Origin of the sequence: Paenalicyclobacillus ferrooxydans, from assembly GCF_001399675.1 — a bacterium.
Lineage (GTDB): Bacteria > Bacillota > Bacilli > Alicyclobacillales > Alicyclobacillaceae > Alicyclobacillus_B > Alicyclobacillus_B ferrooxydans.
Genome location: NZ_LJCO01000058.1, coordinates 1 through 94,467 on the forward strand (window position 1 = coordinate 1; position 94,467 = coordinate 94,467).

A 94,467-nucleotide genomic window follows, 5' to 3' on the forward strand; every position below is an offset into this window, starting at 1 on the left:
GGATCGTAAAAGCCTATAGCAAAAAATGGATGATGCTACCTGCTTATTCACCAGTTGTCTTGTTTCAGCGTTCATGCCGAAAATGATAAAAACTAAATATTCAGACCGCGTTAATGCAACGCTAGTGATCATTGGATAAGCAACCGCCTTTCCCGACTGCCTGATTTATTTTCTGTCTACTCGGCAGGTTCAGACAGCGTTTTCAAATTCGTTTGACACACATTATCTTACTGCATATAATGAGCTCATTCAATCACAAATGAGCGAAAATGAGCTTTATAGTTCATTTGATCGCTCTAAAATGAGCAAAAGAAACGCACATCCAGTGTTCGGTCGTGTGGCTCTCCTGGCAGTTAGTAGTTCACTAACCTACCGGTTTGAATACTTGATGACTGCCGCCAGAGCATCGGCAAGTTCTCGTGGGGGGAATGACAGTGTTTTCGGATGAACGCAAGGCCATGATTGTCGCGTACCTCTCTGAGCACAGGCGTCTGACTGTGGCGGAAGTTGCAGCGCACCTCGACGTGTCTGAGACCACCATTCGCAGAGACTTGCACGAGCTCGAGCATCAGGGGCTGTTGCGAAGAACGCACGGTGGAGCGGTTGGTCTCGAGGTGGCTGGTTTTGAGCCGAGTGTTCAAGAAAAGTCGCACCGTTTTGCTCCTGAGAAGTCAAGGATCGCGACAAGAGCCCAGCAGTTCATTCGCCCTGGAGACACGGTATTGCTCGACTCCGGAACCACGACGCTTGAGATTGCCAAAGCGCTGCCGGACATCCCAATCACGGTGGTCACCAACAGTCTGGCCATTAGTGCCGAAATGGCCCAACGTGAGAAGGTCAGTGTCGTCATGCTTGGCGGCGAGTTGAGGAAAACGACGGGGGCTTTTGTTGGTCCATTTGCTGAGCGGATGCTCGGTCAGGTGAATGTCGATAAGCTGTTTCTGGGGATGAACGGGATCGACATTGACCGAGGACTCACTACGGTGAATGCCATCGAGGCTTCGACCAAAAAAGCCATGATAGCATCAGCCAGGGAAGTGTTCCTTGTCACGGACTTCAGCAAGTTTGACCAGGTTTACTTGGTGACCGTTGGCGATCTCGGTGTGATTGACACGTTGATCTGCGATTCGCCCTTGCCGCCAGAGTATCACGCTCTTTGTGTCGACAAGGGAATAGAAGTGGTTATTGCACAAGAACAACCGGAGGGGGAGCAGAATGAATGAATCAGACACCACGACCCGTTTACCGGTCATCACAGTTACACTGACACCTGCCGTCGATGTTTCATTGACGGTGCCGACCCTCGAGCCTGGAACCCTCCATCGTTTGCCAGGCGTTCGGCAGGACCCGGGAGGCAAGGGCATCAATGTTTCAAAGGCACTGAAATCTTTTGGTGTACCGACACTGGCAACGGGTTTCTTGGGAGGGGACAGAGGCCGGTGGATTGAGGACAGGCTCGACGAAGCTGGAATCGGCCATCAGTTTGTTCACACCCAAGACGAAACAAGGATGAACGTGAAGGTGACCGAAGAGAATGGTCGCTTAACAGAGTTTAACTCCTTGAGCCCGGCGTGCAGCACAGAAGCGTGGCAGAGTCTTGTTGCTTGGCTGCTGGAGTCATTGCAGAAAGACCAGTGGATTACCTTTTGCGGGAGATTGCCTGACGGGGTTTCGGCGGACTGGTACGCAAGAGCGATTCAAGCAGCAAAAGATATTGGGGCGAAGATTGTCCTCGATGCCAGCGGTGAAGGCCTTGAGCATGGTGTACAGGCTGCGCCGCACGTAGTGAAGCCCAATCGATTGGAACTGAGCCGCCTCCTCAATCGGGATTTAAACACAACGCGCGAAATTGTCGACGCATGTCAAAAATTGCTCCAAACAGGAATCCAAACGGTTGTCGTTTCGCTTGGCGAAGATGGCCTTATCGGCGCTGTCCAAGATGAAATCCTGGAAGTGAAGGTACCGAAGGTGACAGCAGTTTCATCTGTTGGTGCCGGAGATACCCTGGTGGCTGGACTTCTTTATGGCATTTATCATGATTATTCCTTTTCGGAAACACTTCGGTTTGCCGCCGCATCAGGTACGGCTGCGGCAAGCACACCAGGCACAGCACAACCAACGTTGGTGGACGTACAGTCATTGCTTTCACAAGTGACCGTGAAGCCTTATTTGTAGGTCGTAACTTACACTTTGAAGGGAGGCCGGATTGTATGCCAAAGGTCGTTGCTATTACGGCATGCCCAACCGGTATTGCACATACCTTCATGGCTGAAGAAGGCCTGAAGAAAGCTGCAAAAGAACTTGGATACGAAGTAAAGGTCGAAACACAAGGTGCTGCGGGAGCTGAAAATGTCCTTTCCGCGGCGGATATTGCAGATGCAGACGCAGTCATCATTGCGGCAGACAAAGCTGTGGAACTCGATCGTTTTAAGGGCAAGAAAATGCTGGAGACCTCCGTGTCGAGTGCCATTAAAGATGCGAAATCGTTGATTGAGGCTTCCATGCAGGCGGATGTATACGGAAGCCCAAGCGTAAAGGAAGACTACCTCGACCGGGTTCAGGAAATCAAAGCCGACCGGAAAGCTAAGTCAAAAACTCCTGCAGCTTACAAGCATTTGATGAATGGCGTCTCGAACATGCTTCCCCTTGTTATCGCTGGTGGTATTTTCATTGCCATCTCGTTTGCCATCAACATCGACGGCAAGACCCCGTTGTCTCAGGCCTTCCTGAACATTGGCGGCAATTCAGCGTTTAAGTTGTTTGTTCCGATTCTTGCTGCGTTCATTTCACAATCGATTGCGGATCGTCCTGGTTTTGCTCCAGGTTTAGTTGGCGGTTGGATAGGCACGCAAGGTTTCATGTACGGTGACCAAAACGCGAGTGCGGGTTACCTGGGCGGAATTATTGCCGGTTTCCTCGCCGGTTATATCACGCTTGGACTGAAGAAAGCCATCCGCTTGCCGAGAACCCTCGAAGGCCTGAAGCCGATCCTCATTCTTCCCTTACTGTCAGTGGGTATTATCGGTTTCCTCATGATATACGTGCTAGGCAGGCCGATTGCTGCACTGATGCAGGCGATGACGAACGGACTGACCTCGATGGGGGCGTCCGGTTCTATCGGTCTAGGCTTATTGCTTGGCGCCATGATTGCCTTCGACATGGGCGGACCAGTCAACAAGGTTGCGTATTTCTTCGCGGTAGGCTTGCTCGGTGCGAAAACAACCGAATCTCAGGTCATTATGGCAGCGGTCATGGGCGCGGGTATGGTACCGCCGCTCGGTCTTGCGCTCGCAACTTTCCTTCGCAAACGCAAGTTTTACCAGGAAGAACGCGATGCAGGCAAAGCTGCACTCGTCTTAGGACTTTGCTTCATCACTGAAGGCGCAATTCCGTTTGCATCGAACGATCCGTTCCGAGTCATTCCGTCCATTATGGTTGGCTCGGCAGTCACAGGTGCACTGACCATGCTCTTTAAAGTCACATCTCCGGCACCACATGGCGGCATCTTCGTGTTCTGGTTGATTGGCCACGTGTGGGCCTACGTGCTTGCCATCTTGATTGGCGCCATCATCACAGCAGTGATTGTGAGTATGTTGAAAAAGACAGTCGATGCAGAGCACATGGCTGAAGCCTAAGCAGAAGGTAAGCCAAGGCTGTGCCGAGTCTGCAATGGTGCCCCACGGCAGAAACTCGAGCAAACATCTGTTAACTTAACAACGCCCTGCCGCTCATCGTTTGGATGAGTTGCGGGGCGCTTCATTATTCAGGCAGCCATTCGTCTGCCCAGATTTGCACGGCCTCAACGACAGGGTGGAGGCCTCGTCCTTTTTCCGTGAGCTCGTATTCAATTCGCACCGGAGTCTCAGGATAGACTCTCCTGTTCACGACCCCTGCGTCTTCCAACTCTCGAAAGCGTTCGGACAACATCCGTTCACTCATATCGGGAATGATGGCAGCAATCTCAGAAAAGCGTCTGGGTCCTCCGCAAAGTGTGCGTAGAATCAGACCTGTCCATCGTTTTCCGAGCAGGTCGAACGCCTGCTTGAACCTTGGACACATTTCATCGTAGTTGTGGTTCACGTGTCTCACCTCCACCTTATTTTATCACCTATACTTGACAAAAGTAAGTGCTTGGTTGTATTCTGCCTGTTGTCAGGTGTTACTTACGATTCGTAACACCATTGAATAAAAGAAGTCGAGCTGTTTCGGAGACCATTTCCGCGACCTTTTTATTAGGCCGTTTGGGAGGCTGTCTGAAAGACGGGTCACCAGACGCTCATAAACAAGTCTTGAAAGGGGAATTTTGAATGGCGACGCAAAAGGTTACTGACGCTACATTTCAGGAGTTCATCCAGGGAGATAAGCCAGTGTTGGTCGATTTCTGGGCTACTTGGTGTGGACCATGCAAAATGATGGCTCCCGTCCTTGAAGAGGTTTCGGATCAATACGAAGATAAGCTGACGGTGGGAAAACTGGACGTGGATGCAAATCCTGCCACTGCACAGCAATTCGGGATCATGAGCATTCCAACATTGGTTCTGTTCCAAAACGGCAAAGCATTGAAACAGATTGTAGGTTATCGTCCCAAAGCAGATTTGGTATCCCAGTTGGCAGACGTGATTGCCTAAGAAACGCTTGGTGATACAGCTCATGACAAGAGCATCATCCACACTGAGGGGGTTTTGCGGTGAGGAAGGTATTGACCCAACAGTCCAGTAGGTATGAGACCAATGGGAAGTTCGCAGGGGCACTGCAGAGCCGATGAAATACTACTTATTGTTGGTACTGACGAGCTTGCTGTGGGCTGGCAATTTCGTTACTGGGAAGTTTTTGGTGGGTCACACAACCGCCCTCACAATTACGGATTTTCGGTGGGCGATTGCCGTCGTCTTTCTGATTCCTGTATTGTGGCTGACCGACAGAAAGTTCCTGCCGCCACCACGAGCTTGGATTCCACTGATACTGATGGCACTGACGGGTGTGGTGTTGTTTAACTACTTTACTTACCTGGCGCTTCATTACACGACACCCGATACAGTCGGGCTGCTGTCAGCCCTGAATCCCATCGCAATCGCGATCGCATCGTTCATCTTCCTTCGGGAAAGACTCGGTGCACGGCAAATTTTGGGTATGCTGGTGTCCCTGTTTGGAGTTATCGTGGTCGTGACGAAAGGCCACGTAGCCGGACTGGTTCACTTTCAGGTCAACACCGGGGTCTGGTTGATGCTTGCTGCGGTTGGCTCGTGGGGACTCTACGCGGTGGCAGGCCGCAATGCTATGAAACACATGTCCGCATACGGAGCAACGCTTTGGGCAGGGATTATCGGTGTCGTTGTAATGCTCCCATTTGACTTGCCATCCCTGATGTTTTCACATTTGGATACGCCGTTTTGGGTCTCACTGTTTTACACCGCGATTGGCGGTACGGTGATTGCCATGGTGCTTTGGAACACCGGCATTCAACGAGTGGGCGGCACGAAATCAGGGATGTTCTTAAATTTTAACCCTATTTTTACAGCAGTTCTCGCCTACCTCCTGATGGGGGAAACGGTGCAAACGGCACAAGTCATCGGTACATTGATTGTCATTGCAGGAGTCTCATTGTTTGCTATCCAGCGCTCGAAAAAGCGTCAGGCGGAAGATCAGAGTGAGGCAGCGTAAGGTAGCGTAAGGGATGCGCGTGATACGGCTGCCGAGGCATCAGGTGAACCGCTGACAATAAAGGAGCATTGTCAGCGGTTCATTTTTTGGTGTATCCAGACTAGCAGGAGGGAAAATTTACATGTCTTTAGAAAATCATCGTGTAGTTATTGTTGGCGGCACGTCCGGGATTGGCCTTGCTGTTGCGAAGGCGTTTCTCAACCGGGGAGCGGACGTGATTGTGGCGAGCCGCTCAGAAGAAAAGATCCAGGCGGCGAAAACTGAACTTGGAGAGCGTGCGTCAGGCCATGTTCTTGATTTTCGTAACGAGGAGAACGTGAAGGCGTTTTTCGAGACTGTTGGTGAGTTTGATGACTTGGTGGTCACCGCAGGCGACGGCGTGATGGGGCCATTTGAATCCCTGCCTGTCGATGAAGCGAAATCGGCATTCGACAGCAAATTCTGGGGGCAATACGTAACGGTAAAGGCCGCGTTGCCGCATGTCAAAAAGAGCGGGTCGATTACTCTGACCTCAGGGGTATACGGACAGCGACCACCTCAAGGAGCTTCCGCGCTTGCAGCTATCAACTCTGCTGTTGAAGGGCTTGCACGGGGCCTGGCGGTGGATGCAGCGCCCATCCGCGTGAATGTTGTCTCTCCCGGTCTCGTCGATACGCCCATTTACAGTGGTATGGAACAAACCGCACGGGAAGGCATGTTTGATGCCGTCGCACAGTCTTTATTGTTGAAGCACGTGGCAAAACCTGAAGAGATCGCAGAGGCCTATGTGTATCTCGCAGAGAACACGTTCACCACCGGATCGACCATGCAAATTGAAGGCGGAGCACTGCTCTCCTGAGATCGTGGACAAACCAATGAAGTTGAGAAAGAGGGATATATCATGAAGATTGCAGTCATTGGAACAGGCAACATCGGTGGCACGCTTACCCGTCGGTTTACTGCGCTCGGTCACGAGGTTTCGATTGCCAATTCCCGCGGCCCGCAGACGCTCAAAGACCTTGCGGCTGAGACGGGCGCGCACGCGGCAGACATTCGCGAAGTGGTCCGCGGGGCTGAAGTCATTGTGGTCACGATTCCTGAGAAGAACATCCCGAGCTTGCCGGATGACCTGTTTGCCGATGTACCGGACGATGCGGTGGTTATCGATACCGGAAACTATTATCCCAAACAGCGCGATGGCCGAATTGCCGAAATCGAAGATGGACTGCCGGAGAGCCGCTGGGTTGAACAGCAACTCGGTCGACCGGTGATCAAGGTGTTTAACAACATCTACGCTAAGCACCTGCTCGAGCGAGGCGTTCCGGCAGGAACTCCAGGGCGGATCGCGCTCCCTGTCGCTGGCGATGACTTGGCTGCGAAACAAAAGGTCATGGGCTTGGTCGATGAACTTGGTTTTGATCCGGTAGATGCAGGGAGTCTCGATGAGTCCTGGCGGCAGCAACCCGGAACACCGTGCTACGGAGCTGATTCTGACGCGGACGGACTGCGACAGGCGCTGAGCCAAGCGAGCCCTGTGCGCACAGAGGATTGGCGGGCATAAAGAGGACGAAACCCTTAGGAGGCAGCTCTGTTGGAAATCGGTTTGACGACATTTGCAGAAACAACGCCAGACGTAAAAACGGGTGAGGTGAAATCTCACGCTGAACGCCTGCGGGAGGTGGTCGAAGAGATTGTGCTTGCCGACGAAGTCGGGCTTGATGTGTATGGTGTCGGTGAGCACCATCGCAAGGACTACGCATCGTCAGCACCAACCTTGGTCCTCGCGGCAGCCGCTTCAAGGACGAAGCGCATTCGACTCACCAGTGCTGTGACGGTTTTGTCCTCTGCCGATCCGGTGCGGGTGTTTCAAGAGTTCTCAACACTTGATGGGATTTCAAATGGACGGGCGGAAATCATGGCGGGACGAGGTTCGTTTATTGAATCATTCCCATTGTTCGGATATGACCTAAACGACTACGATGAACTGTTTGAAGAGAAACTGGCGTTGCTGCTGAAATTGTGCGAATCGGAGAAAGTGAATTGGCCAGGAGGGCATCGCCCGGCCATTCACAACCTCGGTGTTTATCCTCGCCCTGTGCAGGATCCGCTTCCAGTATGGATCGGCAGCGGCGGGAACTCGGAGTCTGTGGTTCGAGCAGGGCTTCTTGGATTACCGCTGGTGCTAGCCATCATCGGTGGCAGCCCGCGGCAGTTTGCACCCTTGGTGCAACTCTATAGGAAGGCCTTATCCCATGCAGGACACGATGCAGCAAAGTTTCCTGTGGCATCCCATTCTCATGGGTTCATTGCCCAGACAACAGACATCGCAGTTGAAAAGTTCTTTCTCCCCACGCAGCAGGCCATGAACGTGCTGGGTCGGGAGCGCGGATGGGGGCATTATGACAAAGCCGCCTTTGATGCAGCACGCAGCTTCGAAGGCGCACTGTACGTTGGCGATCCGACAACCGTAGCAGAGAAGATTATTCACCTCCGGAAAACCGTCGGTATCACTCGGTTCATGTTGCACGTGCCTGTTGGATCGATGCCCCACGACGATGTCATGAAGGCGATTGAACTCTTAGGTACCGAGGTCGCTCCAAAGGTTCGCGAAGAGGTTGCAGCATGGGAAGCCGTCAATCAAACATACTGACTCTAGTGATTCATAACCACCACTGCAGTGACTGCGACAGCGACTAGGACTTTAGCCATATGTTACTGTCAGGACACCCTCTAAGGACGGGGGACTAATGATTCGGGTTGCAACAGGCTGTAGCCATTATGGCGCAGTCTGATGATCCCATTTACACATTCGAGAGTTCTCACTAGAATTTATTTAGGTATTAAACTATAATGTGGGATTCGAATAGCCTGCCTATGTACTTCGACAGACTTTGTGTGACGTCCGCAACCCCCGTCTCAGAGCGACTTCTTGGAGTGATGGTGAATGGACAATTCTGTAATTTCCCCAAGATTCACATCGGCCTTCGACATTCTTGGGAAGCGTTGGACTGGTTTAATTATCGCAACGCTGGTCGACGGGCCTCATCATTTTAACGAAATCTTGGAGCTCATCCCGGAACTGAACGAATCGATGTTGTCGAAACGGCTGAAAGAGATGATTGGGGAAGGAATTGTCACCCGGGATGTTTACTCTCAGACGCCCGTATGTATCGAATACCGATTGACGGACAAAGGTCAGGCTCTCCACAGTGTTCTAGAGGAAGTGTATGATTGGGCTGATGTTTGGATGGACGACATGTAAGTTAATCGAACCATTCACAAGTGCTCTCACGAAAAGTTAGAAGCCCTGAAGGCTACGTATTGGGTACATTGTTCTATTCGCGATGGGTTCTATTCGCAAGGATAACTGAATATATAGATACGTGAACATTTTGACCCATGAAACCGGAACGAAATGACTGATACGTAACAATGGGGGATACAATGAACATTGTTTTATTCCAGAGCGGTTCCATACTGGGCAAACAAATCATTGATACCTGGTTCCAAAAGTACAGTCGGTCGAGTGAATACCAATTGGTCCACAACTGTTCACTGGACGATCTAGACACATACCACCCCAAACTGGTCATTTTAGCGTCCGAGTTGAATTCTGACTTTGAGCAGTCGGTACTCCAAAAGTGCCGGGACCTCAAAGTCAGCATCTTGTCTGTGCTCGGCAGGGGGGCGACGGTGCTGCTAGGGCCACTGGAGAGGCCGGGAATACCAGGTTGTGTGACCTGTTTACAGTTGCGCTTTGAAAACACATTTGAACGTAGTCTTCAGACTCTCTTTGGTCCCAGTGATAGTGCTCCTGTAGAGTTATCTCCGCCCTCCCTTGGCAGACTGGGAGACATCGTCACCGATGAGATACGGTCTTTGATGATGGAATTTCCAACACACCTACATTCCTGGGGGAAGGTCGGCGTGTATGAAGAAGACGAGGACATCGAGTGGGTCACGATTTTGCCAAGTCACGATTGCCCTCGTTGTCAACTGATGCCGGATGACAACCCGGCTCTTGCAGAACTGCAATTTACTTCTCACATCGTAGCCGATGCGGCTGCACTCAGGGTAAAAAACGTAGACTTCGAGGCGTTACAAACGTCTTTCATGCACACCAAGGTAGGATACATCTCGGCTGTGAATCAATCCTCGGTTGGGGACAGCCATGTTCGAGCAGACGCCTGCATTTATACACCTGCCGGTGCTGACATTGTCGGATACGGCTCGGGCCTCTCCATCATCGATGCGAAGCAATCCGCAATGCTTGAGGTGCTGGAGCGCAGTTGTGGATTTCAGGCTGTCAATCGTCGCCCTGTCGTCTTTGAAAAGTATTCAGAACTCGGCCCCTCTGCAGTACACCCGTCAAAGTTCGGATTACACAACTATGAGTTGTTGCAGTCTTTACACCATACCCTAGAACCCTTTCATGAGGATACGAAGTATTCGTGGATCTGGGCGTACTCGACTACATCTCAGAGCCCCGTCCTCGTCCCGGAGCAGATTGCCTTCTATGGACCAACGGCGGACGAGAGGCGGTTCGTGACAGAGACCTCGAACGGATGTGCCATCGGAGGGACCGTCGAAGAGGCCGTTCTTCACGGGGTTTTTGAAGTTCTGGAACGGGATGGATTTTTGAACATGTGGTATGCCAAGATGCCAGTGCCAGAGCTGAGACTAGGTCAGCATTGCCCGGCCAAGACGTCCGAAGCCTTCAATTACTTGGTCGAGGAAGGATATCAGGTTCGCCTGTTTGATGTCTCCCATGACCTTCGTATACCAGCCATTTGTGCGGTTGCCATAAATACTGAGAACAGCTATCCAAAAGTGGTCAGCGGATCGGCATGCCATTTAAATCCCTATCAGGCAGTATCCGCGGCACTTCGGGAACTCACCGTTCAAGTCGTCAATCTCAAGCAAGGCCGCAAAGCGAAGCGTAAACAGGCCGTATCTATGCTGTTGGATCCAAAACAAATCACTGACATTCTCGATCACGTTGCGGTTTCGGCCCTGCCAGAAGCCTACCCGCGGTGGAAGTTTCTCTTGAGGCAGGGAAATCGAAGACGAGTTCGCACCGTCGAAGAAGTATACACCGACGTAGATGCGCGATACCAAGTCAATACGAGAGACATTCGACTGATACTAGGTGCGGTACTGGAAGACCTGCATAGGCGGGGGTTCGACGTGATCGTCGTAAATCAGACCGGTGTGGAAGTATCTTACGGTGGACTGCACGCCGTGAAGGTGTTAATACCTGGCATGACGCCGATCACGTTTGGTTACGGCCTTCAACGAGTTCGGGGGCTCAGTAGATTGTACGAATTGCCATGCCGATTGGGATACAGACAACGGGTGCTGACGGAAGCCGACATGAACCTGTATTGTCATCCACTTTCCTAACCGGACTTCGGACAGCATGAATTCAGAGACCAAACAGCGTAAAGAGGCGGTGGGGAGATGTTCTCCCACCGCCTTCAAGGTGAACTTCTTAGTAGGCGCCGCCGCCACCTGCACAACTTCCGCCGCCGCCCCAGTAAGGAACGAGCAGGATGAACAGTACGAAGATAATCAGGAACACGACTGCCCATTGTGTGTAACCGCCGAATACTCCACCACCGTACACTTGTATCACCTCGCACTATTTTTCAAATCAGTAACCGCCGCCAGCGCAGCTGCCTCCGCCGTAATACGGCACAAGCAAGAAGAACAATACAAAGATGATGAGAAACACAACAGCCCAGCGTGTGTATCCACCAAAGGCTCCACCGTACATCGAAATCCCTCCTCTGAGTCCGACGTGGTTTAGGGTATGCCCTTGGACAAGTAGCAGGGCAAGGCGGATGCATAGGGGACCAGCACATTTAGCAGAAAAAAAAGACCCGGATTCAGGGGGATATGGAGTCAGAAAAAGCCCGCGATAGGGGGGAGTCGGTGACAGGTTCGTGAGCGTCATCATCAGGAGAGCGAGGGGGGGGCGAGGATAGGAAGTACGATATTGAAGATGACAGTCAGGGTGTGAAGTTTATTGCAGTTCGTTGATAAGTTGTTCCACAAATTCGGCCGCCTTTTGGAGTGCAGGAGCTGAGAAATCGAACGTGATACCCGTTGCCTGATAAATTTCAGCAATGGATAGGTTGATATTTGCGCTGGCACCTTGTTTGTACAGCGCAACGGCTAGCTGTGGGTTTTGTCGATAGAGCTGGAGCAACTGAAAGGCACCGAGCACAGAGATGGAGTATTCAATGGAGTAAAAAGGATACAGAAAGTAATGGCTTGTGTCGATCCAACTCGTTGACATATCTGATTCGAGACCTGCAAGATCCACAGGGCTTTCTTTGTATTGCTTGCTGATTTCCAAAAAGCACTGATCCCTTTCTTCCACTGTGTGAGTTGGGTGAGTGTACATCCAAGTCTCAAAAACATCCCTTGTCACAGGGCCCAATAGGAGGCCTAGTGCTCTGCGCACCTCCTCCCGCCTTGCACTCCTGAACTCACTTGAATTTGGGTAGAAGACATCCAGTTTGTCGAGCAACAGCAGTTCCATGCTGTGCGAAAACAGTTCGGTAACCTCATCGCGCCAGTTTTGCTCGTCAAAATCACGGTTCAAGTATGTATTGATGGCATGCCCCATCTCATGGATGAGTGCGATGATCGCGTTGAACGACGGGCCAAAATTGGTGAACACAAATGCGTTTTGCGTCGCCGGCAAGGGATCCATAAATCCTCCCGAGTGCTTGCCCGGTCTCCATTCAACATCGAGGAGTCCGGTTTGTCTCATCAATTGAAACTGTTCCTCGAAGTACGCGTCCGTTTTCCCGAACATCTTCTGGACACCGTCCATGAGTTCGGTGACGGTTGAGAAGGGAGATTGATGCAGCAGCCTGGTGGTATTATCCCACGGGCGCCAGCGGTCCACGCCAAGATCCGACTGCAACACGGAGGAAAGGCGATTCCAAGAGGGAACAATCAACTGTAGTGCTGAGGTGTGAAGGTTGGAACAGTCCTGCAAGCTGTACTCCCTGTTCTTAGATACGAACATATAATCCCGATAGTTTTTAAACCCGGCGTTCAATGCAATTTGATGGCGAATTGCAATGAGTTCACTCATCATTGCATCCATTTCTGGCTTCACTGAACGCCGAGCTTTAGCGAGTGCGCGCCAAGCCTGTTCACGAACGGCTCTGTCTGGATTGTCCAATTGTGCTTGAACATAGGAGTAGGACCTTCTTTGTCCGGCCCATGCAATCGATATGCCGCCTTTCACTTCACTATATTTCACGCCGAGCTGTTTCTCGCGGACGATAAGAGGTATGTTCTCTTCACGAAACAGCGCTGATTTGGACTGCCTGACTGTTTTCATCCTCTTATACCTGCGGTTATCGAGCTTTTCCGTGAGCGGACAAGCCAGGAATTTTTTATCGAGCTTTGCCGCATACGTCATTAAAAGGGGCTGAATGACCGTTTGGTCATACATGTGAATGTCATGCTTGGCAGCACTCGCTGTGTCCCGGTAAAAGTCGATCTTGTGACCGGTCATCGCTTCTTGGACCCGGCGAAGGAGCCTTTGCTCCTGTTCAATCCAGTCCTCGAGATGAGACAGTTCCTGGATCTCACGACTGACGAGCGCATCAAATTCGCGTTGTAACTGTTGTACATCCCTCAGATAAGGGTCATCCAAGTAATACGTCTGTGGCTGGTTATCCAACATGCATAAACCTCCGGTGGCGCATTGGTTCGTTCACAAATGCAGCATGAGGCGAATCATATCTCGGCACTGCAGGCCATTTTCGTAGATTGGTTCAGGGTAATGCCTGGTAAAGAAATCGGGATCGACGCCAGTCATTCGAAAACCGCACTTTTGGTAAAGTGCCAGTTGTCCAAATGAAGAGTTGCCGGTCCCGAGTTCCATGGTTTTGTATCCCAGCGAACGCGCTGTTTCGATGGCGTGGTTTACCAGCTGTTTTCCGATCCCGCGGCCTTGCTGCTCCTCTGCCACAGCGATGTTAACCAGTTCGACCGTCTGCGGTCGGGTATCAATCATGACATAAACACCGACTACCTGACCGTCCAATTCCGCAACAAAGCAAGAGCCCCGATGAATGTAACTGCCGATGATGTCAGGTGACGGATCGGCCAGTAACAGTAACGACATCGGAAGCGATTCAGCGGGCGCGAGTCGTCGAATTTGAAGGCTCTTCAGTAAAATCACCTCTACGAACCTGTGCTTCACGTATGAACGGCTCACTTGCCAGTCGAATTACCGGTGGAGTTGCCAGTTGTGTTGCTTGTTGAATTACCGGTTGAATTACCGGTTGAATTACCGGTTGAATGGCCGGTTGAATGGCCGGTTGTGTTACCGGTTGTGTTACCGGTTGTGTTACCGGTTGAATTACCGGTTGAATGGCCGGTTGTGTTACCGGTTGTGTTACCGGTTGTGTTACCGGTTGTGTTACCAGTTGTGTTACCGGTTGTGTTACCGGTTGTGTTACCGGTTGTATTGCCAGTTGTGTTACCAGTTGTGTTACCGGTTGTGTTGCCAGTTGTGTTACCGGTTGTGTTGCCAGTTGTGTTACCCGATCCTGCGGATTTGCCCGTTGTCCCTGAAGGGTTTGTCTGTGTTGGTGCAGTTGACTTGGACCCAGCCGAATAATGTCCTTCGACGGTCACCACGGTTCCATAATGCAGGTATGACCAGACGACCTTTGCATGGCTAATGGGTAATTCAACGCATCCCACACTTTGAGGGAAACCATATGATGCACGTGGGAAGCCATGAATGGCTTCACTGCCGTAGTAGTAGTTGACGTACGGCACTCCAGGATCGGAGTACTTCGTGCCATTTGGATTCGTACCTCTCATGGTCTGTGAGACAAACCGCTCGTACACCGCAAACGTACCATCCGTTGAGGGTGCAGCAGGTACACCGGTATTTGCGATAGATTGATATACCCATTTACCATCCTGCCAAATGTGGATTTCCTCGGGGGATGGGTTCTTGGTTACAAGGACGTAGGTGTATGGGTTTGGGTTTTGTCTGGCATTTAAGCTGAGAATAGCCTGCCATACTGCCTTGCCGGCAATACCGTCCACTGCCAGCCCGTTGACATGCTCAACTGCAATCACTGCTGCTCTGGTCATTTCCGTGTACGTATTTGGTGACCACTGGGCAGCTAGACCCGACGGTATATTAGCAAAACGCCACTGGAAGGAAGCGCTCGGCGGAGAGTAAAGGTTTGAAAGTGCAATTGTTGGCGGCGTGGCAGAACTGATGGTTACTGGCAGGTAACCCAACTCTGCAAGACGCTCGTTCAGTGCAAGGACTTGCGGGCCCGATACGTCGAGGCCAAAAGACGGATACACAGGTTGTTGTGGGGGCGATGAGACGGTCGTTACGCTCACGTTGTTTCCACCCGTGGATCCAGAAGAATTTGCAACCTGGTTTGTGCCGACTGAGTTGGTCTGCGTTGTCGTGGTCGTTGTCGTCGGGACCGACAAAAGAGATGGTTTGGATGTGCCGATGCCAAATACATCACAGCCGGTTTGGCTAGCACCGATTAATATCAAAAATCCTAAGATAGACAGTTGCTGCCTTCGTCGCATTCGCTCACCTCATTACACCTCATCATAAGTGTACATCTATTTTGACGGATTTCCCTGATGAAGTGTTTCACCGGAAAATTAAAATTTCCTTTTGAACTCGTCCTGATCTCGCTTTGATCTCGCTTTGATCTCGCTTGATTTCACCTTGATCTTGGCTTGATCCCACCTGTGGTGCGGTTTGATGCAGTGCTGAAACATGTTCAGGTGCTTGATCTTATGTGCAAATAACTATAAGGTTATGTAGTGCCTTCGACAGCTCTGCACTGCACCGTCGTGGCAAGGAGGCGAAGTACAAGTGGAACTTGATGAACTTGCTGATGCTTTAAAGGCTCTCGGGGAAACGACTAGGCTAAAGATTGTGGCTCTGCTCAATATTCGCGAATGTTGTGTCTGTGAACTCGTACCTTTCTTCGGTATCTCTCAACCCGCAGTGTCAAAACACATGAGCCGTCTGAAATCGGCTGGAATCGTTACAGAGACCAGGAGAGGGCAGTGGGTGTTTTATGCACTTAATCGTGATCGCATAAGGCAGCTGTGTGTATCCCTCGACAACTTGCCAGACCTGTCAGGAGAAATCCGAAAGCTCGAGCAACAAGGACATCTGGTCTGTACTGAGTGAATGGATTCGGATTGAGTGGCTCCTGACGCAAGCGGTTTCTGACAACGAAAGGGGACTATCATGTTTTCCACATGGATTGCGATTCTCATTTTTGCCGCTACCCTTGTGCTTGTGATTTGGCAGCCCAAGGGACTGGGTATCGGTTGGACAGCCATCGGAGGAGCCTTACTCGCGCTCATCTTCAAGGTCGTATCTCTTCATGACGTATGGTCGGTCACACAGATTGTTTGGGATGCCACACTGACCTTCGTCGGTATCATCATTACCTCCACGATTCTCGATAAAATCGGCTTCTTTGAGTGGGCGGCGCTCAAAATGGCGCATGCCGCAAAGGGCGATGGACGAAGAGTCTTTCTTTATATCACGCTGCTTGGAGCCATGGTCTCGGCTTTGTTTGCCAATGACGGCGCCGCCTTAATTCTGACACCCATCGTGCTGGAAAAGGTGAAACTGCTCAAGTTTGACATGCGGCGCATGCTGCCTTTCATCATGGCCAGTGGATTTATCGCTGACACGACGTCCTTGCCGCTGATCGTCAGCAATTTGGTCAACATCGTTTCTGCGGACTACTTTCATATCGGGTTCCTCAGCTATGCGATTCATATGATTGTGCCCGATTTGTTCTCGCTCGGGGCGAGTATTGGGATTCTATATCTGTTTTTCCGCAAGGACATCCCGCGCGAATATGATCCGAAGCACCTGTCGAATCCGAGCAGTGCCATTGTTCACGACGGCATGTTTCGCCTGTCTTGGGTGATTCTCGGTGTGCTCCTTGTCGGCTACATACTGACAGAGTTGCTTCACATCCCGGTTTCTTTTGTCGCGGGACTGATTGCGATCCTCTTTTTGCTGGCGGGGACACGTACAAAGGTCATCCGACCCTGGGAGGTCATTCGGGAAGCACCTTGGTCCATCGTGTTCTTTTCCATCGGCATGTACGTCGTGGTCTACGGTTTGCGCAACGTTGGTTTGACTGACCTCTTGGGTCACCTCGTTGCAGGAAGTCTTCATGGCGGGCTGTATGTCGGGACTGTAGCCACAGGAATGATTGCCACCGTCTTGTCGAGTGTCATGAATAATATGCCGACCGTGATGATCGATGCATTAGCGATCCATTCGACTCAGGCCACCGGGACTGTGCAGCAGGCGCTTGTGTATGCCAATGTGATTGGCTGCGATCTCGGTCCAAAGATCACACCCATCGGATCGCTGGCAACACTTTTATGGCTGCATGTACTCGGCAAGAAAGGTGTTTCCATCACGTGGGGAAGATACTTCAAAACGGGCGTCGTGTTGACTATTCCAACTCTGCTGATTACTCTTTCCGGCTTGTATCTGTGGATGGTGATCGTTGGATAGGCAGCCCACGCGGCCAAGCGCATATGGACGAAGGTTTGTTTAGGTACGGTAGCGCATGTGTTTCAAAGGAGCCATCATTGACAGGAGCATGTGTTTCAGAGGAGCCATCATTGACAGGAGCGTGTGTTTCAAAGGAGCCATCTTTGACAGGAGCATGCGTTTCAGAGGAGCGTCTATTAGGGAGCGTTTATTCAAGGAGGACTGATCTACTTGACCAAGCCGATTGTCTATTTTCTCTGCACCGGTAACTCTTGTCGAAGTCAGATGGCGGAGGGACTTGCTCGTATGCTGGGGGCGGATCGTATTGAGGTACACAGTGCAGGCGTGGAAGCCCATGGGTTAAACCCGCGTGCGGTCGCGGTGATGAACGAAGCTGGGATCGACATCTCGAAACATACGTCCAAGCGGATCGATACAGAGCTGCTAAATCGCGCCGACTACGTCATCACGCTTTGCGGAGATGCGAATGACCGCTGCCCGGTTACACCGCCGCACGTCCATCGTTTGCACTGGGGATTTGAGGACCCAGCGAAGGCAACGGGAACCGAAGAAGAAGTTCAGCGAAAGTTTCGAGAGGTGCGTGATGCTATCGGATCGCGCATCAAACGGTTTTTAGAAACGGAGCTGTGATACGGATGGAGCTGGAAGGTGACTAGCCGCGGAGCAGTTGGACAGTCGTAGGGACGGAAGCGGGACCGTGATACGGATGAGACTGGAAGGTGACGGACGTTGATGTTGAGGTGGTGAAAGGTTGGTTAGGGCATATCTGCTGTTTGTTCTGGCAGGATTAGCGGAAATCGGTGGCGGATACCTTGTCTGGATGTGGCTGAGAAACGGGAAACCGATTTGGGTGGGTGTCCTTGGCGGGGTGGTGTTGTTTCTGTACGGTGTAATTGCAACTAGGCAGGAATTTGCATCCTTTGGTAAAGTCTACGCAGCCTATGGCGGTGTGTTTATCATCATGTCGGTCCTCTGGGGATGGTGGATCGGCAAGGAGATGCCCAACCTTACCGAATGGATTGGCGCGGCGATCTGTCTGATTGGCGTTACCGTGATGCTTCTTGGCCCGAAATGACAGAGAGCAAGATGTGGCACCACTTTGTGCGGAGGGACGTCCCAGTCATCTCAATGGGGTTGGTGTTGGAGTAGAGAACACTAAGGTTCCAGTTTATCGTGGCACATTGAAAAAGACAGATGAAAAAGACGGATGAAAAAGACGGATGAAGTGACATTTGAATTAGCATTTGAAACGGCGTGTAATTGGTTATCCAATTACACGCCATTTTTGATCATAAACCTTGCTGGAAGATTGCTCGGCGAGTGCTCGATGATTGACGGAAGAGCCCAGCAAAACTTGCTAAAAAATCCTTCGTAAAAATCTCACAGTCTTGTCATCGTTCGTTCAAACCTTTTTGAGCCCATCGTGATACGCTGAATCGGTGATAAATGGAGGGGATAAAATATGTTTAATTGGATTGAAGCCGTTACACTCGTGGTTCTCTTTGTCGCGTTCGCATGTTTATATATTTGGGGCATTGTTATGATGAGAGGAGATGCCAAAACGATGCTCAATCGAGCTGAGCGTTCTGGCATCAAAACAACGCCGCATGATTTACAAAATGCCGTAAACCATTAAAGCCTGCAGATGTTACGCTGGCAACCCTGTTCATGATGCAGCAACTCTTGCTCATGATCCTTCGCAGATCAAAGAGTAAAATGCTCCTTCAGCACACGGCGTACCACATGGTACGCTGTCAGTTGAGGAAGTCCATCAGCTGGAAAACCCCGTTTCCAATCCGCTTTGGAGTACAATAGGCTCTTTTCTTACGAGAGATGTCTTAAAATCAATTTTAGAGTAAGAAATTTCCGCTGTTTGTTTTTTATGATTTCAAAAGCCCGGCGGCGAGCTGATAGGGAATCTCACAGAGGAACTCAGTTCCTTTATGGCTCGAGGGCTCGCCGACGGGAGACCGCACAGAGGAACTCAGTTCCTTTATGGCTCGGGGGCTCGCGGACGGGGGCCCGCACAGAGGAACTCAGTTCCTTTATGGCTCGGGGGCTCGCGGACGGGGGCCCGCACAGAGGAACTCAGTTCCTTTATGGCTCGGCGGCAATGGCAATGGCTCGGCGGCAATCCGGCCCGCCGCCCGCCGGCGTACGGGTGTGGTACCCATTTTGCGTGTCAGTGGGTCTGCATGTGGTTCGGTGTGATTTGGTTAGATCGGCTTCTGATGATGCTACCTCGGATTAGAGCTACCTCGGATTAGAGTTGCCAAAATCCGAACACCTTCTGCCATTTCCGATTCGTCCACGTAACTGAATGAGAGTCGAAGGTACTGCGTGCCGCCGCGGCCAAGGTCGTAGAAGTGCTGACCCGCGACATACGACACACCGTTTTCCAAGGCGGCGGGCAGCATTTTGAGCGTATCCACGCCAGGGGTGTGAACCCACACAAAATACCCGCCATCCGGTGGTACCCAACTGACTTCGTCCGGCATCGTTTTGGCCATCGCTTGAAGTAATGTGTCACGGCGTCCTCGATAGATCCGGCGTAATTCCGCGATCCGGTTGATCCAGTCGATCCGATGCAAATACGCAGCCACCATTGCTTCTGTGAGCGGGTGTGACAGGTCTTTCTTGAATCTGTCCACCGTGTCCACAAGTTTCGGCAACGCAGTGACCCATCCAACACGGAGCCCCGGTGCGATAACTTTGGACAGTGACCCCAAATAAATCACTCGCCCATCCTCGTCAAGAGACTTCAACGTCCGTGGAGCCTCAGTAAAGTACAGCTCTCCATACGCGTCGTCCTCGAGAATCAGAAAATGATACTCTTCCGCCAGTTGCAGGAGATGCCGCCTTCGTTCAAGAGGGAGTGTCACTCCGGTTGGGTTATGAAAGGATGGAATCGTGTACAGGAGTTTCGGCATCGGCAGGTTCTGCAAGGCTCTTTCTTCCAATATCTTTGCGAGCTCCACGGTAGAGAGTCCGTCCTTGTCTGTCGGGATGCTGATGATGGCATCCGTGTAGTTTCGTAAAGTTTCGAGTGCCTCCATATATGTCGGTGCTTCCACCATGACGATCGTATCTCGAGTTAGAAGGATTTGGGCTACGAGATCAATGGCTTGTGCGCTGCCGGCCGTAATGAGCGTTCGGTTCCGATTGGTATCTATTCCTCGCTGCTGCATACGGGTTTCAACGAGTGTCAACAGACTGTTGGCGCGAGGGCTGCCTGAATACTGCAAAGGCCGATCACGTTCGACTTCAAGCAGTTCCTGCAAGCTTTTGCTTAACTCGGCAACCGGTACAATAGAAGGAGCAGGGTACCCCGCGTGAAGACGTATGCAGTCGTTTGTGATATTTGGCATCCATGCGCCAGGCGCTTCGTACTTTAGCGCTTCACGTACAGATGGAGTAAACATGCGCTCCAAAGACACAGAACCACTCCTCACTCGTTTGGCTGTATGTTATAAACAAAACAGGTGTGTTTTCTCGTCTTTGGATCTCCGCTTTTTGGATGCGCAGGCAGGTAGCTGCCCCCGACAAGTTGAACACTATTATCGCATATCTATGAAAGTTCGAGGTAAAGTACCCAATAAAGTTCCAGAACCTTTCCTATATTTTGTTTGTCAAAGGAGATGCCACGTGGATATTCAAACCTTTGCTGTAGAAGAATGGATGAACAAATATGAAATGGATGCTGTATATAACCTCGCGGAGACATGCTGCGACTCGCTTACAGTAGAAGAATTGATTGCCATCGACGGAACAGATCCAGCAGCGTTTCTGCAGGATATCCTTAAGAGCAAATTGACCTACGGGCACATTGAGGGTTCACCCGAGTTCAAACGGTTAGTGGCTGCTCAGTATCAGCATATCTCCCCAGAACAAGTCGTGATGATGAACGGGGCGATTGGAGCGAACTTCCTCGTGATGTATTCCCTGTTACGCCCTGGCGATCACGCTGTCTCCGTCCACCCGACCTATCAGCAACTGTACTCGATTGGTCCTTCTTTTGGCGCCGAAGTCGAGTTGCTTCATCTCCGGCCGGAAAATGGTTTCCTTCCTGATTTGGAGGAACTGAAAAGCCTGGTTCGGCCAAACACGCGGCTGATCTGCATCAACAACCCCAATAACCCTTCCGGTGCCGTGATGGGGCGGGAGACGTTGGAGGAGATTGTCGAGATCGCCAAATCATGCGGTGCTTACCTTCTCTGCGACGAAGTCTACCGTCCGTTGTGGCAGGATGACAACGTCGACGTTCCCTCAATTGTCGACCTCTATGACAAAGGGATCAGCACATCAAGCATGTCGAAGGTTTATTCGCTCGCGGGCCTTCGACTCGGATGGATTGCGACGCCCTCAACAGAAGTGATGGAGGCATGCCTGCGACACCGCGATTATACGACCATCAGTTGCCCGATGATCGACGATATGCTTGCTGTCCATGCGCTGAAAAACAGGGACAGAATCTTGGATCGAAACCTTGCTTTGGTCCGCCGCAATCTGGCTATCCTGGATGCCTGGGTAGAAGCTGAGCCGTATTTCTCCTACGTGAAACCGCAGGCAGGGACAACTGCTATGCTACAGTATGATCTCGATATTATATCGGATGACTTCTGCATCGGGCTGTTCCAAGCCAATGGCACATTCCTCACACCAGGGCGTTGCTTTGATATGGAGTATGCCGTGCGCATCGGCTATGCGTGCAGCACCGAGGTACTCGAGGCAGGGCTCCATAACATCTCAAAGTACGTGAAAGAACTGGCGGTTCACGCGTAAGATGTGGCCGGAGTCAAAGTATCAGGTGGAGTCAAAGTATCAGGTGGAGTCAAAGCATCAGGTGGAGTCAAAGCATCAGGTGGAGTTAAAGTATCAGGTGGAGTCAAGGTATCGCGTGGAGTCAAGGTATCGCGTGTAAAAACAAGGCGCAGAACGCTTGAATGAGGGTGGGCCCGTACACGTTTCACAAGTGCCGGGGGAGATGTACAACTGGGGGAGATGTGCATGATAAAGGATGAGTTCACCTACACAGACCCGACAGGGACAGAGATATTCGTCTATGCCTGGAGTCCGGACAGTCCGGAGGATATTCAGGGAGTCGTTCAGATTTCCCATGGGATGGCCGAGACAGCGGCGAGGTATGAACGTTTTGCCCGTGTACTGAACGACGCAGGATACATTGTCTATGCAAACGACCATCGTGGACACGGTAAGAGTGCGAAATCGTTGGACGACGTTGGGTACATTGGTGACGACGGATTCAACTGGATGGTAAAGAACATGGCGGAGTTGAACGAGATCGTCCGGGAAAGACATCCCGACCTCCCGGTTTTCCTGTTTGGGCACAGCATGGGATCGTTTTTGGCGCAACAGTATATTGCCCTCTACGGGGATTCGCTGAAAGGTGCGATTTTGTCGGGTAGTGGCGGAAACCCGGGGGCTGTCATCAATCTTGGCATCTACCTTGCCAAGCGTGAACTGAAGCGGAACGGCGACAGGTTTCGCAGCGTCACCCTGAGCAAGATGACCTTTGGTCCTTACAACAAGGGATTCTCACCAGCCCGTACAGACTTCGATTGGTTAAGCAGAGATACCGCCGAAGTGGATGCGTACATCAATGACCCCTATTGCGGGGGCATCTTCACGGCGAATTTCTACTACCACTTTTACAAGGGGCTTCGAGACACGTTTAAGAACCGGATGGCAGAGCGCGTTCCGAAGAAACTCCCAATCTACATCTTTTCGGGTGACAAAGACCCTGTCGGGAAAAACGGCAAGGGTGTTGAACAACTATTGCAAATCTATCAACGCGCCGGAATCAACGATGTGACCCTCAAACTCTATCCGAACGGCCGGCATGAGATGTTGAATGAAACGAACCGCGACGAGGTCATGGCAGATGTTGTGACATGGATAGACAAGCGTGTGTGATAGCAGTTTGATGCGGTTCATGCGAGTCATGCTGCTAACGCGGTTTAGGCGGTGTCGCTCGGGTCCGCTCGGGTCCGCTCGGGTCCACAAGGGTCCACAAGGGTCCGCAAGCGTGAAACCCTGGTTCTCCGAAACATACGGCAGTATCTATCGAAACTCTGGGTCAGCATAACCTTGGTTCAGTGAAACATATCGCAATCTACCGAAGAATGCCTGCGAAACATACCACCGATTATCGAAACATACCGCCAAACAGCCGATCAAAAGTAGTGGCGTTCAGGGAAATGAATAATGCGATGGCAAAAATTACGGCAAGTGCTCCAAAGACAAAGATGAACCATCCATTTTGCGAACGGGATTTGTACTTCAAGTTGAGCTCCTCCAGTATCTATTGCTCTCATGTCTTGTGTTCCTAGTTTCGGCTGTAGTGTGAGCAACCAGCATCATCCATATGCATGGCGGGGGTGCCATTTTGGAAATGGGGATCAGAGTCCCCAGGCACAGGTTTGACGAGGTGGGTGCCCAGGTGCAGGGGGGCGGCTGAGCATACGAACATGCGGACAGCCAACAGAGGAAGATTTGTTCGTTAATCGATGTTTTTGTGCAGGACGACGCCAAATAGCGAACAGGATGTTCGTTGTTTGGCTGGCAAACGCGAAATGGGGGCGGAATGGGGTCATAGGGGAAATTTTGTTTCCTAATTACATGCGGTGAACGGGAATTCAAGGCATAGAGGAAGTTTTGTGCGTTGCGATTCGGACGATAGGACATCCTTGTGCGCTATCGCTACAACAGGGGAAGTTTTGGGCGTTAGCTCCAATCCTCAATCCTCAGTCCTCAGTCCCACGCCCACGCCCCACGCCCCACGATCTAGGTGAAGGACGCTACTCTCAGTTCCCACGTGCTCAGTCTCCATCCTCTTGGCTGCGGGCCGCTGGCAGCCCGGCCCCCTAGAAAGGGGGACCAACTAACCTAATCTTCGCCCATTCACAATCCTCCCATCCAGCCAGAGTCCGATAATCTCTGATGAAAATAGTAAATATTTTCAGACAATATATTATAATATATTGGTAACGCTTTCATCTACTTGTGCGTAGCTCCTATGTCTAGCTAGCGATGGTGACTTGAAGGAGGAGATGCAGATGGGGAAATTCGACGGGAAAGTGGCGGTTGTCACGGGAGCCGGCCGCGGCATCGGTGCAGCGACAGCGAAGCGCCTAGCCGCTGATGGTGCAAAGGTCGCTGTGTTTGATGTGAAGGAAGAATTTACGGCAGCAACCGTAGAGGCCATCCAAGCTGCAGGCGGTGAGGCGGTTGGGTACGGTTGTGATGTGTCGAATGCAGCCGCGGTGGAGCAAGCCATCGGCGATGTGGTTGCTCGCTTTGGACGACTCGACATCCTTGTGAACAACGCGGGAGTTATCCGCGACAACCTACTGTTCAAAATGTCCGAGGATGACTGGGATACGGTGATGAACGTACACCTCAAAGGCAGCTTTCTCTGCAGTCGGGCTGCGCAGAAGTATATGGTGCAACAGCGCTACGGCAAGATCGTCAACACCAGCAGCACCTCGGCGCTCGGCAACAGAGGTCAAGCCAATTACTCGGCCGCCAAAGCCGGACTGCAAGGATTCACGAAGACGCTTGCGATTGAACTCGGGCCTTATGGCGTCAATGTCAATGCAGTCGCTCCCGGGTTCATTGTAACGGATATGACAAAGCAAACGGCGGAACGGGTCGGCGTCGACTTTGAAGAGAATCAACGGCGGGCTGCGGAGCGGATCCCGGTTCGACGCGTGGGCCAACCGGAAGACATCGCGAACGTCGTGGCCTTCCTCGTCAGTGATGAGGCCTCGTTTGTCTCTGGGCAGACGCTGTATGTGAATGGCGGATCGCGATAAGGAGTCAGGCGTAATGGCAGGCATGATGGCAGCAAGAAGGTGCAGTGGGCATCGGACAAAATGCCAGACAGGATGGCAGCAAGAAGGTACAGCGGGGGTCGGATAAGATGGCAGCAAGATGGCAGCAAGAAGGTACAGTGGGGGTCGGACAAAATGCCAGACAGGATGGCAGCAAGAAGGTACAGTGGGGGTCGGATAAGATGGCAGGCAAGATGGCGGCAAGAAGGTACAGAGGAGGTCGGACACGATAGCAGACATGAATGCAGCAATGGGGAACCGCAGCTTTTCTGGACAACGCGTGATCGTCACGGGTGCTTCCCAAGGCATCGGTGAGCATATCGCCGTTGGATTCGCGAAAGCAGGGGCCAAGGTGGCCCTCTTGTCCCGGAGGCAAGAGAAGCTTGCAGAAGTGAAATCCCGCTACCCGGCCCTCGCTGAAGCACTCATCCTTACGGCGGATGTTCGTGATGATGCCGCAGTAAACAGCGCGGTTGCAAGTGTAGTGGAAGCTTGGGGCGGTGTGGACGTGCTTGTCAACAACGCTGGCGGGAGTTTCAAGGCGATGGCCAAGGACCTCAGCCCGCGGGGATTTGCAGCCGTCATGAACATCAACCTGCTCGGCCCGTACGTCATGTCGAAGGCCGTGTTTCCCGTCATGGAGGCCGCGGGCGGAGGGGTGATTGTCAACATCGGATCGGTCGCGGGAAGAGACAGCTCGCCTGGCATGGTCGCGTACGGGGCAAGTAAAGCAGGGCTCGTCAACATGACGCGGACGCTTGCGGCGGAGTGGGGACAATACGGGATCCGTGTGAACACGGTTGCACCGGGCCCTATCCTGACGGAGGCGGCGAAGGATGTCTTGTACGGGGACGATCCCGATCGCATTGCCCACGCGGGCAAGACGCGAGCCGTTGGTCGCTTGGGTGATCCGAGCGACATCGTCGAGGCCGTTCTCTATCTCTCTTCACCAAGTGCCAGTTTCGTGACAGGTGCAACACTCTACGTTGACGGAGGCCCAACCATCCAAACTGTCGAATAGGGGGTGACCGGTTTGACGAATACACTCGTTCATCCGCAGCGCTTACGAGAATTCTTTCACCCGCAGAGCGTGGCTTTGATTGGTGCCACAGATAAGTCACGCTGGTCCCTCAATACCTACAACAACCTCAAAAACATGAACTTTGCGGGGAATATCTACCTTGTTCATCCAAAGCACGAGGTTGTGCATGGAGATCAGGCTTACAAGTCATTGTTCGACATTCCTGAATCCATCGATCTCGCTTTCATCATGGTCCCGACCACACAGGTTCTCCGTGTGATGGAGGAGTGCTATCAAAAGGGGATCCAAAACCTTATCCTCCTCACGTCTGGCTTTGGTGAGATGGGTGAAGAGGGACTTCGCTTGGAACAGGCCGTCCTCGACTACGCAGAGACCCACAACCAGGTCATCCTCGGGCCGAATGGTAACGGGTTTGTGAACTACACATCACGGATCACGCCTTATGGACTCCCCTTGTTGCCACCGCTGACGAGCGGCCCTGTTGGTGTGGTGTTGCAAAGCGGCGCGCTCGCAAGTTCGGTCATGGCGCTTGCCCAGACGAGGCACGTTGGCTTAAGTCTGCTTGTCTCGATGGGCAATGAGACGATGATGAGTGCGACAGATGTGGTCGATTATCTGATTGAGGACGAGTCGACGCGGGTCATTGCCATGTTTCTCGAGACGATCCGCTCGCCCAAAGAGTTCACCCGCGTCGCGAAAAAGGCGCTCGCATATGGAAAGCCGATTGTCGCACTGAAGATTGGCCGCAGCGCCCATAGTGCACGGACTGCGATGGCACATACGGGTGCCTTAGTCGGCGATGATGCGGTTAATGATGCGGCGATGCGGCAACTCGGTGTCGTGCGGGTGAACTCCCTTGAGGATCTCATCACGACCGCTGGGTTGCTCGGGTACGCGCCAGCCCTTCGCGGGAGGCGAATGGGTGTCGTGACGCCGTCTGGGGGAGCGTGTGATATTTTATCGGATCGGGCGGAAGATGAGGGACTTGAAATCCCGGAGTTTGCGCCAGAGACTGTGCGGGGCCTGGCGGATGTGCTGCCGCAGTTCTCGACGGTCCACAACCCGCTCGATGTCACCGGCTACGTCGTGGTGGACCGATACCTGCTCTTGCGGGCACTGGAGGTGGTGGTCCGTGATCCGGGTGTCGACTTTATCCTCTGCCTCACCGAACCACCGCGGTTTGCCCCAGAAGACAAGACGCCGATTTACGAGCAGTTTGACAGGCTGCGGGAAGTGACGGAGACAGCTGACAAACCGATCGTTTATGTATCAAACACTGCGGTCGACATCTCCCCGTTTGGGCGGGAACTTGTGGATCGCTCCGGGCTGCACTTTATGGGCGGGATGGAGCACGGGATGACGGCGCTTGGTCGGGCTGTGTGGTGGTATGAACAATATGAGAAGAAAAACGGGGGACGGGACGGACAAGAACGGACACAGACAGATAGAGAAGTTGCGCCGACATCGTATGGTTTGGCAAGCGGGGGGTTAGAGGGCGGCTGGGATGCTGGTCGGTACGGGGGGTTAGAGGGCGGCTCGGAAACTGGGGCGTGCGGAGTGTTAGAGGGCAGCTCGGAAACTGGGGCGTGCGGAGTGTTAGAGGGCAGCTCGGAAACTGGGGCGTGCGGAGTGTTAGAGGGCAGCTCGGAAACTGGGGCGTGCGGAGTGTTAGAGGGCAGCTCGGATGCTGGTGTGTGCGGAGTGTTAGGGGGCAGCTCGGACGCTGGTGTGTGCGGTAATTCAGGGGGGGCCGGTGTCGATGTGAAGGGGCTCAGAGGTACCTGGTCCGAGTACAAGGCACGGCGTTACCTTGAGGATCACGGTGTCCCGGTCGTCCCCGGCGCCCTTGCTGCGAGTGTGGATGAGGCCGTAGCTACCGCGTTCCAGATGGGGTTTCCGGTTGTGATGAAGGTTCAGTCGGAAGACATTGCCCACAAAAGCGACGTTGGTGGGGTTCTGCTCTCGCTGCAGTCGGAAGCTGACGTGCGTGATGGGTATGCGCGTATTCTCGCCAACGTAGAGAAACACGCACCGGAGAGCCGAGTCGAGGGGATTCTGGTCAGCCCGATGCGGTCTGACGGTATCGAGCTCTTGGTTGGCATCGTGCACGATCCGCTCTGGGGTCATGTCCTCGCCGTCGGACTTGGCGGCATCATGGTCGAGGTCTTGAAGGACACCAGCCTCCGTGTGCTGCCAGTGTCACGGAGCGAGATCGCGGATATGTTGCAGGAGCTCCGAGGCACCACAGTTTTGCACGGTGTCCGGGGTGGCCCGGCAGCCGACCTTGACCAGGTGGCGGATGCGATATGGAAGCTAGCCGACATTGCGGTGCGCATGGGCGACTCCTTGCAGGCGCTCGAGGTCAATCCGCTGCTAGTCAACGGATCGCAGGTCGAGGCTCTGGACGCACTCATCACGTGGCGGGACGGTGGTCCTGGGGAGTAGGGGTGGCTGGGGCTGGTGGCTCGCAGCGCCTTGCAGGGCAGGGCAGGGCCCGGCTTCCCGTGCCAAGCGGGGCTCGCTTAGTCGCTACGACCGACTTAAGTCGCCAAAAATAAGGTGTTAAGTCGCTCCGAGCGACTTAACGGATCGGTCCAGCCCCTGTTAAGGGGCTGACACCGACTTAGGTCCGGCTTCCCGTGCCGAGCGGGGCCGGCTTAGTCGCTACGACCGACTTAAGTCGCCAAAAATAAGGTGTTAAGTCGCTCGGAGCGACTTAACGGATCGGCCCAGCCCCTGTTAAGGGGCTGACACCGACTTAGGCCCGGCTTCCCGTGCCGAGCAGGGCCTGCTTAGTCGCTACGGCCGACTTAAGTCGCCAATAATGAGGTGTTAAGTCGCTCCGAGCGACTTAACGGATCGGTCCAGCCCCTGTTAAGGGGCTGACACCGACTTAGGTCCGGCTTCCCGTGCCAAGCGGGGCCGGCTTAGTCGCTACGACCGACTTAAGTCGCCAAAAATAAGGAGTTAAGTCGCTCGGAGCGACTTAACGGATCGGTCCAGCCCCTGTTAAGGGGCTGACACCGACTTAGGCCCGACTTCCCGTGCCGAGCAGGGCCGGCTTAGTCGCTACGACCGACTAAAACGGGGCTTATCCCTATCCCACAGGGCAGGGCCCGATTAGTCGTCGGATCATGACCTAGATCATCTTTCCGCTGAGTTGTGTATAATGACTATATGAGTATTTGTTCATATACGAGATGGAGTATCTATCAGTACGGTAGGCTGACGGTATGAGCGGCATGTCAGCATGTCAGCATGTCAGCATGTCAGCATGTCGGGCCGACGCTGGTATGGTGCGGCCGCATTGTCAGTAGGTTTGGCAGATATGATTAGGAGTGAAGCAGATGTCAGTAGGCGGAAAGCAGATGTTGGAGGCTCAGCAATGTTGTAACGAAGTCCACCAGGAGGCTCTGAATGATTGTACTGAACAGCTTCCTGAAGTGGTTGTCGAGCGTTTGGCTGAGACGTTCAAGGCCCTGGCTGATCCAACCCGTCTAAGGATATTGTACAATCTGTCCAAACGCGAGTTATGCGTTTGCGATCTCGCTTCCGTCCTTGGCATGACCCAATCGGCAGTGTCGCACCAGTTGCGGTATCTGAAGGCACTCCGACTAGTCAAAAATCGTCGGGATGGAAACACCATTTACTATCGACACGATGACGCCCACACCATGGGACTTTTACAGATGGCGATCGACCATTCCTCTCATGTATCGGACGAGCAAGGAGTTATGGAATGAATAACCACACGTATGATCACGTTCACGCAAATAGCAACGCACATGCGCATGATCACGATCACGCACATGATCACGCACATGATCACGGGGATGTCTTTCACACGCATGCACCGGCTGGGAAAATGCGGCTTGCGTTCTTCCTGACCATCATGATACTCGTCGTCGAGGTACTTGGCGGGATCATCTCGCACAGTCTCGCTCTGTTGTCGGATGCAGGACATGTGTTGACGGACATTGCGGCGCTCGGCCTCTCTTGGTACGCGATGAAGCAGTCTGAGAAACCGGCCAACGAGGGTATGACGTTCGGCTACTACCGGGCGGGAATATTGGCGGCTTTCGTCAACGGGATCACGCTCATACTCATCACCCTGTGGATCCTTTGGGAGGCATACAGCCGTTTTCAACACCCGGAGCACGTGACGCCGACCTGGATGTTCATCAGCGCTGCGGTGGGTCTCGGGATGAACCTTTATCTTGGCCTCGGCATGCGGCATGAAGACAACATCAACGTGAAAAGTGCCGTGCTTCATATGCTTGGTGACGCTGCTGCCTCAGCTGGAGTCATTATCGGCGGCATTATCATCGCATTCACGCATTGGTATGTTATCGATCCGATCTTAAGCGTCCTCATTGCCCTCCTGATTGCGCTTGGTGCTTGGCGGATCGTCAAGCAAACCGTAAGTGTTTTGATGGAAGGCACGCCGGCTGGGATTGAACTCCCGAAGGTCGTTGACGCCATCTTGGCTGTGCCGGGTGTGGAGCATGTACATGATCTGCACGTGTGGACCATTACAAGTGGTCGTAATGCGCTCTCTTGCCATGCGGTTGTGGATGGGAAGGCAACAGTAGAAGAGACCCAAAAGCTGCTCCAGGATGTCGAGCACCGCCTGGTTCACTTGGGCATCGGGCACGTGACCATTCAGATCGAGGACCAGACGCATCTGCATGACGAGTCCATTCTTTGTTCCGATCGCGACGCGCATGAGCACCACCACTAAGCACCACCTGTGGCAAGCACCACTGGCAACTACCACTGGTAGCCACCACTGGCAGCCACCACTGAGCACCACTTGGTCAGCCGCCTGCCAGACTGCCTGCCAGACTGGGGCTTAGGCCCCCAAGTCGATCCTGCGATGAAGCTTCGAAGGAGGGTCTCTGTGGAAAATAGCTTGTCTGTCAAAAAAGGCGTGAACATAGAACTCCTGTCGATTGCCTGGATGGTCATTGAGGCCGTAGTGGCCATCTTGTCCGGTATTGCTGCGCACTCCTTGTCGCTGGTTGCTTTTGGGGCAGACAGTGTCATTGAACTCATTGCAGGCGGTGTACTCCTGTGGCGTCTGCAGATTGAAGTGCGGGGTGCGAGTCACACACGCGTCGAGCGCGCGGAAAAGCGTTCATCCTGGGTCGTCGGCATTGCGCTCATCTTGTTGTGCGCGTATATCGTGATCGCCTCAATCGATAAACTCCTCACGCATCACGGAGCAGAAACCACCTATGTGGCACTTGGACTCGTCATCGCATCCGCAATCATCATGCCGTATTTGTCGCGAGCGAAGAAACGCATTGGCACTCAAATCGGCAGTAAGGCCTTGCGAGCCGACGGATCGTGCAGTATGGTCTGCGCTTACATGGCGTGGACAGTACTCGCGGGGGTGTTGTTCCGGGCTCTATTTGGTTGGTGGTGGGTAGACTCCATTGCAGCCTTGGCGCTCGTCTACTTTGTATGGAAAGAAGGTTGGGAAGCGATACAGGAAGCCCGCGGAAAGGAAGATGCATGTGGTTGCGGCCACGAAAACTAGAGTCCCGATTCAAGCCAAGCGGGTGTTTGAGATTGCCCTGCCCGCTATTGGTGAAGCCTATCTGCAAAACCTGCTTGGCGTCGTAGACACCTTCTTTATTGCCAGGCTCGGCCTTGTCGCCATCGACGCGGTCGGCGTGACAAACGTCTACAGCATGACCTATACCGGCGTGTTCATCGCGGTTTCAGCAGCTCTGTCCGTGTTTTTGTCCCGGGCAGTTGGTGCCAAAAACCTGAGAAACGGCCGTTCTGCCGTCTGGCATGGACTGGTGATCGCGTTTGTGCTCGGACTTATCCTATCGGTGATTTCAATTGTATTTTCGATCCCGTTGTTACATATCATGGGCGCCCATGGAGTGCTTGAGCGTACGGCGTTTCCGTACTTCACGATTGTTCTCGGTATATCACCGTTGATTGCCCTCTTCACCGCACAATCTGCGGCATTCCGGGCCATTGGACTCACCAAGACACCGCTTCGCGTAGGACTTGAAATGAATCTCCTTCACGTCGTGCTCGACTACTTCCTGATTTTCGGCATCGGCGGCTTTCATGGATTTGGCATCAAGGGAGCCGCACTGGCCATGGTCTTGGCGCGACTGTATGCACTCGTTCGGTTGTGGATCAAATCGCGCCGCGTCGAAGCACTGACACTGACGGCACCTGACCTCCATATGTCTCTTGAACTGACGTGGAGGATGACGAAATTCGCAGTGCCAGCGGTGCTTGAGCGGCTTTCCATGCGGCTTGGACAAGTCCTCTACTTTGGGCTCATCGTACGCATGGGCGTGGACGTGTATGCGACGCACAATATCGCGGGGACTATCACCGCTTTTGCCTCAACGATTGGAACGGGATTCGCGACGGCCGCTACAGCGACCATTGGGCAAGCGATTGGCAGTGGGAACGAAGAGGATGTTCGCATCTATCGACGTTGGAGCTACATTGAAGCCGCAATGTCGATGACCGCGGTGACGCTCTTGCTCTGCCTCTTCAGCCCTTGGATTGGACTTTTGTTTACACACAATCAAAACGTGATCCACCTACTCTTTGTCGTCCTTGCCATTGATGTGTTTTCACAACCGTTTCTGTCCGCAGTCTTGGTCGATACGTCGGCGATTCAGGCAGGAGGCAACAGTAAGTACCCGATGATGACGACCATGATTGGCATATGGGGAATTCGTACACTTGGTGTGTATGTGTTTGCCTGGCATCTCGGGTTCGGTCTGCCAGCAGTCTGGGTCAGTATTGCTATGGACAATGCGCTGCGAGCGGGGCTGTTCCTTTGGTATCGAAGAACGCGAAACTGGGTGCAAAAGCTGGCATAGTGCTAAGACTGAAGATGCACCAGCGCTTTCCTGCATTCAAGGGAGAACATCTGGAGGGAAACAATTTAGAGCGGGACATGTGGAGGAGGACATATAGTGCAAATCACTCGAACAACCGATTTTGAACTGCTTGCCCGTTTGAACAAACCGATTCAAGATCTGCACGTTTCTTTGCATCCTGAATTCTTTAACGAATATAACCTTGAGACAGTGCGAGAAGTCTTCCGGCACTGGGTCACCCGCGAGGATTTTATTTTTCTTGTCCTTGAAGACGGGGACGAATCGATGGGATACGCTTGGGTCGAAGTGAAGGATTATTCAGGGAATGCATTTCGAAAACCGGGCAAGTCGTTATTTGTGCACCACATCAGCATCGTGGAAGGCCATCAAGCAAAAGGCTACGGATCCAAGCTGATGAATTATATCTACGACATGGCGCGGCAGCTGGACATAAGTCTCGTGGAACTCGACTACTGGGCGGACAATACAGGTGCAGAGCATTTTTACCACAGGCAGGGATTTGAAACTTCAAGGGTGACGGTCCGTAAAGCGCTGTAGTTCGGGACTAATCATTCAACGCGTAGTTGTTGCACCTGGTTGTTGCACCTGGTTGTTGCACCTGGTTGTTGCACGTTGTCGTTGCACGTTGTCGTTGCACGTTGTCGTTGCGTGATTCCTGGTTGTCTGCCATAGTTACTGCCACAGTTACTGCGACTCGGGCCCTTTGTGGAGGGCAACCCAAGGCCGAGCTGCATAAGACGCCCACTTCAGAACATTGACCCGCGAATGGACGAGCATCCGCCCCCATACTCCGTTCAGCATCTGAACGAAGTTATCCAACCCGTCATTGTCGAGCGTCTCCATCATTCGGCGTAAGGTGCGAGAATGATCATAGGAGTGCCTCAACTCGTTTGTAAGTGTTTCATATCGACCCAGTCCGACGATGTCCTTCGCTGCATAAACGCCGGTTAAGATAGACGCGAACTGTCCAAATCCCATGCCGGGCATTAAAGCGCCATAACAATTTCCAACAAAGAATGTGTTGCCAAGGCGGGGAGACTCAGCAATCCCCATCACATACTCGTTGACTTCAAATTGGTCTGTCACCTTGAGGTTTTGATTCAAGTCAGTGCAGACCCGGTTAAAAAACATTTCCCACAATGCGGTTTTGTCGTAGGCCTGAAGACCTTTGTATTCTGCAAAAGCAAGAACCACTGTGGCTTCAGTCGGAGAAAAAGGAATCAGAAACCCGTATCCACCGTGCGGGGCAAAGCGATTATCAAACCAAGTGAAGACGGTGTTCCGGGTAAATTCCCCCTCTACGGTTACACCAATGAGTGTGACTGTCGCGTCTTCGTGAAAGTTTTGTATCTTCTTCACATAATCAGCGTCACCTGTTGCAAGTACCACGTGCGTGTATTCCCGCAGGAGTTCTTCATATGTGTGCTCGGAATGATAGTGGATGGGTGAATGGACCTGACGAGCCAACTGATTTTCCAGTGCATCGCGGTGGCGTCCGCGAATGCTCACAAAACCAACCGGACCGCTAAGCACCGCTTTCTTTTTCGGCGAGTACACGATGAGATCCTTAATGTTCGACGCTGGCTGAACAAAAATGCCAAGTTCTTCAGAGAGATATCTGACTTCGTCTAAAATAGGGCGCGAGTACATTCCAGCGAACACCTCTGCGTTAATAAACCGATCGCCAACGCGAGAGCGCCGTTCAAAGATGTAGGGTTCAATCCCGTGCTTTTCCAGTTCAATCGCACATGATAAGCCGGACAGGCCAGCACCCATAATAGCCACTTTCATGTATCTCAACCCCTCGATTACGTGGCGTGGGTTGTAGTATCCCCAATTCAGGATAATTGTAGTTATGGGCTCGCCTAAACTGGCCTAAACTGGCCTAAACTGGTCCAAACTGACCCAAACTGACCCAAACTGACCCAAACTGACCCAAACTGACCCAAACTGACCCAAACTGACCCAAACTGACCCAAACTGGCCTAAAGTTGCCTAAACTCGCCTAAAGAAGAGCGCGTCGTCAAGCATGGCGACGTAAGGTAAACTAGTTGCATGCGAGAGATAGACTTGCTCCTATCAAATAGGGTGCTGTTTTTGTGATGGGTGAGATATCCGGGTACTTGAACGCAACAGCTGACGTGAGGAGAGACAACGGATGCCAGAATCGAATCGTTTACTCGAGGCGTACCAACAAACAAAGTATCAACTTCCAGGCCATGGCAAGAGAAATATCCAGGTTTTGAAAGATGCATTTGCAGACGTCGATGGCAACCTCGATAGCGATATCTATGGCAAAGGCGAGGTCATTCAGCGCTTTGAGGACAAGATGGCAGCGTACCTCGGCAAAGAATCAGCCGTGTTTTTTCCGAGCGGCACTATGGCCCAGCAGATTGGACTGCGCATCTGGTGTGATGCAAAGGGTAGTCGAAAGGTTGCATATCATCCTTTGTGTCACTTGGAGATCCACGAGCAAGATGGGTTAAAGAGGCTTCATCATATCGATCCGATTCTCCTTGCCGCGCCAGACCGCCTGATTGAATTGGAAGATGTACTACAGATGCCGGATGATCTCGCCTGTCTGTTGATTGAACTGCCGCAGCGTGAGATCGGTGGTCAACTGCCGGATTTTCAGACGTTGGTCTCGATATCTGAGTTCTGTCGGAACAAAGGCATCAAGGTACACCTCGATGGTGCCAGGTTGTTCGAAGTCCTTCCCTATTATCAAAAGACGGCAGCCGAGGTCTGCGCACTGTTTGACAGTGTCTACGTCTCTTTTTACAAAGGGATCGGCGGAATTGCAGGTGCCATCTTAGCCGGTGACAAGACATTCACTGAGGAAGCAGTGGTATGGAAGCGTCGACACGGCGGAGATCTCATCAGTTTGTACCCGTACATCATCTCAGCCGACCACTACTTCGACCAGAGAATAAGCAAGATGGGCCAGTACTACGAAGAGGCAAAAGAGCTGGCAATCCTGTTTAATCGTTGCGAAGGCGTTCATACCTTGCCAACCGTGCCTGTCAGCAACATGTTTCATGTGCATTTTGATCACGCCAAGGGCCAAGTGGAACAAGTTCTAGCGGGTCTGTATGAAGAGACAGGCATCGGCGTCACCGGTAGTCTGCGCGAACTTGACAGCGACAAGTGTTACTTTGAACTGAGCATTGGGGACCTCTACGAGAAGGTCCCAAAAGAGGAACTGCATCGTGCATTTGAGGTACTGGCTGAGAGATTCGCCACTTTACGTCAGGCTTGACGGTGGCGGTCCACTCGCGCTGGGAGCTGTCATGGCAATCGACACTGGCATGGTTACACAGTGTCATTCGAAGGGTGTCTGTCCCATCAATCCTGACGGTCTGAATCTGTGGCAGCAGGTTGTCTCTTGTGTTGTTTGTAGAAATGAGCCATCCCGGTTGCAATGAGCTCTTCATTTTCGTCGTAGACATCGGCGTGAAACACAATAATGACTCGGCTGTTCTGGAGCACCTTGATGTTAGCACGCAGGTCTCCGGAACGGCCGGGTTTGATAAAGTCCAGACCAATATTTAGAGTGAAGGCGCGTTCCACTGTTTTGTCTATCACGAAGGCGGTTTCTGCCATAGCGGTGTCGACAAAGGCAGTCATCAGGCCACCGTGCAAAATCCCATATCGATTCAATAACTCGTCGGTGATAGTCATTTGATAAGAGTAGAGTTCAGGTTGGCTCACAGGGAGGCTGCGGAATCGCATGACTTGTTGCACAAAGGCAAGCGGGTGGTGGTACGTCGCTTTTTTTGCTTGAATCAGCCGTAAAATGTCCTCGAGTTCTTGCTCAGGCAAGCCCTGAAGTTCCTTCATAATCTCCTCAATCATTCAACCGCCTCCAAATTCTATTTTGTTTGTGACTACCATTAGTTTAGTATTGTCGCATCCGCATGACAAACGCACAAATGGTCGTGGGGGCTCGGCAACTGCCACTTAGTTTTTTATGCTCATGCGACATTTCTGATGATATCCTCACGCCTGACATATTGCCGCGACAGATTTACGAGCCTCGTATCATCAAGTCACATATCATCAAGTCACATATCATCAAGTCACATATCATCAAGTCACATATCGCAGGGGGTTTCACAGATACTACCAAGCGGAGGTGACTAATATGACCAAAGATCAGCAAAAACCCACACACAACGATGCGAATAAGACGCTGCCGATTGAGGAACACAAGGAGCGTATTCAAGGAGAAACAAAACGGACGCATCCCAGGCAGAAGTGAGGCGTCCCAGGCAGAAGTCGTGATGAGGCGTAGGTCACACACCGCAGGGTGAGTTTTACGTCTAAGGTGCATGCTGCTGCGACATTGTGACAGGAGACTCGCTGCGGCTATCCGGCTATGGACTTCTTGCCAGGCGCGGAACGGGAAAGGGCGCGTATGCTGCTGTTCAGTGGGCGTGCAGTGTTGTGATGCGGGGGCTGCACTGTGATTCGGTGCAGCCCCCCTTTACATGACATACATGACGGATTTCATCTAGTACAGAACCACCAATCGTAACAATCCAGTTTTTCTGCAAGAGCCTTTCTCTTGCGTTCAGCTGCCTCTTGCACGGTTTGAGGCGGTGGGACAAGGAGTTTGTTTCCGATGATCTCGTTTTTGGGCCAGTTGGCTGGCGTAAACCCCTTTGCGGCGTCACTGGTCTGCAAAGCCTGCACGATCCGAAGAATTTCATACGTGTTCCGGCCAATTTCTTGCGGGTAGGTGAGAATCGTCCGAATCGTCCCCAACGGATCGACGATGAAAACACTACGCACGGTGCGGGTCCCTTGAGTTGGATGAATCATGCCAAGTTGTCCTGCGGTTTTCCCCAGCGGATCGGCGATGAGTGGGAAGGTAATGTCGACGCCAAGTCGCTGATGGATCCATTCAAGCCACTTCAAGTGTGAAAAAACCTGTTCGACAGATAAGCCAATCAACTGTGTGTTCAACCTCTCAAAGTCCGGTTTCAGCTTTTGAAAGGCGACAAACTCGGTGGTGCACACGGGGGTGAAGTCGCCCGGGTGACTGAACAGGACAAACCACCTTCCATGAAACGCATCCGGGAGTGTCAACTCTCCGACGGTGGTATTGACCTTAAGCATGGGAAATGGGTCCTCAATAAACGGAGCCCGTTGCAGGTCTGGTGACATACGCAAAAACCTCCACGTGACAGCGGTGCTTCAGTCTATTCTTGGACATTCGCCTAGGTGCAGGGTGCGTTGATTCGCTGACGGTATCTCCATATTTGAGGCACATTCAGCACGACCAGGTGGAGCGACATGATTGAGCTTTCGCCTGTGTCTGTAGTCTTATTTGCCATTTCTGCAGAACTCTTTCGGAGGCGTCAACCGTCGATTTGAGAAACAGGATTATTTTGGGCGATCTCGTCACAAAGTAAATAGCGGAAGCGCGGTAATTCCCTGGCTGGATGGTCAGGTGGTCCGTCCTGCTCTGGGATGGTCAGGTGGTGTGTCCTGCTGATGTACACATGGAGGGATAAGCGATCCGGTTGCGACAATGGTTTCCCTACATTGCCTTGCTTTTGTGCGGCACACTATTTGTACTGTTACCGATCCGATGGTTCCAGGGCTCTTCGACGCTCGCACTGGCCCATTCCGCCATGCGTGAGCTCATCCATGGCAATCTAAACGGTGAATACGGCGGTCTACCATCACCGGTCAACCCATATTTGGCTGAACCGGGTGACATTCTTTTGTGTCACAATCCGCACGGAGCATACGGTTACTGGACGCATTCGGTCTTATATGTGGGGAGCGAGCAGGTTGTGGATGCCAACGACTTTGCTCGTGGGACCATCCTGCAAAACCTAAGTCATTATCGCGATTACGACGAGGTTTTGCTTTTGCGGCCGAAGGTACCCGTAACGGTGCGCCTGGCTGCCGCGGACGCCGCGCGTAAAGAAGTCGGTCTGCCCTATGATCCACTCGGGTCTCTTCAGGATGACCACTCTTCGTACTGCAGCAAGGTGATATGGCAGGCCTACAAAGCAGCAGGCGTGGAGCTGTTTCCCGCCCATGGGTGGATATTGCCAGACGCATATGCAGCGAGTTCAAACCTGGAGCGGATTGTGGACTGGCACGCAGAGTCTTCTGAGAGTGGGAGATAGGTAAATGTGGCGGATCGCCGGCACGTTTCTAACAAGTTATCTGTGGCTCTGTCTTCTATCCGTTATCTGTATGGGCCATCCTTTTGCGCAGCGCCTCCTATTGCTTCTTTGGATAGTGCGAGTCGCATGGATTATGGAAGCTGAGCGGCAAAACGGCAAGCAATTGGGCGCCTTGCTCGGACTCCTCGCGTTCAGCCAACTCCCGGGTATTCTCCTCGTTTTTTTTAGCGGCTGGTATGCAGTCGCCAGAATGGCAAGTGAGTGGCCGAGCGGCCTCATGGAAATCTGGTATCACCCGTTTATCTATCTCCTCGAGTTGCTTCCCTCTCGTCGTTTGGGTGAGTGGTCCGACTTGTATTTGGCCACAAGCCTTGTCCCCATTTTGATGCTTCTCTCATGTTCTTTATGCTGGCTGATTTTGAAGAGGTTCAAAACGCGGTGGGTCAGGCGGCTCCACTGATGAGCTGATGCGCGGTGTATCCTTGGGCTATGTTGAGTGTCTCCCTGGGCGCCGTTGGGTGTATCTTTGGGCTATGTTGAGTGGTGCTCTGAGCGCCGTTGGGTGTCTTCGTGGACCATGTTGAGTGCTGCCCTGAGCGCAGTTGGGTATCTGAGCGCCGCTGAGTGTCTCTCGGGGTCTACGCCTTCGCTCGGTTCGCATGTGTCGCACGGTTGGTAAACTTGACATCCCTCGTTACTTTACTAAAATTACATAAGAAGCTATATAAAATCACTTGGAATTTTCTCACGTGATCCATATTTATGTAACACAGAGCATCATTTATGTAACACAGAGTTTACGTAACTCGGAACACTGTTGCACTTTCACCTGAACCGTCTGTCGAATGTTGACGGTGGATGATTTTGACCGCTCGACTCCAAAACTCCTGCTGGCTTCTGACTCTGTTTCGTTTTTTCAGAGTTGGATGGCTTGTGAAAGGAGAAATTCGTCGTGTACTGGAAAGGGAGTATGGGTTTGAATATCGTGGATTTCACGCTCAACGGTATACCTCAACAAGCAGTTGAAGGGACGCGAATTCTCGATTTTCTGAACGACCAAGGCATCGAACATCCGCACATTTGCTACTCTGATGTACTGGGTCCGATTCAAAGTTGCGACACCTGTATGTGTGAAGTCAATGGACAAATCATGCGCGCATGCTCAACGGTCATTCAAAGTGGCATGGATATTTTGACAAAGTCCGATCTTGCTTCCGGGGCACAAGCTGAGGCGATGGACCGGATCCTCGAGAATCACCTGCTTTATTGCACCGTATGCGACAACAACAACGGCAATTGCCGCATACATAACACAGCCGAGATGCTCGACGTGAAGCACCAGACCAGGCCCTTTCGCCCGAAAGGGTACGAGAAGGACATGTCGAACCCCTTCTACCGCTACGATCCAGATCAATGTATCCTGTGCGGACGTTGCGTAGAGGCTTGCCAGGACCTTCAGGTGAACGAAACCTTGAGCATCAACTGGGAGAGCGACATGCCCCGCGTGTTGTGGGACGGCGGCGTCTCCATCGATGAGTCTTCCTGTGTATCCTGCGGTCATTGCGTCACGGTATGCCCGTGCAACGCGTTAATGGAGAAGTCCATGCTTGGCGAAGCCGGGTTTATGACCGGTATGAAAGAGGACCTGCTCAGTCCAATGATTGACTTGGTCAAAGAAGTGGAACCAGACTACAAGACCATTTTTGCGGTCTCCGAAGTTGAAGCTGCGATGCGTGAGACGAGAACCAAGAAGACCAAGACGGTCTGCACCTTCTGCGGCGTGGGCTGCTCGTTTGACGTCTGGACGAAGGGCCGCCAAATCTTGAAAATTGAGCCGAGCGAAGATGCGCCGGTAAATAGCATCTCTACCTGTGTGAAAGGTAAGTTTGGTTGGGACTTTGTGAATTCCAAGGAACGCCTGACCAAGCCGTTGATTCGCAAAGGCGACGCTTTTGTGGAAGCAAGTTGGGACGAGGCACTCGACCTTGTCGCAGAGAAGCTCGGCGGCATCCGGGACACGTACGGTTCGGATGCACTCGGATTCATCGCGTCTTCGAAGATGTCGAACGAAGAGAACTACCTGATTCAGAAGCTCTCCCGACAAGTGTTTGGGACGAACAACGTAGACAACTGTTCGCGCTACTGCCAATCGCCTGCTTCTTGGGGTCTGCAGCAGACAGGCGGTATCGGCGGCGATACCGGCACGATTCAGGATATTGCAGGCGCAGGCCTCGTCATCCTGATTGGCTGCGCGCCAGCGGAAGGCCATCCGGTCCTCGCAACGCGCATCAAGAGGGCTCATAAACTGCACGGGCAGAAACTGATTACGGTGGACCTTCGACGCCACGAGATGGCCGACCGCTCAGACCTCTTTATTCGACCGAAGCAAGGTACCGACTATGTCTGGCTGGCTGCGGTTACGAAATACATGATTGAGCAAGGTTGGCACGATCCGCTCTTCATCAGCGAGCGCGTAAACTACTACAATGAATTTGTAGAGGCCTTGGAGCCGTTTACGCTCGACATGGCGGAACAGACCACCGGGATCACCAAGTCGACGCTAATCGAGATCGCCAAAATGATTCACGAAGCCGACGGAACAGCCATCTGCTGGGGGATGGGCGTGACGCAAAACATCGCAGGCTCCCATACATCGGCCGCCATCGGCAACCTCTTGCTGGCGACAGGCAACATGGCACGGAGAAACGCAGGCGGATTCCCGCTGCGCGGACACAACAACGTCCAGGGCGCGAGCGACATGGGGACCATGCCGAACATCTTCCCCGGCTACCAACCGGTGACGAATGATGCGGTTCGCGCGCGTTTTGAAGCGGCGTATGGTCGGGAGATCCCAAGTCAACCAGGCCTCGACAACATCGAGATGCTGGCTGCCATTGAGTACGGTAAGCTGCGCGGGATGTACATCTGCGGAGAGGATATGGCATGGGTGGATGCAAACTCCAACCACACGCAGGAGATGCTTGCGAAGCTCGATTTTCTTGTCGTACAGGAGATCTTCATGACGACGACGGCACAGTTCGCGGACGTCATTTTGCCTGGGGCACCTTCGCTTGAGAAGGACGGGACGTTTACGAACACGGAACGCCGCGTGCAGCGCTTCTATCAGGCCTTGCCGACGCTCGGCGACGCGAAGCCGGACTGGCAGATCCTGATGGCCGTTGCAAAAAAGATGGGCTGGGACTGGGGTTATACACATCCTAGCGAAATTTTCGCAGAGATGGCGAGTCTGACGCCGTGGTTTGCGCAGTGCGACTACGACGTGCTCGAAGGCTGGGGCAGCTTCCACTGGGGATCGACAGACGGCAGCAATACCCCAGTCCTCTATGCAGACGGGTTCAACTTCCCGGACAAAAAGGCGCGCTTTGCACTCCATGACTACGTGCCGCCGGTAGAGTTCCCGCAGGAGTTCGACCTGACCCTCGACAACGGCCGCTTGCTCGAGCAGTTCCATGAGGGCAATCTGACCAGCAAATCTGCAGGTATTCAACACAAGCTGCCAGAGGTCTTCGTCGAAATTTCTCCGGAACTTGCGAAGGAGCGGGGCGTTGAATCGGGATCGCTCGTACGGCTTGAGTCCCCGTATGGCAGTGTGAAGGTGAAGGCACTCGTAACCGATAGAGTAGATGGAAAGACCGTGTACCTGCCCATGCACTCACACAGTCATGAAAATGCAGTCAACCTGTTGACAGGCAACGCGGTGGATGTCAAAACCCACACCCCAGCTTATAAGCAGACCAAGGTACGGCTTGAGGTGTTGCGCAAGGATGGAAAGAGCCCACTGCCGAAAAACAACCATCGAAATGCCACGAGAACACCGCAGATGGGTGTCCAAGTGGAGCGAAAGTGGATTCGGGATGACTATGAGCCCATCGCAGCGGTGAATGTTGCGCTTGGTGCAGGGGGGATTCAGTAATATGGCAGCACCGATTCAGAAAGTCATCCGACAGGAACCCGTCAAAAATCCGCTTGAGTCTGGGAGCCCGTCGGCTTCGGAGGAACTTCAACTATTGGTTGAAGAACTGCATCAGAGCGGGGTTCTCGAGGCTGCACGGTCGATGCTTGGAGCAAAGGATTCCATCGCCAAAATCCTGGTCGAGCAACTGCTGAGAAAGGATGTACTGACGCTTATCAACAATTTGATGGCGGCAGGCACCGTTCTGACAAAGCTCGATCCAGCGCAGCTCGAGCGTTTGACCGAAGGACTGAGTGCCGGGGTAACAGAGGCACATCAGACAATCGAAGCGAATCAGTCAATCAGTATCATGGGACTTTTGAAGACATTGCAAGACCCCGATGTAAACCGGGCACTCCAGTTTGCCATCGGGTTCCTCAGGGGTCTCGGGAAAACTATCTAGTCTAGAAGGATTACGGAGACGACGCGACAAAGGCCGTTTGCGAAGGGGCAACCGCTGGAAATGACAGGTGAACGGTTGTTCCATATCCGACCCTGCTTTCAAATCTCATGTTTCCTTTGTGGCGAGTGACAATCTGACGACATACGTGGAGGCCGAGGCCAGTGCCCTCGGCCTTTGTCGTGTAAAACGGATCGAATATCCGATTGAGTTCTGTTTGGTCAATCCCGACCCCAGTATCGCTGACATCGATAAAAACCTCGTGGCCATGACTCCAGCTTTCGATGTGAACCTTCCTGCATGTGGGTGATAGGGCATCCATCGCGTTTCGTACCAGGTTGATGAGCAACTGTTTCAGATGATTTTCATCGCCGAAGACATGCGCAGCGCCTGCACTGCCCTCGGTGATGAATGTGATGTTACGGAGCAGAGCCTCAGGTGCCAGAATTGCGTAAACGGCCTCTATCAACTTGGCGACGTTCACGTATTGATAATGAAAGGCCTGAGGTTTCGCAAGGAATAGAACTTCCGTGACGATGTCCGCGATCCGCTCAAGTTCCTCAGTCATAATGCCGATGTATTCAGTCATTTTCTCTGTTTGTGTGTGTGGAATGATTTTCAAGAAACCAAGCAGAGTGGTCAAGGGGTTTCGAATCTCATGCGCAACACCGGCAGCAAGCTGTCCGAGTGCAGATAGTTTTTCGGATTGGACAAGCCGCTGTTCTGCCCGAAGACGGTCTGAAATGTCCCGGATGGTCAGTGCAAAGCCCATTGTGACCTTGTTCTCGTCGACGATTGGAAACCCGGACACGGAGACGGGCGTGTTTTTTCTCTCAGCGGTTTGACAGACTGTCTGGTATTCACTGATGGATTGTCCGCTTGATATCCGATCCATGATGGCAGTAATTTCTTCAATATGCTCAGGTTGCGCGAAGGGTGTGTTGCGCCAATGACGCCCATTGCATTCTGTGCGAGAAAGACTGCACATCTGTTCAAACTTGGTGTTGATTTTTAGAATACAACCTGCCGGATCAAACAGTACGATGGCATCTGTATTGTGTTCGATAAATGATTCAAGTTGAATGAGTACAGAGTGAAGTTCTCGTTCGAGACGTTTTTTCTCAGTGACGTCGGTGTACAACACTTGTACATGCGGAGTTCTGCCAAAGATGAGGGGGGCGGCAAGGAACTCTACGTCAATCATTTTTCCGTCGAGGCGCCTGAGTCTACGGTTGACGTATGTACCTGTGGGAGCATGGGTCTCCAGAAGCGTCCGAAATACTTGACGCGCATGGTCATGCACATCTTCCGGTAACACATCCCATACTGAATGCCCGACCAGATCATCGACCATTGAAGCACCAAGGAGTTTCAACGCAGAGGGATTGGCATATACCCACTTTTCGTTGCTCTGAACGAGAAAGGGCTGTGGTGAAAGTTGAATCATTGTTTCATACCGCTTTTCAGTGGCTAGGTTTCGCTGAAACAAACGGTAGAAGAACCAAACTGAGATCAGATAGACGGTGAAGGCCCGCAAAGAGGCTAAGACGGCAATCGTTTGAATGGAGAAATGGTGTGTCCAGAAAGGATAGAAGATATCGGTTACCAAGAGCCAGATGGGGACAATAATAAGGTACGCCCAAACCAGGATTGAACTCGATGGCTTTGCAGCCCATAGCGACCTGTGTCTCATACGCGCATCCTTTCTCCTGAAAGTATAATGCGTGCTATTCAATTTTAATTATCTAATAAATTTCTAATTTTTAAAAGTAGAATGTTGACAATAGTATGACAAATTTATGCTTGACAACCTGCGTCGTTTGAACCTTCATGGGGCTTATCATTTCACCAGGTGAGCCTGTACCTGCGGAGAATGTATCCGAAACTGAGCCCAAGGGAACCAGGTAGTTTGGACTAGTCTTACCAACGACTTGAAATAGTTGAAATGTACCTTATGCAAATATATTGAGGTGGTAAGTTTAGGTACGGAAATAAATAAGGGCACAGTAGAGGAAACTCTATGTCGCAAAGCTACGGGTCTAAGGGCGGGTAGCGCCTAAGATTGCCGAGTTGCTAAACGATTCTGTTCTCTATTGGGGTGCCCGGCTTGAAATGGGCATCTCTTTTCGTTGGAGGTGACAAAATTGTAAACTGCAGCAAGCACACAGGGATTTAATTAAACCAAGAATGGGGACATATCTATGAGGCTCTCAATACGTACCATCACCGGTAAATTGACATTCATGTTATCTATTCTGACTCTTATTATTGTCGTAGCTGCCGGTGTGGCGGTGTACCAGTCATCCAAGCTTACCCGGAATGTATCTTCATCTTCATCAGAAGCTCAGTTTAACTCGACTGCGGTGCAGGCATATATTAATTTCTTATTGCTGGATGACCAGGCTAACATGTGGGTCGGTTTGGCCAACTTCAATAACACAAAGGCATCAGGCCTATCCGACAGCACATTAAATCAGGTTACTAAGGCCCAAAACACGTTAAATAACGCGATTACCCAGCTACAGAACCTGACGACTTCCTCACAAGAGCGTCGAGTTCTAACCAAACTCCAATCGGATGCAACAGCTTACGAGAACTACATTAACCAAGTAAAACAATACCGTGATACAAGCCTTGGACAAGCACAACAGATTATGTATATAACGAATTCAACTGCATCGACTAATTTGCAAAATGACTTGAATGCCTTAATGACCTATTCAGGTAACCAACTCACAAGTAACTCCGTTGGATTAATCGGACAGTTCAGAAATCTTGCTTTGATTTGTTATGTACTCATTATTCTCGTTTCCTCATTTCTCATCTTTTACCTGAGACGTCTACTCACTCCACTTGGACATGTTGTCGACTTGGTACGTAGAGTTTCAGACGGAGATCTGACAGAAGAATTCGAGGTTAAAAATGACGACGAGATTGGGCAACTGGGGAAATCCGTGAACGATATGGTTATCCATCTTCGGCAGATTATGAATGGTATCATGAGTGCTGCAGAGAATTTATCTGCAGCATCGCACGAAATTTCTGCTGCTACAGAACAAATCGCGTCCGGGAGCGCAACTCAAGCGGAATCTGCCGAGACAGTCAACCAACGATTCAAAGAGCTGTCCACGGCTATCAATTCCGTTGCAAAAAACGCCGAGCAGGCTGCTGAAATATCATCACGAACTGTAGAAGTCGCTCACCGAGGTGAGCACATTGTTCAAGGTTCTGTATCCGGTATGAGCAAAGTCAGTGAACAGATGGCCAAACTCAGTGAGGATTCTGATCGTATCGGTGAGATTGTTGAAGTCATCGACGACATTGCTGAGCAGACAAACCTTTTGGCACTGAATGCAGCGATTGAGGCAGCACGAGCAGGCGATCAAGGTCGAGGTTTTGCGGTTGTAGCAGACGAAGTTCGTAAATTGGCTGAACGCAGTGTCGAAGCCACCAAGCAGATTGCGTCCATCATTAAGACAATGCAGGGAAATACTCAGATGAGCGTAGATGCTGTCAACCAAGGAGTTATTTCGACTCAACAGAGCGGGGAGGCATTCGCAGAGATTGCCTCAATGGTCGCGACATCGGCAGATAAGGTGACTGAGATTGCGGCAGCTAGCGAACAACAAGCGGCCCAAGCTTCGGAGGTGCTAACGGCGGTTGAAACGATTGCGGCATCTGCGGAAGAGGCCGCAGCTAGCGAAGAAGAAACCGCATCCTCAACACAGTCGCTGGCTGAATTGGCGGAAGAACTCCACGGATACGTGTCCGTATTCAAACTCAACTAATCAATCTGCGCTAAATTGGGAAAGGAGCAGAATGGTGTGACAACCGCGGAACAGCACATTGGAGTACAAGTGAATAACGAGCACTATGCAATACCGATTCTTGATGTTCACGAAATCATTCGGATGCTGGACATTACATATGTCCCTGATACAAGAACAAGCGTACTTGGTGTGATTAATCTACGTGGGAAGACGATTCCGGTGATGAGCCTTAGCGAGAGACTCGGATTCTCAGCCGAAGAGTACACTCCTCACACACGGATTGTAGTCGTGGCCTGTGATGAGGGTGAAATTGGAGTAATCGTGGATAGTGTAAATGAAGTATTGTCTTTCAACGACATCCAACCATCGCCCGAAAACGGTAAGGTCGAATATCTCTTGGGAATCGGGGTAAAAGGCAATGTTTTGATGAGTATCTTAGACCTCAAACAGTTGGTGTCCTGTTGAGGCGGTGAACTGCGCCCGCCTTTGATTAGATGCTGGAGCTTCTTGTTTACCTTGCCGTAGCCCGACAAGTTTATAGACTGCGCATCCGCTTGACCACTCCCACGGCTAAAGTCACGGGGGTGGTCAAAGTGGCTTCTGGGACGCATTGTTTTACATGGACAGAAGGGGAGAGAGCTAAACGGTGTTTCATCTCTTCAAGACTGCTTTTCGTTAATCGCCGGCGGGTAAGCATAATACAACTGCTTTCATATCGGGCAGCCTTCGTGCCTTTGAGAAAACTAGTTTCGATATCCAGAAAGCTGGAATTGAAGAGGATTTTCTACACTCTTATTTTCCAATTCTTGTGCTGATAAGGGCGGACTGAAGAAATAGCCTTGATACAAGTCACAGTTTTCTTCTGCCAACACCTGAAGGTTCTCTAAGGTCTCTACTCCCTCTGCGACTACCTTCCATTGGTTGAAGTGTGCCAAGGAAATGAGTGTGGAGACGATGGAACGATCGATCAAGCTGTTTTGGATATTGCTCACAAATGCTCGATCGATTTTTAGATAATCGAGAGAAAGGTGTTTTAACATGCCTAATGAGTTGTATCCCTGCCCAAAGTCATCGATGAAGACCTTAATGCCCATGTTCCGAAATTCATAAATTGCTGCTCTCGCCTTCTGTTCATTCTTCATTAAACTTGTTTCAGTTATTTCTATAGCAATCAGCTCAGGGGCAACGTGGAATCTTTGTAATGTGTATCCGAATTTTTCCACAAAATGATCTTCGGACAATTCACTAGCTGATACATTAATCCCGATAGGAACCGCCGGTATGTTGTGGTTCTTCCATGACCTAATTTGCTCACAAACGGTCCGAAGAACAATCTCCCCTATTTTACCGATAAGTCCAATGTCTTCAGCGACGGGAATAAAGTCGATAGGCGGCACTCTACCCAGCAGGGGATGTTGCCATCTAACTAAGGCTTCGGCGCTAACGATTTGTCCAGTCCTAATGTCGACCTGGGGTTGATATTCAACAAAAAACTCGTTCCCAATGTGAACAGCGCGCCGTAAATCATTCTCAACTTTTAAACGGGAGTAAGTGGCTTGTTGCATAGAAGGTAGATGAATCTCGTATCTATTTCTGCCATTTCGCTTTGCGTTGTACATGGCTTGGCCAGCGCTTTGAAGGAGTGAATCAGAAGAGTCGCCACTAACGGGATATATAGCAATGCCTATGCTTGCTCCTATGCTGAGTTCATATCCTGATACCGAGCATGGGGGTTGGATAGTGGCTAATATCCTCTCCGCTACAAATATCGGGACACTGACGTTATCGATTGAGGGCAACAAGACGGCGAATTCATCACCACCAAACCTTGCAACCACACTATCGCCGTCAATCTCGACAATACAGTCGTTTATTCGCTGCCCAACAACCCGAAGCAGCCCGTCTCCGACCGAATGACCCAGCCCATCATTGAGAGTTTTGAAGCCGTCTAAGTCTATGAATAGAACGCCCAACTTTCTCGATTGAATTTCTGCAAATTCTAGCGCGGTCTTAAGATGGTCCGTGAAAGTACGCCGATTGCATAATGTAGTCAGTTCATCTATATGAGCCATTCTCCAAATGCGCAGTTGAGCTTGACGCGTATCTGTAATGTCTCTCATAACTACGTAATATCCACCAATTTGTTGAAACTTATTCATTGGTATAATGCTGTTCGTCAACATGCGTGTCTGGCCATTTTTCGTTTTAAGCGATACTTCAAATTCACCGACATCTTCGCCTTGTATTGCTTGCTGCATATAACCAGCCCATTTTTCATATTGAAGCATATCTTGTAAAGCTGTGTGATCCATTGCTCTGAATTCCTCAAGGGTATATCCGGAAACGCGTTGAAACATTGGGTTGCACCGCAATGGTTTTCCGGTTGGATCCAAAACGATGATGGCACTCGAGTTCTGAAGAAACAGTGATTCAAACTTATTGTTCTTGTCTTGAATGATGGCCATCTGACGATGTTGATTTTTGAGATGCCACAAAACAAACCCATATATAGTAGGACTGAAGATCATTACCATCCAAACAAGGTGAATGAGAGAACCGACGATTGTATCTAATTTCCATTGTGGTTTGAAAACCCATTGTCCAGTTCTCATGTAAATGATCCCTGTAAGCAATTCGATACAAAATAGCACAACGAACGTATTCAAGTATCGCTTGTTCACCGATATCCACCGCCCAGTCACCTAAGCATCGAACGTTACACGTTAGTAAGTATGATTACTTTAGTTTGTTATCGTACTACGGTAAATAGTCCGATGTGACCAAATGATTCCTTTGACGTTACTGCAGTGGCGGCTTCAGAAGAGCTCGCGGCGACGATTCACGACTTGAAATCGATGTACGCTCATGTTGCCAATATGGCCAACGAGTTCGTAGCAGAAGCGGCGATAAAGTAATGCACGTTATTTTCGGATCGTCCGAATGATTACCAAGATAGTCCGAGTGAGGGATAAGTCATTAGAAATTATATTGATAAACTAAATAATTGTTAGATGTTCATATTTTGCTGCAGCAAACGGGAGGCTCAAGAATGGCACTAGTAACGTGGGACGAAAAGTACAGTGTGGGAAACGGAATGATCGATAAGCAACACCATAGCCTTGTTGACCTGATTAACCAGCTACACGATGCAATGAAGGAGGGGAAATCCAAGGAGAAGGTGAAGCCTACCCTGGACGCGCTGCTGAAGTACACCAAAGAACATTTCACTTACGAGGAACAAAGGATGCAGGCCGCGAATTATCCCCTGTTCTCTGAACATAAGAAGCAACACGAGGGGTTCGTTGCCAAAGTCGAATCATTTATTACCGATTACAATAGTGGCAAAGCAGGACTGAATTTCTCCATTATAAACTTCCTGAAAGACTGGTTGCTCAACCACATTGCAGAATCGGACAAGAAGTACCGCAGCTACATGCAAGGCTAATCTAAGCTGCGTCGAACTAAACATGCGCAGATGGACGGATGGCAGACCTGCTCTTCGTCCATTTTTGTTTCCAAGGCTTATACTTATACGGATGACACTTTTGACATGCTTGTGACGTTCGGTGATATGCCGGGTGATATAAACTGGTGCATCGAGAAAATTCCAAATGCGTTCACCCTAACGGTGATTCATCGCCAACCGATGTATACAGTGGTTCTGGCGCTTAACAGGTTGGAATCTTATATTTTTTGATTTCTACAGCTGGGAGATGAACACCTTTGCAACGTTTTGAGGGGAACCGGGTCGGCCCTGATGGAAGCATTCAAACAATTGTACTCGAGGTCAATGACGGGCAAATTCAGAGTGTGAAAACTTACGATCAAGTTGATGAAACTTTACCGTTCATTGTTCCTGGGTTCATCGACGTTCATGTCCACGGCGGTGGTGGTGCTGATACGATGGACGCTACCAATGCTGCATTTAGCACCATTGCGCAAAGTCATGCCAAGACTGGCACCACGTCTCTATTACTAACCACGGTGACAGAGTCAGTCGATGCGATTGATAAAGTTGTCACTCTGGCGCAGGAATTTATTGCGGCGGGAGCAGAAGTAGGGGCCGGAGTGATCGGAGTTCACTTGGAGGGCCCATTCATTCACCCTGAAAAACGCGGCGCTCAGAGACAAGATATGATTATCGATCCAGATCCCGTATTGGCGTCTCGCTGGTTTGATTCGGGAGTTGTAAAGATGATCACTATGGCACCCGAACGTCCACATGCCCTCGAGGTGGCTAGACTAGCGATGGAACAGGGAATTGTTGTTGCCGCAGGTCATACCAAGGTGGGCTCGGAAGGGCTGTATGCAGCTGGCAAATGCGGGTTCAGTCATATCACCCATCTATGCAATGCCATGGACCCATTTTTACACCGTAATGTTGGACCTGTTGGACATATCATTGAAGATGAAGGATACACGGGTGACATGATTTGTGATGGAATACATCTGTCTGCGGCTATGGTAAAAGCCTTGGTTCGATCTATAGGAACCCATCGTCTCATGTTGATTACCGATGCTATGCGTGCGGCAAACTTTCGGGATGGAAAATACGACCTTGGCGGGTTACAGGTTTCCGTAGAAAATGGAGAATGTCGTTTGGAAGATGGAACCTTGGCAGGCAGCGTTTTGACGATGGCACGGGCGTATAAAATGGTCCAGAAACTTGCAGGTATTACAGCTCGGGAAGCAGAACAAATGGCATCCACAAACCCGGCAAGGAAGATCGGTTTGGATAAAAAAGGGCGAATAAAGGTGGGGTATGATGCAGACCTTGCCTTTTTGGACAATGCAGGAGACGTAATTCGCACCGTCGTCGGTGGGAAGATAGTGTTCGAAAAGTCGATTCAGGCGAAGTCATGAGCAGGACGGCAGGATTCACAACTGCCTTGCTCGTGGGATTTGGGTTACGATGGGGCCGGGGACAAACGTGCAACCTTTTTCGCACGCTTTCCGCTTTGACAAGATAGGGGGATAAGGCGATTGAATCATTACTTTCCGGCGATGCACAGCACATTTTCCAGCGAAGCGTTGCAGGATTTTGTTAATACGCATTATGATGTTGGATCCGTCGTGGGGTGCAGACTACTGACGAGGGGTCTGAACGATACCTACCGGGTGGATACAGAACGTGGCCGGTTCGTTCTTCGAGTGTACCGGACACCCTGGCGCAGCAGGACAGAGGTTGATTATGAGCTTGACGTGCTCACCTACCTGAACGACTGCAACATTCCTGTATCAGCGCCGGTCAAAAACTGCGCCGGAACCTTCACTACAGAAATTGCTGCCCTGGAAGGAACCCGTTTGATGACGCTGTTTACCTACGCAAAAGGGTCTATCCCGCGGCTGGACCCAGAAATCAGTGCTGAGTATGGTCGAACGGTTGCAAAGATTCACCAAGCAACAGATAACTTTTCAAGCCATTATCGTCGATTTAATCTCGATTTTCAGCATCTCCTATACGAGCCGCTGGAGCGTATTCGTCCCACAATGACTCAGTACGGCGGAGATGTCACTTATATCGAGTCCTGGATAAAAACCATCACCGCTCATGTTTCTATCGAGTTGCTAGATTTCGGGTTTTGTCACGGTGACTTTCATGACTGGAACACACACTTGGACGAGGGGATACTCACCGTCTTCGACTTTGACTGCTGCGGAAAAGGGTTTCGTGCGTATGATCTGGCAGTATTCCTATGGAACCTGAAGACCAATTATAAGGGGAAGGAAACAGAGAATTGGTCATCTTTTCTGGAGGGATATAGAGAAGTGCGACCGCTCTCCGAAGCAGACCTGAATGCGATTCCGTTCTTTGTGGCAGCAAGGAGAATCTGGCTCGCCTGGATCTATCTCACGAACGAGGATGTCTGGGGGACAGCGATTGTCAACGAACGCTTTTTTCAGTCTTTCGTCGACCAACTGCAAGAAGACGAACGTGAACTTGGTATACCGCTGACTGGGTTGTCATAATCACCTGAACGTAGTTACGAGGGTGGAATTGGAGGGGAAGACGCTCTTGGAGGCATTCACGCAAAGGGTGATCGAGATCGTCGGGAGCATACCAGAGGGCCGAGTGATGACCTACGGGCAGGTGGCTCGGAATGCGGGAAGTCCTCGTGCCGCGCGCCAAGTGGTGCGAATTCTCCACTCGATGAGCAAAAAATACAAGCTTCCCTGGCACAGAGTAGTGAACGCCAAAGGGGAGATATCGATCCAAGATGATGCATCCTATGAGATGCAAATACTCCTGTTGCAAACTGAAGGGATCGAGATGGCCGAGCGGGGCCAGTTAGACCTTATCAGGTATCAGGTCAAGGCACAGGACAGGGCTCCTAAAACCTGATCAAAGAAGGTATATTCCCACGATGATATAACTATCGAGGGAATATACGCAGGTCAAACATCAAATCTCGAGCGAGCGAGGGAATATACGCAGGTCAAACATCAAATCTCGAGGGTGGGCGAGATCTTAAGGTCTTGGTCATTTATCATCCCATCAATGACTTCAAGGTTGTCGAGCATCACGTTTAGTGCTGACATCTGAACACTGAAGACGCCAAAGTTACCGCCGTGGGCTGTATTGAATTTCATGTTTGCATCCCAACCACCTACAGAGTTTTGTCCAACAAACACTGCTCCGTTCTGCTGAGGTGTATTTACGGTGATTGCACCAGACAGGATAAAAGCTGGCAAACGACCATCCCCCTCACTGTTTGACGCTTCGCATCGGTGCGAAAAGTAAGCACCTATTATCTCATCCCATATTCAATCCTAATTTCCATGACTAAAACATCAAGCTGGATGAGGGCTTGTTGTCCATGTCATTCATCACGCCATCAATGTACTCAAATCCGTCCATGAGGTAGACTTGGGTGTACATTTCAAGATTGCCCGTCCCAAACGCTGCACCGTGTCCAATGTTAAACTTTTGGTTTGCATCCCAGCCTGTAATGGAATTCTGCCCAACAAAGATACCTGCGTTTTGATTGGGCGAATTGGAGTAAATCACTCCAAACTGTATGAAAGTCGCCATCGCAACTCGCCCCCTCATTTGAAATGCACCGCTAACGATTTACCACCTGTGGTTCCCCCAGGTCCCATTAACGTTTCGTCAGGTTCCTGTCTGTTTGCGTTAACGTTCCGCTTGCAGCGGCTAGAACTGCATTGAAGGTGAGATTTTCATGTCGTTTGCATTCACCATTCCATCGATGAATTCGAGATTGTCTATCATAAGGGAACCGCCGGTCAGGTTCGTGCTTAAAATGCCAAAGTTGCCGCCCTGTGCGGTGTTGAACTTCATATTCGCATCCCAATTCCCCGCGGTATTCATTCCTATAAAGACGCCTGAGTTTTGCTGTGGGGTGTTGGAAGCTAGGGCTCCGATCCAAATGAACGCTGGCACTGAAACAACTCCCTTCCGGTTAAAATAGTTGCTGGTGATCCCGGTACACTAAAACTGCACACTCGGTGAGGCCTTAATGTCCTGCTCGTTGATGTTCCCATCGAGGGCCTCCAGGTTATCAATCATCAAGGAACCTGCAGTGATGTTGACACTCATAAAGCCAAAGTTACCACCCTGTGCAGTATTAAATTTCATGTTTGCATCGTAATTACTCTGGCTGTTCATGCCCTGGTTGACACCGAATGAATTTTGCTGAGGTGTATCGACAAATATAGGTCCGGTAAATATAAAAGCCGGCAAGACATCAGCCCCTTAGCAATGTGGTAATTCAAGTGTATGTCCTTGGGGTATGTCCTAGTTCAACCATTCTGAGCATCAGATAAAGTCATATGTAAGAACCCGCTTACGCGGGTTCCGGAGTTGTGCTGTATTCTAAATCAATACACGGGTGTTGTCTGGCTGGTCGTCACCGTGTAGGGAACGAGTAGAATGAACAGAACAAAGATGATGAGAAACACAACAGCCCAGCGTGTATATCCTCCAAAGCATCCGGCACCGTACATCTGCTACACCCCTTATCTACAGGAATCAATTCCTTCAAATCATACGTTTTTTCCCGGGGGCAGTGACGGCATATGCCTAGCCAAGCAAGGACAAATATCCATGGTTTGGGCGAAGTGCCGAATGGCGTAAGCTGTTAACTCACTGGAGCGAAATGCACATCAGTACGTCGAGTGCACATCATTAGGTGGACTGCACATCATCAATTCGTAGCATCAATGCACATCATTAAGTGGAATGTACATTGACTGGGTTCGATTTCTGTGGGGCCTGTGGGACAAGCTCTGCAGGTGACCCAGCGGTGGTGAGGATTTTGTTGATGACCTCCTGCGGGTTTGGATACAGACCAACGTCTACGCGCCGAATGTACCAACTGCTCGTCTTTGCAGTGTTATATCCAGAGGCGGTTGTGAAGAAATAGCTATACCCGGCTGCTCTGGCAGCATCGTACGCGACGAGGTTTCCATAACCGTAGGGCCAAGCAATTTCATTCACAGGGTGTCCAAGATGTTGTTCAATTTGAAGCCGTGCAGTCAAAAAGTCATGATAATCCCGCTCAAAGTACTGTGTTGGTGTTTGCCATTTTCCCTGGTAGTACGCGGTATTGAACGCGGCCGTTAGGTGCCCGTGTACATCGACCAGATAATGCAGGTTGTACGTATGACTCTCAATCGCCATCCCAGCCTTGGCCATTGCCTGAACCTCAGGCCAGGTCATAAAACCGGTTGGTCCGGCGTCTTGTCCATGCGTGATGATGAAAAAGGTTCCAGTCATGTGATTTCGCAGAAGAATGGGCAAAGCGTGAGTGTACATACTTTTGTATCCGTCATCAAAAGTGAGCAGTACTGCGTTTGCCGGGATGGTGTTTCGATGTTGCATCCAACCTACAAACTGCTGGTTCGTAATGGCGTTGAAATGGTACTGATGCAGTGACTGCAAGTCTTGTGCAAATACCGTGGGCGACATGTTGAACTTGGAATTTAAATGCAAGGACATGTCATGGAACGAAATTACGACAACGCGATTGGTATAGTAGATATCTTTTTTCAAATTAACGTCGGACACTTGCGACGCAGACAGATGGGATGGCACAAGCTCCATCGCATAAGTCGGGACGTGCCTTGGAGGTTTTTTCACAGTAACGGTTTGAATCTTTGGCTGGTGAGAAATTGAAGGCACTGGGGATGACTTTGCTTGCGTTGCTGACAGACCGCAACCAGCCAACATGGTCATCATGGCCGCGGACATTAGACCCGCAACTGCGATATTTTTGCGTGAACTCATTGGGATGACCTCCTGTCCTCAGCGCCATGTTATCCGGTTCCTTTATCCCGATAACGATTGCGGTTCAGATGATAGACAACCTTCATTTCTGATGATGACGCTATTGTAGCAACTGCCAACTCGTTTGGTAAGTACCCCAAGATGAGACTTTCTTTAAGCTCAGTACTGATTACATTCCTTAAATATGAGTACTGATTGCGTTCTTGTCATTTGAGCGAGAACAAAAAAATGTCCCGGACCGAATAGTCCGGGACGGAAGCGTGACTGAAGGCTTTGATGTCAGCGACTTCAGCGGTAGGCAGTAGCTCGCTTCTCGAGACGATACCCGATACGTCCAATCACGAGGCTCATGATGAGATACGCAGCCGCCGCCATGAGGTAGAGGGTTCCAGGTGCCTCCGTGGCATCAGCTCCGAGGCGTGCCTGGTACATGATGTCAGCGTATCCAATCAGGTAGAGAAGTGTCGTGTTCTTTAACTGCAGTACGACAAAGCTGGTGAGGGCAGGGAGCATCAAGGCAAAAGCCTGTGGCACAATGACCTTGCGCATCGTGATCCAGCGGCCGAGGCCAAGGGCAGATGCGGCTTCGCGTTGGCCTTGGGCGACGTCCATGATACCGGATCGAAAAATTTCCACCGCATACCCAGTTCCATAGGCCACCAGCCAAATCAAGCCTGCCGTCAATGGAGACAAGTTGATGCCAATTTGGGTCAAGCCGAAAAAGATAATAAACAACTGTAGAATGGCCGGCAGACCTCGGATGATTTCAACATACCAGCCAATGACAAGCTTGATGACAGGGTGACCATACAGTCTCCCTGCTGCAAACAGGATGCCCAGAACGAACGACAGCAGTGTTGATAAGATGGTCAAAATCAGGTCCTTCAGCGCTCCGATGGCTATCGGACTGATGTACAAACCGACAATATGCATTACCTACCCCCTCCGTGACCTACAGCAACTTCCCTTTCTAACTCGGTAGCGTGAACGGGGTTCAGTACACGCTTCAGGAAGGCCTGTGCACGTCCCGTGCGTGGATTCTCAAGCACCTCGCGGGATGGGCCCTTTTCAATGATCCGGTGATCCGCCATAATGACGACCGTATCGGCGACCTCTTTGGCAAACTGCATCTCGTGCGTCACCAGCATCAGGGTCATGCCGTCCTTGGCAAGCCGTTGAATGGCATCGAGGACTTCACCGACAAGCTCTGGGTCGAGCATCGATGTGGGTTCGTCAAACAGCATGATCTCCGGTTCCATAGCCAGTGCACGGGCAATTGCGACCCGTTGCTGCTGACCGCCTGACATGCGCTTCGGATACTTGTTGGCGTGTTCTGATAACCCGACCATGTCAAGGAGTTCCATCGCCTGTTGGATGGCCTGCTTTCGTGGAACCTTTTTTACTTCAATGGGGGCAAGGATGACGTTCTCGAGTACGGACAAGTGCGGAAACAGGTTGAACGTTTGAAAAACCATGCCTACCCTTGTGCGGATATCGTTCAATACCTGTTTTGATGGGAACTGAGATCCCTTGTTTAACTGATGGTTAAGGACCTGCAGGCTTCCCTCATCAAATGGGTGAAGCCGATTGACGCACCGGATCAGCGTACTTTTGCCGGCACCACTTGGTCCAACGATGGCAACCACCTCACTCCGGTGCACATCGAGTGAAACATCTTCGAACACGACGGTTTTGCCGAATCGCTTGGTCAGATTTCGAATGCTAACTACGACTTCGTTGGACATTGAGTTCCCACCTCGCTAGCAGTTTAGAAAGCACAAGGTAAAAGACAAAGTAGATGACACCAGCCTCAAGCAACATATCAAGCGGCAAAAAGTTGTTTGAAGCGGCTGAATAGGCCTGGAACATCAAATCGGAAATGCCGATAGTGAACACCAGAGAAGTGTCCTTAATCAAGTTGCTCAGTTGATTTGTTGCTGGCGGCAAGATGGTAAAAAAGGCTTGCGGCAGGATGACTTTCCGCATGATGGTTCGGCTCGGCATGCCGAGGGCCGAGGCCGCTTCAGTCTGCCCTTTATCTACACCGAGGATGGCCCCGCGGAAGATTTCTCCGTATTGGGTTGCGTAAAACGCGCCGAGACTGACGACGGCTGCTGTAAAACCGGATAATGTTAGGATGTTGCCGAGACTGTAATAGGCGAGAAAGATGATAACCAAGACGGGTACGGCTCGCACGATCTCGATGTACCACGTTCCGATGAGGTTCAAGGTCTTGGACGTGGAAAGCCTCATGAGGGCTAGGATGAACCCGAAAACGAGGGCGACCACAAGAGACGAACCGGTCAACTTCAAGGTAATCAAAACACCTTTCATCATGTCGGGAAAGTACTGCACCCATTGCTGCAACAACTCGGCCACTCCTCCTTCCTTCTCAAAGATGAATGTTGGTCTCACTCAACATGTTGGTGTCGTTCAAAATGTTGGGTCGTTCAAAATGAAGGTTTCTACTGAGGGGGCTCCAGTGGATGAAGCCCCGATCATTCGGATTCGTGTCTCGGCTTAGTTGCCGCTGTAAGTGTTGGGTGCGCTTGCAATGCCTTTCAAGAATACGGAACTTGTCATTCCGTACTTGTTGAGAATCTTCTGCTCTGTTCCGTTACTGGCGATTTGTTTGAGATAGGCATTGAGTTTAGCGAGGAAGGCAGTACTGTACGAGCCCTTCGGCACCCCGTAGTAACCACGCAGGCTCGAGATCGGTGGTGCAATCGAAGAAGGTACAGCACCTAAGATCTTGATTTTCAGATTGGGGTTCTTCTGCTTCGCCCAGGCAACGTCCGTGTCAGGTTGCAGGTCTGCATTCACACGCCCTGTGGAGAGGGCCAAGAAGCTTTCAGCAACGGTGCTGTACTGCTTCACAATTGCACCAGGAATGTTTTGAGCTTCTTTTACTTCTGCAGAACCGACAACGACGGCGATCTTTTTCCCTTTGAGGGAAGCGAGAGTAGGTGATGTAACGGTTGGGTTTTGTGAGTTGACGGCAATCACGTCGTTGTAATTCAGCATTGGTCGACTGAAATCAAGCACATTGGCGCGTTTTTTTGTGTAGTAGATATCGATTGTCAAATCATCCCGTTTGTCGGCGACAGCCTGAATGGAAGATGAGAACGGCATCGAGTCAATTTTCAGGTTCGCTCCCAAACTTTTTGCGAACCCGCGTAGAATATTCACGTCATATCCAGTCCATTGCTTAGTTGAAGGGTCTTGAAAATCCTCCGGTGCGTATGCAGACTCTGCGATGGTTAAGGTATGGGTTGATTCTACCTTGCTCAAAAGGTTGTTCGAGCTGCCGCTTGTACCGCAACCCGCAAGCGTGAATACCCCGATCGCTGCGATTGCCACAGGAATGGATATTTTTGATAAGCGCTTCAATAGTCAGATTCCTCCCTCAAAAAGACAGATCAGTCCTATGAACTTTTGTAGGCGTTAATTTTGTGCCGGTTAGTTCGTGTACAGGTTGACTTTTGTTCTTGTTGACTTTCGTTCGTGTTCATTTTTGTACACGTAATTTGCGTGTGCAGAAATTTGTTCGAGTAATCGATTCTGCACCAATTCGTAATCCACAGTGTTACCAGAGTGTCTAGGATTGGCGCCTTAGGTGACCACATCGTCCCGGAAAATTGAGTACTCGGACATACTTCTGTTCAGGAAAGCCCGTGATGAAGAAAATAATTATGTACCTCCCTTCAAACGCAATAGAAAAGCATGCTTACAGGTCGATCTCTTTGGCACGGACTGTGCCGCCAGACTGATACAACAGTTGAGTTTGGGAAAATAGAGTGCAAAGCCCCAAAGCACATCATTCGCCTACGAGGTTAGCTGACGGGTTCGGCGAAACGAATTCGCCTATGATCGATAGCTGGGAACAATCGGTCAACTCACCCCTGAAACTTGGTTCCCCCGTTTTCACGCCTTCGTCCCTTTGGGACGACGTGTGAAATTCGGCCAGTCTGTGTATTTGGTATGAGGTATTTGATTCTAGCCTAGCACAAGGTCCTTGGAAGCCGCAACCAAGCCTGTCCATGCACAGACGGTGAGACGTCCTTGCATGACGCGACAATCCTATGTCACAAACTAACGCGAACCGCTGCTTTACCACACCTCATTTATAAGAAACCGTAAAATTTCGTTTGCACCTGTGCATGCGCTATAGTGAAAGGAGTTTGTTTGCCCAACCAGTGAGAATAGGAGTGATACATTTTGCGCACAAACCGTCCTGCACTGCTCGTCATGGATGTTCAAAACGGGATTGTGTCCCGATTTGCGAAAAGCGAAGATACGCTTGCGCCGTTTCAAAAAGCCGTTGCAGCGGCACGTGAGGCAGGAGTCCCAGTGATCTTCGTACGTGTCGGCTTCCGCAATGGCTATCCCGAGGTGAGTCCGCGCAACAAGTCCTTTTCTGCCATCTCGAAACATGGAGGAATGACCGTGAGTGAAGCATCGACACAGATTCATGAGTCGGTTGCTCCATTGCCGAGCGAACCTGTTGTCACCAAACTTCGGGTTAGCGCGTTCACAGGAAGTGACCTTGAAGTCATTCTCCGCGGACAGTCTGTCGACACACTGGTCCTGTGCGGCATCGCTACGAGTGGTGTAGTTTTATCTACATTGCGGGAGGCTGCAGATAAGGACTATGGCTTGGTCGTGCTCTCTGATGCTTGCCTAGATGCAGACGAAGAGGTGCATCGCGTTCTCTTGGAAAAGGTGTTTCCGCGCCAAGCAGACGTTGTGACCGTGGACAACTGGATCGCAACACTCTGACTGTAAGAATTTTGTGTGATCCGTCCCCTCCAGCCTGTATAATGGTGTTATCGTCGATCTACCAACCGGTCGGTTTTGATTTTCTGACGATTAGCCAAAACGGCGAAAGATGAGGGCCGAGAGGCGAGGCAACGAAATGCTCTCGAAGCCACTTCAGGAGGGGATTCAGTGTCTATCTATGCACTCAATTTATTCAATCTCAAAAGCGCGGACGAATACCGGAAGTACGCTCGCGAAGCGCAACTCGGCCTGGAAAAACACGGCGGCAAGGTCGTCGCTGTTGGAGATCTGGTTTCAACTCCACAGGGTGACATCAAACCCCGCCGTGTGATGATGCTTGTCGAGTGGGAATCAAAAAAGTCAATTCGCGCCTATCTGGAGGACCCAGACTTGGCACACATTCATCAGCACCGGGAGGATGGGCAAGAAGACTTCGTTTGGCACCTGTTTGAGCGAATGGAGGATTTAAAGCCGATTCTCGACAGCGCATCGAGCCCTGATAATGTGTAAGCGAAAGTGAGCCCAAGCGGCAGCAAATCACCAAGCAAATCACCAAGCAAATCACCGAGCAAATCACCAAGCAAATCACCAAGCAAATCAACTCGACGGACCGGGTGTATCCAGCTGCGTTAACTGTTCTTGGGGGCCTTCGAGTGTCCGAATACCTGTCATCAACTGGACCTTCACCTGGACGGATGACAAAGAGCTGTCAGTTAACTGGAGAGCGCCGCGCTTCTTAAGTTGATGATACAGTCCAGGGTTTGAGCGATACAGAGCATCTGTAAGTCCGAACAGGTCCATGTTTCTCTGTAAACCGTTTCGGTACGTTTCGTAAATCTCGTTCCTGATTTCACGTTCAGCCAACTTGTCGAGCGCTGCGAGAGATTCATTACCGTATTTCTCGGGCACTATTCCACGAACGGATACGCTTACTTGATAGCGAATGTTTTGGCCTGACAGCGCATACCGCACGCGGTAGCGAGGTTTGGAAACGATGGCCGAGCCGATCGCTTTGCCGTTTTGCGTCAGGTTTAAGGACGTTCGCTGCAACTTCGGATCCGCCCAACGGAGGCCGGCACACTTCTCTCTGGTGCAGCTTCCTACGAATTTTCTTTGTGCGTCAAACATCGCATATCCGGACAGCGTGATGGTGGAATGAGGTTCCTGGCCTGCGTACCAACGGTTTGCTTGGAGGGACACCTCGGGAATCAGATGTGGAGTTGTTGGCTCGCTCATATCTGCAATGAAAGAATTCATTCGAATCGGACGGATAAAGGAACTCTCTTTGTAGAGTTCCATCGGATCGCCAAGACCTGAGTGAACGGGCGAGACCTCAATGATTGGCGGCGTTGCTAACACCGTCTGCAGGTCATCTTGTGTAGTAAATATCCACGGCGTGTAGCGGAACTGTGCGAACCGTGTCAGTACCCCGAACACGTTCGCCCAATCTGGAGCCTTCAAAAGGTTTTCACTGATGAGAATGGCATTGACATGGCCCCAGTTCACACTGCGCGGTGTCACTTGATAGAGATCGTGAGCTGCTTCATCAAGTGTTTGGCCTTTGGCAATTGCGATCCATGACCCTGCCCCCGTCTTTGCCGTGGGGCTTTCACTTCTGCCCAGTTTACTCATATCGAGGACTTGGACGTAAATGAGATACTGATTGCCAACTTTGCCGACTGCAACAGCGTGGGGATAAAACTGATGCTCAAACTCCTTGTAGCCCCAGCAACCGGTCAAAAGCGGCGAGAGGATGACTGTCAGCAACACGGTTAGGCTTCGGAGCGGTTTCATACGCGTTTCCTCTCGCGTTTCGGCCAGGCTGCGATGTGCGTCTGTTTGAAGATTTGCCATCGAAACGGTGACAGTGGTCCCAAAAAGGGCATGCCAAACGAGCGAACGTGTGAGAAGTAAACGGTCACAAAGATGCAGGACAGAATAAAGCCGTACAGCCCAAAAAACGATGACAACCCGAGGATTCCAAGCCGCAGGATGGAGATGATGCTGGCCAGTGCATGATTGGTCACCGCATAAAGTGACACGGCGCTGGCGGAGACGACGACGACAAGTGCCGGACTGGCCATGCCTGCGCGGATGGCGGCGTCACCGATAATCAGTCCCCCGACGACAGACAACGTGTTGCCAGCCGGTTGGGGCAGATGTGTTCCTGACTCTTTAAAGATTTCAAACAGTATCAGCATCAAGAATGCTTCAAGTGGGGTTGGCAGCGGCAGGCCCATGCGCGAATTGACCAGCGTGGCAAGCAGAGACAGGGGTACCTGGTCGGGATGCAGGGAAGTGATGCCGACATAGAACCCCGGTGCGAGAAGCGCGATCACAAAGGCTGCATAGCGCAAAAAACGCTCAAACACAATAAACGGGAAGGAGACTAAGGGGTCATCCGCTGTAGTCAACATAAAGGATAGATTGATGGGCGCCAGAAGTGCACTTGGTATACCATCTACGAGAACGGCAAACTTCCCCTTGCGAAGAGAAGACATGACGAAATCCGGACGACCTGTTAGGCGGTATTTTGGCATGAAGTTATATCTGGAAGATCCAAGCATCTCAACATACTCAACATTGGATTCGATGATCTCGACCTTTGTAGATATCAGACGAGCACGAAATTCCTCCAGTGCACTCTTATTCACACGACCGTCCATATAGAGCAGGCACACCCTCGTCTGATTGAGCTCTCCAACTGCGAATTCTTCAACGCACAAAGACAGTGAATTCAGCCGCTTTCGAACTAGTGCGACGTTGGTCGTGAGGTCTTCGATAAACCCGTCGCGGGGCCCAAACAGGGAGACCTCAAACTTACTGTCATCCGGGCTGCGATTCGGCTTTCCACAAATATCAATTGAGAAACCCACTCCAGCACTAATCACGACAAGCCTTCCTTGGAAGACCTCACGGGCAGTCTCCTCGAAGTACTCGACGGCCCTTGCACTCGGGAGTGCAAGCTCAGACAGCATAGACTTTGTCCGCCCGAGTTGTGGTTGTGAACCAAGCAGTTGACGTAACTTAGGCAGCACGATTTCCTCGAGGCGGGAAAGGTCACACAGCCCAGGAGCGTACGCAAGCAGCATCTTTGGCTCATCAGGACGATCCGGTGACTCCAAGGATTCAATACGTACGTCAGCGGAGGTTGCAAACAGAGACTCGAGACGTTTCTGGTTTTCGGAGGTGTCCTTCAGGATTTTCATCATCGGGCACCCCTCACTCGAAACGACCAAGACAACACGAACAATATCAGCAACAGGCCGACCATGCAGATAAGCGAGATCGGTAAATATAGATTGGAGACGAGTCCGGAAAATGTCTCGTCGGAAATCGGATAGATGGCTACCACAAAGGCGGCTGCAAAGGCTATTGATAAGATCCAGTTCCGCTGCTTTGGGGAACGCGGTTGGAACATTTCCGCAAGCAGAAACATGGCTAGTGAGATGCGAATAAACGCCCCGGCCAACCACTGATAGATGGATAGAAAATCGACGTGTTCGATAAAGTGTTTGAAGGTCAGTAGACGCCACTCCTCATATGGGCTGTAGCGCTGTCGGGCCGCTTCATAGGGTCCGAACTCAGTGATGGCGCCGATCAAGGGACCGATTGTCAGTCCAATCAGTCCAACGGCGATGATGACGAGGACATACCACCGAATTTTGCTTCGGACAAACGGCTGCAAGAACAGCACAAGAATGACTTCAGAGAATGCGGCACCCGTAAACAGGACGCCGTGCATCACGGGAGGCAGACCGTGCTCGAGTACCGGACGCAGATACAGATAATTTTTATTGGGGAGGTTTCCGAGGGCGACGAAAATCCCGAGCGCAACGATGATGGGCAACAGGATACCGTTCGAGATGGCGATGGTGACAAGCCCGCTGCGCGCAGCAAAATAACAACCTGTTGCGAAGACAAGCACCGTGGCAACGAGCGGCGTCTCTGGAAGATACATAGTCTTGGCCCAAAAGCACGTGTCTCTTAGGGTGATCGCACTCATCACAAACAGCTGCAAGACAATGATCGATAACAGCGGGTACCAGATAAAGGGATGGACGTGCTGCCGAAGCCACTGCCCAAGATGCATTTGCGCCGTATTGCGGCAAACGGCAGACAGGACCAGGGCACCAGTGAGCAGGACGGCACCCGTTATCAGGACAGACACCCAAGCATCCCGCTGTGCGGCACGCAGTAACAACGGAATAATGATGACGTGATCCATGACGCCAGCTGCAGTGTACACCAGCATTACCAGTTGAACAACGGTAATGGTTCTTGCCTGCAACGAATCCATGTTGATCCCATCCTCGCGTAGAGTATCGGTTATTCTTTCCTCCCGACTCCAATAAAATTCATCGCATACAGTTTCTGGTGGTTAGAGGGCCTTTGCGCGGGGCTGTAGAACAAGTGAGGGAGGAACAGAGTTCCGCTAACGGATGGACAGGGGCGACGTGTCGCGGCCCAGCGCGGCCTGTAGCGGCCCGGCACGTTATAGAGGAACAGAGTTCCGCTAACGGACCGCCCGGCGCGGCTCACCCGACCCACCCGACCTGTGCTCCCGGCTGGCACGCCCACCGCCCCACCGGCTCACCCGCCCCGACCGAGCGTTCACTGCTGGTTCGAGTATGGGATCCCCTTTTTCATCAGCCACCCGGATGAGGCAGAGAGGCTTGAATTAGAGTACACTCTCTAGTGACGTGAGCATCTCATGACGGAGGGACACTTGGTGGCAGCTTTAGAGGAACATGTGTTGATTGTATTTACCGGAGGGACGATCTCCGTCTCACCGTCACGTGACAGTAATCATCCTGCACTCGGTGGAGCGCAGTTGGCAGGCGAGATCAGCGGGTTTTCAGAGGTGCCTATTCAGACGGTTGACCTCTACCGTGCGATGAGCGAGTCTCTGACATTTCCACACCTTCATAAATTGGTGACCTTTTTGCGCCAAGCGATGGACCAACCGGCAGTCCGGGGGGTGGTCGTGTCCCATGGTACAGATACGATGGATGAAGTCAGCTATCTGGTCGATCTCGTTGGCCCATGGTCGAAACCCATCGTGTTTACGGGAGCGATGCGCCACAACGAATTGGTTTCTGCTGATGGACCGGCGAACCTCGTGAATGCCATTCGGGTTGCAGATACGTCGGCCTCGATCGGCCGCGGGGTCATGGTTGTCATGAACGAGGAAATTCATGCAGCCCGTTACGTAGTGAAAGGTCACAGCACTAACGTGTCGTCTTTTTCATCACCAGGAGCAGGCTTGATGGGGTCGGTGGTGGAAGAATGTGTGAGGTATTATTGGAGTGTGCCGCCATGCACCAACTCGTATCGGCTTCCTGCACTGGATTCCTGGCCGAAAGTAGAGCTCATTCGCATGACGCTCGGCAACTCGGGACTGTTTTTGCGAGCCTGTCTCGCTGAGCAGGTGGACGGGGTTGTGATTGAGGGATTCGGTGCTGGCCATGTCCCTGAGTTTCTCTTGCCGGACATACAGAAGTTGATTGACGCGGGAATCAGGGTGTGGGTGGTTCCACGAACGGCATCCGGGCATCCGCTCTACGCGACGTACGGGACGCCAGGCAGCGAGATCGGCCTGCAGTCAATGGGGGTTCAGATGGAGGAAGGCCCCGGACACAAAGCCCGCATCCGGATGATGCTCGAGCTTGCGGGCAAGGAGTAACAACTAGAGAAAAAGCGGAGAGATGCGTGAACTGGGGGAGAATTCAACCGGAAAGCGGGTTGCTCATGAAGAGGCAGACGACGATGTCTTTCATCATTTTGGGGGCGGCATTTCTGTCAGGTTGCGGGCAACCATCAACTGGGAATTCAGCCGTCAACCAATCCCAGGGTTTGAGTCAGACAGGCAGGGCCAATACGGCTACAGGCAACTCCAGCGGGAGCAGCACAACCAACTCACTTGTTGGCGGGCCCGTGAACGGATCGGGCAATGACACCACAGGAAACACAACCGGGAGCAATGCGACGGGCAGCGGATCGTCAAGTGCAGCTTCGAATGTTGCGGGATCCGGTTCGGCTGCCGCACCCCGGTTTGCAGGATACACGACGGACATTATGAACTATGTAGAGAAAGAGACGACCATGCCATTGTTTGCCCCAACTGAGCCTACGTTTACGCCGCATGCCACGGCCGTCAGTGCAGAGGTGTTTCGGTCCGCCTCGAGTTATAGTGTGGATTTGTACGCAACAGCAAAGCCGCTTCCCATCAACGACCCAAGTCTCAATACACGGGGGACGGGGGCAGAGATTGCAAACTTCGACGGCCAAGCGTACGCCTCACCTGCAGCAGCAATGCAGGCTTTGCAGGCGACCGCTGAGGCGTTCCCGGTGGATCACAGTCAGCCTAGCACACAGGTCGATCTCGGTGAGGGAGTCACTGCTCGTCTGTACCCATACAAGGCCAGCAATGTACCGTCAAACTATAGCGTGATGGAGTGGCACGAGGGAAAATGGACGATTGACGTCTACGGGACGGCATCGCTCGATCTGATTAACCAAGCCAAGCAGGTGGTCAACTACCTTCATATCAACTTCCTGCCGATGACAAACGGCATCCTGCAGGTCAATCCCCCGGGAGCGACCGGCCCAAGCACCTCGCTGTCCTGGGTGTTTGGGACGGACATGTATTTTTGCAGTACTCGGGATAGTCTCTCCGCGATGGAGCTCGCTGTGTCCATGCGGGAGTATCCAAGCTACCGCATTGCACCGTGACAATTCGTTTGCCTGTGGTGTGGAACCTTTTGCACCGTGACATGCGTTTGCCTGTGGTGTGGAACCTTAGTACGAAATTAGTCGTACCAAATGGATTCGTCTTGGCGTATCCACATCCGAATCCCACTCGTCAGAAATGCTCCGCCCATAAAGACGAGCATCAAGATAGCGCCGAGCTGCATATCCCCGAGCGGAGTCAGCCAGGCAAAGAGTCGGGGGGCATGCACGTACACGCTGTACCATGGTACACCGGACATGAGCTGAAGGATGATGAGCGGCATGCCAAGGTTGTAGTTGTAGAGCAGATAGAGCAGCTTCTGCCCATTCGTCAGTGATCCGATGCCCTCAATCTCGAGCAACAACGGGCTCCACATGAAGCCGGCAATCACAAAAAAGACCACATGCTCAAAGAGATGAAAGTTTTCGTGCTCCAAGGCAAGGTTGTACAGATACGGTGAGTGGAAGGCCGTCAAAACAATGTTAAAAATGGCACCGTTGACAAGAGGGTGTACCCAGAACCGTACGCCCTTGCCGATCAGCCTTGAATTCCAAAGCGATCGGTAAAAAGACTCAGGAAGTCCCTTCATCATGAGCGGCGTCATGATGGTAATTTCAATCATGTGCTGAATCATGTGCGCAGAATAAAGATAGTTGTCAGACAGGTAATCCAATGGCCCGGCAAACGAAAAGTACATCAGCCAGCAGCCGATGAGAAACAAAAAGGTTTGCTTCCGTGTCGTCATGTGGCGCCGTCCGTACAGCTTGAACGCTACAGGTCCGTGCGCCAGTGTCAGGTAGATGACCTGTAGTACTATCGCAACGACGATAATATCCGGCTGCCACAGATCCTCAAATGGAGCTTTTGCAAAGATCCCCCACATTCCCGTATTCACTCGCTTTCATATCACTCTTGGTGTTCTCTATCAGTCTTCTCTCTCTTTTTTTCGATCACGTTCCTTGAACGAGACCCCTTGGACGGCACCCCTTGGATGCAAACCGGGCCTGAAAGCACCGCTTGGTCAGGGTTGCGACAGGAACGTGCGTCTCGAGCTTGTCCACGTTGTGCGAAAGTTCGAATCTTAGACGCTTTCATTTGGTAGAAGTACTTGCAAACTCCGGCGTATCCGCCTCCATATTGTAACGTAAATCGACAATGACGAGGGCCATCGGGGAAGTTGAATTTTATGGTTAAGAAATTATTCGGGTTCCCACACGGATCTTCCTGCGCAATTAGCTTGTCCCAGGCGCAAGGAGATGTTTCATTAAGCCAACTTGACATGCCGCTCCTCTGAGCAGGTACACTCCGTGCAAGAGGAATAACCACTTGCTTGCCAGCGCAGAAAGGTGCATTTACAACACAAGTAACTCAATAAGTCAATCTTCTTATCTAGAGCAGGCGGAGGGACTGGCCCTATGAAGCCTCGGCAACCACTGTGTGATGTAGATGGTGCTAATTCCTGCGGCATTCTATGTCGAGAGATGAGGAGGGATGATCCGGTGCACACCGCGACCCCTCTCAGAGGGGTCTTTTTTCGTCGGCATCAAATTTGCAACACGGTGCATGAAACAACGAGTGGGTCGGCGCACGATTAAGACGGTGCGAGCGACTTAAGTCGGCCTTTTTGCGGAGATAGTAGGCTGAGACCGACTAAGACCGGCACCTTATCGCGATTAAGTCGGTGAGACCGACTTACGCAGGCGGAACGAGTGGATCGGCGCACGATTAAGACGGTGTGAGCGACTTAAGTCGGTCTTTTAGCGGAGATAGTAGGCTGGGACCGACTAAGACCGGCACCTTGTCGCGATTAAGTCGGTGAGACCGACTTACGCAGGTGAAACGAGTGGGTTGGCGCACGATTAAGACGGTGTGAGCGACTTAGGTCGGCCTTTTTGCGGAGATAGTAGGCTGAGACCGACTAAGACCGGCACCTTATCGCGATTAAGTCGGTGAGACCGACTTAGCCAGGTGAAACGAGTAGGTTGGCGCACGATTAAGACGGTGCGAGCGACTTAAGTCGGCCTTTTGGCGGAGATAGTAGGCTGGGACCGACTAAGACCGGCACCTTATCGCGATTAAGACGGTGAGACCGACTTAACTTAGGGAGGAAACACATGGAGAACTGTTCTTTTAGCCGCAGCGAGAATATGACGATATGTTTTCTAGATATCAAGTCGGATTTTGGAATCATCGGGATCAGCGAGCATGAAGACCCAAACGAGGCTGAGCGCCTAGCTTACGAAGACGCTCGGGAAAAGGCGCGTGTTATTTCCATTAAAAAGTTGCGGATGTACCATTGGTGGAAGCAGCAAAAGGAGCAGCAGTGAAGTCTCTTGAAACAAGCAGATAATTCTATTTGCCGTGCTACTAGAGTTTCCGTACACTAGACAATAAAGCCAGTCACTTGCCTCACTTGTGGGGCGTGCTACCCCAGTTCCCAACGAAAATGGTGATTGAATGTCAAAAACGGCAAATCTGCATGTTTACGTAGTCTTGCTCACACTGATTTCCGGCTGTGCGGATGCCATCAGTTTTCTTGCACTCGGTCAGGTTCTGACGGCAGCCATGACGGGCAATACGGTCTTCCTTGGCCTCGCGCTCGTCAACAGCGGCCACTTGAAACCACTCGGCTACATTGTCGCTTTGTTCGGGTTTATGGTCGGTGCGGCGGTGGGATCCGTTGTGCTCCGGAACAAGCGGCATGAAAAAGGAATCACGTGGGGCGTGACCCGCACTCTCGCACTGGAGCTGTTCGGATTTATCCTGTTTATGGTCTTTACTTATATCTTTGGCAAGTCACTGCTGCCGCTCCTCATTTTCACCCTGGCCTTCTCGATGGGTGTTCAAGGTGTAGCCGCTCGAAGGATTGGCGTAAACGGTGTACCGACTACCGTCATTACCAGTACGACAACCGGCTTGATGGAAGCGGTCGTTTGGAACACGTATGACAAATTCCGCCGTAAGCAGCACCCGAGTGAAACGATTGATCCGCCAATACCCGGCTCGTCCATGACGGTTTGGGCAACAGTGCTCGTTTCGTACTGCGTTGGTGCAGCGATGTGTGGTTTTATCGAAAAGCAGTGGGGATTACATGCGATTTGGCTGCCGATTTGTCTGTCCGCGGGGGTTGTCTTGGCAGCACTGACCACAAACCTGCGCGTCCGTGATACGGAACGCGCGAAAATTGAGGTCTGAGTAAAATGATTCAGCTTGCCGGCGAGCCTCGGTAAGCAGCCAGCAATTGAGAAAAGGATAAGCGCGCCTGGCACAGCCGGGCGCGCTTCTTATCTATCAACAGATCGGTGCAGACGTTACGCGTTACAGACCGGTGGGCACGGGTTACGCGGTTGCGGTTACACATTGCAGACCGGCTCACGCACGTTACGCGGTTGCGGTTGCACATTGCAGACCGGCTCACGCACGTTACGCGGTTGCGGTTACACATTACAGACCGGCTCACGCACGTTACGCGGTTGACATTACGCGTCACAGACCGGCTCACGCACGTTACGCGGTTGCGGTTACGCATTGCAAACCGGCTCACGCACGTTACGTGGTTGCCGTTACGCGCCTGCTGGACTGGTTCAAGCGTTGTCTTCAGCGAGTTTATGCTCTTGGTAGTACTCTTTGCCTTTCAGCTTGATCTCCGGCAAGAAGAACGTCCCGATGAAGCACAGAACGGCAAAGACCAGCCCGACCTTAAACAGGTGCTGAACGCCAAAGGTGAGAGAGGCCTTCACGGCATCCATGAGCTGAAGGTACATTTGGTGACCTGTTGCACCGTACTTGCTGAATTCCGTCGAGATGGATTGCTGTGCCTGCTTGGTCAGCAGGGACTGGGGATTCACCCCGGCAAGTTTGCTCTGAAACTGGTGCAATGATGCAGGCAACGTTTTGCTGAGTTTGGCACTGAAGTTCTTATCCAGAATCGATCCGAAAATCGGTGACGCGATAACGCCGCCCAAGGAAGAAACAAACTGCTGTGTTGAGTTGACAGTTCCCATAATCTTGTAAGGGAATGCATTCTGAACGACCATGTTCATCAGCGGCATTAACGATCCGATACCCAGTCCCAGAACGACCATGTCGACCATAACCGTGCCCCAGGTGGTATGAACGTTCATTTGATTCAGCAGCAGTGAACCGACCACGATGATTGCACCGCTGATTGATCCCAGGAACTTATAACGACCCGTCTTCGACATGACCTGCCCGGACACCATGCTTCCGATGATAAAACCGACCATCATGGGAGTCATGACCCAACCACTGTCTTGTGCATTGAGGCCAATTACCCCTTGAACGAAGACAGGCAGGAACATCAGACTGCCAAACATCGTCATGCCGACCAATATACCTAAAATGAGCGAAGTCGTGAAAATCCGGTTTTTAAACAAACTTGGCGTCAACACCGGATCGGATGCTCTTCGCTCCCACAAGATGAAAATCGCGAGAACAATCACACCACCGATGAAAAGCGTTAACTCGATCGGAGACCCCCAGGCGTATTTTGTGCCGGCCCAAGTAAAGCCGAGTAGAACCGGGATCAAGCCAACGACCAAGATGACAGACCCGAGCCAATCGACCTTGACGCGGTGTTCCGCTCGTACTCGCGGCAACGTAAACAGCACACCGAAAATGGCAAGCACCGCAAAGGGAAGGTTAATGTAGAATACCCACCTCCAGGAGAAGGAGTCTGTAATCCATCCACCCAGTGCAGGCCCCACAATACTCGAAATTCCAAATACCGCCATCATGACGCCCATCCATTTGGCTCGTTCCTTCGGTGAGAAAATGTCACCGACGGTTGCACGCGGCATGCTCATCATTGCACCCGCCCCGATACCTTGGAAGGCGCGCGCCCAGACGAGTTCAATCATGGAATGTGCCTGACCGGAAACGGCAGAACCAAGGCCAAACATGATTAAACCAAACAGGTAAAACGGTTTTCGCCCAAATACATCAGACAGCTTTCCGTAAATGGGAACCGTTACAGACGAAGCCATCATATAGGCTGTGAAAACCCAGGCATATAAGTTAAATCCGTGCAAGTCTCCAATGATGGTCGGCATCGCTGTAGATACGACGGTCTGGTCCATTGACGAGAAAAACATCGTCAATAAAACAGTTGCAAATGCCCACCACTTTCGCTGACCAGTAATCTGGTTCGTTGATTGTACCGCTGCTTGAGCCATCTATTTATCCTCCGTATTCGATAATCCAATCCACTTCGATCCGATCACTTCTTGGGGTTCCATCATCCGCGCGATGGACGCTAACGACTCCAACGTGTGAACAAATGACTCCAACTCGTTCACATCCAACTGTGCCAGGCAGTACTGTTCGATTTGCTTCTGGACACCTACAACCTGGTTTAGTCTTTCTTCGCCAGCAGTGGTCAATTCAGCGATAACCACTCTCCGGTCACCCTTGTCACGGACGCGATGCACAAATCCGTGATTCTCCAGTCGATCGAGCATGACTGTGATCGCGCTTGGGGCAACCTCCATTTTCTCCGCCAATTTGGATACGTTGCACTGGTTTTCTTGCCGAATGAAGTACAACATAAACACCTGACTCGGGGTTAGGTCTGTTTGCGTTCGTCGGATAAGCTCTGGACCCAAGGTCTTTGATAATACAAACAGAGACTTCTCAAAGCGATCCGTTAGGTCATCGATGTTCTGGTGCATGGATCTCCTTCCCTTATTTTCGCCTCTTTAACATTAGTGTGCATAATATATTATGCACTGAACTTTTATACTGTATAAAGAAATCGACTTTGAGTCAAGACAATTTATTGACCTTTTAAACCATAGTTCAGGTGGGACTTACACCAGTGGGACTTACACCGGTAAGACTGACACCGCTAAGACTCACACCAGTGGGACTTACACGAGACCAGCTTGCACCCATTCGACACTTACATACTAAAACAGGGATTGCACCTATCCGACACTTACATGCCAAAACAGGGATTGCACCCATCCGACACTTACATACCAAAACAGGGATTGCACCTTGGACGGATGTTTGCCATCGCTCTCGGTGCAACCCCTGTTGTGTGATTCATGTTAGTTGTGTGTTTCATGTAAGCCATGTAGGACGTGTCATTCGTGTCATTCGTGTCATTCGTGTCATTTCATGTAAGCCGTGTGCTTCGCGTAGATGCAGCTCTGCACCCATCCTGAAGCAGAGCCTTGGACTTTGTTGCGTTTACTGACTGAAAGCTTCCTGAGCCGAGTTTGGCATCACGTTACGTTCGGAAGCTTCCACATCGGGATCGGTATAGTGGAATGCTTGCGTCGTTTTAATAAAGGATGCGACAGCGGCAATCAGGGACAAGAACAGTGAGATGATAAACGCAAGCGCCAGTCCGTGCATGAAAGATGGACCAATCAAGTTGGGGAAAAAAGTTTTTCCCGTAATATATGTCGCAGTCTTGGCGGGCAGATGCGCCAGCACTTGTTTCGGCAGCAGACTCTGAAGCGGGTTAAACCCGAGCAGTGCTGCAAACAGTGATGCGGTCGGCGGCAAGTGTGCGATCTTGCTGGCCACCGCCATGGGTATGCCCTGACTGGTTAGGCCAGTGATCATGGCATGTGGCAAACGCTGTGCCAATCCTGCAACAACAATCGAAAAGAACACGCCCATGCTCATCATCATGCCGGCATTCATGAATGTTGCACGCATGCCAGATCCGACACCGCGATAAACAGCTGGCACAGCGTTCATGATAGCGGCACTGTTCGGAGAAGCAAACAGCCCCATGCCGATACCAATAATCAACAGGTAGACGGCGAAAAGGACGTAATGGAAGTTAACCGGAAGCGTGTTGAGCAGATAAAAGCCAACGGCGGATAAGATCATACCGCCTGTCGTAAAGACACGAACACCGTATCGGTCGGACAGATATCCACTGATGGGACCAGCGGCAAGGAAGCCCAACATTTGCGGTAAGGTGTCAATCCCTGCTTGCAGCGGTGTGTTCGCAAACGAGACGCCGTGCAGTGGCAACCAGATACCCTGCAACCAGATAATCAGCATAAACTGCAGACCACCGCGTGCGAGTGAGGACGCGAAATTCGCCACGTTGCCCAGCGCGAAAGCGCGGATGCGGAACAAGCCAAGGTGGAAGAGGGGATCATGAACCTTTGATTCAATTACAACGAACAACACAAGCATCACAACGCCGACAATCAGGGATCCGATGACGAACGGGTTGCCCCACCCCATCGATTGCGTTCCATACGGCATGATCCCATAGGTGAGTCCCAGCATAATACCTAGGATGCCGAGGCCAAGTGTAAAATTCCCTAAGACATCAAGGCGACGGGAGGAACTGGTTTTGGAGATTTCGCGCAGGCTGATATACGCCCATACGGTTCCTACCAGTCCGACAGGTACGTTCACTAGAAATACCCAACGCCATTCGCCCGTAGCAGCTAACAATCCACCCACGACGAGACCGATGACGCCACCCCCGACACCAGCAATTTGGTTCAATCCGAGTGCCAAACCGCGCTGGTTTTCCGGAAACGCGTCGGTCAGGATGGCCGCACTGTTTGAGAACAGAAATGCACCGCCCACACCTTGTATCAAGCGGAAAATGATAAGCTCCAATTCACCCGATGTTCCCTTACTCCAGGTAATGGAGCAGAGGATAGAACCAATCGTAAAAACGGCGAAACCAAGATTATAGAGTCGCACTCTGCCGAAAATGTCAGACAGGCGGCCAAATGTCACCAGTAGCACCGTGGTAGCGACATTGAACCCGAGCATGACCCACAACAACAAACTTGTCTGGTTCCCTGCGAGCGGATTTACCTTCAGCCCTGCGAAAATGACGGGCAGCGCGATAATGAGAATACTGCTGTTAATTGACGCCATCAAAACGCCAAGGGTGCAGTTGGCTAACGCGATCCATTTGTAGGATGAATGCCGCTCAGCCCCTATTGATAAGCTCTCCAAGCTCTCTCTCTCCTTGTCTATACTTTGCTTAATGAGGGTTCGGGTGTCTTGAACGACCTTATAGTCTATGTAGACCATTTCGATGGTCGAAATATACCCCAACGAGTAGTCTATATCGCGCACCTCGACAACGTCAACGGAGGCAAGCCTTTATTTTTTTGAATCAGGAGCTTGTAGTGCGATGATTCGCGGTGCGATGACTTGCTGCGCGGTAATTGACAGCGTGGTATTTTGTGACGCAGTCACTCGAAGTAAGGTGTTTTGCAGTGCCGTGACTCGCAGCGAGGGCAAATGCCCAGTCGCTGCGACCTCACTCGGTTTCAATGGCCGATCCTACGATGTTATGCAACAGTGCTCGCAGACGGATCATGGCTCTCTTTTCGCGACCGTAGTGTACATCGTTTGTCAGAATGATCATCCAAAGCTTCGACACCGGATCGAACGCTAGACTCGTTCCAGTAAATCCCGTGTGGCCGACGGTGGTCTCCGGCCAGAGGTCACCAGTATGGTCATAGGGGTCATATCGACACACCCAGCCGAGGCCGCGGTTCCCATTTAAAGTGGTTGTGTGGTTTTGCACGGCCAGCCGGCGAACCGATTCAGATAGAAGCGGATTTTCACCGAGCCACATCCAGACATAGGTGATTAAATCCTGAACCGTCGAGAATAGTCCAGCGTGCCCAGCGACGCCGCCGAGTGCATCAGCGTCCTCATCGTGCACAACGCCAACCTTTGAATTTTCTGTTGCGGCGATCCGGTGAAATTCAGACTCTGGCGGGCAAAACATGGTCTTTGACATGCCAAGGGCTGAAAAGATGTGCCGCTTGGAAAATACGTCGAGAGACTGTCCGCTCACGGCCGCAACAATTTCCCCGAGCAAGCTAAAGTGGACGTCGCTGTACTCGGTCCGGAGTCCAGGCTCAGCACCTGTTCCCTCAAAGCGAATGGCGCGACGAATTGCGTCCGGGGACGAATACAGCCGATGGTAGGGCTGATGCGGCGGCAGTCCGGCGGAGTGTGTCAGGAGGTGCCTGATGGTCACCGTTCCTTTCGCGGAAGATCCAAATTCATCGATGAACAGGGATACGGGGTCGTTCAGGCGAATTTGTCCATTGTCGATAAGGTAGAGAACGGACGGTAATGTAGCTGTAACCTTCGTTAAGGAAGCGAGATCGAAAAGGGTATCCTTGTTCATCACTCGTACGATCCCGTTTTGATTCTCAGCGTACCCAAAGGACTCGAGGTACAGGATGCTAAGCCCCTTGCCAACGGCAATGACAGCACCGGGAATGTTCTGTTGTTCAATCTCACGTTCCATGCGCTCGGAAATCAGCATCAGACGGTTAGTCCGTATTTTCATCTGTATCCTCTCCCAGACAAACGCACAGGTTTGTAGAATGGCGGACGGCAACCGATAACACGCTCATTTAACACGCTCATCTTCAGCGTATGGGATTCATCTGCTTGTGGACAGCCCAACCGCATAGAATATATCTTGAAGCTGAAATTGCACGCTGAGCGGACCGCAGTGTTGGAGTCGCTGCGCCATGCTTGCGGAATCGGACTTGTGCAACCATCTTGTGGCATCGGTCTTGTGGAGGCGGCTCCTCAGCCTCATGCTGTCGGTAAACATGCTCGCGGAATCGGACAGGTGGCAGTTTCTTGGTATCGTGTTCGATAAAGAAAGGCAGGGAGAGCACAGTGTTTGAAAAAAGCAGTGCCACAGGCAGCCTGTTCCGGTCAGCCCTGTTGCCGGACGTCACGCCAGATATGTTATCCGCTGACTTTTGGGTCTCCGATTCAGATTCGGCGGCAGACAAGTCGGCTTATCGCGATCCATACCAAACCTACATCCGAAGTCATACAACGTCGATGAATCGCCTCTTTGAGCTGTTGCATCCCGCTTCGGAGCTTGAGCAATGGAACGTAACGGCGCCGCTGCCGAGTCAAAGTCACTCCGAAAGCCCAACGCTGTACGGCCCCGATGGCCAGGGGTTCCCTGCCGCTTTCTGGGAGGCGTTAGCGGAGAAGGTGGAGCAGGCCGCGCCGATCGCTGCGTCGGAGGCTGGCAGGCTCCAACCGGGTTTTGCGGTTCGTCGAGCAAACCTGCGCAGATATCCGGTTGCAAGCCCGGGGTTTCGAACGCCAACGGATAAAGAGTTTGATCGCTTTCAAGATACAGCCCTGCACACCTTTGAACCGGTCGTGATCGTGCTGCAAACGGAAGACCATGAATGGTATTACGTCATCTCCGAAACCTACAAGGGCTGGGTTACTGCACTTGACATTGCGCGCTGCACGGCAGAGGAGTTTGAGACCTGGTCGAGGGTTGTCAGCCTGGATCCGCATAACGCAGAGGCCGAATTCGTGATTCCCCTCGCAAACAATATCTACACCCAGGCGGCCCCGTACGACGAATCGGTTTCCGAGCAGCGTCTGGAATTTTCCGCCTGTATCCCGGTGTGCCGTGAGCAACAGGGCGTGGGAAATCAGAGTATCGTTGGGAACCTCGCTGTCTGGCTGCCCGTTCGAAACCCTGAAGGGTGGCTCGACGTTCGGCGTGCTTTGGTCCCCGCATCTGCGCCCCTCTCGGTTGGGGTTCTGCCGTACACTCGAAAGTCAGTTGTCGATTCGGCATTTGCCGTGCTTGGTGAGCGGTATGGATGGGGTGACAGCTTTGGCAACCACGACTGTTCGAGTCTCATCATGGACAGCTACCGTACGATTGGTCTTCAGTTCCCGCGAGACGCAGGTAAACAGGAACAGGCATTGCCAAACCGGGTCCGAATCCCAGAGACCCTCACGTTCGACGAGCGCAGTGAGCTCTTGAAGTCGTTTCATCCGGGCGATCCGCTCTACATGCCCGGGCACACGATGATGTATTTGGGATACCGCCATGGACACCATTACGTCATTCACGATTTCTCCGGCTATACCGTATTGGAGGGTGAACATTCCATGTTCGTTCCGGTCAATGAGGTGATGGTTTCAACGCTCGACATTCGCGTGAGCAGTGGAAAAACCTATCTCGAGTCACTGACCGCTGCAGCGTCTTTATTTGAAGAGAGAGAATTGTAACTGGGGGGGGCCCCCAATCCCGGGTGATCCGGTGGCAATGGCACTGCGCCTGGGAACTTCGGGTGGAACCGTAAGCTGATGGAAATCTTATTAGCTGCGCAATTCTTCTTTTACATAGGGGGTGATATCGTGAACATTGTCGTTGTTGGCAGTTTGAATATGGATGCGGTCATCTCGCTTGACCGCTACCCGACTTCTGGCGAGACCGTGACTGCAAGCAGCATTCAGTATATCCCCGGCGGAAAAGGTGCCAACCAGGCGGTTGCCGCAGCAAGGCTTGGGGCCGCCGTCACGCACATTGGCATGGTGGGGAACGATGATCATGGCCGAACCCTTGTGCAGGCACTGAAGCAAGACCGGATCGACACCGCTTATGTCCAGATGTGGGAGGGCCCGACAGGCATGGCCTTTGTCCACGTGGAACACGCCGGTGCCAACCGTATCATTCTGGCACCGGGCGCAAACGCTCTCTTCTCACCGGAGGTTTTGCAACCCTTAAAAAACGTCATCAGTCGCGCGGACGCCGTACTGGTCCAACTCGAGATCCCGATGGAAACCGTCCAGCTGACCTTGCAATACGCGCGGACGGCAAACGTGCCTGTATATCTCGATCCGGCACCGGCCCGTTTGGACTTGTTCGACTACATCCATGAAGTGGATTGGATTACCCCGAATGAATCCGAAGCAAAGATGCTGACCGGTGAGCCTGTTCATAGTGCCGAGGGTGCTCAGCGCGCCGCAACGAGGCTGCAGCAGATGGGGGCGAAGGGTGTCATCATCAAGGCAGGGGAGAATGGGGCGTATGTTTTTGACGAGCATGGGCTGATTCACCAACCAGGGTTCTCCGTCGAAGCGGTTGACACCACAGCGGCAGGTGACGCGTTCAACGCAGGGTTTGTCATCGAGTTTTTGCGCAGCCGCGATGTCCATCGGGCCATGCGCTTCGGATGTGCCGTTGGGGCTCTTACCACCACCAAACCTGGTGCACAGACATCCATCCCAAATCAAACCGATGTCACGGCATTTCTGAGCCGCCATGATGTCGTGTAAGGAGCGTACATATTGATGACCAACCAGGTGAACAACCTGTTCATAGACTGTGATCCCGGCCTCGATGACGCGATCGCCATCCTGCTCGCCGGACGGGCTAGAAACCTGAACCTGCTTGGCGTGTCTTCTGTGGCGGGCAACCAAACCGTTGCCAAAACGACGGAGAATGCGCGCCGCATTGTCGGCCTAGGCGGGCTTGGGTGTCCGGTTGCCAAAGGATCATCAGGGCCGTTGCTTCGCCCGCCGGTCATTGCCGACGACTATCACGGGGAGTCCGGCCTCGGTGGGGCAGAACTCCCGCCAGACCGGGCACCTCTAGCAGCGGAGAACGCCGTTCCATGGTTGGCAGAGCAGATTCTCGCTCAGACAACCCCCGTCACGATAGTGCCCATCGGCCCCCTGACGAACATCGCACTCTTGTTGAACGCGTTCCCCGAGGTCAAGGGAAAGATTGAGCGGATCGTCATGATGGGCGGTGCTGTCGGGGCAGGGAATGTGACTCCATCGGCAGAGTTCAACATCTACGCTGACCCAGAGGCGGCCAAGATGGTCTTTAAATCGGGTGTCCCCATCTCGATGGTCGGTCTCGATGTCACCAATCAAGTACTCGCCACTCGCCAGATTGTGGAGAAAATTCGGAGCCTGAATAACTCAGTCAGTGATTATGTAAGCGGCTGGCTGACGTTTTACATCGATGCCTACTACCGGACGCGGGGGATTGAGGGTGGTGCCTTGCACGATCCGCTCGCTGTTGTAGCCCTCATCGACAAGGACGTGCTTCGTTTTGAAGACATGCTGGTGGATGTGGAAACCAGAAGCGATCTGACATACGGACGAACCGTTTGTGAGCCGTCTCGGTGGTCGGACAAAAAAGCGAACGCACAGGTGGCCATCGAGGTGAATCCGGACCTGTTTTGGGACATCCTGTTCGATGCGCTGAGCCGCTATTAAAACTGTCCCTTGCATGCACCCGTGTCCTATTCGGGCTGTTTCTGGCCATGGCGTGAGGGAGCATTGTGTCAGAAGCGTTTTGTCAGAAGCGTTTTGTCAGAGGCATTGTGTCAGAAGCGTTGTGTCAGAAGCGTTTTGTCAGAAGCCGCAAACAGGTCTAGTTCGATTCACTATCGATGCAATATTCGATGCAATAAAAGATGCGTTTCTTGTCAAAATACACAGGTGCCGCCGCACCTGTTTTTGTTTTGCAGCCGCGAGCGTGATCGGGTAGACATGCGATAACGCAAAGCCGGTTCGGTTATGCACTCTTGGCACTTGGCAGCGGGAGGTTGGATTGCCAGCAGAGGTTTGACTGGCGGCAGGAGGTTGGATTGCCAGCAGAGTTATGTACTGGGGCACAGATTTGCACTGAAGGAGAGACAGCCATTTGAATGCCGCCAAGGCTCATGCAGATAAAACAAACCTGGGGTTCGTGACCCTCGTATCGATTGTCGCCGCCGTTGGTGGACTCCTCTTTGGGTATGACACGTCGGTGATTTCCGGGGCCATCGGCTTCATGCAGAACTTGTTTCACTTGGACAACTTTATGAAAGGGTGGGCTGTCTCCTGTTTGACGGTTGGAGCGGTGATTGGTGCCGCGTTTGCTGGGACGCTCAGCGACCGCTACGGCCGCAAAAAGATGCTCATTAGTGCCGGAGTGTTGTTCTCTATCGGATCGGTCGGATCGGCTTTGTCAGGCACCATTTCAACCTTTGTCTGGGTGCGCATCGTCGGCGGCATTGGTATTGGTATATCGTCAACCCTTGTGCCGCTCTACATTGCTGAAATCGCACCCGCCGCCCATCGAGGGAGGCTGGTGTCGCTGAACCAGTTGGCGGTAGTCATTGGCATCTCCGCGATCTACTTCGTAAACCGTGCGGTCGCGGGGGCCGGAGGGCAGACGTGGGACATCAACACGGGCTGGCGTTGGATGTTCGGGCTTGGGATAGTACCAGGGGTTATCTTCATCCTGTTGCTTCTCAATGTTCCGGAGAGTCCTCGGTGGCTCGTGAAGCAAGGAAAAAACGAGCGTGCGTTGAACGTTTTGGAGCGGATCAACGGATCGACGCAGGCTAAAGCGGAGTTAAAGGAGATTCACGAGTCCATTGAGAACGAGTCCGTTTCGATTGCCACGCTGTTTCGGCAAGGCCTTCGTATCGCACTCATTGTTGGCGTTGTCCTCGGCATTCTCCAACAGGTGACAGGGATCAACGCCATCATGTATTATGCACCGTCCATCTTTCAACAGACTGGCGCGGGGACAGACGCACAGCTTACGGAGACCATTATTGTCGGTGTTGTGAACCTGGTCTTTACGATCATCTCGCTGTGGCTGATTGACAGGCTCGGACGAAAGTTAATCCTGCTGATTGGTACGGCTGTCATGACCGTCAGCTTGCTCATTGTCGGATACGAGTTTTACTCAGGACACACTTCAAGCAGTCTGATTCTCGTGTTCATCCTGGTCTTTGTGGCTGCGTTTGCCATTTCGATGGGGCCTGTGGTCTGGCTCATCATGTCCGAGATCTTCCCGACTCGTATCCGTGGCAGGGCCACTGCGATTGCATCAGTTGCACTTTGGGCGGCGGACTACCTGGTATCACAACTGTTTCCCATGTTGCTGGCGGGGATTGGACCGGCGCACACATTTTGGGCGTTTGGTGCGATGTCTATCATCGCATTTGTGTTCTCGTTGTTTGTTGTCCCGGAGACAAAGGGCAGATCGCTGGAGGAGATCGAACGTGGCTGGGGCGGGAAACCAGGTGGGAAACCAGGCCTGAAATAAGGCACGAACCAGGCACGAAACCAGGCCTGAAATAAGGCACGAACCAGGCACGAACCAGGCACGAAACCGAAATTGTAAAAACCTTGACTAGAAAGATTGACGGGAGTGTCTAAGGATGGAGAGAGAACTTGCCCCGGAGATTGTTCGCGTGACCGAGCTTGCTGCACTGCACAGTGCACGCTGGATGGGACGCGCCCAGAAAGAGGAAGCCGACAGGGCTGCCACGGAAGCGATGCGCGAGATGTTCGATACGGTTTTGATGGACGGCACGGTGGTGATTGGAGAAGGAGAGATGGACGAGGCACCAATGCTTTATATCGGTGAGAGGCTCGGGACTGGTGTGGCGCCGGAATTAGATGTCGCGGTCGATCCGCTCGAGGGCACCGAGGTCGTCGCCCGCGGCCAGGCAAATGCCATCGCGGTGGTTGCCGTCGCCCCGAAGGGAACCCTGCTTCATGCACCCGATATGTACATGGACAAGATTGCTGTCGGTCCTCGTGCACGCGGCAAGGTTCACCTTAACCGGAGTGTGGCTGAGAACCTGAAGGCCGTTGCCGAGGCAAACGAAAAGGATATCTCGGAAGTGGTGGCCGTCATCTTAGACCGACCTCGCCACGAACAGCTCATTCACGAGGTACGACAGGCTGGTGCGCGTATCAAATTAATCGGCGGCGGGGACGTAGCTGCAGCCATCAACACGGCCTTCCCCGAAGGCGGTGTGGATATCCTGCTTGGCAGCGGTGGAGCCCCAGAAGGCGTTTTAGCCGCATGTGCGCTGAAATGTCTTGGCGGTGACATCATGGGACGGCTGCTGCCAGAGAATGACGAGCAGCGGCAGCGCTGCGCGGATATGGGGATTGTGGACCTTAGTCACGTCTTAATGATGGACGAATTGGTATCTGGAGACGATGCTATCTTTTCTGCAACGGGCGTCACAGACGGCGAATTTCTTCACGGTGTTCGTTTCCTCTCGAACTCCAAAGCGCGGACGCAGTCGATTGTCATGCGCGCTAAAACTGGGACCGTTCGTTTTATCGATGCCACGCACGATCTCAAGAAAAAAGCAGGCTGGGACCTATGAACAAGAAGCAGACAGCCGGACAAAAGGCGGCAGAGTGGATCAAGGACGGGATGAAGGTCGGGCTAGGCACGGGAAGCACGGTGTACTATACCATCCTTGAACTCGGCGAACGCCTGAAAAACGAGAGACTTCAGATTGACGCGATTCCGACCTCGAAGGAGACAGAGAAACTCGCTCAAAGCCTCGGCATTCCCCTGACCACCTTCGCGGATGTGACGCGGCTTGACGTCGTTATCGACGGGGCCGATGCGGTGACACCGACGTACGACCTGATTAAGGGCGGTGGGGGAGCACTGCTCCGCGAAAAACTCGTCGCAAAAAGCGCAGACACATTCATTGTGGTGGTGGATGATTCCAAGCAGGTAAACGACTTTAAAGGACTTCCCATTCCGATTGAGATTGTGCCTTTCGCATTTCAAACCACGATGCAGCGAATCAGCACTTTCAGCAGTGAGTTGGCCTTGCGCATGAAGAAACCCAATGCAGTCGGTGCAGTCAATGCAGTCAATGAACCGTTTGTCACGGACAACGGTAATTACGTCGTCGATGCGAAGTTTGCGCACATGGATTCCATCGGTTCTCCGGCCAAGTTACACGAGAAGTTGAAATCCCTCACCGGCGTGGTAGAAACAGGTCTTTTTACAGGTATGGCAGATATCGTTGTGGTTGGCTGCGATGAGGGAGCAAAGGTCTTCCGGAAGGTCAATGCGGACTACCACGCTGAGGCGCTGAATGACTTTTAATCTCGGCATATGTCCCGAATCGCCGTCTGTCTCCGAAGTCTCTTAAAAACAGGTGATAGCGGATGCGAGGTCCGCAGTATACTTTCAATAACCATGTCCACTTGTCGTGGTTTAAGTCGGTGTCGCCGACTTAGCTCGGGTGATTGGGTGCGCTTCGGGGGGCTTAAGTCGGTCCCGTCGACTTAGCAGGTGGCCGGTCGATCCGTTAAGTCGCTCCGAGCGACTTAACATCCGAATTTTCGTGACTTAGGTCGGTGTCGCCGACTTAGCTTCGGTGTTTGGCTGCCGTTCGGGCGGCTTAAGTCGGTCCCGTCGACTTAGCTGGAGGCCAGTCGATCCGTTAAGTCGCTCGGAGCGACTTAACATCCGATATTTCGTGGATTAAGTCGGTGGCGCCGACTTAGCTCGGGTGTTTGGCTGCCGTTCGGGGGGCTTAAGTCGGTCCCGTCGACTTAGCTGGAGGCCAGTCGATCCGTTAAGTCGCTCGGAGCGACTTAACATCTGATTTTTCGTGGCTTAAGTCGGTGTCGCCGACTTAGCTTCGGTGTTTGGCTGCCGTTCGGGCGGCTTAAGTCGGTCCCGTCGACTTAGCTAGAGGCCAGTTGATCCGTTAAGTCGCTCGGAGCGACTTAACATCCGATATTTCGTGGATTAAGTCGGTGTCGCCGACTTAGCTTCGGTGTTTGGCTGCCGTTCGGGGGGCTTAAGTCGGTCCCGTCGACTTAACTGGTGGCCGGTCGATCCGTTAAGTCGCTCGGAGCGACTTAACATCCGATTTTTCGTGGTTTAAGTCGGTGTCGCCGACTTAGCTCGGGTGATTGGGTGCCGCACGGGCGTGCTAAGTCGGTCATGTCGACTTAACCCTCGCGAGTGGGTGCGTTTCGGGGTGTAAGACAAAAGACAAATCAAAGGAGAAAATCCGCCTATGAAATCGTACGATCTCGTTATCGTCGGCGTCGGAGCCATGGGAAGTTCTGCCCTGTATCATGCCTCACGCCGCGGTCTGAAGGTCCTCGGTATTGAACGGTTCGGTGAGGTGCCACATGAACAGGGATCCCATCACGGAAGCACCAGAATCATCCGCAAGGCCTACTTCGAACATCCTGGATATGTTCCGCTTTTGCTTCGAGCCTACGAATTATGGGAACAACTTGAACGCGAAGTGGATGAGAAGCTGATCGTGAAGTGTGGGGGGTTAATGATCGGATCGCCAACAAGCGAAGTAGTCACCGGAGCCATCTTAGCCGCACAGCGACACGAACTCACATATGAGGTGTTGTCGAAGCAAGACGTGCAACGGCGCTACCCGTTCTTTGCGCTCGATGATACACAACAGGCCGTGTTTGAACCAGACGCTGGGTATCTATTTTCCGAGTTGGCCGTGAAGGCCCATGTCCAGCAGGCGATCAAGGCGGGCGCAGAACTGAAATTGGGATGCCAAGTGGCGGGATGGTCGAAGTCGGGCGATGGCGTTGAGATCCAGATTTCAGGTGAGACCGTATATGCAGACAAGCTGCTGCTCACCGTCGGCGCTTGGGCTCCCAATTTTATCGACAAGTCCAGGTTTCAAGTTGAACGCCAGGTACTGCACTGGTTCGAACCCGAGGAGGCATCCACGGCAGGGCTGCCCATCTATATTGTGGAAGAACAGGATGGATCGACATTTTACGGTTTCCCGAACATTCCTCTGCAAGGCTTGAAGGTTGCGATTCACCACGGTGGGGAGAATTGTACAGCTGACACGGTCGATCGCGTTGTTCACCCTGCAGACATCAAACGCATGCGCTTTGCCTTGTCACGCCGCATTCCTTCACTTGCGGCAAGTCGGTTAATCAAGACCTCTGCCTGTATGTACACGAACACACCAGACTTTCACTTTATCGTCGGCCCGCACCCTGAGGAAGAGAATGTCATCTTAGGGCTCGGATACTCCGGACACGGCTTCAAGTTCTCATCGGTCATGGGCGAACTGCTCGTCAAAATGGCGTTGGGCGAGAACACGATTCAGGTGCCTGAAATCTTTGCGCCTGATCGCTTTGCTCAGGCGCGCTGACGACCACGTTGACGATCACGTTGAACCGGCGAAGCGGGAGTGGTTGCAGGCTGTCGAGGCACCCTCGACAGCCTGGCCCCGATTACGTTCGTGGGGACTCTCGACAGCCGGACCGCGATTGCGCTTGTAGAAAAGTCGGGCAGCCATTAGTCAGGGTTGCGCCTGCCTTTACAGGCGGCCACACCTGGACGCGACACGCCGAGACCAAGGAGGGACGCGACACGCCCAGCGCGACAGGGCGACCAGAATCACTTTGAGCCCGCGAATGTGCTGCTGACTTCGTTGGCGATGCGGCGCACGAGTTCTCCGAAATAGTCGAGTTCGTTTCCTCCCATTCGTTCCTTAGGCCCGCCTGCCATGATGCTCGCAACGGGCACGTTTCCGTATACAATAGGCGCTGCTACGCCAAACGAATCCGGCGTCACCTCACCCAAGCTTATCGCGTATCCACGTTCACGGATATCGTGGCACTCCGAAATCAGTTGTTTTCGTTGGCTTTCGTTCTGGCAATGAATTTCTGCAAACTCGGTTATCTCATCCTCTCCGAGAAACGCTAGAATTGCTCGGCGAGAGCAACCTACATGGAGTGGCCAGCGCGCCCCCACGTATTCCACAAGGCGAATTCTTTGTGGACTTTCGATGATATCCACATAGACGCCGTAGTTGCCTTCCCGGACTGTAAGGATAGTGGTCTCCCGGGTTTCATTGGTCAGTGATTCCAGGTAGGGGTGGGTGAGTGCAATAAGACTCACCTGCTTGCGAGCCATCTCTCCGAGTCCAATGAGTATTGGTCCAAGCGACCAACGTTTGGTGACTGAATCTTGCCAGACTAATCCGCCCTCCCCGAGTTCCTTGAGCAGTCGATGGACCGTCTGACCAGGCATGTTGAGTACACGAGCTAGCTCGCTAGCTGACGTGCCTGCTTCTGCATGCCGTAATTCTTTGAGGATGGTTACAACTTTTCCTATCACCGAGTTCAATCCAACTTCACTTCCCCCATAAAAACCCATCTAAAATCTTGTTTAAATTATCTGTATATTTTATGAATATACACCTCGTCTGAAAATATAACTGAATAATGAGATGTTATCTCAATATGTGAGAAAACATTTGGGATTCGAGGTGGTAGACGGCCGATAAGCTGCGCTTACTATCGTTTGGTTCGGTTGACGACGCTGTTGCGGGAAAGAGCGTGATCGACAAATTCATCTGAAATGGAGGTGTGGGAATGAGCGGAAACTCGGTCAGTCTCGATGACGCTCCCCTAAATGGATTTCACCTGCGGGTGGCGGCATACACCACGGGGGGAATGTTTTGTGATGGGTACATCCTTGGCATTGTTGGCTACGCACTGACGCAGTTGACGCCGGTCATGCATTTAAATGCGGTTTGGAACGGGTTGATTGGTGCGTCTGCGTTAATCGGAATCTTCTTTGGAAGCCTCGTCTTCGGATGGGTGACCGATAGACTCGGCCGACAAGTTGTCTACATGGCGGATTTGGTTTTCTTCATCTTGGGGTCCGTTTTGCAGTTTTTCGTAGCAAACGCCGTTGAACTCTTCATTCTTCGTCTCATCATGGGGTTTGCCGTAGGTGCGGACTACGCACTCGGTCCAGCCCTGCTCGCCGAGTTTGTACCTCGGAAACAGAGGGGCCCAATTTTGGCTTCGCTGAACGCAGTGTGGACGGTTGGATACGTCGTATCGATGATCATCGGATATGGGCTGCAAGGTGCCGGTCCCGGTGCTTGGAGATGGATGTTAGCGAGCAGTGCAGTTCCCGCCATCATTGTTTTGTTGCTGAGACTAGGGACGCCTGAATCACCCCGCTGGCTGATCCGAAAGGGAAGAGTCGATGAAGCGCGCCGGATCGTCAAAAAATACATCGGTGAGAACGTCGACATTCATGACCTGCTCCAAGAGAAACCTGTGAGTTCAAATTATAAGAAGCTGTTCAGCAAGCGCTGGCGTTCCCGCACTGCCTTCAGCGGTCTGTTCTGGCTGTGCCAGGTCGTTCCGTATTTCGCCATCTTTACGTTCGTCCCGCAAATCTTAAAGAGTTTAAATATGACCGATCCGTTTGTCGGTTCCCTTGTACTGAATATCTTCCTGCTCATCGGCGCCGTCGTTGGTGTTGTCATCATGAACAAACTTTCACGCCGCTTTTTCACCATCTGGTCTTTTGTTGTGATGGGAGCCAGCTTGCTGATACTTGGCATATGGCCGAGTGTTGTCGGTTTGGTCATCACTTGTTTTGCCGTGTTCGCCTTTGTTGTGTCAGCCGCCGGAAACCTGGAAACCGTGTACCCTGCAGAGCTGTTTCCAACGGATGTCCGGGCTTCCGGTGTCGGTGTTTCCGCCGCCATCAGTCGCGTGGGAGCAGCAGCGGGTACCTTTGCACTTCCCGTTGCCATCAGTGCCTTCGGCCTCGGACCGACCATGTTGATTGGGGCCGCGATTCTGTTCATTGGCATGTTTATCTCCATGAAGTGGGCACCAGAAACCCGGACGCTGTCCTTAGCCCATGCAAGCCTTGAAGCTGAGCAGGCAACATCATTTGATTCTCAGATGAGCAGTTGAGTTGACTAATGCATGACTGCGAGGCGGAAGGAGGGACACATATGGATGCTGAGGTAGCTGTCATTGGAACGGGGACGATGGGGAGTATGACCCTCTGGCAACTGGCAGAGCGAGGTGTCGATGCCATTGGTTTTGAGCAATTCGGAATCGGGCATGATCGCAGTGCAGCTGGGGGAGAAACGCGGATCTTTCGCACCTCGTATCTGGAGGGCGCCGAATATGTCCCGTTGCTTCAGGCGGCAAAGCGCGAGTGGCGCCATCTTGAAGAACAGACGGGTCGTAACCTGTTGAACTTAAACGGCGGGCTTATGATAGGCGATCCCGATGCGCCCCACATGGAGAACGTGCTTCGCAGTATCGAGTGGTTCCGTTTAGAACACGAGGTACTGTCGCATGAACAAGCACAGGTGCGATACCCACAGCACCGGTTACTGCCTAATGAAATCATGATCCTTGACAAACAGGCTGGTTTTATTCGTCCCGAATACTCCGTTGTGACTGCTGCACAGCGGGCTGTCGAGTTGGGGGCAAGGGTCTACAGAAACACGAGAGTGACAGCCATTGAAGACACTGGCTCTGGAGTTCGGATTCACACCTCCAATGGTTCGTATCTGGTGGAACAGGTGATTGTGACAGCAGGTCCGTGGGTGACGTGGCTCGTTCCGGAAACCCTGCAACACATCACCGTCGAACGCTTGATTACGACGTGGTTCCCGGCGAAAACACCGGGCTTATTTTCTCCAGAACGCTTTCCCATCTTCATCCGTGTCACCAACGGATATGACTTCTCTGGCATGCCTAGCATGGACAGTTGTATGGTCAAAATCGCCATCAACACAGGTTATGACAAAGTAGCAGATCCAGACAACTTGTCTTGTACAGTAGCCCCGGCTCAGCTCGTACCGATTCAGGAGGCAGTGAGTCAGTTCCTGCCTGATGTGTATTCAGAACCAGTCCGGGTAAGCAACCACATGGATGCCTACACGACGGATCATCACGCGATTGTTGGCCGTTTGGCCCAGATGAAAAACGTGATTGTCCTCGCAGGCTTCTCTGGTCACGGGTTCAAACTCTCCCCTCTGTTTGGAAAAATTGCAGCCGAGATTGCGATAGATGGAAAAACGAATCACCCCATCACGCATTTGTCGCCGAACCGTTTCTTACTTTGAAGGGACTTGTTTTGCGCAATGTGAAAAAAGGCAGACATCCACAGTGAAGAGAGGCAAACGCGTTCTTTTCAAACACGGAGGTGGAATGATGAACACAGCGGATGTTGTGATTGTCGGAGCGGGTGTGAATGGTCTGAGTACGGCATTTCACCTTGCGAAAGCGGGCGTGAAACGAGTTGTTGTCGTAGAGCGGAGCCACTTGGCAGCTGGAGCGAGCGGCAAGTCTGGAGCCCTCGTGCGAATGCATTATACGAATGAGCCAGAAACAAGGCTTGCGATTGAAAGCTTCAAGTATTTTAGCAACTGGAGTGACATGGTTGGCGGGGATTGTGGGCTGAAGCAGGTCGGCCTGCTTGTCTTTACGCCCCCCGAATACCACCATCATCTTGAACACAACGTGGCCATGCAACAGAGGCTCGGTGCCAACGCACACATTTTGAAAGCAGAAGACGTGAGTCAGGTTGACCCGCATGTCTGGTGCGGTGACGTCACCCACGTTGCCTATGAACCAGACTCCGGGTACGCTGATCCGAATGCCACGGCTTTCTCGTTTGCCACAGCCGCAGCACATCTTGGCGTAGAGTTTCGACTAGATACCACCGTCACGAAAATATTGACGAAGGAAGGCAAGGTCACTGGTGTCGAGACAAGTGATGGTCCGATTGCGGCACCTGTCGTTCTTGTTGCGGCCGGAGCCTGGGCAAACGATCTGCTCATGCCGCTTGGCATCGACCTCGGGACCCGTCCCGCGTTGGCCAGAGTCACGCTGTTCCGTTGGCCGCCAGAGCATTCGTCAACACATATGACGTACATTGATCACATCGCGCATACGTGGATCCGACCGGAGGGAGAGAGCAGAACACTGATTGGTGCTGAATTTGGTATTCGCCGTGACGCAGATCCCCATCAGTTTTCTGAAGCGGTCGATCAGGATTACATCAATTTATGCAGAGAGCAACTGGTTCGCCGATTCCCTGTCATGCGTCACAGCACCATGCGTGGAAACTGGGCGGGTATCTTGATGGAGAGCCCGGACTCACGTCCAATTATCGATCAGATGCCGCAGTACGAGGGGCTCTTTTGCATGACAGGCGACAGCGGGACGTCTTTCAAGACCAGCCCGGCGATTGGCAAGTGCCTGTCTGAATGGATTACGGAAGGTCAGACAACGACAGTTGATCTTACACCATTTCGATCAACCCGATTTGCCGAAGGCAAGCCTTGGGTTGATGAATTCGATTACGGTTTGCGAAACTTAACGATCTCGAGGTAACGAGGTGCCTTTAACAACTGTTTTACCTAGTCACACATGAGTCACACATGAGTCACACATGAGTCACACATGAGTCACACATGAGAAATACATCCGTTATACAGGCGAATCCCCCGTACCGCAAACGATTCTAAGTTGCGGTGCGGGGGACTCTGATTAGGTTGCCAGACGCAGACTCTATTCCCTTGTCATTCCTTGTTGCCTGTTTATAGGAAAACAGCCTTAGTTCGCCTTGATCCAGGATCACGTCGCGTGATTGGGAGGCAGTCGCGTGTTTACTCACTAGGGGCGCTAAATTAAAGGAAGGCACAGGTGGTTGGCCATTGGAGTCGTGGCGAAAATTGTTCTGTTCCAGGGTACACGTTGCGGGATAGCAACGTTTACGCATGAGCTTGCCGAGGTCTGGGTGGTGTTTACGCATGAGCTTGCCGAGGTCTGGGTGGTGTTTTCGCATGTGCTTTCTGATGTCAGGGTCCTGGTCCTGTTTACGCATGTGCCTCCAGAGAGTCAGAATCCTGTCGGACGGAGAAAAGAGAAGGGGGAGTGGTATCGGATCGAGGGGATTGTGAGGCCACAAGGCATCACACCTTTCCCGAAACAACTCCCTGTTTACGAAATGTTTTTTTGGCTTTGTAAACGCTTTACTTTATTTAATGCCTCAATCGCAACGGACGATACCGTCGGATCGTGGTGCAGGGCCAGCTTCTCTAAGGCCACCAGTAAGACGATGTTCATCTCCCTGAGTCCAGCGACCTCTGTGTCTGTCATACGCATACCTCCTCTGTCTCTTTCAATATAGCGGAATTTTGAAAGAGATGTTACTTGTCGTCCTTTAAAACCCGCGCTAATACAACTCCGAACACGGCTAATAACGCCAAGCCGGATACCACCACGAAAATTCCAACCATGTTTAAATCTCCTATCGTAAAAATTCTCGAACCGTTAGTAATGTGTCCAGTATAGTCGGTTGTAATCGGATCGCAACCGGAAAATCAAAACAGCGGAGTGGCGTTCCAACGACATACATTTATCTCCAATTGGGCAACTTATGTCACGATAGTTAGCTACATTACAGATCGGACATCGATTGGAGTCATGGATTCGAGTCATGGATTGGATAAGAAAAGGGGGAGCGGTTTGAAGATTTCAATGCAGATACTCATGGCTGGCATCATTTGTTCATTGGCCTTGTCAGGGTGCGGTCGAATGGGAACGACTAATGGTAGTGCTTCAGTCTCAATCAATGCGCCTGCAAACAGGTCTGCACTACCACCTGCAAATCCAAGTCACGCAGCAAATAGAGTGGATCCGAATCACCGTACATCGGGGAACGTAACGATGGATGGCGAGAAGAATCCAGCATCTGCACAACATACCGAGATCGTAAAGGTCTTGATCAATGAACGCAATGGACTTGAGGTCATTGAGAATGATGCGCATCAAGGTCTTTGGACTGATGCGTGGAGGACGGTCAGCGTCATGAACGACGACTTTGTCCGGGCCGTTTTACCTGTACTTAGTGCGACGAAGGGAAATACATATGCAAATGGTGTTCACGGGCAACTCGATGCGCTTCGGAATGCGGTGGAGTCGCGGAATAAGGCCGAGACCTTCAAACTTGTCCAGGTCAATCGTGCGAGCTTACATGTCGTAGCGAATGCTCTGGGAGTAAGTCTGCTGAAGTAAAGCGGATTGTGTAAGGAGCGCTGGTTTCGCGTTGCGGAACGTCTGAGGCAGGCATCTTGTTTATACGGTAATTACAATGAAGAACCCAGTCTCGAAAGGAGACTGGGTTTTGAACGATCCGCTGTTTCCCCATGATAGTGCAGCTTTTTATACGGGGGTAGATCTGTGTCGAACAGACCCCCATCGAAGGCGTCTAGCTGCTTTGTAATGTGTTTACTGCCCTGATATAAAATCGGCAGTCAGCTTAGCAACATCAGGTGTTCCTAGACCGGTTGCGGGGTTATAGATTGTTCCTGCCCTGCCACTGTAATAAAGGTTGTCATTACTGGTCCCCGTCGCATCGAGAGGATTCAGCGGTGAATTTTTTTGTTGTGCAAAGCGGTAAATCTGTGGATTCCAGAAACCAATCCGCCCGCCATTTGCCGTGTTGATCAATGCAGCGATACCATTCAATTGCGGCGCCACGAAACTTGTGCCCCCCCAGCCTGCCGACCAATTGGGTAACCCCGCATTTTCATCACTGGTGCCTGAGAACAGGGTACTATAGATGGCATAGCCCGTGTAGGGGTCTGCGTTCATGGAAAGGTCTGGCATCGCCCGACCACCGTTGCTGTTGCCACCAACGACAGGGGCGTTAGGATTGAAGTTCCAATCCGTATTGTTGTCAATTGGTGTAAACCACTTTACTGCACGGAAGTGGTTGATGCCACTGACACCTTGTTGGTAACTCGGTTGCGAGAAGATATCACTGTATCCTCCGTTGCTGCCACCAAAGTTCTCCTCTGCCCACGTCTTCTCATTCGGGGCGCCAAACTGTTGCCACAGTGGGAACCAATAACATTCCTGTATACGTTAGTGAATAGGGTTTGTAGAAATAATAGAGCCTCGCTACGATGAGTGTGTGCCGGGTCATTGCCCTAAAGAACTCATGTAGGAGGCGCTAATATGAAGTCTAGAC

88 protein-coding genes and 3 riboswitches are annotated in these 94,467 nt (G+C 51.8%); of the genes, 54 read left to right on the forward strand and 34 right to left on the reverse strand.

What is annotated here, in order from left to right:
• Positions 1-434: 434 nt before the first annotated feature.
• The 3 genes from AN477_RS14005 to AN477_RS14015 are packed head-to-tail and all read left to right on the forward strand — an operon-like array spanning position 435 to position 3,635.
• Positions 435-1,223: a DeoR/GlpR family DNA-binding transcription regulator gene (locus tag AN477_RS14005; protein WP_054969792.1), complete on the forward strand. Its 789-nt coding sequence runs from the start codon at positions 435-437 to the stop codon at positions 1,221-1,223.
• Positions 1,216-2,175 carry a 1-phosphofructokinase gene (gene pfkB, locus AN477_RS14010; RefSeq protein ID WP_054969793.1) on the forward strand — a complete coding sequence of 320 codons (960 nt, stop codon included), beginning with the start codon at positions 1,216-1,218 and terminating at the stop codon, positions 2,173-2,175. The genes AN477_RS14005 and pfkB overlap by 8 nt, the downstream gene beginning before the upstream one ends.
• Positions 2,176-2,210: 35 nt before the next feature.
• Positions 2,211-3,635 (forward strand): PTS fructose transporter subunit IIC, encoded by a 1,425-nt coding sequence (locus tag AN477_RS14015; protein WP_054969794.1) that lies wholly within the window; start codon positions 2,211-2,213, stop codon positions 3,633-3,635.
• A 124-nt stretch (positions 3,636-3,759) separates the two neighbouring features.
• Here AN477_RS14015 and AN477_RS14020 read toward each other — a convergent pair whose 3' ends face one another.
• A complete protein-coding gene (locus AN477_RS14020; RefSeq protein WP_054969864.1) occupies positions 3,760-4,059 on the reverse strand; it encodes a winged helix-turn-helix transcriptional regulator in 300 nt (99 codons plus the stop codon).
• A gap of 248 nt (positions 4,060-4,307) precedes the next feature.
• On the opposite strand from AN477_RS14020, the gene trxA reads away from it, so the two are divergent.
• The 7 genes from trxA to AN477_RS14055 all read left to right on the forward strand — a co-directional run bounded on the left by trxA (position 4,308) and on the right by AN477_RS14055 (position 11,043).
• Positions 4,308-4,628, forward strand: a complete 321-nt coding sequence (trxA, locus tag AN477_RS14025) for a thioredoxin (protein ID WP_054969795.1) — start codon at positions 4,308-4,310, stop codon at positions 4,626-4,628.
• Between the two features lie 133 nt (positions 4,629-4,761).
• Complete coding sequence (locus AN477_RS14030; RefSeq protein ID WP_054969796.1) at positions 4,762-5,661, forward strand: DMT family transporter; 900 nt, start codon at positions 4,762-4,764, stop codon at positions 5,659-5,661.
• A gap of 121 nt (positions 5,662-5,782) precedes the next feature.
• Positions 5,783-6,499 carry an SDR family oxidoreductase gene (locus tag AN477_RS14035; protein ID WP_054969797.1) on the forward strand — a complete coding sequence of 239 codons (717 nt, stop codon included), beginning with the start codon at positions 5,783-5,785 and terminating at the stop codon, positions 6,497-6,499.
• A 39-nt stretch (positions 6,500-6,538) separates the two neighbouring features.
• The gene (locus AN477_RS14040) at positions 6,539-7,201 is read left to right on the forward strand and encodes an NADPH-dependent F420 reductase (protein ID WP_342668563.1); all 663 of its coding nucleotides are present in this window, start codon (positions 6,539-6,541) and stop codon (positions 7,199-7,201) included.
• A 30-nt stretch (positions 7,202-7,231) separates the two neighbouring features.
• Entirely contained in the window at positions 7,232-8,290 is a 1,059-nt protein-coding gene (locus tag AN477_RS14045) for an LLM class flavin-dependent oxidoreductase (RefSeq protein WP_054969799.1), read from the forward strand.
• A 294-nt stretch (positions 8,291-8,584) separates the two neighbouring features.
• Positions 8,585-8,902 (forward strand): winged helix-turn-helix transcriptional regulator, encoded by a 318-nt coding sequence (locus AN477_RS14050; protein WP_054969800.1) that lies wholly within the window; start codon positions 8,585-8,587, stop codon positions 8,900-8,902.
• 182 nt (positions 8,903-9,084) lie between these two features.
• Entirely contained in the window at positions 9,085-11,043 is a 1,959-nt protein-coding gene (locus AN477_RS14055; RefSeq protein ID WP_054969801.1) for a TOMM precursor leader peptide-binding protein, read from the forward strand.
• Positions 11,044-11,131: 88 nt separating this feature from the next.
• On the opposite strand, the gene AN477_RS25695 is transcribed toward AN477_RS14055, so the two are convergent.
• The 5 genes from AN477_RS25695 to AN477_RS14070 form a co-directional block, all read right to left on the reverse strand.
• On the reverse strand, positions 11,132-11,266 hold the full coding sequence (locus tag AN477_RS25695) for a hypothetical protein (protein ID WP_281176347.1): 135 nt from the start codon (positions 11,264-11,266) through the stop codon (positions 11,132-11,134).
• A 27-nt stretch (positions 11,267-11,293) separates the two neighbouring features.
• The gene (locus AN477_RS25700; RefSeq protein ID WP_281176348.1) at positions 11,294-11,416 is read right to left on the reverse strand and encodes a hypothetical protein; all 123 of its coding nucleotides are present in this window, start codon (positions 11,414-11,416) and stop codon (positions 11,294-11,296) included.
• Positions 11,417-11,665: 249 nt separating this feature from the next.
• Entirely contained in the window at positions 11,666-13,351 is a 1,686-nt protein-coding gene (locus AN477_RS14060) for a M3 family oligoendopeptidase (protein WP_054969802.1), read from the reverse strand.
• 30 nt (positions 13,352-13,381) lie between these two features.
• The gene (locus AN477_RS14065; RefSeq protein ID WP_054969865.1) at positions 13,382-13,795 is read right to left on the reverse strand and encodes a GNAT family N-acetyltransferase; all 414 of its coding nucleotides are present in this window, start codon (positions 13,793-13,795) and stop codon (positions 13,382-13,384) included.
• 89 nt (positions 13,796-13,884) lie between these two features.
• Positions 13,885-15,243, reverse strand: coding sequence for a L,D-transpeptidase family protein (locus tag AN477_RS14070; protein WP_054969803.1), 1,359 nt, complete (start codon positions 15,241-15,243; stop codon positions 13,885-13,887).
• A gap of 295 nt (positions 15,244-15,538) precedes the next feature.
• Here AN477_RS14070 and AN477_RS14075 point away from each other — a divergent pair, with 295 nt between their 5' ends.
• From AN477_RS14075 to AN477_RS24560, 5 genes are all read left to right on the forward strand, one after another.
• Positions 15,539-15,862 carry an ArsR/SmtB family transcription factor gene (locus tag AN477_RS14075; RefSeq protein WP_054969804.1) on the forward strand — a complete coding sequence of 108 codons (324 nt, stop codon included), beginning with the start codon at positions 15,539-15,541 and terminating at the stop codon, positions 15,860-15,862.
• A 60-nt stretch (positions 15,863-15,922) separates the two neighbouring features.
• A complete protein-coding gene (locus AN477_RS14080; protein WP_054969805.1) occupies positions 15,923-17,221 on the forward strand; it encodes an arsenic transporter in 1,299 nt (432 codons plus the stop codon).
• A 210-nt stretch (positions 17,222-17,431) separates the two neighbouring features.
• The gene (arsC, locus tag AN477_RS14085; protein WP_083486294.1) at positions 17,432-17,851 is read left to right on the forward strand and encodes an arsenate reductase (thioredoxin); all 420 of its coding nucleotides are present in this window, start codon (positions 17,432-17,434) and stop codon (positions 17,849-17,851) included.
• A gap of 121 nt (positions 17,852-17,972) precedes the next feature.
• Complete coding sequence (locus AN477_RS14090) at positions 17,973-18,296, forward strand: YnfA family protein (RefSeq protein WP_054969806.1); 324 nt, start codon at positions 17,973-17,975, stop codon at positions 18,294-18,296.
• 387 nt (positions 18,297-18,683) lie between these two features.
• A complete protein-coding gene (locus tag AN477_RS24560) occupies positions 18,684-18,857 on the forward strand; it encodes a hypothetical protein (RefSeq protein ID WP_157061974.1) in 174 nt (57 codons plus the stop codon).
• Positions 18,858-19,458: 601 nt separating this feature from the next.
• Here the strand turns inward: AN477_RS24560 and AN477_RS14095 are convergent.
• A complete protein-coding gene (locus tag AN477_RS14095; RefSeq protein WP_245631827.1) occupies positions 19,459-20,658 on the reverse strand; it encodes an aminotransferase-like domain-containing protein in 1,200 nt (399 codons plus the stop codon).
• A 208-nt stretch (positions 20,659-20,866) separates the two neighbouring features.
• Here AN477_RS14095 and AN477_RS14100 point away from each other — a divergent pair, with 208 nt between their 5' ends.
• Together AN477_RS14100 and AN477_RS14105 are read left to right on the forward strand one after the other, a co-directional pair.
• Positions 20,867-22,003, forward strand: a complete 1,137-nt coding sequence (locus tag AN477_RS14100) for an aminotransferase (protein ID WP_054969807.1) — start codon at positions 20,867-20,869, stop codon at positions 22,001-22,003.
• 225 nt (positions 22,004-22,228) lie between these two features.
• Entirely contained in the window at positions 22,229-23,155 is a 927-nt protein-coding gene (locus tag AN477_RS14105; protein WP_054969808.1) for an alpha/beta hydrolase, read from the forward strand.
• Positions 23,156-23,387: 232 nt separating this feature from the next.
• Here AN477_RS14105 and AN477_RS24565 read toward each other — a convergent pair whose 3' ends face one another.
• Complete coding sequence (locus AN477_RS24565) at positions 23,388-23,525, reverse strand: hypothetical protein (RefSeq protein WP_157061975.1); 138 nt, start codon at positions 23,523-23,525, stop codon at positions 23,388-23,390.
• A gap of 772 nt (positions 23,526-24,297) precedes the next feature.
• On the opposite strand from AN477_RS24565, the gene AN477_RS14110 reads away from it, so the two are divergent.
• The 9 genes from AN477_RS14110 to AN477_RS14150 all read left to right on the forward strand — a co-directional run bounded on the left by AN477_RS14110 (position 24,298) and on the right by AN477_RS14150 (position 33,540).
• Positions 24,298-25,056, forward strand: coding sequence for a beta-ketoacyl-ACP reductase (locus tag AN477_RS14110; protein WP_054969809.1), 759 nt, complete (start codon positions 24,298-24,300; stop codon positions 25,054-25,056).
• 107 nt (positions 25,057-25,163) lie between these two features.
• On the forward strand, positions 25,164-25,307 hold the full coding sequence (locus tag AN477_RS14115) for a hypothetical protein (protein ID WP_157061976.1): 144 nt from the start codon (positions 25,164-25,166) through the stop codon (positions 25,305-25,307).
• A 5-nt stretch (positions 25,308-25,312) separates the two neighbouring features.
• Positions 25,313-26,095 (forward strand): SDR family NAD(P)-dependent oxidoreductase, encoded by a 783-nt coding sequence (locus AN477_RS14120; RefSeq protein WP_211266014.1) that lies wholly within the window; start codon positions 25,313-25,315, stop codon positions 26,093-26,095.
• A 12-nt stretch (positions 26,096-26,107) separates the two neighbouring features.
• Entirely contained in the window at positions 26,108-28,561 is a 2,454-nt protein-coding gene (locus tag AN477_RS24570; protein ID WP_054969811.1) for an acetate--CoA ligase, read from the forward strand.
• Positions 28,562-29,463: 902 nt separating this feature from the next.
• Positions 29,464-29,859, forward strand: a complete 396-nt coding sequence (locus AN477_RS14130) for an ArsR/SmtB family transcription factor (protein ID WP_245631828.1) — start codon at positions 29,464-29,466, stop codon at positions 29,857-29,859.
• A complete protein-coding gene (locus tag AN477_RS14135) occupies positions 29,856-30,857 on the forward strand; it encodes a cation diffusion facilitator family transporter (protein ID WP_245631829.1) in 1,002 nt (333 codons plus the stop codon). The genes AN477_RS14130 and AN477_RS14135 overlap by 4 nt, the downstream gene beginning before the upstream one ends.
• 159 nt (positions 30,858-31,016) lie before the next feature.
• Positions 31,017-31,658, forward strand: a complete 642-nt coding sequence (locus AN477_RS14140) for a cation diffusion facilitator family transporter (RefSeq protein WP_245631830.1) — start codon at positions 31,017-31,019, stop codon at positions 31,656-31,658.
• Positions 31,636-32,982 carry an MATE family efflux transporter gene (locus AN477_RS14145; RefSeq protein WP_054969813.1) on the forward strand — a complete coding sequence of 449 codons (1,347 nt, stop codon included), beginning with the start codon at positions 31,636-31,638 and terminating at the stop codon, positions 32,980-32,982. Before AN477_RS14140 ends, AN477_RS14145 begins: the two co-directional genes overlap by 23 nt.
• Positions 32,983-33,078: 96 nt before the next feature.
• Positions 33,079-33,540, forward strand: coding sequence for a GNAT family N-acetyltransferase (locus AN477_RS14150; protein ID WP_054969814.1), 462 nt, complete (start codon positions 33,079-33,081; stop codon positions 33,538-33,540).
• Between the two features lie 147 nt (positions 33,541-33,687).
• On the opposite strand, the gene AN477_RS14155 is transcribed toward AN477_RS14150, so the two are convergent.
• Positions 33,688-34,794, reverse strand: a complete 1,107-nt coding sequence (locus AN477_RS14155; protein WP_054969815.1) for an NAD(P)/FAD-dependent oxidoreductase — start codon at positions 34,792-34,794, stop codon at positions 33,688-33,690.
• Positions 34,795-35,161: 367 nt separating this feature from the next.
• Between AN477_RS14155 and AN477_RS14160 the strand changes: the two genes are divergently transcribed.
• Complete coding sequence (locus AN477_RS14160; protein WP_054969816.1) at positions 35,162-36,262, forward strand: threonine aldolase family protein; 1,101 nt, start codon at positions 35,162-35,164, stop codon at positions 36,260-36,262.
• Between the two features lie 86 nt (positions 36,263-36,348).
• On the opposite strand, the gene AN477_RS14165 is transcribed toward AN477_RS14160, so the two are convergent.
• Together AN477_RS14165 and AN477_RS14170 are read right to left on the reverse strand one after the other, a co-directional pair.
• Positions 36,349-36,858, reverse strand: coding sequence for a PaaI family thioesterase (locus AN477_RS14165; protein ID WP_054969817.1), 510 nt, complete (start codon positions 36,856-36,858; stop codon positions 36,349-36,351).
• Positions 36,859-37,512: 654 nt separating this feature from the next.
• Positions 37,513-38,172, reverse strand: coding sequence for a peroxiredoxin (locus tag AN477_RS14170; protein ID WP_157061977.1), 660 nt, complete (start codon positions 38,170-38,172; stop codon positions 37,513-37,515).
• A gap of 359 nt (positions 38,173-38,531) precedes the next feature.
• Between AN477_RS14170 and AN477_RS14175 the strand changes: the two genes are divergently transcribed.
• The 4 genes from AN477_RS14175 to AN477_RS14190 all read left to right on the forward strand — a co-directional run bounded on the left by AN477_RS14175 (position 38,532) and on the right by AN477_RS14190 (position 43,525).
• Positions 38,532-39,149 (forward strand): YiiX/YebB-like N1pC/P60 family cysteine hydrolase, encoded by a 618-nt coding sequence (locus AN477_RS14175; RefSeq protein WP_054969818.1) that lies wholly within the window; start codon positions 38,532-38,534, stop codon positions 39,147-39,149.
• A gap of 4 nt (positions 39,150-39,153) precedes the next feature.
• Positions 39,154-39,609 carry a hypothetical protein gene (locus AN477_RS14180; protein ID WP_054969819.1) on the forward strand — a complete coding sequence of 152 codons (456 nt, stop codon included), beginning with the start codon at positions 39,154-39,156 and terminating at the stop codon, positions 39,607-39,609.
• A gap of 510 nt (positions 39,610-40,119) precedes the next feature.
• A complete protein-coding gene (gene fdhF, locus AN477_RS14185; RefSeq protein WP_054969872.1) occupies positions 40,120-43,083 on the forward strand; it encodes a formate dehydrogenase subunit alpha in 2,964 nt (987 codons plus the stop codon).
• A gap of 1 nt (position 43,084) precedes the next feature.
• Positions 43,085-43,525, forward strand: a complete 441-nt coding sequence (locus tag AN477_RS14190) for a helical membrane plugin domain-containing protein (RefSeq protein WP_054969820.1) — start codon at positions 43,085-43,087, stop codon at positions 43,523-43,525.
• 10 nt (positions 43,526-43,535) lie between these two features.
• Here the strand turns inward: AN477_RS14190 and AN477_RS14195 are convergent, their stop codons facing one another.
• Complete coding sequence (locus AN477_RS14195; protein ID WP_054969821.1) at positions 43,536-45,215, reverse strand: PAS domain S-box protein; 1,680 nt, start codon at positions 45,213-45,215, stop codon at positions 43,536-43,538.
• 297 nt (positions 45,216-45,512) lie between these two features.
• A riboswitch (cyclic di-GMP riboswitch) is annotated at positions 45,513-45,600 on the forward strand.
• Between the two features lie 123 nt (positions 45,601-45,723).
• Here AN477_RS14195 and AN477_RS14200 point away from each other — a divergent pair.
• Positions 45,724-47,310, forward strand: a complete 1,587-nt coding sequence (locus AN477_RS14200; protein ID WP_054969822.1) for a methyl-accepting chemotaxis protein — start codon at positions 45,724-45,726, stop codon at positions 47,308-47,310.
• 36 nt (positions 47,311-47,346) lie between these two features.
• On the forward strand, positions 47,347-47,757 hold the full coding sequence (locus tag AN477_RS14205) for a chemotaxis protein CheW (protein WP_054969823.1): 411 nt from the start codon (positions 47,347-47,349) through the stop codon (positions 47,755-47,757).
• A 278-nt stretch (positions 47,758-48,035) separates the two neighbouring features.
• On the opposite strand, the gene AN477_RS14210 is transcribed toward AN477_RS14205, so the two are convergent.
• Positions 48,036-49,904: a sensor domain-containing protein gene (locus AN477_RS14210; protein ID WP_157061978.1), complete on the reverse strand. Its 1,869-nt coding sequence runs from the start codon at positions 49,902-49,904 to the stop codon at positions 48,036-48,038.
• 437 nt (positions 49,905-50,341) lie between these two features.
• On the opposite strand from AN477_RS14210, the gene AN477_RS14215 reads away from it, so the two are divergent.
• The 4 genes from AN477_RS14215 (at position 50,342) to AN477_RS14230 (ending at position 53,635) form a co-directional block, all read left to right on the forward strand.
• Entirely contained in the window at positions 50,342-50,737 is a 396-nt protein-coding gene (locus AN477_RS14215) for a bacteriohemerythrin (protein WP_054969825.1), read from the forward strand.
• Between the two features lie 278 nt (positions 50,738-51,015).
• Complete coding sequence (nagA, locus tag AN477_RS14220; protein ID WP_054969826.1) at positions 51,016-52,155, forward strand: N-acetylglucosamine-6-phosphate deacetylase; 1,140 nt, start codon at positions 51,016-51,018, stop codon at positions 52,153-52,155.
• 120 nt (positions 52,156-52,275) lie between these two features.
• The gene (locus AN477_RS14225; RefSeq protein WP_054969827.1) at positions 52,276-53,262 is read left to right on the forward strand and encodes a phosphotransferase enzyme family protein; all 987 of its coding nucleotides are present in this window, start codon (positions 52,276-52,278) and stop codon (positions 53,260-53,262) included.
• 46 nt (positions 53,263-53,308) lie between these two features.
• Positions 53,309-53,635 carry an MGMT family protein gene (locus tag AN477_RS14230; protein ID WP_054969873.1) on the forward strand — a complete coding sequence of 109 codons (327 nt, stop codon included), beginning with the start codon at positions 53,309-53,311 and terminating at the stop codon, positions 53,633-53,635.
• Between the two features lie 101 nt (positions 53,636-53,736).
• Here the strand turns inward: AN477_RS14230 and AN477_RS14235 are convergent, their stop codons facing one another.
• The 10 genes from AN477_RS14235 to AN477_RS14275 all read right to left on the reverse strand — a co-directional run bounded on the left by AN477_RS14235 (position 53,737) and on the right by AN477_RS14275 (position 59,929).
• Positions 53,737-53,985, reverse strand: coding sequence for a hypothetical protein (locus AN477_RS14235; protein WP_054969828.1), 249 nt, complete (start codon positions 53,983-53,985; stop codon positions 53,737-53,739).
• Positions 53,986-54,076: 91 nt separating this feature from the next.
• Positions 54,077-54,325 (reverse strand): hypothetical protein, encoded by a 249-nt coding sequence (locus AN477_RS14240; RefSeq protein ID WP_054969829.1) that lies wholly within the window; start codon positions 54,323-54,325, stop codon positions 54,077-54,079.
• A 120-nt stretch (positions 54,326-54,445) separates the two neighbouring features.
• The gene (locus tag AN477_RS14245) at positions 54,446-54,694 is read right to left on the reverse strand and encodes a hypothetical protein (protein ID WP_245631831.1); all 249 of its coding nucleotides are present in this window, start codon (positions 54,692-54,694) and stop codon (positions 54,446-54,448) included.
• 48 nt (positions 54,695-54,742) lie between these two features.
• Positions 54,743-54,994, reverse strand: coding sequence for a hypothetical protein (locus tag AN477_RS14250; protein WP_054969831.1), 252 nt, complete (start codon positions 54,992-54,994; stop codon positions 54,743-54,745).
• Positions 54,995-55,131: 137 nt separating this feature from the next.
• Positions 55,132-55,257, reverse strand: a complete 126-nt coding sequence (locus AN477_RS25705) for a hypothetical protein (protein ID WP_281176349.1) — start codon at positions 55,255-55,257, stop codon at positions 55,132-55,134.
• 226 nt (positions 55,258-55,483) lie between these two features.
• The gene (locus AN477_RS14255; protein ID WP_054969832.1) at positions 55,484-56,539 is read right to left on the reverse strand and encodes a polysaccharide deacetylase family protein; all 1,056 of its coding nucleotides are present in this window, start codon (positions 56,537-56,539) and stop codon (positions 55,484-55,486) included.
• 288 nt (positions 56,540-56,827) lie between these two features.
• Positions 56,828-57,472 (reverse strand): amino acid ABC transporter permease, encoded by a 645-nt coding sequence (locus AN477_RS14260; RefSeq protein WP_054969833.1) that lies wholly within the window; start codon positions 57,470-57,472, stop codon positions 56,828-56,830.
• The gene (locus AN477_RS14265; protein ID WP_054969834.1) at positions 57,472-58,284 is read right to left on the reverse strand and encodes an amino acid ABC transporter ATP-binding protein; all 813 of its coding nucleotides are present in this window, start codon (positions 58,282-58,284) and stop codon (positions 57,472-57,474) included. The genes AN477_RS14260 and AN477_RS14265 overlap by 1 nt, the downstream gene beginning before the upstream one ends.
• A complete protein-coding gene (locus AN477_RS14270) occupies positions 58,262-58,909 on the reverse strand; it encodes an amino acid ABC transporter permease (RefSeq protein ID WP_054969835.1) in 648 nt (215 codons plus the stop codon). The genes AN477_RS14265 and AN477_RS14270 overlap by 23 nt, the downstream gene beginning before the upstream one ends.
• A gap of 150 nt (positions 58,910-59,059) precedes the next feature.
• On the reverse strand, positions 59,060-59,929 hold the full coding sequence (locus tag AN477_RS14275) for a substrate-binding periplasmic protein (RefSeq protein ID WP_054969836.1): 870 nt from the start codon (positions 59,927-59,929) through the stop codon (positions 59,060-59,062).
• A gap of 418 nt (positions 59,930-60,347) precedes the next feature.
• A riboswitch (cyclic di-AMP (ydaO/yuaA leader) is annotated at positions 60,348-60,514 on the reverse strand.
• A 273-nt stretch (positions 60,515-60,787) separates the two neighbouring features.
• On the opposite strand from AN477_RS14275, the gene AN477_RS14280 reads away from it, so the two are divergent.
• On the forward strand, positions 60,788-61,318 hold the full coding sequence (locus AN477_RS14280; protein ID WP_054969874.1) for a cysteine hydrolase family protein: 531 nt from the start codon (positions 60,788-60,790) through the stop codon (positions 61,316-61,318).
• 168 nt (positions 61,319-61,486) lie between these two features.
• The gene (locus tag AN477_RS14285; RefSeq protein ID WP_054969837.1) at positions 61,487-61,828 is read left to right on the forward strand and encodes a DUF1330 domain-containing protein; all 342 of its coding nucleotides are present in this window, start codon (positions 61,487-61,489) and stop codon (positions 61,826-61,828) included.
• An 87-nt stretch (positions 61,829-61,915) separates the two neighbouring features.
• Here AN477_RS14285 and AN477_RS14290 read toward each other — a convergent pair whose 3' ends face one another.
• The 3 genes from AN477_RS14290 to AN477_RS14300 are packed head-to-tail and all read right to left on the reverse strand — an operon-like array spanning position 61,916 to position 65,618.
• Positions 61,916-63,112: a Ger(x)C family spore germination protein gene (locus AN477_RS14290; protein ID WP_054969838.1), complete on the reverse strand. Its 1,197-nt coding sequence runs from the start codon at positions 63,110-63,112 to the stop codon at positions 61,916-61,918.
• Positions 63,109-64,527, reverse strand: coding sequence for a spore germination protein (locus AN477_RS14295; protein WP_169787901.1), 1,419 nt, complete (start codon positions 64,525-64,527; stop codon positions 63,109-63,111). The genes AN477_RS14290 and AN477_RS14295 overlap by 4 nt, the downstream gene beginning before the upstream one ends.
• Positions 64,527-65,618, reverse strand: a complete 1,092-nt coding sequence (locus tag AN477_RS14300; RefSeq protein WP_054969840.1) for a GerAB/ArcD/ProY family transporter — start codon at positions 65,616-65,618, stop codon at positions 64,527-64,529. The genes AN477_RS14295 and AN477_RS14300 overlap by 1 nt, the downstream gene beginning before the upstream one ends.
• Before the next feature lie 432 nt (positions 65,619-66,050).
• Between AN477_RS14300 and AN477_RS14305 the strand changes: the two genes are divergently transcribed.
• Together AN477_RS14305 and AN477_RS14310 are read left to right on the forward strand one after the other, a co-directional pair.
• Positions 66,051-67,004: an asparaginase gene (locus tag AN477_RS14305; RefSeq protein ID WP_054969841.1), complete on the forward strand. Its 954-nt coding sequence runs from the start codon at positions 66,051-66,053 to the stop codon at positions 67,002-67,004.
• 26 nt (positions 67,005-67,030) lie between these two features.
• The gene (locus AN477_RS14310) at positions 67,031-68,053 is read left to right on the forward strand and encodes a hypothetical protein (RefSeq protein ID WP_157061980.1); all 1,023 of its coding nucleotides are present in this window, start codon (positions 67,031-67,033) and stop codon (positions 68,051-68,053) included.
• 77 nt (positions 68,054-68,130) lie between these two features.
• Here the strand turns inward: AN477_RS14310 and AN477_RS14315 are convergent, their stop codons facing one another.
• Entirely contained in the window at positions 68,131-68,946 is an 816-nt protein-coding gene (locus tag AN477_RS14315) for a cytochrome c oxidase assembly protein (protein WP_169787902.1), read from the reverse strand.
• Between the two features lie 487 nt (positions 68,947-69,433).
• Positions 69,434-69,539: riboswitch (SAM riboswitch) on the forward strand.
• A 626-nt stretch (positions 69,540-70,165) separates the two neighbouring features.
• Between AN477_RS14315 and AN477_RS14320 the strand changes: the two genes are divergently transcribed.
• Both AN477_RS14320 and AN477_RS14325 read left to right on the forward strand, forming a co-directional pair.
• Positions 70,166-70,378 carry a hypothetical protein gene (locus AN477_RS14320; protein WP_054969844.1) on the forward strand — a complete coding sequence of 71 codons (213 nt, stop codon included), beginning with the start codon at positions 70,166-70,168 and terminating at the stop codon, positions 70,376-70,378.
• A gap of 130 nt (positions 70,379-70,508) precedes the next feature.
• On the forward strand, positions 70,509-71,246 hold the full coding sequence (locus AN477_RS14325) for a YoaK family protein (protein ID WP_054969845.1): 738 nt from the start codon (positions 70,509-70,511) through the stop codon (positions 71,244-71,246).
• A gap of 389 nt (positions 71,247-71,635) precedes the next feature.
• Here AN477_RS14325 and AN477_RS14330 read toward each other — a convergent pair whose 3' ends face one another.
• The 4 genes from AN477_RS14330 to AN477_RS14345 all read right to left on the reverse strand — a co-directional run bounded on the left by AN477_RS14330 (position 71,636) and on the right by AN477_RS14345 (position 77,379).
• Positions 71,636-73,246 carry an MDR family MFS transporter gene (locus tag AN477_RS14330; protein WP_054969846.1) on the reverse strand — a complete coding sequence of 537 codons (1,611 nt, stop codon included), beginning with the start codon at positions 73,244-73,246 and terminating at the stop codon, positions 71,636-71,638.
• Entirely contained in the window at positions 73,247-73,741 is a 495-nt protein-coding gene (locus AN477_RS14335; protein WP_054969847.1) for a MarR family winged helix-turn-helix transcriptional regulator, read from the reverse strand.
• 523 nt (positions 73,742-74,264) lie between these two features.
• Positions 74,265-76,019, reverse strand: coding sequence for an MFS transporter (locus AN477_RS14340; protein WP_054969848.1), 1,755 nt, complete (start codon positions 76,017-76,019; stop codon positions 74,265-74,267).
• Positions 76,020-76,329: 310 nt separating this feature from the next.
• On the reverse strand, positions 76,330-77,379 hold the full coding sequence (locus tag AN477_RS14345; RefSeq protein WP_054969849.1) for a serine hydrolase domain-containing protein: 1,050 nt from the start codon (positions 77,377-77,379) through the stop codon (positions 76,330-76,332).
• A 341-nt stretch (positions 77,380-77,720) separates the two neighbouring features.
• Here AN477_RS14345 and AN477_RS14350 point away from each other — a divergent pair, with 341 nt between their 5' ends.
• The 7 genes from AN477_RS14350 to solA (AN477_RS14380) all read left to right on the forward strand — a co-directional run bounded on the left by AN477_RS14350 (position 77,721) and on the right by solA (AN477_RS14380) (position 86,803).
• The gene (locus AN477_RS14350; protein WP_054969850.1) at positions 77,721-79,097 is read left to right on the forward strand and encodes an SH3 domain-containing protein; all 1,377 of its coding nucleotides are present in this window, start codon (positions 77,721-77,723) and stop codon (positions 79,095-79,097) included.
• A 129-nt stretch (positions 79,098-79,226) separates the two neighbouring features.
• A complete protein-coding gene (gene rbsK / locus AN477_RS14355; RefSeq protein ID WP_054969851.1) occupies positions 79,227-80,147 on the forward strand; it encodes a ribokinase in 921 nt (306 codons plus the stop codon).
• Between the two features lie 15 nt (positions 80,148-80,162).
• Entirely contained in the window at positions 80,163-81,098 is a 936-nt protein-coding gene (locus AN477_RS14360; protein WP_054969852.1) for a nucleoside hydrolase, read from the forward strand.
• Positions 81,099-81,528: 430 nt separating this feature from the next.
• Complete coding sequence (locus AN477_RS14365) at positions 81,529-82,926, forward strand: sugar porter family MFS transporter (RefSeq protein WP_054969853.1); 1,398 nt, start codon at positions 81,529-81,531, stop codon at positions 82,924-82,926.
• A 115-nt stretch (positions 82,927-83,041) separates the two neighbouring features.
• Positions 83,042-84,007, forward strand: coding sequence for a class II fructose-bisphosphatase (gene glpX / locus AN477_RS14370; RefSeq protein WP_054969854.1), 966 nt, complete (start codon positions 83,042-83,044; stop codon positions 84,005-84,007).
• Positions 84,004-84,750, forward strand: a complete 747-nt coding sequence (gene rpiA / locus AN477_RS14375; protein ID WP_054969855.1) for a ribose-5-phosphate isomerase RpiA — start codon at positions 84,004-84,006, stop codon at positions 84,748-84,750. Before glpX ends, rpiA begins: the two co-directional genes overlap by 4 nt.
• A 925-nt stretch (positions 84,751-85,675) precedes the next feature.
• Positions 85,676-86,803, forward strand: coding sequence for an N-methyl-L-tryptophan oxidase (solA, locus tag AN477_RS14380; protein ID WP_054969856.1), 1,128 nt, complete (start codon positions 85,676-85,678; stop codon positions 86,801-86,803).
• A 248-nt stretch (positions 86,804-87,051) separates the two neighbouring features.
• Here solA (AN477_RS14380) and AN477_RS14385 read toward each other — a convergent pair whose 3' ends face one another.
• Positions 87,052-87,774, reverse strand: coding sequence for an IclR family transcriptional regulator (locus tag AN477_RS14385; RefSeq protein WP_169787903.1), 723 nt, complete (start codon positions 87,772-87,774; stop codon positions 87,052-87,054).
• A gap of 257 nt (positions 87,775-88,031) precedes the next feature.
• On the opposite strand from AN477_RS14385, the gene AN477_RS14390 reads away from it, so the two are divergent.
• The 3 genes from AN477_RS14390 (at position 88,032) to AN477_RS14400 (ending at position 91,823) form a co-directional block, all read left to right on the forward strand.
• Positions 88,032-89,381, forward strand: a complete 1,350-nt coding sequence (locus AN477_RS14390; protein ID WP_054969858.1) for an MFS transporter — start codon at positions 88,032-88,034, stop codon at positions 89,379-89,381.
• Positions 89,382-89,422: 41 nt separating this feature from the next.
• Entirely contained in the window at positions 89,423-90,550 is a 1,128-nt protein-coding gene (gene solA / locus AN477_RS14395; protein WP_054969859.1) for an N-methyl-L-tryptophan oxidase, read from the forward strand.
• A gap of 88 nt (positions 90,551-90,638) precedes the next feature.
• Positions 90,639-91,823 carry an NAD(P)/FAD-dependent oxidoreductase gene (locus AN477_RS14400; RefSeq protein WP_054969860.1) on the forward strand — a complete coding sequence of 395 codons (1,185 nt, stop codon included), beginning with the start codon at positions 90,639-90,641 and terminating at the stop codon, positions 91,821-91,823.
• Between the two features lie 609 nt (positions 91,824-92,432).
• Here AN477_RS14400 and AN477_RS24575 read toward each other — a convergent pair.
• On the reverse strand, positions 92,433-92,591 hold the full coding sequence (locus AN477_RS24575; protein WP_157061981.1) for a hypothetical protein: 159 nt from the start codon (positions 92,589-92,591) through the stop codon (positions 92,433-92,435).
• A gap of 369 nt (positions 92,592-92,960) precedes the next feature.
• On the opposite strand from AN477_RS24575, the gene AN477_RS14410 reads away from it, so the two are divergent.
• On the forward strand, positions 92,961-93,509 hold the full coding sequence (locus AN477_RS14410; RefSeq protein WP_054969862.1) for a hypothetical protein: 549 nt from the start codon (positions 92,961-92,963) through the stop codon (positions 93,507-93,509).
• Between the two features lie 213 nt (positions 93,510-93,722).
• Here AN477_RS14410 and AN477_RS14415 read toward each other — a convergent pair whose 3' ends face one another.
• The gene (locus AN477_RS14415) at positions 93,723-94,103 is read right to left on the reverse strand and encodes a S8/S53 family peptidase (RefSeq protein WP_054969863.1); all 381 of its coding nucleotides are present in this window, start codon (positions 94,101-94,103) and stop codon (positions 93,723-93,725) included.
• Between the last annotated feature and the right edge of the window lie 364 nt (positions 94,104-94,467).

Coding starts and splice junctions, on each gene's coding strand:
- pfkB (WP_054969793.1), top strand. CDS start 1,216: ATGAATGAATCAGACACCACGACCCGTTTACCGGTCATCACAGTTACA.
- AN477_RS14015 (WP_054969794.1), top strand. CDS start 2,211: ATGCCAAAGGTCGTTGCTATTACGGCATGCCCAACCGGTATTGCACAT.
- AN477_RS14020 (WP_054969864.1), bottom strand. CDS start 4,059: ATGTGTCCAAGGTTCAAGCAGGCGTTCGACCTGCTCGGAAAACGATGG.
- trxA (WP_054969795.1), top strand. CDS start 4,308: ATGGCGACGCAAAAGGTTACTGACGCTACATTTCAGGAGTTCATCCAG.
- AN477_RS14030 (WP_054969796.1), top strand. CDS start 4,762: ATGAAATACTACTTATTGTTGGTACTGACGAGCTTGCTGTGGGCTGGC.
- AN477_RS14035 (WP_054969797.1), top strand. CDS start 5,783: ATGTCTTTAGAAAATCATCGTGTAGTTATTGTTGGCGGCACGTCCGGG.
- AN477_RS14050 (WP_054969800.1), top strand. CDS start 8,585: ATGGACAATTCTGTAATTTCCCCAAGATTCACATCGGCCTTCGACATT.
- AN477_RS14055 (WP_054969801.1), top strand. CDS start 9,085: ATGAACATTGTTTTATTCCAGAGCGGTTCCATACTGGGCAAACAAATC.
- AN477_RS25700 (WP_281176348.1), bottom strand. CDS start 11,416: ATGTACGGTGGAGCCTTTGGTGGATACACACGCTGGGCTGTTGTGTTT.
- AN477_RS14060 (WP_054969802.1), bottom strand. CDS start 13,351: ATGTTGGATAACCAGCCACAGACGTATTACTTGGATGACCCTTATCTG.
- AN477_RS14065 (WP_054969865.1), bottom strand. CDS start 13,795: ATGTCGTTACTGTTACTGGCCGATCCGTCACCTGACATCATCGGCAGT.
- AN477_RS14070 (WP_054969803.1), bottom strand. CDS start 15,243: ATGCGACGAAGGCAGCAACTGTCTATCTTAGGATTTTTGATATTAATC.
- AN477_RS14080 (WP_054969805.1), top strand. CDS start 15,923: ATGTTTTCCACATGGATTGCGATTCTCATTTTTGCCGCTACCCTTGTG.
- AN477_RS24560 (WP_157061974.1), top strand. CDS start 18,684: ATGTTTAATTGGATTGAAGCCGTTACACTCGTGGTTCTCTTTGTCGCG.
- AN477_RS14105 (WP_054969808.1), top strand. CDS start 22,229: ATGATAAAGGATGAGTTCACCTACACAGACCCGACAGGGACAGAGATA.
- AN477_RS14110 (WP_054969809.1), top strand. CDS start 24,298: ATGGGGAAATTCGACGGGAAAGTGGCGGTTGTCACGGGAGCCGGCCGC.
- AN477_RS14115 (WP_157061976.1), top strand. CDS start 25,164: ATGGCAGCAAGATGGCAGCAAGAAGGTACAGTGGGGGTCGGACAAAAT.
- AN477_RS14120 (WP_211266014.1), top strand. CDS start 25,313: ATGAATGCAGCAATGGGGAACCGCAGCTTTTCTGGACAACGCGTGATC.
- AN477_RS14130 (WP_245631828.1), top strand. CDS start 29,464: ATGTCAGTAGGCGGAAAGCAGATGTTGGAGGCTCAGCAATGTTGTAAC.
- AN477_RS14135 (WP_245631829.1), top strand. CDS start 29,856: ATGAATAACCACACGTATGATCACGTTCACGCAAATAGCAACGCACAT.
- AN477_RS14155 (WP_054969815.1), bottom strand. CDS start 34,794: ATGAAAGTGGCTATTATGGGTGCTGGCCTGTCCGGCTTATCATGTGCG.
- AN477_RS14160 (WP_054969816.1), top strand. CDS start 35,162: ATGCCAGAATCGAATCGTTTACTCGAGGCGTACCAACAAACAAAGTAT.
- AN477_RS14165 (WP_054969817.1), bottom strand. CDS start 36,858: ATGATTGAGGAGATTATGAAGGAACTTCAGGGCTTGCCTGAGCAAGAA.
- AN477_RS14170 (WP_157061977.1), bottom strand. CDS start 38,172: ATGTCACCAGACCTGCAACGGGCTCCGTTTATTGAGGACCCATTTCCC.
- AN477_RS14180 (WP_054969819.1), top strand. CDS start 39,154: ATGTGGCGGATCGCCGGCACGTTTCTAACAAGTTATCTGTGGCTCTGT.
- fdhF (WP_054969872.1), top strand. CDS start 40,120: ATGGGTTTGAATATCGTGGATTTCACGCTCAACGGTATACCTCAACAA.
- AN477_RS14190 (WP_054969820.1), top strand. CDS start 43,085: ATGGCAGCACCGATTCAGAAAGTCATCCGACAGGAACCCGTCAAAAAT.
- AN477_RS14195 (WP_054969821.1), bottom strand. CDS start 45,215: ATGAGACACAGGTCGCTATGGGCTGCAAAGCCATCGAGTTCAATCCTG.
- AN477_RS14200 (WP_054969822.1), top strand. CDS start 45,724: ATGAGGCTCTCAATACGTACCATCACCGGTAAATTGACATTCATGTTA.
- AN477_RS14210 (WP_157061978.1), bottom strand. CDS start 49,904: ATGAGAACTGGACAATGGGTTTTCAAACCACAATGGAAATTAGATACA.
- AN477_RS14215 (WP_054969825.1), top strand. CDS start 50,342: ATGGCACTAGTAACGTGGGACGAAAAGTACAGTGTGGGAAACGGAATG.
- AN477_RS14240 (WP_054969829.1), bottom strand. CDS start 54,325: ATGGCGACTTTCATACAGTTTGGAGTGATTTACTCCAATTCGCCCAAT.
- AN477_RS25705 (WP_281176349.1), bottom strand. CDS start 55,257: ATGTACGGTGCCGGATGCTTTGGAGGATATACACGCTGGGCTGTTGTG.
- AN477_RS14255 (WP_054969832.1), bottom strand. CDS start 56,539: ATGAGTTCACGCAAAAATATCGCAGTTGCGGGTCTAATGTCCGCGGCC.
- AN477_RS14260 (WP_054969833.1), bottom strand. CDS start 57,472: ATGCATATTGTCGGTTTGTACATCAGTCCGATAGCCATCGGAGCGCTG.
- AN477_RS14265 (WP_054969834.1), bottom strand. CDS start 58,284: ATGTCCAACGAAGTCGTAGTTAGCATTCGAAATCTGACCAAGCGATTC.
- AN477_RS14280 (WP_054969874.1), top strand. CDS start 60,788: ATGGATGTTCAAAACGGGATTGTGTCCCGATTTGCGAAAAGCGAAGAT.
- AN477_RS14290 (WP_054969838.1), bottom strand. CDS start 63,112: ATGAAACCGCTCCGAAGCCTAACCGTGTTGCTGACAGTCATCCTCTCG.
- AN477_RS14295 (WP_169787901.1), bottom strand. CDS start 64,527: ATGAAAATCCTGAAGGACACCTCCGAAAACCAGAAACGTCTCGAGTCT.
- AN477_RS14300 (WP_054969840.1), bottom strand. CDS start 65,618: ATGGATTCGTTGCAGGCAAGAACCATTACCGTTGTTCAACTGGTAATG.
- AN477_RS14320 (WP_054969844.1), top strand. CDS start 70,166: ATGGAGAACTGTTCTTTTAGCCGCAGCGAGAATATGACGATATGTTTT.
- AN477_RS14325 (WP_054969845.1), top strand. CDS start 70,509: ATGTCAAAAACGGCAAATCTGCATGTTTACGTAGTCTTGCTCACACTG.
- AN477_RS14330 (WP_054969846.1), bottom strand. CDS start 73,246: ATGGCTCAAGCAGCGGTACAATCAACGAACCAGATTACTGGTCAGCGA.
- AN477_RS14335 (WP_054969847.1), bottom strand. CDS start 73,741: ATGCACCAGAACATCGATGACCTAACGGATCGCTTTGAGAAGTCTCTG.
- AN477_RS14345 (WP_054969849.1), bottom strand. CDS start 77,379: ATGAAAATACGGACTAACCGTCTGATGCTGATTTCCGAGCGCATGGAA.
- AN477_RS14360 (WP_054969852.1), top strand. CDS start 80,163: ATGACCAACCAGGTGAACAACCTGTTCATAGACTGTGATCCCGGCCTC.
- glpX (WP_054969854.1), top strand. CDS start 83,042: ATGGAGAGAGAACTTGCCCCGGAGATTGTTCGCGTGACCGAGCTTGCT.
- rpiA (WP_054969855.1), top strand. CDS start 84,004: ATGAACAAGAAGCAGACAGCCGGACAAAAGGCGGCAGAGTGGATCAAG.
- solA (WP_054969856.1), top strand. CDS start 85,676: ATGAAATCGTACGATCTCGTTATCGTCGGCGTCGGAGCCATGGGAAGT.
- AN477_RS14390 (WP_054969858.1), top strand. CDS start 88,032: ATGAGCGGAAACTCGGTCAGTCTCGATGACGCTCCCCTAAATGGATTT.
- solA (WP_054969859.1), top strand. CDS start 89,423: ATGGATGCTGAGGTAGCTGTCATTGGAACGGGGACGATGGGGAGTATG.
- AN477_RS14400 (WP_054969860.1), top strand. CDS start 90,639: ATGAACACAGCGGATGTTGTGATTGTCGGAGCGGGTGTGAATGGTCTG.
- AN477_RS24575 (WP_157061981.1), bottom strand. CDS start 92,591: ATGACAGACACAGAGGTCGCTGGACTCAGGGAGATGAACATCGTCTTA.
- AN477_RS14415 (WP_054969863.1), bottom strand. CDS start 94,103: ATGCCAGACCTTTCCATGAACGCAGACCCCTACACGGGCTATGCCATC.